Source organism: Frigidibacter sp. MR17.24 (genome assembly GCF_037095655.1).
GTDB lineage: Bacteria > Pseudomonadota > Alphaproteobacteria > Rhodobacterales > Rhodobacteraceae > Frigidibacter.
The window spans coordinates 605,557-716,902 of the sequence record NZ_JBAWKE010000001.1; the positions used below are offsets into that span (position 1 = coordinate 605,557).

Here is a 111,346-nt window from a genome sequence, read left to right on the forward strand (position 1 = left end):
GGTGCGGGGGCAGAGCCCCCGCTTGCACCAGCTTCCAAAACGCGAAGGGCCCGGGGGATCGCCCCCGGGCCCTTCGTCATCCATCCGCGATGCCGCCCGCGCGTCAGGCCCGCGCGTCGGGCCGCGATGCCGCCCCTGGCGCGGAGCGGTGCTCAGAGCAGCGCCTTGGCCTTCTCGACGACCGCCTCGGCGGTGATGCCGAACTCGGCATAGAGACGCTCGGCCGGGGCCGAGGCGCCGAAGTCGGTCATGCCGACGAAGCCCGCCTTGGCGGCGCGGCCGCGCTCGCCATAGAGCCAGCGGTCCCAGGGCTGCTGCACCGCGGCCTCGATCGCGATCCGGGCCGGGCCTGCCGGCAGCACCTTCTTGCGATAGGCCTCGTCCTGCGCCGCGAACAGCTCCATGCAGGGGACCGAGACGACGCGGGTGCCGATGCCGGCCGCTTCCAGCGCCTCGCGCGCCTTGATCGCGATCTCGACCTCCGAGCCGGTGGCCATCAGGATCACCTGGCGCTTGGCCTCGGCCTCGCGCAGCACGTAGGCGCCCTTGGCCGACAGGTTGGTCGCGGTGTGCTTCTCGCGCAGCGTCGGCAGGTTCTGGCGCGACAGCGCCAGGATCGAGGGCGTCTCGGTCGTGGTCAGCGCCAGTTCCCAGGCCTCGGCGGTCTCGATCACGTCGGCGGGGCGGAAGGTCCAGGTGTTGGGCGTGGCGCGGCAGATCGCCAGGTGCTCGACCGGCTGGTGGGTCGGGCCGTCCTCGCCCAGCCCGATCGAATCGTGGGTCATCACGTAGACCACCGGGTTGCCCATCAGCGACGACAGCCGCATCGCGCCGCGGGCGTAGTCGGTGAAGCAGAAGAACGTGCCGCCATAGGGCCGCACACCGCCGTGCAGCCACAGCCCGTTCATCGCCGCGGCCATGCCGTGTTCGCGGATGCCGTAATGGACGTAGCGGCCCTTGCGGTTGTCGGGGTTGAAGATCCCGAGATCGGCGGTCTTCGTCAGGTTCGAGCCGGTGAGGTCGGCCGAGCCGCCGATGGTCTCGGGCACCGCCGGGTTGATCGCGGCCAGCACCATCTCGCTGGCCTTGCGGGTCGCGACCTTGGGCTTGGCCTCGGACTGCGCCTTCTTGAAGGCGCGGATCGCGGCGCCAAGCTTCTTGGCGGGCTCGCCGGCGAAGGTGCGGGCGAACTCGGCCTGCTTGGCGGGCGACAGCGCGGCCAGGCGCTCTTCCCAGGCGGCGCGCTCGGCGGCGCCGCGCGACCCGATCGCGCGCCAGGCCTCCAGCACCGGGGCCGGGATCTCGAAGGCGCCGTGCGCCCAGCCGTAGACTTCCTTGGTCAGCGCGATCTCGGCATCGCCGAGCGCCGAGCCGTGGACCGAATAGCTGTCGGCCTTGTTGGGCGAGCCGAAGCCGATGATGGTCTTGCAGTCGACGAAGACCGGCCGGTCCGAGGTCTTGGCCTCGGTCAGGGCGCGGTCGATGTCGGCCGGGTCATGGCCGTCGCAGGACAGCACCTTCCAGCCCGAGGCCGCAAAGCGCGCCTTCTGGTCGGTGATGCAGGCCATGGTGACGCGGCCGTCGATGGTGATGTTGTTGTTGTCCCACAGCACCACCAGGTTCGACAGCTTCTGCATGCCGGCCAGGCCGATCGCCTCCTGGCTGATGCCCTCCATCAGGCAGCCGTCGCCGCAGATCACCCAGGTCTTGTGGTCGACGACCTTCTTGCCATAGCGGGCGCGCAGCGATTCCTCGGCGATCGCCATGCCGACGGCGGTGGCGATGCCCTGGCCGAGCGGGCCGGTGGTGGTCTCGACGGCGTCGAGCAGGAAGTTCTCGGGGTGGCCGGCGGTCAGCGCGCCCCACTGGCGGAACTGCTTGATCTGATCAAGCGTCACCTGCGCGTCGCCGCACAGGTACAGCAGCGCGTAGATCAGCATCGAGCCGTGGCCCGCCGACAGCACGAAGCGGTCGCGGTCGGCCCATTTCGGCGCCGAGGCGTCGAACTTCAGGTGCTTCTCGAACAGCACGGTCGCCACGTCGGCCATGCCCATGGGCATGCCGGGGTGGCCGGAATTCGCGGCCTGCACCGCGTCCATCGCCAGTGCGCGGATCGCCGCCGCCTTCTGCCAGTGGTCGGGATGGGCGGTGCGCAGCGCGGCAATGTCCGGGAAAGCGGTGTCCATGGGGGCATCCTTCGCTCATGTTAGCGGTCGCGACCGTCAATACCACCGCCCCAGCAGGGATCAAGGCCACGTCCCCGACCTGCCGCGGGGTTTTCGCGGCGATTTGCGCATCCGGCGGCGGAATGGTTGAGTGTTCGCAAAGAGCCGAACGCTCCGAGACGATTCGAACGCCCCTGCGGGCGGGCGGGTCCGGCGGGCGCTTGGGACCACCGGACCAGGCAGGAGGGCGGATGAGCGACATCACCGAATATGAACGCCGCATCAGCGCGGCGCTGGCACGGATCGAATACGGGATCGAGATCGGCCGCGGCCCGGGCAGGGCTGCGGGCAGGGCTGCGGACAGGGCTGCGGACAGGGCCTCGGACGGGGCGCCGGCCGCGGTGACCGAGGCGCTGGCGATGCAGATCGCGGCGCTGGAAGAGGCGCTGGACCAGGAACGCGCCGCGGTCGCCCGGCTGGCGGGCGAACTTGCCGATCGCGACGCCGCGGCGCCGGCGCCGGTGCTGTCGGTCGTGCCCGGCCCCGGCGCGGGATCGGGCCCGGACGCGGCGGCCGAGCGCGAGCGCATCGCCACGCTCGAGGCCGAGCTGCGGGCCGAGCGCGACAGCAACGCCCAGCTGGTCGAGCGGGTGCGCGGGATCAAGGACAAGCAGGAACAGACCGTCGGCGCGCTCGAGAAGCGGGTGGCGAAGCTGTCCGAGAGCCTCGAGGCCGGGTCGACCGATGCCGCGAAGCTGCGCCGGGTCAACGGCCAGCTGCGCGAAACCAACGTGGCGCTGCGCGAGGCGCTGGCGCGGGGCCTTGGCGATGCCGGGCTGATCAACCGCGCGATGGAGGCCGAACTTGAGGCCCTGCGCGCCGCGCGCGCCTCGGAAGCGGCCGAGATCGACGAGATCCTGGCCGAGCTGGGACCGATGCTGAAGGAGGCCGCCAATGCCTGAGATCCGGATCTCGATCGGCAACCGCGACTTCGACGTGGCCTGCCAGCAGGGCGAGGAGCATTTCCTGCGCGCCGCCGCCGCGATGCTGGATGCCGAGGCGCAGCCGCTGCTGGCGCAGCTGGGGCGCATCCCCGAGACGCGGATGCTGCTGATGGCGGGGCTGCTGCTGGCCGACCGCACCGCCGCGCTCGAGGATCAGCTGCGCGAGGCCGAGGGCCGTGCCCGCGAGGCCGGCGCCGAGGTCGCGCGGCTGAAGGCCGACCCGGTCACGCGCGAGGTTCCGGTGATCCCGGCCGCGGTGACCGAGACCCTGGCCGAGATCGCCGCCCGGACCGAGGCGCTGGCCGCCCGGATCGAGGACGGCGTGGCGGGCTGATGACGGGGGCGCCCGCGGTCCTGCGCGGCGGGTGCCTCTGCGGCGCCGCCGGGTTCGAGGTCGCGGACGACTTCGGCTATGCGCTGAACTGCCACTGCTCGCAGTGCCGCCGCGCCACCGGCGCGGCCTGCAAGCCCTTCGCCGGGATCGCCCGCGCCGCGCTGCGCCCGGTGCAGGGCGAGGGCGTCCTGCGGGTGAACGGCGCGCCGGACGGGGCGCATGACGTCTTCTGCGGCGCCTGCGGATCGCTGCTGTGGTCGGTGGTGCGCGAGGGCGCCTTCGTGCACGTGCCGCTCGGGGTGCTGATCGACCCGCCGTCGATCCGGCCGCAGGCGCATATCTTCACCGGCTCGAAGGCCCCGTGGCACGAGATCACCGACGCACTGCCGCAGTTCGAGGGCTTTCCCGACTAGCCCGGCACCGGCGCGCCCCCTGCGGAACAGACACCGGACCAGACAGCGAAACGGCGGACCCCCGAGGGGGCCCGCCGTCCGGGTCTGGTCAGGTTCCGTGCCCGCTCAGCCGGCGTTGGCTTCGCGGATCTTCTCGGCCGCGGCCTTGTCGAAGGGGATCGCGTTGGTCTCGAACAGGGTGTCCAGCTCGCCCGACAGCACCATCTCGGTGATGATGTCGCAGCCGCCCACGAACTCGCCCTTGACGTACAGCTGCGGGATCGTCGGCCAGTCGGAATAGTCCTTGATGCCCTGGCGGATCGCGGCGTCGGCCAGCACGTTGACGTCCTGGTACTCGATCCCCATGAAGTTCAGCACGCCCGCGACCCGGCTCGAGAAGCCGCATTGCGGCATCATCTTGGTGCCCTTCATGAACAGCACGACGTCATTGGCGGTGACGGTGGCGCGGATCTGCTCTTCGGCGGTGGTGGTGGTCATGTGAAGTCCTCTTGCCCGGGGAAGGCCGGGTGCCGGCGGGGCAGCGCCCGCATGTGCTGGGGCGCCGGCGGGATCGGGCCGCGAGGGCCGCGCCCGCCGGGCCGCATTCGTCAGGCCGGAGCCTTGGTGGTGAGCGCGAGCGCGTGCAGCTCGCCGTTGGGCCCGTCCATCTTGCCCTTGAGCGAGGCATAGACCGCGCGCTGCTGCTGCACGCGGTTCATGCCCTTGAAGCTTTCGTCGATGACCTCGGCCGCCCAGTGGTTTCCGTCGCCGGCGAGATCCGTGATCGTGATCTTCGCCTGCGGGAAGGTCGCGCGGATCAGGTTTTCGATGTCCTGGGCTTCCATAGCCATGTCGGAGGGGTCCTTTAAGCCTTGCCCCCAAAATGTAGAATGACACAGGGGCTTTCGCAAGCGCACCCGCGCGGCCCCGCGCCGATCCCTGCCGCGATCGCCCGGCCATGCCCCTGACGAAGCGTCGAAAAAGCTTGCGAAATTTTCGGCGCCCGGTTTCCTGGGCGCATGGTGAAACTGGTTCTTCTGCACAAGGCCGCGTCGATCTACGACGACGTGCCGGAACGGGTCTACGATTTTCCGCGCAGCTACCTGAAGGCCGCGACCGAGGGGATCGGCGACTGGGCCGTCTATTACGAGCCGGTGAAGGCCGGGCCGCGCGGCTATTTCGCCGTGGCCAGGATCGGGCGCATCGTGCCCAAGCCGGGGGTCGAGGGGCGCTTCCTTGCCGAGATGGCGCCGGGCAGCTTCCTGCGCTTCGACCGGCCGGTGCCGCGGCTTCTGGACGGCCGGCCGCTGGAACGGGCGCTGGCCGACGCGACGGGCGCGCTGGCGCGCGGCGGGGCGGTGCAGCTGGCGGTGCGGCGCCTGCCCGAGGCCGAATTCGCCCGCATCGTCGACCTCGGCCTGCCCGACACGCTCGAGGCCGACGAGGCGCGGCGCTACAGCCCGCCCGGCCTCCCGCTGCCGCCGGGGCTGGCCGAGCCGGTCGTCCCTTTCGCCCGCCCGGTGATCGAGCGGCTGACCAGCCGGCCGTTCCGCGACGTGGCCTTCCGGCGGCTGGTGCGCGAGGCCTATGGCCACCGCTGCGCGATGTCGGGGCTGGCGCTGCGGAACGGCGGGGGGCGGCCCGAGGTGCAGGCCGCCCATATCCGGCCCGTGGCCGATCAGGGCAGCGATGCGGTCAACAACGGCCTTGCCCTGTCGGGCACGCTGCACTGGATGTTCGACCGCGGCCTGATCTCGGTCGCGCCGGACAATGCCACCATCCTCGTGTCGCGCAACAAGGTGCCCGAGGACGTGGTGCGCCGGCTGATCCGGCCCGAGGGGCGGCTGCTGCCGCCGGTGTCGCCGCACGACGCGCCGCATCCCGACAACCTGCGCTGGCACCGCGAGAACGTCTTCGGCCAGTGGGTGCCGGACGGGCCGACGCCCTGGGGCTGAGTCGGGGGGCTGAGGGGGCCGTCTCCGGCCCCCGGCAGGATCAGCCGACGGCGGCCTCGAAGGCGCCGCGGTAGAGCGCCGAGAGGTCGGCCAGCGCCGCGGTCTCGGTGCCCAGCGTGACGGTCTCGCCGCCGAAGCTGCCCACGCGGGCCAGCGGCACGCCGGCGGCCTTGGCCGCGGCTTCCAGCGCCGCCACGCCCTCGGCGTCACAGGCCACGAGATAGCGCGCCTGGTCCTCGCCGAAGAGGGCGCCGATCGCGCCGTCGTTCAGCGTCACGCCCAGGCCCGCGCCCTCCGCCATCTCGAAGGCCGCCAGCGCGAGGCCGCCGTCCGACAGGTCGTTCGCGGCGCGCACCAGCTTGCGGTTGGCCAGCAGGAACTGCCCGTGCGCCAGCTCGGCCGCCAGATCCACCGCCGGCGCGTCGCCGGTCTCGATCCCGAAGGCCTCGTAGGCCAGCGCCGACTGGCCGAGATGGCCCGCGGTGGTGCCGATCACCAGCGCGACGTCGCCCGCGGCGGGCCGCCCGGGGATGTGGTCGTCAAGCGAGGCCAGAAGCCCCACCGCGCCGATCGTCGGCGTGGGCAGGATGCCGGTGCCGTCGGTTTCGTTGTAAAGCGAGACGTTGCCCGAAACGATCGGGAAGTCGAGCGCGCGGCAGGCCTCGCCGATGCCTTTGATGGCGCCGACGAACTGGCCCATGATCTCGGGCTTCTCGGGGTTGCCGAAGTTCAGGTTGTCGGTCGCGGCCAAGGGCTTGGCTCCCACGGCCACGAGGTTGCGCCAGGCTTCGGCCACCGCCTGCTTGCCGCCCTCGTAGGGGTTGGCCTTCACGTAGCGCGGCGTCACGTCCGAGGTGAAGGCCAGCGCCTTGCCCGAGCCGTGCACCCGCACGATGCCCGAGCCGAGGCCGGGGGTGCGCACGGTGTCGGCCATGACCTGGGTGTCGTACTGTTCCCAGACCCAGGCCTTGTGGGCGTGGTTCGGGCTGCCGATCAGCGCCTTCAGCGCATCGATCGCGCCGATCGCCGGCATTTCGGCCATGGCGGCGGCCGCCGGCGTCTCGATCCAGGGGCGGTCGTATTCCGGCGCCGAGGACGACAGCTTCGACAGCGGCAGGTCGGCCTTCACGTCATTGCCGTGCAGGATCAGGAAGCGGTCCTCGGCGATGGTCTCGCCGACCACGGCGAAGTCGAGATCCCATTTCTCGAAGATCGCGCGGGCCTCGGCCTCCTTCTCGGGCTTCAGCACCATGAGCATCCGCTCCTGGCTTTCCGACAGCATCATCTCGTAGGCGGTCATCGCCGCCTCGCGCTGCGGCACGGCGTCGAGCTGCAGCTTGATGCCAAGCCCGCCCTTGTCGCCCATCTCGACCGCGGAACAGGTCAGGCCCGCGGCGCCCATGTCCTGGATCGAGATGACCGAGTCGGTGGTCATCAGCTCCAGGCAGGCTTCCAGCAGGCGCTTTTCGGTGAAGGGGTCGCCGACCTGCACGGTCGGGCGCTTCTCCTCGATCGTGTCGTCGAACTCGGCCGAGGCCATGGTCGCGCCGCCGACGCCGTCACGGCCCGTCTTGGCACCAAGGTAGACCACCGGCATGCCGACGCCGCTCGCGGCCGAGTAGAAGATCTTGTCGCTGTCGGCGAGGCCGGCGGCGAAGGCGTTCACCAGGCAGTTGCCGTTGTAGGCGCGGTGGAAGCGGACCTCGCCGCCGACGTTCGGCACGCCGAAGGCGTTGCCGTAGCTGCCGATGCCTTCGACCACGCCCTTGACCAGGTGGCCGGTCTTCGGGTGCGAGGGCAGGCCGAAGGACAGCGAATCCATCGCCGCGATCGGGCGGGCGCCCATGGTGAAGACGTCGCGCAGGATGCCGCCGACGCCGGTCGCGGCGCCCTGGTGCGGTTCGATGTAGGACGGGTGGTTGTGGCTCTCCATCTTGAAGACCACGGCCTGGCCATCGCCGATGTCGACCACGCCCGCGTTCTCGCCGGGGCCGCAGATGACGACGTCACCCTTGGTGTGCAGCGTGCGCAGCCATTTCTTCGACGATTTGTACGAGCAGTGCTCGTTCCACATCGCCGAGAAGATGCCAAGCTCGGTGAAGGTCGGTTCGCGCCCGATGATCTCGAGGATCCGCTGGTATTCGTCGGGCTTCAGGCCATGAGCGGCGATGAGCGCTTCGTTGATCTGCGGTTCCTGCATGGTCTTGGGGTCCCCGTCCGGCTGGGTGGCGCTTGCGGCGCCTTCCTAAAGCCGGACGGGCCGCCGGGAAAGCGGGTTTTTCGCACCGCCGCCCGAGCCACCGCCCGAGCCGCCGCCCGAGCCGCCGCCCGAGCCGCCTGCCGATGGGGGCCTCAGCCCTGGTACTGCGCCATGTCGACGAACTGGCTGCGGGTCATGCCCACGACCAGCCGGCCGTCTTCGGGCTGGGCCTCGGCCGCCTCGACCGAGACCGTGTCGCCGGTGATCCCGAGGCTCAGCGCCAGCTCGACGATGACGGTGTGACGCCCGGCGATGTCGGGGATGACGCGCTGCACCTTGCCGAGTGCGACGCCATCGGTCGAGATCACCGGCATGCCGTCACGGATCCCCGCGACGCTGGCCGCCGGTGGCGGCGGCGCGGCCGCGATCACCGGTGTCTCGGCCCGCGCGGCGCCGGCGACGACCACCGCGGGCCCGCAGGCCAGTGACAGGGCCAAGGTCTGTGCCAAACCCCGTGCCAAGGCCGCTCCCCGCGCGGCCGTCCTTCTGCTGTCCATGATACCCTCCGTACGTAGACTGCATGGGGCCAAGTCCAGCATGGCGCGCCGCCTCGGGTCCAGCCCCGCGTCCGCGGCCGGCGGCCGCCCGCCGGGCGGCGCGGCGCCGCGCCATGGCCCGGCGGTGTCCCCGCGGGGGACCGGCCGCCTGTCCGCCGTGGCGCGGAAATATCCCGGGGTGATCGCGACTTGCCGCGAGGGGGCGGGGCCGCGCACGGGCACCCGACCGGGCGCCGCGCTGGCGCCAGGACAAAAAAAAGGCCGAGACAAAGCTCGGCCGAAGTCCAACAGGGAGGTTGAAGTCGCCACGAGTTTCCTCGTACCGGCGGCTTCGAAGCTGCATTTATGGGCAGCGTGTGAATCATTCAAGGTTAAACCCCGGTTGATTTGCACATGGCCGCCATGCGTTGCGCGAATGTCGCGCCGCAGCATCCCCGCCGCGCCCCTCGCTGCGCCAACGAAAACGGGCCGCGGCTTGCGCCTGCGGCCCGTGCGGTGACTGCTCGCGTCAGGGGCGAAGGGCCTCAGGCCACGTTCTCGTCCAACTGGCGCTTGCGATAGGCCATGATCTCTTCGGTGACGAAATCGCGGAAGGCGGCGATGCGCTTGGACTGCCGCAGCTCCTCGGGATAGGCGAGGAACACCGGCACCTCGGCCGAGGAGACGTCGGGCAGCACCTGCACCAGGTTCGGCACGTCGTCGGTCAAATAGTCGGGCAGCACGCCGATGCCGACATGGTTGATCACCGCCTGCATCACGCCGAAATAGTTGTTCACGTAGAGAAGCGACGGGATCTCGTGCGCAAGCAGCCGCTGGATCAGCGCCCCCCCGGCCGAGACCTGCGGCGCCGAGACGTTCTGGCAGATCAGCCGGTGGCCCGAGACATCCTCGATCCGCTCGGGCAGGCCGTGCGCCTCGACATAGCCCTCCGAGGCGTAAAGCCGCATCCGGATGTTCATCAGCCGCTTGCGGATCAGGTCGGCCTGGCTCGGCTCCTTCATCCGGATCGCGACGTCGGCCTCGCGCATCGGCAGGTCCAGCACCCGCTCCTCCAGCATCAGGTCGATCGTCAGGTCGGGGTATTTCTCGTAGAGCTTCGACAGCCGGGGCGCGAGCCACATCGTGCCGAAGCCGGTGGTCGAGGTGACCTTGAGCGTGCCGAAGACCTCTTCCTCGCTGTCGCGGATCCGGGCCGAGGCGGTGTCGAGCCGCTTGGCCATCGCCGAGGTCGCGTCGAACAGCAGCTCGCCCTGTTCGGTCAGGATCAGGCCGCGGGCGTGGCGGTGGAACAGGGTCGTGTTCAGGCTTTCTTCCAGCGCGCGGATCTGGCGCGACACGGCCGACTGGCTCAGATGCAGGCTGTCGCCCGCATGCGTCAGGCTGCCGGCATCGGCAACGGCGTGGAAGATCCTCAGCTTGTCCCAGTCCATGGTCTCGTCCTTCGTGCTGCCCCGCGGCGCGTCATCGCGCCGGCGACATGGCAGCCATGCATTCCCTACATAGGGTAACATCGCCTCTTAATGAAGGCATGTCGTGATTTGTGCGTTTTTATGCCGATGGCGGTACCGCGGCAACACGATGCTGCACCTGCACAGTCCCGCGACGGGCGCGCCGCAGCGCAGCGGCCACAGCCTGATGCGGCGTCACCCGATCGTCATCGAAACGCGGCATGTCGGGCGGCGGGGCCGGTTCGGCCCGCTGCGGGAGAGGCGGCATGACCGACACGCCGGGGCGCGAGATCCTGCGCCAGATCACCTATGCGCGCGCGGCCGCGACCGGGCCGGGGCGGGCGGTGATCCGCCTGGTCGAGAACGCGACGGGCCGCCGGGCGCTGCTGCGCCGGGCGCGCGGCGCCGCGCCCGAGGGAGATTGGGCGGGCGACACCGGCTGCGGCGGCTTCTGGCAGCAAATGCCCGCGCGCTTCGGCATCAGCCTCGACATCCGCAGCGGCATCCTTGACGCGATCCCGGCGAACGGGCCCCTGGTGCTGGTCGCCAACCACCCGTTCGGCATCCTCGACGGGCTGGTGATGGGCCATGTGCTGGCGCGGGCGCGGGGCGATTTCCGGATCCTGGCCAATTCCGTCTTCGGCGGGGTCGAGGCGCTGTCGCGCGCCGTGCTGCCGATCGATTTCGCCGAGACCCGCGCCGCGACCGAGATGAACCTTGCCACCCGCGCCACGGCGCTGCGCTATCTGGCGGGGGGCGGCGCGATCGGGATCTTCCCGGGCGGCACCGTCTCGACCGCGGCGCGGCCCTTCGGCGTGCCGCTCGACCCGGCCTGGCGCAGCTTCACCGCGAAGCTGGTCGCGCGCTCGGGCGCGACGGTGGTGCCGCTGTTCTACGAGGGGTGCAATTCGCGGCTGTTCCAGCTTGCCTCGCATCTCAGCTCGACGCTGCGCCTGGCGCTGCTGCTGCGCGAGTTCCGGGCGCGGACCGACACGGCGGTGCGGCTGCATGTCGGCGCGCCGCTCGCCGCGGCCGATCTTGCCGCCCTGGGCCGCGATCCGAACGCGATGATGGACACTCTGCGCCGCGCGACCTATCAGTTGAGCCCCGACCCGCTTCCGCCCGGGCCGGGCTTCGATTTCGGGCGGACGGTGGCGAGACGGGGGCGGGTGGCCTGACCCCCGGGCGGGAGGGTTCGCATGGCGGTTGGCGTCTTCGATTCGGGGCTTGGCGGGCTGACGGTGCTGGCCGCGCTGCAGGACCGGCTGCCGCAGGTGCCCTTCGTCTATCTCGGCGACAATGCCAACACGCCCTATGGCGTGCGCACCCCCGACGACATCTACACCCTGACCTGCGCCGGGGTCGAACGGCTGTGGGCGGCGGGCTGCGACCTGGTGATCCTGGCCTGCAACACCGCCTCGGCCGCCGCGCTCAAGCGCATGCAGGAAACCTGGATCCCGGCCGACAAGCGCGTGCTCGGGGTCTTCGTGCCGCTGATCGAGGCGCTGACCGAAAGGCAGTGGGGCGACAACTCGCCCCCGCGCGAAGTGGCGGTCAAGCACGTGGCGCTGTTCGCGACGCCGGCGACGGTGGCCAGCCGCGCCTTCCAGCGCGAACTGGCGTTCCGCGCGATCGGCGTCGATGTCGAGGCGCAGCCCTGCGGCGGCGTCGTCGACGCGATCGAGGCCGGCGACGAGATCCTGGCCGAGGCGCTGGTGAAATCCCATGTCGAGGCGCTGATGCGCCGGATGCCCGCGCCCGAGGCGGCGATCCTGGGCTGCACGCATTACCCGCTGCTCGAGGCGGTGTTCCAGAAGGCGCTTGGCCCCGAAGTCGCGGTGTTCTCGCAGCCGCGGCTGGTGGCGGCGGCGCTCGACGACTATCTCGCGCGCCGGCCGGAATTCCTGGGCGCGGGCCAGATGACGCAGTACCTGACCACCGGCGACCCCGAGAGCGTCTCGGCCCACGCGACGCAGTTCCTGCGACGGGGCGTGCGCTTCACGTCCGCCTGATCGCGGCGCCCCGCACCCAAGCACCGCTTGTCCTTCGCCTGTCGTTGCGGCAAGGACAGCGGCAAGACCATCGACCGAAGATATCCGCCATCGGGAGCCACCCATGACGCACAAGATCGCCATCCTCGGAGCCTCGGGCTATACCGGCGCCGAACTCGTCCGCATCATCGCCACCCATCCCGAGATGGAGATCGTGGCGCTGACCGGCGACCGAAAGGCGGGCATGGCGATGGCCGAGGTGTTCCCGTTCCTGCGCCACCTCGACCTGCCGGTGCTGCAAAAGATCGAGGACGTCGATTTCTCGAACGTCGACCTGTGCTTCTGCGCGCTTCCTCACGCGACGTCTCAGGCGGTGATCAGCGAATTGCCGCGCGATCTGAAGATCGTCGACCTGTCCGCCGACTTCCGTCTGCGCGACCCGGCCGCCTATGAGAAATGGTACGGCAAGCCGCATTCCGCGATCGAGATGCAGAAAGAGGCGGTCTATGGCCTCACCGAGTTCTATCGCGACGAGATCCGCGTCGCGCGGCTGGTCGCGGGCACCGGCTGCAATGCCGCGACCGGGCAATACGCGATCCGGCCGCTGATCGAGGCCGGGGTGATCGACCTCGACCAGATCGTGATCGACCTCAAGGCCGGGGTGTCGGGGGCCGGGCGCTCGCTGAAGGAGAACCTCCTGCATGCGGAGCTGTCGGGCGGCACCCATGCCTACAGCGCCGGCGGCACCCACCGCCACCTGGGCGAGTTCGACCAGGAGTTCAGCAAGGCCGCGGGCCGCGAGGTGCTGGTGCAGTTCACCCCGCACCTGAGCCCGATGAACCGCGGCATCCTCGCCACCGTCTATGTCCGCGGCGAGCCTGCGGCGGTGCACGGGGCGCTGGCCGCGCGCTATGCGGACGAACCCTTCCTGCAGGTGCTGCCGATGGGGCAGCTGCCCTCGACCCGGCACGTGGGCGGGTCGAACTTCGTCCATATCGGCGTGATCGGCGACCGGATCCCGGGCCGCACCGTGGTGGTGGCCGCGCTCGACAACCTGACCAAGGGCTCGTCGGGGCAGGCGATCCACAACGCCAACCTGATGCTGGGCCTGCCCGAGACCATGGGGCTGATGCTGGCGCCGGTCTTCCCGTGAGACCGGGGGCGACCGCCGGAGGGGCGAGATGCGCGGACTGAAGAAGAAGCGGCGGATCCAGATCATCGCGGTGGCGGCGGTGGCGCTGGTCGTCTCGACCGCGATGATCGGCTACGCGATGCGCGACGGCATCAACTATTTCCGCGCCCCGGCGCAGGTCGTCTCGGACCCGCCGCGCCCGGGCGAGGTGTTCCGCATCGGCGGGCTGGTCGAGGCCGGCACGCTGGTGCGCGGCCAGGGCGAGACCGTCAGCTTCAACGTCACCGACGGCGCCGCCTCGATCCCGGTCAGCTACACCGGGATCCTGCCCGACCTTTTCGGCGAGAACCAGGGCATGGTCGGCACCGGCGAGATGGAGAACGGCACCTTCGTCGCGCGCGAGATCCTTGCCAAGCACGACGAGACCTACATGCCGAAAGAGGTCATCGACGCGCTGAAGCAGCAGGGCGTCTACGAGGACCCGTCGAAACCCGCCGGCTGACCCGCCGCACGACTGGTGTGATCACATCGGGTTTCTCGGCGCGTCCAGAGCTGGCGCGCCCGGAAATTTTCTTGCGGATTCAGGTCAGATTCATCTCTTATCGATAAGAAATAGAGCGATAAAATCCCGTTCCTGATCCTGATGGTCAGGTGTTGCGCGCCGGGGGCGCACGCTCGGTTGCGGCCGCGTTAACCCCGTCGCGACAGTCTGGCGCCGTCATTGCCATGGGGGACGGGCCGATGAAGACAGCCGAGCAGCTGGCCGAGGAGATCGTCGCACGCGAGGGCGGCTTCGTCGACGATCGCGACGATCCGGGCGGGGCGACCAACCACGGGGTGACGATCGGGACCATGCGCCGGCTGGGGCTCGACCTCGACGGCAACGGACGGGTCGACACGGCCGATGTCCGCCGGCTGACGGCGGAGCAGGCGCGCGACATCTTCCTGCAAAGCTATTTCCGCGCCCCGAAGATCGACCAGCTGCCGCAGGTGCTGCAGGGCACGGTCTTCGACATGCAGGTGAATGCCGGCAGCAACGCGATCCGGATCCTGCAGGCGCTGCTGAACGGCATGGGCGCGGTGCTGCGCGTCGACGGGGCGCTGGGGCCGCAAAGCCTTGGCGCGGCCGAGCGGGCCTGCGCGCGCCAGCCCGGGCTGGTGGCCGACGCCTACGGCATCGCGCGGCGCAACTACTACTACGCCCTCGCCGATGCCCGCCCCGCCAGCCGCAAGTTCGCGCGGGCCCGCGACGGCGGCAAGGGCGGCTGGATCCTGCGGGCCGAGGAATTCATCTCGCCCCGGTTCCGGCTGACGGCGGCCGAACATGGCGCCCGCGTCGCGGGCTGGGTCTGACGGGGGGCATCGGGACATGCTGGGGGCACTTTTCGGGCGGCCGGGCGCCGCGCAGGCGGCGGGGCGCGCGGTGGCGGGCGTGGCCGAGGTCTTCGTCGAGAACCGCACCAAGGCGATGGAGCGGGCCGCGTCGCAGCGCGAGGCCGCGATGGCGCAGACCCGGGCCGAGTTCGAGGGGCCGGGGTCGGTGGCGGGGCCGTGGAACCGGTTCTGCAACGGGCTCAATCGTTTGCCGCGGCCGCTGCTGGCGCTGTCGACGATCGGGCTGTTTGCCTATGCCATGGCCGATCCCGCCGGCTTCACGCTGCGGATGACCGGCCTGTCGGCGGTGCCCGAACCGCTGTGGTGGCTGATGGGCGCGATCGTCAGCTTCTATTTCGGCGCGCGCGAGGCGCATTACTTCCGCGGCCGCGCCCCGGCGGGGGCGGTCCCGCTGGCGGTCGCGCCGGTGGTCGCGCCGGTTGCCGCAGGCGCCGGGGCCGCGCCGTCCGAGGGCGGCGGCGCGATGCCGGTCGCGGTGATCTCGTCCACGGCGACGCGGGTCGCGGCATCGGACAATGCGGCGCTGGCCGAATGGCTGGCGGGATGAGCGGGCGATGCGACGAAAGGACCAGTTAACGGCGACGTGAGCGGGGCCGCGGCCCATTGGCCCCGCGCCGGCATGGGTCTATGGTCGCGTCCCGAACCGGTTGGCTGTAGAGACCGGCCGAAACGACCCCACCCGAGTCCCGCGCGCCGCGAAGGCGCCCGGCGCCCGGGGGCCTGACGGAGACCCGCCGCGATGATCACCGAACTTGGGCATTTCTGCCTGATCCTCGCCTTCGGCGTCGCGATCCTGCAAGCGCTGGTGCCGCTGGTCGGCGCCGGGCGCGGCTGGCAGGGCTGGATGGCGGTCGGCCCGGCGGCGGCGCTGGTGCAGTTCGCGCTGATCGCGGTCAGCTTCGCGGCGCTGACCCATGCCTTCGTCACCTCGGACTTCTCGCTGCGGGTGGTCTACGAGAACAGCCACACCGCGAAGCCGATGCTTTACAAGGTCGCCGGCGTCTGGGGCAACCACGAGGGCTCGATGCTGCTGTGGGTGCTGATCCTCGCGCTGTTCGGCGCCGCGGCGGCGGTCTTCGGCGGCGAGCTGCCGCCAAGCCTGAAGGCGCGGGTGCTGTCGGTGCAGGCGATGATCGGGGTCGCGTTCCTGGCGTTCATCCTGTTCACCTCGAACCCGTTCGACCGGCTGGCGCTGCCGCCGTTCAACGGCAAGGACCTCAATCCGCTGCTGCAGGACCCCGGCCTCGCCTTCCATCCGCCGTTCCTCTATCTTGGCTATGTCGGGCTTTCGATGGCGTTCAGCTTCGCCGTCGCCGCGCTGATCGAGGGGCGGATCGACGCGGCCTGGGCGCGCTGGGTGCGGCCCTGGACGCTGGCGGCCTGGATCTTCCTGACCATCGGCATCGCGCTGGGGTCGTGGTGGGCCTATTACGAGCTGGGCTGGGGCGGGTTCTGGTTCTGGGACCCGGTCGAGAACGCAAGCTTCATGCCCTGGCTGCTGGCGGCGGCGCTGCTGCACAGCGCGATCGTGGTCGAGAAGCGCGAGGCGCTGAAAAGCTGGACCATCCTGCTGGCGATCATGGCCTTCGGCTTCTCGCTGGTGGGCACGTTCCTGGTGCGCTCGGGCGTGATCACATCGGTCCACGCCTTTGCCAACGACCCCGAGCGCGGTGTGTTCATCCTGCTGATCCTGGCGGTGTTCCTGGGCGGGGCGCTGACGCTGTATGCCGTGCGGGCCGGGCAGATGACGGCGCGGGGCATGTTCGGCATGGTCAGCCGCGAGACGGGGCTGGTGATCAACAACGTGCTGCTGGCGGTCGCGGCGCTGGTCGTCTTCGTCGGCACGCTCTGGCCGCTGGTGGCCGAGATGCTGTGGGGCCGGGTGCTGTCGGTGGGCGCGCCGTTCTTCGACGCGGCCTTCACGCCGTTCTTCGTGCTGCTGGCCGCGGTGCTGCCGGTGGGGGCGATCCTGCCGTGGAAGCGCGGCCAGCTGGGCCGGGTGGCGCGGGCGCTCGCGCCGGCGCTGACGCTGGCGCTTGCGGTGGCGGTGCTGGCCTGGGTGCTGGCCACCGGCCGGTCGGCCGTCGGGCCGGTGGGCGCGGGGCTGGGGGCCTGGCTCGTCTCGGGCGCGCTGGTCGACCTGTGGCTGCGCGCGGGGCGCGGCGGGATCGGCGCGCGGCTGGGGCGGATCGCGCGGCTGCCGCGGGCGGACTGGGGCCGGGTGGTGGCGCATGGCGGGCTGGGGGTGACGATCCTGGGGATCGCGCTGCTGACCGCCAACGCGACCGAGGACATCCGCGTGGTGCGCGAGGGCGAGAGCTTCGACCTTGGCAGCTATGTGATCACGCTTGACAGGGTCGAGCGGTTCGAGGGGCCGAACTATCACACGACGATGGCGACGATGACGGCGCGGCAGGGCGGCCGGGTGGTGGCGGTGCTGCACCCCGAGAAGCGGCTGTACCCGGTGGCGCGGATGCCCACGACCGAGGCCGCGATCGACAACGGCGTGTTCCGCGACCTGTACCTGGTGATCGGCGACCCGCAGGAGGGCGGCGGCTGGGCGGTGCGCAGCTATATCAAGCCCTTCGCGAACTGGATCTGGATGGGGGCGATCATCATGGCGATCGGCGGGGCGCTGTCGCTGTCGGACCGGCGCACCCGGGTCGCGGTCGCCGCGGCGCGGCGCACGGGCCAGCCGCTGCAGCCCCCCGTCCAGCCGGCGGAGTGACCGTGATGCGCAGGATCCTTGCAGCGGGCGGGCTGGCGATGTGTCTGGCGCTGGCGGTGCCGGTGGCGGCGGTGGCGGTGCAGCCCGACGAGGTGCTGGCCGACCCGGTGATGGAACATCGCGCGCGCGAGATCTCGGCCAAGCTGCGCTGCCCGGTCTGCCAGTCCGAGACGATCGACGAATCGAACGCGCAGGTGGCGCGCGACCTGCGGCTTCTCGTGCGCGAGCGGCTGGTGGCGGGCGACAGCGATGCCGAGGTCATCGACTACGTGGTCGAGCGCTATGGCGAATACGTGCTGTTCGAGCCGGTGGCCTCGGGCTCGAACCTGATCCTGTGGTACGCGGGGCCGGCGATGCTGATCGCGGGGCTGGGGATCGGTTTCGCCTTCGTCCGCTCGCGCCGCCGGCCCGAGGCGCCGGTCGAGGAACTGTCCGAGAGCGAGAAGACCCGGCTTGCCGAACTTCTGCGCGACTGATCGCCACCGCGTCCTGACCGCGGCGATGTGATCACGGGCGTGACCCGGTGTCCGGGCGGCATGGTGTGGCCGTGCCAACGCCAGGATTTGCCGATTTTCCAACCAATCTTCAACGACCTGCGCGGCGGGCAGCGGCTTCGCACGCGCCGTGTGATCACGGCCTGTCGGGCGCGGGCGCGCGGCCCTGCGCGCCTTCGGACTTGTCGTGTCGCGTGATCACGGGTCCCAAGGGGCGGCGCGGGCAGTGGCGAGACGACGAAGCGCTGTGGGCCCGGCGCGAAGGCTGCTAGGCTCGTGCCGGTTGGTGCGTGATCGGAGGCGGGCATGGTGCGGTCCGGGGACGAGGCGGGGCAGGCGGCGCAGGGCGGTGAGGCCCACGAGACCCAGGACACTGTCGGGGCTGCCGCGCCCGCAGCGGCGGCGGTGCCGGCGGTGGCGCGGCCGCTGCGGCGGGCGGTGGTGCTGGTGCCCGGGTTTCGCAAGCGGCCGCGGATGGAGGCGGCGGGCGCGCTGGCGGCGGCGCTGGCCTGCTATGCCGAGGGGATGCGCTGCCTTGATGATCCGGGCGGCGATCGGGGCGCGACCCCGGGCACGCCCCAGGGCATGGGCGACCGGCTGCTGCGCCGGCTGGTCGACCGCGAGACCGGGCGCGAGATCGAGCTGACGCTGTTCGAGGGCTATTGGTTCGACCTGGTGCCCGAGGCGCCGCAGACGCCCTGGCTGCGCGTCAGCCGCGGCGCCTCGCTGATCGGGTACTGGTTCCTGGGCGGGGTCGCGCGGGCCATGGTCGTCGACCGCCGGTGGCCGCCGGTGATCCTGCTGGGCTTCCTGTGGTCGGGGCTGCTGCTGCTGGTGTGGTACGGCGCGACGCTGGCGCTGTTTGCCAAGGCGGTGCTGGCGCAGGACCCGACGCTGAGCGAGGCGCAGCGCTGGCTTCTCGGCACGGGCTGGCCGGCGGCGGCGCTGCAGGCGGTGGCGCCCTGGCTCGATTCGGCGCTGGTCGGGGGGTGGCTGCTGTCCTCGGCGCTGTTCGCGAGGGCCGAGAAGACCGCGGCGCTGGCCGCCTTCGCCAAGGCCTATCTGCAGGACCAGGGCGCCGATCCGACCGGGCCGGGCCTGCGCGCCGAGATCCGGGCCCGGGTGACGCGGCTTCTGGACGAGGTCGCCGCCGATCCCGGCTTTGACGACATCCATGTCGTCGGGCATTCCTTCGGCGGGATGATCGCGCTGGACGCGGTGGCGGGCTATGGCCGGCACGCGGCGCGGATCGTGCTGCACAGCTGGGGCAGCGCGCTGGGGCTGTTCGCGCTGCAGGAGCCGATGGTGGTGGCCGAGATCGCCAAGCTGCACGGCGCGCGCACGCCCGTCGCGGGCTGGATCGAGGTCGCGTTCCGCAGCGACACCCTGGCCAGCGCCGCGCCGCTGCCGCGCGGCGCCGACGGCGGCCCGCAGCCGCGCCACTTCCCGCCGCTGCGCCAGCCGCCGGTGCCCAAGGGCGTCGGCTGGAGCGCGCTGCAGGTGCATGACGCCTATTTCCGCAGCGAGGAGGTGATCGGCCTGCTGGTCGCCCCGCTCAGCGCACCTGCACCGGCACCCTGAGCGTCGTCGGCGCGCCGGGGGGCGGCGCGGTCACGCGGCCGATGCGGCGGGCATGGGCGAGGATCTCCGCCTCGAGCCCGCCGGCGCCCCGCGCCTGCAGCACCGAGGCGCCGGTGACCCGGCCCGCGGCGTCGATCGTCAGCTGCAACAGCACCGTGCCGGGCGCGAAGCGGCGGCGCTGCATGTGCCGGGCAAGCTGGGTCTGCACGCGGCCGGTCCAGCGCTCGATCTCGGTCGCGGTGGCGCGGCCGGCGGCGGCGCGGGCGCCAGCCTGGGCCTGCTGCGCCTGCTGGCGGGGCCGCTCCTGCGCCTGGCGCGCGGGCTGGCGCTGCGGCTCGGGGCGCTCGGCCTGCCGGGGCGCGGGTTCGGGTTCGGGTTCGACCTTTGGCGCGGCGTCGGGGCGGGCCGGCGGGCGCGGCACCTCGGCCAGCGCCACCTCGGGCTCGGCGGCGGGGGGCGGCGGCGGCGGCTCGGGACGGTCCGGCAGGGCTTCGGCACGCGGGGCCGGCGGGGCCATCGCGGGGGGCGGCGCCGGCGTCGGCGGCGCCTCGGCCACCGGGGTCGGCAGGTCGGGCGCCGCCTCGGGGTCGGGCGCGGGGGGTGCGAGGTCGGGCGTGTCGGGCGCGGGCACGTCTGGCGCGGCCTCGGGCACCTCGGCCACGGCCTGCGCGGCCGGCAGCGGCGGCAGCTCGATCATCACCGCGCGCTCGGCCCCGTCGGTGCCGGCGGGGTCGTAGATCATCGCGATCGCGGTGCCGGCCGCGACGGTGCACAGCACCAGCGTGCCGGCCGCGGTCCAGCCCGCGACCTCGCGCCGGCGCCGCGCCCGCCCGAGGCTTGCCTGCCAGCCGATCATGGCTGCGCCCCGGGCAGCGTCTCGATCCCGACCAGCGCCACCTTCAGGTAACCCGCCCGCTGCAGCAGGTTCATCACCGCCATCAGGTCGCCATAGGCCACCGCCTGGTCGGCGCGCAGGAAGATCCGCGCGTCGCGGTCGCCGCCGGTCCGGGCCGCGAGCGCCGCCGCGAGCCCGTCGCGGGTCACGTCGCTGTCGTCGAGCAGCAGCGACAGGTCTTCGGTCACCGACAGGTAGACCGGCGCGTCGGGCCGCTCGCGCGCGGCGGCGGTCGAGGCGGGCAGGTCCACCGGCACGTCGACCGTGGCCAGCGGCGCCGCCACCATGAAGATGATCAGCAGCACCAGCATCACGTCGATGAAGGGGGTGACGTTGATCTCGTGGGTCTCGGCCAGCTCGTCACCGGCGCTGTCGCGGATGCCGCCGGCCATCTCAGGCGGCTTCCGTCAGGGTGTCGGGATGGCGCGCGAAGTCGAGATCGCGCGACAGCAGCCGCTCGACCGCGGCGCCGAGATCGGCGAGCCCCTGGCGATAGCCGGTGATCGCGCGGGCGAAGTGGTTGTAGACCACCACCGCCGGGATCGCGGCGACAAGGCCGATCGCGGTGGCCAAGAGCGCCTCGGCGATGCCCGGGGCGACGATGGCAAGGTTGGTGGTCTGCGATTCCGAGATGCCGATGAAGCTGTTCATGATGCCCCAGACCGTGCCGAACAGGCCGACGAAGGGCGCGATCGAGCCGATCGTGGCCAGAAGCCCGGTGCCGCGCATCAGCCGCCGGCCGGCCTGCGCCGCGGTGCGGTCGATCTCGGAGCGGACGCGTTCCTTCAGCCCGTCGGGGCCGGCCTTGGCCAGCGCCGGCACCGAGCGGCGGTATTCCAGATGCGCGGCGCGGGCCATGAAGGCGGCGGGATCGGCGCGGCCCTGCAGCGCCTCGGCCGCGCGGCCAAGCGTCGGCGCGCCGGCCAGCACCCGGCCGGTGCGCTTCAGCCGCCCGCGCGCCAGCGCCATCTCGACCAGCTTGTAGACCAGCACCGTCCAGGTCGCGAGCGAGGCCAGCGCCAGAAGGCCCATCACCCCCTTCACCACGATGTCGGCCGCCATGAACATGCCCCAGGGCGACAGGTCGTGCGGCAGCGCCTCGGCTGCGGCCCGCGCCAACGGCGCGGCGGGGGCGGCGGTCGCCGGATCCGCCAAGGCACCGTCCGCGGCGCCCGCCTGCGCCGCGGGGGCGCGGGTCACTTCCGGGGCGGCCTCCGGCGGGGCGATCGCGGGGGCGGCATCGGCGCCGGTCGTCGGCGCGGGGACGGCGGGCGCCTCGGTCGGGATCGCGGGGGCGGCGGCCTCCTGCGCGGCGGCCGGGAGGGCGAGCGTCAGCGACAGCAGGGCGGCGCGGATGCCGGCGGGGAGGTGGGGCATAATTCCGACTCTTTCGATTGGTCAATGCATCCTGACTTTTCCGCTCGGGAATTTCCAGACCGGGGCGGGATATTTTTGACCATATCTGTCGGATATGCGTCGGAGCGGTGCGAACGGCGGCCGGCAGGGCGAATGCGAAACGCCCCCGCAGGTCCTGCGGGGGCGTTTCGGATCGTGTCGATGGTCGCCGGGGCGGTCGGGTGGACCGCCTTCGCGCGCTCAGCGCGCGGCGACGTCGGTGTAGTCGCGGCGCGGCGCACCGACATAAAGCTGGCGCGGGCGGCCGATCTTCAGCTGCGGGTCCGAGATCATCTCTTTCCACTGCGCGATCCAGCCGACGGTGCGCGACATGGCGAAGATGGGCGTGAACATCGAGGTCGGGAAGCCCATCGCCTCGAGGATGATGCCCGAGTAGAAGTCCACGTTCGGATAGAGCTTGCGCTCGACGAAATAGGGATCTTCCAGCGCGATCTTTTCCAGTTCCTTGGCGACCTGCAGGATCGGGTTGTCCTGCACGCCCAGAAGCCCCAGCACCTCGTCCGCCGATTCCTTCATGACCTTCGCCCGCGGGTCGAAGTTCTTGTAGACGCGGTGACCGAAGCCCATCAGGCGGAACGGGTCGTTCTTGTCCTTGGCCCGGGCGATCATTTCCGGGATCCGGTCGACGGTGCCGATCTCGTTCAGCATCTCGAGGCAGGCCTGGTTGGCGCCGCCGTGGGCGGGACCCCAGAGGCAGGCGATGCCGGCCGCGATGCAGGCGAAGGGGTTCGCGCCCGAGGAGCCCGCCAGACGCACGGTCGAGGTCGAGGCGTTCTGCTCGTGATCGGCATGCAGCGTGAAGATCCGGTCCATCGCCTTGGCCAGCGCCGGCTCGACCTTGTAGGCCTCGGCCGGGACCGAGAAGCACATGTGCAGGAAGTTCTCGGCGTAGCTCAGGTCGTTGCGCGGGTACACGAAGGGCTGGCCGATCGAGTACTTGTAGGCCATCGCGGCGATGGTCGGCAGCTTGGCGATCAGGCGGAACGAGGCGACCTCGCGCTGCCAGGGATCGTTGATGTCGGTCGAGTCGTGGTAGAAGGCCGACATCGCGCCGACGACGCCGACCATGGTCGCCATCGGGTGCGCGTCGCGGCGGAAGCCGCGGAAGAAGTTGTGCATCTGCTCGTGCACCATCGTGTGACGGGTCACGGTGGTGGTGAACTTCGACAGCTGCTCGGCCGTCGGCAGCTCCCCGTACAGAAGCAGGTAGCAGACCTCGAGGTAGTTCGACTTCTCGGCCAGCTGGTCGATCGGATAGCCGCGGTACAGCAGCTCGCCCTTGTCACCGTCGATGAAGGTGATCGTCGACTCGCAGGAGGCCGTCGAGGTGAAGCCCGGATCGTAGGTGAACACATCCGCCTGGCCGTAAAGCTTGCGGATGTCCAGCACGTCCGGGCCCGCGGTCGGGGACATCACCGGCAGGTCGAATTCCTTGCCGTCGAGCACGACCTTGGCGCTTCGTTTGGAGTCTGCCATTACCTAACCCTTTCCTCGTACCCGCGGGGGCCCGGACAGGGGCCGCCCTTGGGTCAGTTCAAGGCCTCGTCGCGGGCCTCAGCGCGTCGCGTCGGTCAGGCGGGCGATGACCTCGTCCCGACCGAGGACCAGCATCATGTCGAAGACGCTGGGCGATACCGTTTTTCCGGCGAGGGCGGCCCGGAGCGGCGCGGCAAGCTTGCCGAGACCCAGACCGTGTTCCTCCCCGACCGAGGCCACTCTGGCCTCCAATTCCTCACGCGTCCAGCTAACAGTTTGCAGCTGCGGCGTCAATTCCGACAGTATACCGCGGGATACATCGTCCAGCGCCTTCGCCGCCTTCTCGTCCGGGACGATGGGGCGCTCGACCGTCGCGAAGGCTGCCTTTTCAAGGAGATCGGGGAAGGTCTTCGCCCGTTCCTTGAGCACCGGCATCGCTGCCTGCACCCGCGCACGCGCGGTGTTCGTCAGCGCGGGTTTCGCGGCTGCGGCGAGATAGGCCTCGATTTCCGCAAGCAGCGCGTCGTCGTCGGTCATCGCGATGTGCTGGCCCGAGACATGCTCGAGCTTCTTGAAGTCCAGCCGCGCCGGCGCCCGGCCGATGCCCTCGAGCTCGAACCAGTCCTTCGCCTGCGCATCGGTGAAGACCTCGTCGTCGCCATGGCTCCAGCCCAGCCGCGCCAGGTAGTTGCGCATCCCCGAGGCCGGGTAGCCCATGCCCTGGTATTCCTCGAGCCCGACCGCGCCGTGGCGCTTGGACAGCTTCTTGCCGTCGGGGCCGTGGATCAGCGGGATGTGGGCGAAGACCGGCACGTCCCAGCCCATGCCGCGGAACACCTGGATCTGGCGGGCGGCATTGGTCAGGTGGTCGTCGCCGCGGATCACGTGGGTCACGCCCATGTCGTGGTCGTCGACCACCACCGCGTGCATGTAGGTCGGCGTGCCGTCCGAGCGCAGCAGGATCATGTCGTCGAGCGTCTCGTTCTTGAACGTCACGTCACCCTGCACCCGGTCCTCGACCACCGTCACCCCTTCGCGCGGGGCCTTCAGGCGGATGACGTAGGGCGCGTCGGGATAAGTCGAGGGGTCGGCATCGCGCCAGGGCGACAGGAACAGGGTCGAGCGGTTCTCGGCCCGCGCGGCCTCGCGGAAGGCCTCGATCTCTCCTTGCGTCGAGAAGCACTTGTAGGCCGCGCCGTTCGCCAGCATCTCGCGCGCGACCTCGGCGTGGCGGTCCGAGCGGCTGAACTGGCGCACCGGCTCGCCGTCCCAGTCGAGGCCGAGCCAGGTCAGGCCCTGCAGGATCGCGGCCTCGGCCTCGGGGGTCGAGCGTTCGCGGTCGGTATCCTCGATGCGCAGCAGGAAGGTGCCGCCGTGGCCGCGGGCATAAAGCCAGTTGAACAGCGCGGTGCGCGCGCCGCCGATGTGCAGGTAGCCGGTCGGCGAGGGCGCGAAGCGGGTGACGATCCTGCGCGCGGTCCCGGGGGTGGCGGTGGTGGCGGCGGGGTCCTGGGTGGGGGTCGGGGCGGTCATCTGGCGGCGGATCTCCGTGGGGCGGGCGGGCGCGCGGCTGCCGGCGCAGCCATGCTTAACCCGGCGGTAACCATTGCCCCGCCTGATGAGGCAGGGCTTCGCCGTTCTCTTAGGCACCTGCGGCGGCACGGGCAAGCCGGGGGCGCATGCCGGCAGTGGCCGCGGGCGGGCACGGCGGCGCAACCGGGGCCGCGGCAGGGCCCGGGACTTGGTCTGGGACTTGGTCTGGGGCTTGGTCTGGGGGGGTGCGACCGCGCGGCGGCACCGGCCGGGGCGATGCCGACAGGATCCGTGCGGGCAGGATCCGTGCGGCGGGCGCGGATGTCGGGGACAGGGGCGGCATGGGGATCGTGAAGGCGAGGGCGGGCGAGGCGGGGGCGATGGCGCGGCTGCGGCGCGGGCTGGCGCAGGCGGCCGGCGCGGGCGCGGCGCCGGGGCCGCGGGTGCAGCTGGCCGAGGGGCTGGGCCGGATGCTGCCGCTGGCGCCGGTCGGCTTCGGCCTCGGGATCGCGGCCTGGTTCGCCTGGCCCGGCGACCCGGGCGTGCTGGCCTCGGCCGCGGTCGGTGCGGCGCTGGCCGGGGCGGTGGCGCTGCGCGCGCGCCTGCCCGAGGATCTGCGCCCGCTCGCCCTCGCGCTCGCGCTGGTCGCCGCGGGCTTCCTTGCCGGGGCCGCGCGCACCGCGGCGGTGGCGGCGCCGGTGCTCGGGTTTCGCTATTACGGGCCGGTCGAGGGCCGGGTGGTCGACATCGACCGCAGCTGGTCGGACCGGCTGCGCGTCACGCTCGACCAGGTGCGGCTGCAGGACCTGCGCCCCGACCGCACGCCGGGCCGGGTGCGGATCGCGCTGCATGCCGAGGCCGGGGACTTCCTGCCCGTGCCCGGGATGCGGCTGCGGCTGCTGGGCCACCTGTCGCCGCCCGAGGGGCCGGTGGCGCCGGGCGGCTTCGATTTCCGCAGGCTTGCGTGGTTCGACGGGCTGGGCGCGGTCGGCTATACCCGCCGCCCGGTCGAGGTGCTGGGGCGCGACGGCGGCGGGGCGCTGGCCGCGCATGGCGCGCGGATGGCGATCAGCCGGGCGATGCAGGCGGCGGTGCCGGGGCAGGCCGGCGCCTTCGCCGCGGCGCTGATGACCGGCGACCGGTCGGGGATCGACGGGGCGACGAACGCGGCGATGCGGGGGTCGAACCTGTCGCACATGATCTCGATCTCGGGGCTGCACATGGGGCTGCTGGCCGGCTTCGTCTTCACCGCGGTCCGGCGCGGGCTGGTGCTGGTGCCGGGGGCGGCGCTGCGGCTGCCGGCCAAGAAGATCGCGGCGGCGGTCGCGCTGGTGGCGGCCTCGGTCTACCTCTGGCTCGCGGGGGCCGAGGATGCGACCGCGCGGGCCTGGATCATGACCGCGGTGATGCTGGTGGCGGTGATGATCGACCGGCGCGCGGTGACGCTGCGCTCGGTCGCGGTGGCGGCGATGATCCTGCTTGCGGCGCGGCCCGAGAGCCTGGCCGAACCCGGCTTCCAGATGAGCTTCGCCGCGACCTGCGCGCTGATCCTGAGCTGGCGGCCCTGGCAGGCGGTGGCGCCGCACCTGCCCGCGCCGCTGCGCCCGGTGCTGGCGCTGGCGGTGTCGTCGCTGGTGGCGGGCGGGGCGACGGCGCCGATCGCGGCGGCGCATTTCAACCGCATGGCCGAATACGGGCTGCTGGCCAACATGCTGACCGTGCCGGTGATGGGGGCGCTGGTGATGCCGGCGGGGGTGATCGCGGGGCTGCTGGCGCCGCTGGGGCTTGCGGCGCCCGCGCTCTGGGCGATGGGGATCGGCTGCCGCTGGATCCTGTGGGTCGCGGGCTGGGTCTCGGGGCTCGAGGGGGCGGTGCGGATGGTGCCGGGGCCGCCGCCGGCGGTGCTGCCGCTGCTGGCGGTGGGGGCGGTCGCCGCGCTGGCCGCGCGCGGGGCCTGGCGCGGCCCGGGCGTCGTCGCGATGGCGCTGGCGGCGGGGCTGTGGCTGACGGCCGGGCGGCCGGCGCTGCTGGTGTCGCCCGATGGCGGGCTTCTGGGCGTGCTCGGGCCCGAGGGGCGGGCGCTGTCGCGGCCGAAGGGGTCGGGCTTCGCGGCCGATGCCTGGCTCGAGGATGACGGCGACGGCGCCGACCAGGCCACGGCGGCGGCGCGGCCCGGGCCCGGCGGCGGCCCGGCCTTCACCGGCCCCGACGGCTGGCGCGAGACGCGGCTGGCCGGGGTGCGGGTGATCGGGCTGACCGGCAAGCGGGGGGCGGCGCAGCTTGACGCGGCCTGCGTCGCGGGGGCGGTGGTGATCCTCGACAGCGCCCGGCCCGAGGGCTGGCCCGCCGAGGGCAGCCCGGCCTGCGACCTGTGGGACATGCGCCGCCTGCGCTGGTCGGGCGCGCTGGCGCTGGCACCGGGCCCGGACGGGCTGCGCATCACCTCGAGCCGCGATGTCACCGGCTGGCGCGACTGGACGCGCTAGCGCCGCCACGCCCACCCCGGCCGGTGCCCCGCCGCAAGCGGCGCGCGCCCGCGCCGTCGCGACTACGCGGCCGCCGGACCCAGACGCGCCCTCGCACAGGACCCATCCGCACCGGGGTGTTCCGACAGTTTTTAGGCTGTTCTTTCCGCACTGGGCCTGCCGCGCCGGGCCCGCCAGATTGTGCCCGCCGCGCCGGGCGTCGTGCGCATGGCAAGCCGCACCGGGCCGGGTCGTCCCGGGCCGGCGTGCGGGGAGCGCCCGGGCGGCCTGCGGCAGGGGGACGGCAGGCTGCGGGGCGGCGGCGCGGGCGGTTCAGATCGACAGGCGCTGCGGGGCGGCCGGGTGGCTGCCGTGCGAGCCGCGCTCGCGGTAGGGGGTGGTGGCGTAATGCGCGCGGTAGCATTTCGAGAAATGCGACGGGCTCGCGAAGCCGCAGGCCAGCGCGACGTTGATCACGCTCATGTCCGTCTGCATCAGCAGGTTGCGCGCCTTCGACAGCCGCAGGTCCATGTAGTACCGCTTCGGGCTGCGGTTGAGATAGCGGCGGAACAGCCGCTCGAGCTGGCGCGTCGACATGCCCACGTCCTCGGCGAGGTCGGCCGGCGAGATCGGCTCCTCGATGTTCTGCTCCATCATCTGGATGACCTGGCTCAGCTTCGGGTGGCGCACGCCGATCCGGGTCGGGATCGACAGCCGCTGCGTGTCCTGGTCGGTGCGGATCGAGGAATAGATCAGCTGGTCGGCGACGGTGTTGGCCAGCTCTTCGCCGTGGTCCTCGGCGATCAGCTTCAGCATCAGGTCGATCGAGGCGGTGCCGCCCGCGGTCGACAGCCGGTTGCCGTCGACGACGAAGACCGATTTCGTCAGCCGCACCTCCTCGAATTCCTCGAGGAAGCTGTCCTGGTTCTCCCAGTGGATGGTCGCGCGCTTGCCGTCCAGCAGCCCCGCCTTCGCCACCGCCCAGGACCCGGTGCACAGCCCCCCGATCGCCGCCCCGCGCCGCGCCTCGCGCCGCAGCCAGTTCAGGATCGGCCGCGAGGTCGCCTCGGCCACGTCGATGCCGCCGCACACCAGCACCGTGTCGTCGCGCTCGATCTCGTCGAGCCCCATGTCGAGCCGGAACGACGCCCCGTTCGAACAGGTGGCCGAGCTGCCGCCTTCGCCCGCCAGCTTCCAGACGTAGATCTCGCGCCCCGCCACGCGGTTGGCGATGCGCAGCGGCTCGATCGCGCCGGCGAAGCTGAGCATGGTGAAGCGGTCCAGCAGCAGGAATACGAAGCGGCGCGGGTCGGGATCGCCCGCGCGCTTGCCCTTGCCCGCCTCCTTGGCAACGGCGCGCGCCCCGGACGCGGGCCGGCCTTCGGCGACGCGGGGGGCTTGCATGCGGGGGAGCGGCGATTCCATGCGTCCGGTGGCCATTTTGCGACCCAGATATGTCGTTTCGGAAGGCACAGAAGCAGGGAATCTTTGCCGCCGCAAGGGCCTCGTGACGCGGTGCATTGACAACCGTCGGTCGCGGCCTAGCGGCGGTCGTTTCCAGCCTGCGCCAGGCGCCGAAACCGGCAGGATCGCGCCGCGCTGCGGCGGGGATTGCCGGGAATGATGGCTAGGCAGGGCGGACGCGGCCCGCTATAAGCCCGCCGTCGTCCGCGCGGGGCCCCGACGGGGCCGTACAGGCGCGGCGGCGCCTGAGCTTTGGAGGGACCCCGAATGACCAAGGGCTGGACGAAATCGGACTGGCGCGCGAAACCGCGGATCCAGATGCCGGACTATCCGGATGCCGCGGCGGTGGCGACCGTCGAGGCGCAGCTGTCGAAATATCCGCCGCTGGTCTTCGCCGGCGAGGCGCGCAAGCTGAAGGCCGCGCTTGGCGCCGCCGCCGAGGGCCGGGCCTTCCTGCTGCAGGGGGGCGATTGCGCCGAGAGCTTCCAGGAGTTCAGCGCCGACAACATCCGCGACACCTTCAAGGTGATGCTGCAGATGGCGATCGTGCTGACCTGGGGCGCCAAGGTGCCGGTGGTCAAGGTCGGGCGCATGGCCGGCCAGTTCGCCAAGCCGCGCAGCGCCCCGACCGAGGTGATCGGCGGCGTCGAGCTGCCGAGCTATCGCGGCGACATCATCAACGGCTTCGAGCCGACGCCCGCGGCGCGGATCCCGGACCCGGCGCGGATGCTGCAGGCCTATACCCAGGCCGCGGCCTCGCTGAACCTGCTGCGCGCCTTCTCGACCGGCGGCTATGCCGACATCCACCGGGTGCAGACCTGGATGGCGGGCTTCATCGAGGAGCCGGCGGCGGCGAACTATCGCAACATCTCGCAGCGGATCGAGGATGCGCTCGATTTCATGACCGCGGCCGGCGTCACCGGCGAGACCGCGCATGAACTGGCCTCGGTCGACTTCTACACCAGCCACGAGGCGCTGCTGCTGGAATACGAAGAGGCGCTGGCGCGGATCGACTCGACCACCGGCCTGCCGGTCGCGGGCTCGGGCCACATGATCTGGATCGGCGACCGCACCCGCCAGCCCGACGGCGCCCATGTCGAGTTCTGCCGCGGCGTGCAGAACCCGATCGGCCTGAAATGCGGCCCCTCGACCACGGCCGAGGATCTCAAGGTGCTGATGGCCAAGCTGAACCCGGAGAACGAGGCCGGCCGGCTGACCCTGATCGCGCGCTTCGGCGCGGGCAAGGTCGGCGACCACCTGCCGCGGCTGATCCGCACCGTCGAGGCCGAGGGCGCCAAGGTCCTGTGGTCCTGCGACCCGATGCACGGCAACACGATCAAGGCGGCCTCGGGCTTCAAGACCCGGCCCTTCGACAGCGTGCTGCGCGAGGTGCGCGAGTTCTTCGCGGTCCACAAGGCGGAAGGCACCATCCCGGGCGGCGTGCATTTCGAGATGACCGGCCAGGACGTGACCGAATGCACCGGCGGCGTGCGCGCGGTGACGGACGAGGACCTGTCCTCGCGCTATCACACCGCCTGCGACCCGCGCCTGAACGCCAGCCAGGCGCTCGAGCTGGCCTTCCTCGTCTCCGAGGAGCTGAACGACCGCCGCCGCCTCGCGCGCGCCGCCGGCTTCTGAGGCCCGCCCGATCCCGCTCCGCAAGGGCCCGCCACGCGCGGGCCCTTCGCTTTTGCCGCTTTCCGCACCGGCCCCGCCGGGCTAGAGGGACCCATGAGCCAGACTTCCTCCGCTTCGCTGCCGGGTTTCGATCCCGCCACCCGTCCCGTCGTGCGCCTGCGCCCCAAGGCCGAGGCCCGGGCGATCCGCCACGGCTTCCCCTGGGTCTATGCCGACGAGCTGGTCACCGACCGGCGCACGCAGGCGCTGACCCCCGGCACCCTCGCGGTGCTCGAGGATGCCGAGCGCCGGCCGCTCGGCACCGTCACCGTCAATCCGCGCTCGAAGATCATCGCGCGGATGCTCGACCGCGATCCGGGCGCGGTGATCGACCGCGCCTGGCTCGCCGCCCGGCTGCGCCACGCGCTCGGGCTGCGCGAGCGTCTCTATGACGCGCCGTTCTACCGGCTGGTCCATGCCGAGGCCGACGGCCTGCCGGGCGTCATCGTCGACCGCTTCGGCGCGGCGGCGGTGATCCAGCCGAACGCCGCCTGGTCCGAGGCGCTGATCGACGATCTGGCCGCGGCGCTGGCCGAGGTCACCGGGGTCGAGACCGTCGTCAAGAACGGCTCGGGCCGGGCGCGGGGCCTCGAGGGGCTGGCGGAAGAGACGGTGATCCTGTCGGGCGCGCTCGACGGGCCGGTGCCGGTGTCGATGAACGGGGCGACCTACATGGCCGACCTGGTGGGCGGGCAGAAGACCGGCCTGTTCTTCGACCAGCGCCCGAACCACGCCTTCGCGGCCTCGCTCGCGCGGGGGGCGCGCGTGCTCGACGTCTTCAGCCATGTCGGCGGCTTCGCGCTGGCCTGCCTTGCGGGGGGCGCGGTCTCGGCGCTGTCGGTCGACGCCTCGGCCACGGCGCTGGCGCTGGCAGAGCAGGGCGCCGCCGCGGGCGGCATGGCCGAGCGCTTCGCCACCCGCGCGGGCGATGCCTTCGACACGCTCGACGCGCTGAAGGCCGAGGGCGCGGGCTATGACCTCGTGATCTGCGACCCGCCCGCCTTCGCCCCGGCCAAGCCTGCGCTCGAGGCGGGGCTGCGCGCCTACGAGCGGGTGGCGCTGAAGGCCGCGGCGCTGGTCGCGCCGGGGGGCTACCTGGTGCTGTGCTCGTGTTCGCACGCGGCCGATCTCGCCAGCTTCCGCAACGCCTCGGCCCGCGGCATCGGCCGCGCCGGGCGCCGGGGGCAGCTGATCCACACCGGTTTTGCCGGCCCCGACCACCCGATGCTGCCGCAGCTTGCCGAAAGCGGCTATCTCAAGGCCGTGGCGTTCCGGCTCGACTGATGGCGGTGCTGCTCGACGCCTGCGTCCTCTATCCGACGGTCCTGCGCGAGATCCTGGTCGGCCTCGCGCGCGAGGGGCTGTTCGCGCCGCTCTGGTCCGAGCGGATCCTCGAGGAATGGGCGCGGGCGGCGCGGCGGTTCTCGCCCGCCGACGAGCTGATCGCGCGGGGCGAGATCGCGACCCTGCGCGCGGCCTTCCCCGCGGCCTCGGTCCCGGTGCCCGAGGCCGCGGCCGAGGCGCTGGACCTGCCCGATCCGAACGACCGCCACGTGCTGGCGGCGGCGATCGCGGGGCGGGCCACGGCGATCGTGACCTTCAACCTGCGCGATTTCCCGGGCTGGGCGCTGGGGCCGCACGCGATCCGGGCCGAGCATCCCGATCCGTTCCTGCTGGGGCTGCTGGCGCGCGACCCGGCGCGGGTCGAGCGCGTGGTCGAGGGCGTGCGCGCCACCGCCGAGCGGCTCTCGGGCGAGCGGCAGGAGATCCGGGCACTGATGAAGCGCGCGAAATGCCCCCGGCTCGGCAAGGCGCTCGCCCGCGGGTGACGCAGCGTGACGTTTGCAGAATTAACCAACTAGTAACTACGGCTGTGATCGGATCTGTCTTCCTTCGGGGAGTGAAGATCCATGCCGTCAAGCTTTGAACAAGCCGTCAGTGCCTTGCCGGCACCTGCCGCCGCGGTGTTTCGCGAGCTGGACATGCATCCGGATTTCGACTGCGCCGCACTTCGGATGCAGATGACGGTGCGCCGCCGCGGTGAAAAGGTCGGTGGCCTGAACCGCAGGACGGGCGAATGGTATCTCTCCAAAGTCTACGTCGCGAACCATGATGCGGCGAAGCTCGCGGAGCGGCACGGCTTCGCGCTGCTACTGAAGCGGCCCGATCATTTTTACTGGGGTCGCAGCGGGCCAGACGCGTCGGATGCCTTTCTGAGTGCGGTCCGTGACATCGCCCGGTGTCGTCCATAAGAGCTGGCTGATCGACATCGCGAGTGGCGCGGCGTCCGCCCACATGTCGCGCGCCGCCCGGGCCCGCAGGCTGACGCGGGCATGGCCGGTGCGCGACCTTCCGCCCCGGCGGCCAAGGCTTGCGGCCCGGCGGGCGCGGCCCTAGGTTGCGCCGCAATTCCGCAAGGGCCAAGGAGAGGCGCGATGGCGCAATCACCGCGCAAGCTGTTCGAAGAGGTGGGCACCGGCACCAGGGCGCCGACCCCGCAGGGCGGCATGATCGAGACCCGCTCGGGCGGCGGCGCCCGCGGCTGGATCCGGGCCTGGCTGGCGGTGCTGTTCGTCATGGTCATGGTGATGATCGCCGTCGGCGGCGCCACCCGGCTCACCGATTCCGGCCTGTCGATCACCGAGTGGAAGCCGGTCACCGGCGCGCTGCCGCCGACCTCGCAGGACGACTGGCAGCGCGCGTTCGACCTGTACCAGCAAAGCCCGCAGTACCGGCTGATGAACAGCGAGATGACGCTGCAGGGGTTCAAGAGCATCTACTGGTGGGAATGGGGCCACCGCCAGCTTGGCCGCGCGATCGGGCTGGTCTGGGCGCTTGGCTTCTTCGGCTTCCTCGCCGCGCGCAAGATCCCGGCGGGCTGGACGGGCCGGCTGTTCGCGCTGGGGGTGCTGGGCGGCCTGCAGGGCGCGATCGGCTGGTGGATGGTGGCCTCGGGGCTGACCGGCGACATGACCTCGGTCGCAAGCTACCGCCTGGCCACGCATCTCGGCCTTGCCTTCGCGATCCTCGGCTCGATCGCGTGGTTCTTCCTCTCGCTCGGCCGCCCCGAGGCGGCGCTGCTCCAGGCCCGCCGCCAGCGCGAGGCGAAGCTTTACGGCATGGCCACGGGGCTTTTGCACCTCGCGTTCCTGCAGGTGCTGCTGGGCGCGCTGGTCGCGGGCATCGACGCCGGCCGCGCCTTCCCGACCTGGCCCTCGATGAACGGCGAATTCTTCCCCTCGGACGCCTTCTACCTGCCGCAGGCCGACGGCTCCAACGCGCCCGCCTGGCGCGCCTTCTTCGAAAGCGCCGGGCTCACGCAGTTCATCCACCGCATGGTGGCCTACCTGCTCGTGGTCTTCGGCCTCGTGGTCTGGAACCGCGGCCGCCGCTCGCCCCATGCCCAGACCCGCGGCGCCTTCCACGCGATGGCGGTGATGCTGGCGGTGCAGGTGGCGCTCGGGATCATGACCGCGGTCCATGCCGCGCCGCTCGGCCTCGGGCTTGCGCACCAGGTCGGGGCCGTGATCCTGTTCACCCTGATCCTGCGCGCGCGCCATGCCGCGCAATATCCCCATGTCCAGTCGCTCAGAGGTGCCCGGTGACCGCCTTCGCAGATCTCAAGACCTTCCTGCGCGACACCGAGGCGCTGTCGCAGATTGCCGGCCGTCTCGGCTGGGACCAGGAGACGATGATGCCCCGGGGGGCTGCGCTGCAGCGCGGCGACGAGATGGCGGCGATCGAGGCGGTGATCCATGCCCGCCGCACCGACCCGCGCCTTGGCGACTGGCTCGCCGCGGCCGAGGCCCCCGATGCCGAGGGCGCGCGCCTGCTGGAGCTGACGCGCCGCAGCTACGCGCGGGCCTGCTGCATCCCCGACCGGCTGGCGGCCGAGCTGGCGCGGCTGACCTCGCTGTCGCACGGGATCTGGGCCGAGGCGCGGGCCGCGGGCGACGTGCAGCACTTCCTGCCGACGCTGCGCCTGGTGGTGATGCTGCGGCGCGAACAGGCGCAGGCCTGGGCCGAGGGCACCGCGGCGACCACCGCCTATGACGCCCTGCTCGAGGAATACGAACCCGAGACCACCGCCACCGACATCGCCGCGATCTTCGACCGGATGCGCCCGCGTCTGGTCGCCCTGCGCGAGCGCATCCTGGGCGCCGCCTACCAGCCCGCGCCGCTCTCGGGCACCTTCGGCGCCGAGGCGCAGCTGCGGCTGTCGCGCAAGGTGGCCGAGGCCTTCGGCTACGACTTCACCCGCGGCCGCATCGACCTTGCCGTGCACCCGTTCTCCTCGGGCTCGGGCGCGGACGTGCGCATCACCACCCGGGTGATGGAAAGCGATCCGTTCAACTGCCTCTACTCGACGATCCACGAGGTCGGCCACGCCACCTACGAACAGTCGGTCGACCCGGCCTATGCGCTCAGCCCGCTCGGCCAGGGCGTGTCGATGGGCGTGCACGAAAGCCAGAGCCGGATCTACGAGAACCAGCTGGGCCGCTCGGCCGCCTTCACCGGCTGGATCTTCGGGCAGATGCGCGCCGAGTTCGGCGATCTCGCGCTCGAGACGCCCGAGGCGTTCCACGCCGCGGTCAACCGCGTGGGCCCGGGCTTCATCCGCACCGAGGCCGACGAGATCCACTACAACCTGCACGTGATGATGCGCTTCGACCTCGAGCGGCAGCTGATCGGCGGCGATCTCGACGTGGCCGACCTCGAAGAGGCATGGAACGCGCGCTTCCTGGCCGATTTCGGCGTCGCGGTGCCGCGCCCGCAGGACGGCATGCTGCAGGACGTGCACTGGTCGGCGGGCCTCTTCGGCTATTTCCCGACCTATGCTCTGGGCAATGTCTACGCGGGCTGCCTGATGCAGGCGATCCGGCGCGACATCCCCGATCTCGACCGAAGCCTCGCCCAGGGCGATCCCTCGCCCGCCACCGCCTGGCTGGCCGAGCGGGTCCAGCGCCACGGCGCGCTGCACGCGCCGCGCGCGGTGATCACCGCCGCCTGCGGCACGGCACCGACCGAGGCGCCGCTCCTCGACTATCTCGAGGCGAAATTCGCCGCGATCTACCGCCTCTGACCGAAGACGCCCGGCGCCCGTGACGGCCCCGGGCGCCGCCGCAGCAGGGCCCCCCGCGGCCGCCCGACCCGCGACCCGGGCCGGCACGTGCGACAGCACGGTCGCGGCCCAGCCCCCCGAGGCTTTCGACTTTGTCCAAATATCCCGGGGGGCCGCGCGTCAGCGCGGCGGGGGCAGCGCCCCCTCCCGGCCGGCCGCGGGGCTCAGAACCCCGGCAGCAGCGATCCCAGCCCGCGTTCCCCGAAGGTCGCCTGCTGTTCGCGCCCGAAGCGGAACTTGGCGCCGAGCCCGACGAAGGTGTCGCCGTCGTCATAGCCGTCGACATCGCCGTTCAGCTTGCCAAGCTCGGTGTAGAAGCTCACCCCCGGCAGCGAATAGCTGGCCGTCAGCGCCAGCCGCGTCGCCTCGGTGCCGTGCTCGAGGTTCATGTAGTCGACCTTGCCGCCGATCGCGACGCTCTCGCTCAGCGGGTAGTCGGCCTGGGCGCCGAGGATGTTGCCGTTCACGTCGCCCGCGAAGGCGCGCGAGACATAGCCCTGCAGCTTGACCCCGCTGTAAAGCGTCGTCGCCGCCTCGAGGCCCAGCTGCTCGCTGTCGTAATCCTGCAGCCCCTCGGCCTGGTAGAAGGCGCCGACCGCGGTGTCGGGCATGGTCATGACATAGCCGTGCAGGCCCGCGGCGGTGCTGGTGTCGTCAAGGAAGTCGAGCTGGCGCGCGGCGAGATCGCCCTGCAGGCCGAACATCGGCCCCAGCTGGAAGTCGAACTGGCCCGAGGCGCCGTATTTCGACAGGTCGTCGTCATCGGTGAAGGTCGAATACGACAGGTCGACCGTGCCACCCTTGAACTCGGCATGGGCCGCGGGCGCGAGAAGCGCCGCGAACATGGCCGATCCGGTGGCGAGGGCCGCGAGGCGCGCGCGTGTCATGGGACTGCTCCTGCTTCGTTTCGTCAGGGTTAGCGGCCGGGTCTCTGTCGCCCGTGCCTTGATCGCAGCATGCCCGAAAACCGGCGCCGGCGACAGTCGAACCCGTCGGGATCGGCCGGCCTCCGCCTTTCGTGACCTGTGCGTGAGGGAAAGCCGCCGGGGCCGCCCCGGGTTCCGGCGATCCGGGCGCGGGGCCGCAAAAAACCGCACCCGAAAACCCGCACCGGAAAACCGCAATGAAAAACCCGCACCGGCCGGGCCGGTGCGGGTCCTGTCGTCGATCCGGGCGCGGCGGATCAGTCCTCGCCGGCGCCGCCCTCGGGGCCGGGTGCCTCGGGCGCCCCGGGCGTCTCGGGCGGGGTCGCGGCGGCATCGGTGCCGCCCTCGGCCTCTTCCTCGGCCTGCTCGCCGATATGGGCGACCGACACGACCTCTTCGCCGGTGGCGGTGTCGAAGACCTTGACCCCGCCGGCCGAGCGCGACCGGAACGAGATCCCCTCGACCGGCACGCGGATCGACTGGCCGGTCGAGGTCGCGAGCATCACCTGGTCACCCATCTCGACCGGGAACGAGGCGACGAGCGCGCCGCCGCGCATGGTCTTCTCGAAGGCGGTGACGCCCTGGCCGCCGCGGCCGCGGACCGGGAAGTCGTGGCTGGACGAGATCTTGCCAAGCCCGCGCGCGGTGATGGTCAGGATGATGTCCTCGGCCGCCGACATCTCGGCATAGCGCTCGACCGACAGGGCGCCGGCCTCGACGCCCTCGTCCTCGTCATCCGCGGCCTCGTCCTCGGTCACGCCGGCCATCAGGCGGCGCTGCTTGAGATAGGCCACGCGCTCCTCGCTCGTGGCCTCGAAGTGGCGGATGACCGACATCGACACCACGCGGTCGCCCTCGGCCACCAGCCGGATGCCGCGCACCCCGGTCGAATCGCGGCCCTTGAAGATCCGCACCTCGGGGACGGGGAAGCGGATCGCGCGGCCCGCGGCGGTGACCAGCATCACGTCGTCGTTCTCGTCGCAGATGCGCACGTTCACCAGGCTCACGCCCTCGTCCAGGCGCATGGCGATCTTGCCGTTGCGCTTGACGTTGGCGAAGTCCGACAGCGCGTTGCGGCGCACGTCGCCGACCGAGGTGGCGAAGAAGACCTGCAGGTTGTCCCACTCGGCCTCGGGCTCGTCGATCTTCAGCAGCGCCGCGACCGAGATGCCGGGCACGATCGGCAGCAGGTTGACCAGCGCCTTGCCGCGCGTGGTGCGCGCGCCCAGCGGCAGCCGCCAGCACTTCAGGCTGTAGACCATGCCGTCGGTGGTGAAGAACAGCAGCTGGGTGTGCGTGTTGGCGACGAACAGCGTGGTGACCACGTCGTCGTCCTTCATCGACATCGACGCCAGCCCCTTGCCGCCGCGCCGCTGCGAGCGGAACTCGCTGAGCGGCGTGCGCTTGATGTAGCCGCCCGAGGTGATGGTCACGACCATGTCCTCGCGCTCGATCAGGTCCTCGTCGTCGAGATCGCCGGCCCAGTCGATGATCTCGGTCCGGCGCGGCACGGCGAACTGCTCGCGCACGGCGCGCAGCTCGTCCGAGATGATCGCCATGATCCGCTCGCGCGAGCCCAGGATGTCGAGATAGTCGCGGATCTTCGCGGCCAGCTCCTGCAGCTCGTCGGTGACCTCCTTCACGCCCATCGCGGTCAGGCGCTGCAGCCGCAGCTCGAGGATGGCGCGGGCCTGGGTCTCGGACAGGTTGTAGGTCCCGTCCTCGTTCATCTTGTGGGTCGGATCGTCGATCAGCTGGATGTATTCGGCGATGTCATGCGCCGGCCAGCGCCGGGTCATCAGTTTCTCGCGCGCCTCCGCCGGGTCGGCCGAGGCGCGGATCGTCGCGACCACCTCGTCGACGTTCGACACCGCGACCGCCAGGCCGCACAGCACGTGGCTGCGCTCGCGTGCCTTGCGCAGCTCGAAAGCCGTGCGCCGGGCAACGACTTCTTCGCGGAAGGTGACGAAATGGGTGAGGAAGTCGCGCAGGGTCAGCTGCTCGGGCCGGCCGCCGTTCAGCGCCAGCATGTTGCACCCGAACGAGGTCTGCAGCGGGGTGAAGCGCCACAGCTGGTTCAGCACCACGTCGGGCGTCGCGTCGCGCTTCAGCTCGATCACCACGCGCACGCCGAAGCGGGTGGATTCGTCCTGGACGTGGGCGATGCCCTCGATCTTCTTGTCGCGCACCAGCTCGGCGATCTTCTCGATCATCGTGGCCTTGTTGACCTGGTACGGGATCTCGTCGACGACGATGGCGTAGCGGTCCTTGCGGACCTCCTCGACCCGGGTCTTGGCGCGCACGATGACCGAGCCGCGGCCCTCGAGATAGGCCTTGCGGGCGCCGCCGCGGCCCATGATCTGGCCGCCGGTGGGGAAGTCGGGCGCGGGCACGATCTCCATCAGCGCCTCGGTCGACATGTCGGGATTGTCGATCAGCGCGAGGGTTGCGTCGACGACCTCACCCAGATTGTGAGGCGGGATGTTCGTCGCCATGCCGACCGCGATGCCGCCGGCGCCGTTGACCAGCATGTTGGGATAGCGGGCGGGAAGGACGGTCGGTTCCTTGTCCTTGCCGTCGTAGTTGTCCTGGAAGTCGACGGTGTCCTTCTCGATGTCGTCGAGAAGCGCCTGCGCGGCCTTGGCCATGCGGACCTCGGTGTAGCGCATGGCCGCCGCGTTGTCGCCGTCCATCGAGCCGAAGTTGCCCTGGCCGTCCAGCAGCGGCAGCGACATCGAGAAGTCCTGCGCCATCCGCACCAGCGCGTCGTAGATCGCGGCGTCGCCGTGGGGGTGGTATTTCCCCATCACGTCGCCGACCGGCCGGGCCGACTTGCGGTAGGACTTGTCGAAGGTGTTGCCGGTCTCGTGCATCGCGAACAGGATCCGGCGGTGCACCGGCTTCAGCCCGTCGCGCAGGTCCGGAATCGCGCGGCTGACGATCACCGACATCGCATAGTCGAGATACGCGGTCCGCATCTCTCCCGAGATCGAGACCTGCGGCCCGTCATGCGCCATGCGGAACGGCTTTTCGTCCATGTTGTCTGGGGTTTCCGGATCGTCGTTCACGTTGCCTGTCCGCCTTGCCGGTCGTGTCAATATTTAGTCGTGCGGGACTATAGACCATCCCATCCATAGGGTGCAATGGCGCGGCGGCACCGCGGTCGGCAGCCAGCGACCGAGAGTGCCAACACACTGTTTTTGTTGAAAAGAAACAGAATCGTGACACCATCGGGGGCAGGGTGGTGCAAAGGAGTCGCGATGGACAGCCACGGGACGGGCCGCAGGAGGCCGGGCGGAGGGCCGGAAGGAGGGCCGGAACGGGGCCCGGAAGCGGGGCCGGAGGGGCGGGCGCGGGCCGGCGCCGACCGCCCGGGCGAGGTGCAGCTGATGCTGCAGGGCTACGGGCTGACGGTGGCGGAATTCTACTACCGGATGCCGGACTACCCCTCGGTGCTCAACAGCTTCATCTGGCAGGACTACGACCTTGCGCCCGACCATCCGCGGCTGTTCGGCTTCATCGAGTTCTGGCAGCGCGAGATCGAAGGGCCGCTGCACTCGGTGCGCTTCTCGCATCGCAAGCTGATCGGGCCAGGCGAATGGCGCAATGTCGTGGGCGAGTTCCGCCTGAACTGAGCGCGCGCACGCGCGCCCCACCGGGCAGGCGCCGGGCGGGCCGGGCGTCAGGCACATGGGCGGGGTTGGCGCTGCCCAAGGGCGCGGCATCCGGCGCCACGGGCGAGGCCGGGCCATAGATTTCGCTTGATCGCGCGGGCGCTCCGTCGGACGCTTCACCTTGTGTGTAACGAGTGTTCGCGGGGAACGTCATGGCCGAAGGCCTGTCGGCAGATCTTGTCGTGTGGATATTGCTGGCGCTGCACCTGGCGCTGATCGGCGCGGCGCTGTGGCTCAGCTCGCGCCGGTTGTGGTGGCGCAACAGCCTGGCGGCGCTGCGCCACGGCCCGGTGCCCGCCGTGGTGACGAGCGTCGCGCCCGACGGCAGCGCGATGGTGGCGATCCGGCCCGCGCGCTCGTCCCGGCGCGGTGCGGCGCTGGTGGTGGCGGGCGGCGCCACGCTGGTCGCGGCCTTCCTGACATCGACGGTGCTGGCCTTCTTCCTCGCGCTCTGGCCGATGGCGGTGGGGATCTTCAGCCTGGCCGCCGGCGGGCGCTATCGCCGCCCGTCGCGGATCTCGCTGTCGCTCGACGGGCTCGAGACGGCGGAACTGCGGCTGCCGCTCGACCGGATCCTGGGCTTCGGCAGCGCGCGCAGCGGTGGGCTGGGGGTGACGGTGACCGACGGCACGCCGGTGCTGGCCGACCTGCCGCTGCCGGGCGGGGCCGGCGTCGCGCGGCTGCCGGCACTGCGCTCGACCTTCCTCGAGCGGTCCTACCTGGTGACGGTGCTGCCGGTGGGCGGCAAGCGGCAGGTGATCGCCGGCGGGCTGACGGCCGAGGCGGCGACGCGGGTGAAGGCGGATCTGAACCAGGCGCTCAGCCGGCTGCGGCACTGAGGCGCGGCGGCAGGCGCGAGGGCAGATGCCGCGTCAGGTCGGGTGTCAGGACCGGTGTCAGGACCGGCGGAAGGCCACCAGCCACAGCGCCGCGAGCCCCAGCGACAACAGCGCGTTCCAGCTGGCCATCGACAGCCCGAGCAGCTGCCACTGCACCACGTCGCACTGCACCAGCGGCGCCGCGTTGATCTGCGCCATCAGGTCGTCGACCGACAGCCCGCCGATCCCGGTCGAGGTGCACGAGGTCGGCCCCTGCCACCAGCCCTGCTCGACCCCGGTGTGGTAAAGCCCCAGCCCCGCGGTCGTCAGCGCCGCAAGCCCGCCCAGCGCCATGATCCAGCGCGACGGCACCACCAGCAGCACGAGGCCCAGCGCCGCGGCGACGAAATGCGGATAGCGCTGCAGCCAGCACAGGTGGCAGGGCGGATAGCCCGCGGCCTGAAAGCCGAAGGCGCCGGCGACCATCAGCGCCGAGCCGAGCGCGGCGAGCAGCGCGGGCGCGCGGGCAGGGGTGCGGGAGGGGGAAGCGGTCATGGTCGTCACTTTCATCGTCGTCGTCGCAGGCCGGCGGGCAGGCCGCCGGGTCCGGCGCTCACATCAGCCGGATCGCGGCGAAGCCCGCCACCAGCGCCAGGCAGAAGGCGGTGAACACCAGCCCCAGCCGGCGCTCGATGAAGTCGCGCATCGGCGGGCCCCACTTCCACAACAGCCCCGCCACGATGAAGAAGCGCAGCGCGCGCGCGAAGATCGACACCAGGATGAACAGCGGCAGGCTGAGCCCGGTCGCGCCCGAGAAGATCGTGATCACCTTGTAGGGGAACGGCGTCACCCCCGCGATCAGCACCGCCCAGAAGCCAAGTTCGTTGAACTGCGCGGCCAGCGTCTCGAAATCGCCGCCCTTGCCGTAGAATTCCAGCACCGGCCGGCCGACGGCATCCATCAGCCCCCAGCCGATCAGGTAGCCGAACAGCCCCCCCACCACCGAGGCGACGGTGGCGATGGCGGCGATGACGAAGGCGCGGTCGCGCCGGGCGATGACCATCGGGATCAGCAGCAGGTCGGGCGGCAGCGGGAAGAACGAGCTTTCGGCGAAGGCCACCCCCGCCAGCGCCTTGTTGGCATGCCGGGTCCCGGCCAGGCGCAGCGTCCAGTCGTAAAGGCGTCTGATCATCGTTGTCCCCGGCAGAGCGTCGGCGCGACAATGCCGTGCCGGTCGGTCCGCGGCAAGGGCGGGCGGGGCGCAATCGCGCCGCGCGCGCGGGAACCGCTGGCCCGCCGGGCGGTTTCAGGCTCAACTGTCCGTGAGCGGTGCGGATGGGTGCGACCTCGGGTCGAGGGGGGAATGCGATGAGATGGCAGGGCCGGCGCGGCAGCGCGCATATCGAGGATCGCCGCGGCAGCGGCCCGCGGCTGGGGCGCGGCGGCGGCGGCCTCGGGCGGGGCGGGGTGCAGGTCGGCGGCTTCGGGCTGATCGCGATCGTGCTGATCGGCTGGTTCCTCGGCGTCGACGTGACGCCGATGCTCGAGGGGGCGGGCGCGCCCGCGGGCCAGTCCGCCGCCCCGCGCGAGCTGAGCCAGGCCGAACGCGACGCGGGCGAGTTCGTCTCGGTCACCCTCGCCGACACCGAGGAGGTCTGGCAGGAGATCTTCCGCGCCAACGGCCTCGACTACACGCCGGTGACGCTGGTGCTGTTCAGTCAGGTCACGCCGTCGTCCTGCGGCAATGCCTCGGGCGCCACGGGGCCGTTCTACTGCCCGGTCGACGGCAAGGTCTATCTCGACACCGCCTTCTTCGCGACGATGCAGAGCGAGCTTGGCGCGCGCGGCGACTTCGCCTTTGCCTATGTCGTCGCGCACGAGGTCGCGCACCATGTGCAGGACGAACTGGGGATCCTGTCGCAGACGATGGAGGCGCGCCGCCGCGTCGGCACCGAGGAGGGCAACCGCATCTCGGTGATGACCGAGCTTCAGGCCGACTGCCTCTCGGGCGTCTGGGCCAAGGCGGCCGAGGACCGGTTCGGCGCGCTCGATCCCGGCGACATTCAGGAGGCGCTGGATGCCGCGGCGCGGATCGGCGACGACACGCTGATGCGCAACGCCGGCCGGGTGCCGATGCCCGAGAGCTTTACCCACGGCACCTCCGAGCAGCGCCAGCGCTGGTTCGCCGAGGGCTATGACAGCGGCGACATGAACGCCTGCGACACGTTCCGCGCGACCGATCTCTGACGGCGCGCCGATCCGCCCCCGGGGCGGCCAGAGATGCGAAAGGGGCGCGACCGCCGGGTCGCGCCCCTTTTCATGGGCGACTGGTACGGGCGGGGGGACTCGAACCCCCAAGGCCAAGGCCGCAGCATTTTGAGTGCCGTGTGTCTACCATTCCACCACGCCCGCAGCGCGACCGGCGGCGGGCAATGCGCCGCAACCGGTCCTTGCGACGTACGGCATGGGCGGGGCTCTTGGCAAGATGCCGCAGCGCGGGCCGGGCGGGGGCGCCGCATACCTCGCGTCAGGGTTGAAATTTGTCTTGCGCTGGCCGGAGTCGGGCGAATTCGAATCGCCGCGCCGCCGCGATGCGCCGGATTGGTGAACAATATTCGCGATATGGCGAATTTGTTGCCGCAGCGATCGTTGGAGTGCCTGCCATAGTGGCGCCACATTTCCTCGCGCCCGCAGCGGCCGGTCCGGCCCGGTTTTGATCGCGCAGCGAAGACAATGCCTGCGCCGGCCGCGGCGGGTTGGCTAACAAAACCTCAATTTTTTGGGAGTTTGCAGCCCCTCCGCCGCCGCGGCGCAAAGGGCTTTGCCGGTGTTAGAGAAACGTTATCCACGATTGCGGTCGGCGGAACACAATTAATACGAGTAGTTGGCCGCCAGCCTGACCGAAAATGCCTATCGTTAACGGCTGTTATACCTTGTTCGGCGCTGCAGCGTATGTATTCATCACCTCGTCCCGCAAGGGAAACGACCGTGGGGGCGGTCGGTAACTGGTAGGCGCTCTAGGCGCGGGTTTGTGACGAGAAATGGGCATCGGGCCGCTGCGGCCGGTGCGGGCCGCTTCCGGACGGGGGCAGGCCACCTTCCTCCCACGAGATCCGCACAGCCCACCAGTCCACCGGCAGGTCGGTCCGGCGCCCAGCGCGCCAAGGACCCCGCTCTGGTCCCCTCCAGAGCATGTAACGAGACCTGCCGGACAATTGCCGGCCCGAGACAGGATATGGTGCGACAATGACCTGGACGACCACCACGACCAGCAAGGACTGCAACGACGGCCAGACCACGGACAACCGTGACGGCATCGTCGAGGGCACCGCCGGCAATGACCTGATCAACTACTATTACACCGGTGATCCGGACGGCGATAAGATCGACCACGAGGACGCGATCCTCTCGGGCCAGGCCAAGAACGACGACATCGTCTATGCCGGCCGCGGCAACGACACCGTCGCGTCGGGCGAAGGCAACGACAAGGTCTATGCCGGCTCCGGCAACGACGTCGTCTACGGCGGCAACGGCAACGACACGATCTATGGCGACAGCGACCCGTCGGAAGCCGCGGGCCGTGAATCGTTCAACTGGTCGCAGGTGTCGGACAGCTGCATCTCCTACAAGGGCGATACCGTCGACAACTACGAGGACATGTCGGGCCGCACGATCGTCCAGGACACCGGCGACAACAAGGTCACGGTCGAGATCCCGGACAGCTGCCGCTACTTCTGGACCTCGAAGGGCGTCGACTCGAGCTTCACCACCAACGGCAACAACGTCGACGGCCTGAACGGCGGCACCGAGACGGTCAGCAGCCACTCGGGCCTGCAGTCCTATGCCGAGAAGGGTGAAAGCGCGACCTACAAGTTCGGCTTCGAGACCCCGGCCGAGCACGTCCAGTTCAACATCTCGGACATCGACGCCAACAAGGGCCAGGTCACGATCCGCGCCTATGACGCGTCCGGCAAACTGATCACCGTGTCGCTCACCGGCGGCTCGAACCTCGCGCTGACCGACACCGACAGCCTCGCCGGCGTCGACACCGCGACCTCGAAATACACCTGCGCCGTCTCGCCGACCGCCGCCTCGAACACGCTGCATGTCGAGATCGCCGGCCCGGTCGCCCGGATCGAGGTGATCCACACCAACGTCGGCTATGGCGACAGCGCCGTCGTGATCTCGGACATGTTCTTCGACACCGCCGCGCCGGTGCCGGGCGACGACTACCTCGACGGCGGTGACGGCGACGACGTCATCTACGGCGAGGCCGGCAACGACACGCTGCTGGGCGGCAAGGGCAACGACACGCTCGACGGCGGCAGCGGCAACAACCTGCTCAAGGGCGGCGAGGGCAACGACAAGATCGTGGCCGGCGACGGCGCCAACACCGTCTCGGGCGGCGCGGGCGACGACAAGGTCGTGGTCGGCAACGGCGCGAACTCGATCGACGGCGGCACGGGCAACGACACGATCCTGGCCGGCAACGGCAACAACACCATCACCGGCGGCGACGGCAGCGACCGCATCATCACCGGCGACGGCAACAACAAGATCGTCTCGGGTGACACCGGCCGCCCCGACCAGGGCTACGAGCCCTATTTCTCGGGCGACACCGATCCGAACAACGATCGCGACTACGTCCAGACCGGCGCCGGCAACGACACGATCTTCACCGGCGACGACGACGACACGATCTATGCCGGCGACGGCAACAACTATGTCGACGCGGGCTTCGATGACGACCTCGTCGTCACCGGCAAGGGCAACGACACGATCATCGGCGGCGAAGGCAACGACACGATCTGGTCGGGCGCCGGCGACGACCTGATCTATGGCGGCATGGGCCCGGACACCGACCTGGTGAACATCCCCGATGCCGACGGCGACAAGCTGACCAACAACGCCCGCGACGAGATCCACGCCGGCGCAGGCAACGACACCGTCTTCGGCCAGGACGACAACGACCTGATCTACGGCGGCGACGGCCACGACTATCTCGACGGCGGCGTCGATGACGACACGCTCTATGGCGATGCCGGCAACGACACGCTCAAGGGCGGCCAGGGCAACGACTCGCTGATCGGCGGCGCCGGGGCCGACAAGATGTACGGCGGCGACGACAAGGATATCTTCGTCATCGGCAAGGGCGAAGGCGCGGGCGACTTCGTCGACGGCGGCGCCGGCGGCATCGACTTCGACACGCTCGACCTGACCAACTCGGCGCCCGAGGGCGGCTCGTTCGTCGTGCACAAGACCAGCGTCGACTCGAACGGCAACGGCTGGAACGGCTATGTCGACTTCTTCGACAAGGACGGCAACGCCGCGGGCAAGCTGGACTTCGAGGAAATCGAGAAGATCGTGCCCTGCTTCACCCCCGGCACCGCGATCGCGACGCCCAAGGGCGAGCGCCTGGTCGAGGAACTGCAGGTTGGCGACAAGGTCATCACCCGCGACAACGGCATCCGCGAGATCGCCTGGCTGGGCAAGAAGACCCTGGACTACGGCCAGCTGTCGGGCGCCGCGCACCTGCGCCCGGTGCTGATCCGCGCCGGCTCGCTCGGCAACGGCCTGCCCGAGCGCGACATGCTGGTCTCGCCGAACCACCGCATGCTGGTCGCCAACGACCGCACCGCGCTGTATTTCGACGAGCACGAGGTGCTGGTCTCGGCCAAGCACCTGGTCAACGGCAGCGGCGTGTCGCGGGTCGAGGCGCTCGGCGTGACCTACATCCACTTCATGTTCGACCAGCACGAGGTGGTTCTGGCCAACGGCGCCTGGACCGAAAGCTTCCAGCCCGGCGACCATTCGCTGGCCGGCATCGGCAACGCCCAGCGCAGCGAGATCTTCGAGCTGTTCCCCGAACTGCAGACCGCCCAGGGCATCAAGTCCTACACCGCGGCCCGCAAGACGCTGAAGCGCCACGAAGCCGCGCTGCTGACCTTCTGATCCGGGTCCGGGCCGCGCGCGGACCCGGGCAGATCCGACAAGGGGGGGGCGGTGCGCCGGCCCGCACCCCGCGACATCCCCCGGGCAGCGGGGGATCTGTGCAGCCGGGCCTTCGGGCCCGCGATCCGGGGCGCCCCCAGGCGACCCCGGATTTTTCGTCCTTGCTGCGCCACCGGTCCCCGCCAGTCCCCACCGGGCCCGGCGCCTGTCGCCGCCGCGCCACGGGGCAGGACGTTTAACGATTTAATAAGTATGATTCCATTTGCGACAGGGGAATTGCGCGCGTATTGTCGCCACCGGGGGTTGTGAGGGGACGCCCGGGTTCGGACGGTCCGGCCCGTGTCGGCATGGAGGCACGCGATGGCGCGATACGACAGCCCGCGGGACTGGACGGGCCAGGACCCCGGCACCCCCGCTCCCGGCACTCCCGCGTCCGACGGCCGGCCCCTCGCGGGGCTGTCGATGCTCGACCCCGTGCCGCAGCGCGGGCGCCGGATCCTCTCGGGGGTCGAGGCGCATCCGGCGGCCCGCCTGCTCAACGCCCTCGCCGGCGGTTACGGCGCCGGTCACGGCGCCGACGACGGCGCGGACCATCCGGCCCACCCGTCCGGCGGGCCCGAGGCGCTGCTGCAGCTTGGCGACGGCGGCGACGCGGGCCTCGCGCTTGCCGAACAGGCCGAGGGACCGCGCGGCGCCACCGTCTCGCTCGCCGATCTCGCTCGGGTTCTGCCCTGTTTCACCGCCGATTGCCCGCTGCTGACCGACCGCGGCTGGCGCGCGGCCGGGACGCTGCGGCCCGGCGACCGGCTGCAGACCCGCGACGCCGGGATGCAGCCGATCCTCTGGGCGGGGCGGCGCGAGTTCGGCTGGCAGGCGACCGCCCTGCTGCCCGAACTGCGCCCCGTCCACATCGCGGCCGGCGCGCTCGGCCCGGCGCTGCCGGGCGTCGACGGCTGGTCGGGCCGGATGGCGGTCTCGGGCAACCACCTCGTGCTGACCGGCGGCCCGGGGGGCGAGTCGCTCACCCCCGCGCGCAGCCTGACCGACCATCCCGGCGTCGCCCGGGCCGAGGCCGGGCGGCTGGCCTATGTGCACCTGTTGCTGGACGGTCACCACCTTGTCGCGGCGGGGGGGCACTGGTCGGAAAGCCTCGGGCCGGACCCGCTGGGATATGCCTGCCTCGGCTCGGGTCCCGATGGCGCCGCCCCGGCCGCCACCGCCACCGCCCTCTGCCGTCCCCTCGCCGGCGCCTGACCCCGCCCGCGGCCAAAGGCGGACCGCGCCGGCCGGCCGTCATCCGGGGCAAGCCTGCGCGACCCGCAGGAACCGGTCCGGAAGGGCAGTCGCGGTCACGGGCCGGGCCGGATGCATTGGCCCGCCTGCGCCCTGCGGCAACGGCTCATGGGTCCGGGCGAAGCCCGTCAGGCGGGCGAGGTGCCGGGCCACCCGACGCGCAGCCCCCGTGCACGGCGACCGGATGATCACCCCCCGGTGGCGGCGCGCCAGCGGGCCCAGTCCTCGGGCGTGTCGAGATCGGTGACCGCGCGCTCGCCCGCCAGCGCCACCAGCTCCGCCGCCTCGCCCGCGAGCACCTCGCGCGCGCCGCGGTCGCCGCGCAGCCGTTCCAGCGCCGGCAGCAGCCGCGCCGGGAACAGCACCGGGTGGCCGGCCCGCCCCGTGGCCGTCGCCGCCCGGATCACCCGCCCGGGCGCCGCCGCCGCCGCCGCCAGCAGCGCGGCGATGTCGCCGGCCTCGATCTCGGGCATGTCGCCCAGCACCACCAGCAGCCCGTCCTCGCCCGCCGCCCGCGCCGCCCGCGCCCCCGCGCGCAGCGAGGCCGCCATGCCCTCGTCGGCGTCCGCCACCGGCAACGTCACCACGCCCAGCCCGGCCAGCGCCGCCGCCCGCCGGTCGTGGCGCAGCGCGCCCGCCGGCGGCAGCGTCACCCGCACCACCGCGCCCGAGGCCCGCGCCGCCGCGGCCAGCCGCGCCAGCAACGGCACCCCCGCCACCGGTTCAAGGATCTTGTCGCCGCCGCGCATCCGCGACGCGGCCCCCGCGGCGCAGATCAGCACCGAGGCCGCCCCCGTCACGCTCGGCGCCGTCACGCCCGGCGCCGTCACGCTCAGCGCCCCTTCCAGATCCAGCCGCCGCCCAGGATCCGCGGGCTCTCGGGATCGTAGAACACGCAGGCCTGCCCGGGGCTGACGCCTTCCTCGGGGTCCAGCAGCTCGACCTCGGCCTCGGTGGCCGAGACCGGGCGGATCACCGCGGGCCGCGGCGGCCGGGTCGAGCGGATGCGCACGTTGACCTGCCACTCGTCCCGCGCGGTCAGGGCCTCATCGCCCAGCCAGTTGATCTCGCGGATCGGCACGGTGCGGGTGGCGAGCGCCGATTTCGGCCCGACGATCACCTGCCGGCTCTCGGGGTCGAGCCGGACGACATAGAGCGGCTCGGCCACCCCGCCGATCCCGAGGCCCCGGCGCTGGCCGATCGTGTAGTGGATCACGCCCCGGTGCCCGCCCAGCACCCGGCCGTCGAGATGCACGATCTCGCCCGGCTGGCCGGCGCCGGGGCGCAGCTTCTCGATCACCGCGGCATAGTTGCCGTCGGGCACGAAGCAGATGTCCTGGCTGTCGGGCTTGTCGGCGACCGGCAGCCCGTATTTCGCCGCCAGCGCCCGGGTCTCGGCCTTGCTGGCCAGATGCCCCAGCGGGAAGCGCAGGTAGTCGAGCTGTTCGGGCGTGGTCGAGAACAGGAAATAGCTCTGGTCGCGGTTGGCATCGGCCGCGCAGTGCAGCTCGGGCCCGCCGGCGCCGACGACGCGCTGGATGTAATGGCCCGTCGCCATGCAGTCGGCGTCCAGCTCCCTGGCCGTGGCCAGCAGGTCCTTGAACTTCACCCGCTCGTTGCAGCGGATGCACGGCACCGGCGTGGCGCCGCCCAGATAGGCATCGGCGAATTCCTCGATCACCGCCTCGCGGAAGGTGTTCTCGTAATCCAGCACGTAATGCGGAAAGCCCATCGTCTCGGCCACCCGGCGCGCGTCGTGGATGTCGCGGCCCGCGCAGCAGGCGCCCTTCTTGGCCAGCGCCGCGCCATGGTCGTAAAGCTGCAGCGTGACGCCGACGACGTCATAGCCCTCGTCCTTCAGCATCGCCGCCACGACCGAGCTGTCGACGCCGCCCGACATCGCCACGACGACTCGGGTCTGGGCGGGGGGCTTGGCAAAACCGAGCGAATTCAGGGGATGGGCGTCGAGCATGGGCTGGCCTCGTTCGTTGCCGGGGGTCAAGGCCCCGGAGCGAAGGGATGGGATCGGGGCGGAATATAGGAAAAAGCCCCGCAGTCACAACCCCGACCCTTCACCGCACTTTAAGGGCTTTTGGCCAAGCCTCGGGACCGGGTGACTTGGGGGTGCGAAGGGGGAACCGATGTATCTCAAGAAGGTGGATGGTCCCAGGGCCGTGACATTGGATGACGGAACGATCCTGACGCGGGCGGACCTGCCGCCGCCCGAGACGCGGCGATGGGTGGCCAGCCGCAAGTACTGCGTCGTGCGCGCGGTCGAGGCCGGCCTTCTGACCGAGACGGAAGCGCTCGAGCGTTACGCGCTCACGACCGAGGAATTCGGCGAATGGCGCGCCGCGGTGGCCGGCCACGGGATGACCGCGCTGAAGGTGACAAGCCTGCAGAAATTTAGACAACCCCGGATTGATCCGTGTTAGCGTGCATCGGGTAACGGGCGTTTAACCATTTGGCCCGAGCATCGGTGTGACAGCGGTTAACCAGGGGGACGGTTCGATGCGAATTCTTTTGGTGGAAGACGATCCCACCACGTCACGCAGCATCGAGCTGATGCTGACGCACGCCAATCTCAACGTGTATTGCACGGATCTCGGCGAAGAGGGGATCGATCTCGCCAAGCTCTACGATTACGACCTGATCCTTCTGGATCTCAACCTGCCCGACATGTCGGGTCTCGAGGTGCTGCGCCAGCTGCGTCTCGCCCGGATCTCGACCCCGATCCTGATTCTGACCGGGGCCGACGACACCGACGCCAAGCTCAAGGGCTTCGGCTTCGGCGCCGACGACTACATGACCAAGCCCTTCCACCGGGAAGAGCTGATCGCCCGGATCCACGCGATCATCCGCCGGTCCAAGGGCCATGCCCAGTCGGTGATCCGCACCGGCCGGATCTCGGTCAACCTCGATGCCAAGACCGTCGAGGTCGATGGCAAGGGCGTGCACCTGACCGGCAAGGAATACCAGATGCTGGAGCTTCTGAGCCTGCGAAAGGGCACCACGCTGACCAAGGAGATGTTCCTCAACCATCTCTACGGCGGCATGGACGAGCCCGAGCTGAAGATCATCGACGTCTTCATCTGCAAGCTGCGCAAGAAGCTGGCCGAGGCCACCGGGGGCGAGACCTATATCGAGACGGTCTGGGGCCGCGGCTACGTGCTGCGCGACCCGATGCCGGGCGAGCAGGACCAGCGCGTCGCGATGCGCGCCTGAGCGCGGGGCCAGCCTCGGCTCGGCGTTCGGCTTGGGACTTGGCTCGGGGTTTGGCTCGGGGGCACGTTCGGGCTTCGGCTCAGGGGCCGGGCCCGTGGCCCGGTCTGCCGGCCAGACCGGGTGCCAGACTGCCGGCGAAGGGGCGGGCAGGGCGCGGCCCTGCCACGGCCCGGCGGCGCGCCTGTCGCGCCGCGTGGAATCTGCGCGGGGCGTCGGGGTGGCTGGAAATCCGCCCCCCGCTTGCCTAAGACTGCACCCGGGCCGGCATGCTAGCCGGTGACGGGTGCGGAGGGGCCGATGGCCGCGGAAACTGACGCCACAGCGGCGATCGAAACCCTCGACGCGGCTGCGGCCGCCGCGGAGTGGCAGCGCGTCGCCGCCAAGGTCTCGCGCGCCAACACCGCCTATCACGCCGAGGATGCGCCCGAGATCTCGGATGCCGAGTACGACGCGCTCAAGAGCCGGCTGGTCGCGCTCGAGGCGGCCTTCCCCGAGCTTGCGCGCGCCGACAGCCCGACCGCGCAGGTCGGCGCCGCGCCGTCCGAGACCTTCGCCAAGGTCACCCACGCCCGCCGGATGATGAGCCTCGGGAACGCGTTCGAGGATGACGAGATCGCCGAATTCGCCGCCCGGATCCGGCGCTTCCTGACCCTTGCGCCCGAGGCGCCGCTGGCCTTCACCGCCGAGCCGAAGATCGACGGGCTGTCGCTGTCGCTGCGCTACGAGGACGGGGTGCTGGTGCAGGCGGCGACCCGGGGCGACGGCACCACCGGCGAGAACGTGACCGCCAATGCCCGCACCATCGCCGACATTCCGGACCGCATCGATGCGCCGGGCGTGGTCGAGGTCCGCGGCGAGGTCTACATGGGCCATGGCGATTTCGCCGCGCTGAATGCCCGGCAGGCCGCGGCCGGGGCGAAGACCTTCGCCAATCCGCGCAATGCCGCCGCCGGCTCGCTGCGCCAGCTCGACGCCGCGATCACCGCCGCCCGGCCGCTGCGCTTCTTCGCCTATGCCTGGGGCGAGCTGGACCAGCCGCTGGCCCCGACCCAGTCGGGCGCCATCGCCCGTCTCGCCGCGCTGGGCTTCGCCACCAACCCGCTGACCCGGCTGTGCACGACCACCGCCGAGATGCTGGCGCAGTACCACGCGATCGAGACCGACCGCGCCGCGCTCGGCTATGACATCGACGGCGTCGTCTACAAGGTCGACGACCTCGCCCTGCAAGAGCGGCTGGGCTTTCGCGCGACCACGCCGCGCTGGGCGCTGGCGCACAAGTTCCCGGCCGAGCTTGCCTGGACCCGGCTCGAGGCGATCGACATCCAGGTCGGGCGCACCGGCGCGCTTTCGCCGGTGGCGCGGCTGGTGCCGGTCACCGTCGGCGGCGTCGTCGTCTCGAACGCCACGCTGCACAACGAGGATTACATCGCCGGTCGCGATTCCCGCGGCGCCGAGATCCGCGGCGGCAAGGACATCCGCCCCGGCGACCGCGTGCAGGTCTACCGCGCCGGCGACGTGATCCCGAAGATCGCCGATGTCGACCTGCCCGCGCGCCCCGCCGGCACCGCGCCCTTCGTCTTCCCCGAGACCTGCCCGGTCTGCGGCTCGCCCGCGATCCGCGAGCCCGGCGATTCCGTGCGCCGCTGCTCGGGCGGGCTGATCTGCCCGGCGCAGGCGGTCGAGAAGCTGAAGCATTTCGTCTCGCGCGCGGCCTTCGACATCGAGGGGCTGGGCGCCCGGCAGGTCGAGCGCTTCTACCGCCTCGGCTGGCTGCGCCGCCCCTCCGACATCTTCACCCTGGCCGAGCGTGACGCCGCCGGCGCCAAGGCGCTGCCCGGAACCGACGAGGTCCTCGCCGTCTTCGACGCCGCCGATGCCGACCCGGCAGGGTCGCCCACCGCGCCGCCTGCCGGCGAGGCTGGCGGATCCGGGGCCGCCGGATCGGACGCCGAGCACGAGGAGGCCGAGGCGCTGACCGCCCCCTCGGGTCCCGGCGCGGCCCGCGCGGCACTCGCCGAGGCGCTCGGCCTGTCGCTGCCCATCGAGGCGGCGCAGGCGCGCGCCCAGTTCCAAGACCTGTCGTCCACCCCGCTCGCCGAGATCCCCGGCTGGGGCGCGCGCAGCGCCGCGAACCTCTTTGCCGCCATCGCCGAGCGGCGCCGGATCGGGCTTGGCCGGCTGATCTTCGCGCTCGGCATCCGCCATGTCGGCGAGGTCGCGGCAAGCGATCTCGCCCGTCACTACGGCGCCTGGCCGCGGCTGACCGACAGCCTCGACCTCGCGCGCCCCGCTGCCCTGGCCTGGCGCGCCGGCGAGGCCGCCGAGCAGCAGGAACGCCAGCGTGCCGCGGCCGAGGGTCGCCGCCCGCGGCTGGCCGAGGCGCGCGCCGCCGCGCGCGGCGAGATCCCCGCCGCGGCCGAACAGGCCTGGGCCGATCTCACCGGCACCGAGGGTATCGGCCCGGTCCTGGCGCTGGCGCTGTCCGACGGCTTCGCCAACCCGGCCGAGCGCGCGGAATTCGACCGCCTCGCCGCGCTGCTCGACATCGAGGCGCCGGCCGCGCCGGTCACTGCCGACAGCGCGATCGCCGGCAAGACGCTGGTCTTCACCGGCACGCTCGAACGGATGAGCCGGTCCGAGGCCAAGGCCCGGGCCGAGGCGCTTGGCGCCAAGGTCGCGGGCTCGGTCTCGGCGAAGACCGACATCCTCGTCGCCGGGCCCGGCGCCGGCTCCAAGGCCACGAAGGCGGCGGCCCTCGGGATCGAGGTGATCGACGAGGATGCCTGGCTGGCGCTGATCGGGGGCGCGGGGTGACGGGCGCGGGGCCCGGGGATCTGCCGCACAGGCCGCCCGAGACTGCGGCGCCGGACACGGCCCCCTCCGGGACGCCGACCGGCGAGCGGCCGGCGGGCGCGCGCGGCACCGGGCGCCCGCCGGTGCTGTTCCCGCTGTTCGCGGCGATCGAGGATTTGGCAGGCGTCGGCCCGAAGACCGCCAAGCTGTTGGCCGCGCTGGACATCACGCGCCCTCGCGACCTGTTGCTGACGCTGCCGCTGCAGCTTGTCGATCGCCGGCTGCGCCCGACCGTCCAGGGCCTCGTGCCGCCCGCCGCGGCGACGGTCGAGGTCACCGTCGGCCGTCACCTGCCATCGATGCGGCGCGGCGGGCCGACCCGGGTCGAGGTTCAGGACGCCGAATGCGCTTTCACGCTGGTGTTCTTCCGCGCCAAGGGCGACTGGCTGAAGCAGCAGCTGCCGCCGGGCGAACGCCGGATCGTCTCGGGCAAGATCGACCTGTTCGACGGCCGGATCCAGATCACCCATCCCGACCTGATCCTGCCGCCGGAAGCCGCGATCGACCTGCCCGACTGGGAGCCGGTCTATCCGCTCACCGCCGGGCTCGCGCAGCGCCAGATGGGGCGGGCCGCGCAGGCGGCGCTGGAGCGTGTGCCCGAGCTTGCCGAGTGGATCGATCCCGCGCTCGTCACCCGCGAGGGCTGGCCGCGCTGGCACGAGGCGCTCGCCGCCGCGCATCACCCCCGGGGGCAGGAGGCGCTTTCGCCCGCTGCGCCGGCCCGCGCGCGCCTGGCCTATGACGAGCTTTTCGCCCACCAGCTGACCCTGGCCCTGGCGCGGGCCCGCGCGCGCCGCCAGCCGGGCCGCCCCAGCCGGGCGACCGACCGGCTCTCGCGCCAGGTGCTGGCCGCCTTGCCCTATGCGCCCACCGGCGCCCAAAGCCGCGCCATGTCCGAGATCGCCGCCGACATGGCCTCGGACCGGCGGATGAACCGGCTGCTGCAGGGCGATGTCGGCGCCGGCAAGACGCTGGTGGCCTTCCTCGCGCTCTGCATCGCGGTCGAGGCCGGCGGGCAGGGCGTGCTGATGGCCCCGACCGAGATCCTCGCCCGCCAGCATCTCGAGGCACTGGCCCCGCTCGCCGAAAGCGCGGGTCTGCGGGTCGAGATCCTGACCGGCCGCGACAAGGGCGCCGCCCGCGCCGCCAAGCTCGAAGCCCTCGCATCGGGCGCGATCGCGATCCTGATCGGCACCCATGCCGTGTTCCAGGCCGACGTGGTGTTTCGCGACCTGCGCCTGGCGGTCATCGACGAACAGCACCGCTTCGGCGTCACCCAGCGGATGGAGCTGGGCGCCAAGGGGGCGGGCGTCGACGTGCTGGTGATGACCGCCACCCCGATCCCGCGCAGCCTCGCGCTGGCGCAGTACGGCGACATGGAGGTCAGCCTGCTTGACGAGAAGCCGCCGGGACGGCTGCCGGTGCAGACCCGGGTGCTGCCCGACGACCGCATCGGCGAGGTCGTCGCCCATCTCGGCCGGGCCATCGCCGAGGGCCGGCAGGCCTATTGGGTCTGCCCGCTGGTCGAGGAGAGCGAGACCTCGGACCTCGCCGCCGCGAGCGAGCGCTTCCGCGACCTGCGCGCGACCTTCGGCGAGGGCGTGGTGGCGCTGGTCCATGGCCAGATGCCCCCGGCCGAGAAGGACGCCGCGATGGCCGATTTCGTCGCCGGCCGCGCCCGGGTGCTGGTGGCGACGACGGTGATCGAGGTCGGCGTCAACGTGCCTGCCGCCTCGATCATGGTGATCGAGCGGGCCGAGACCTTCGGCCTCGCGCAGCTGCACCAGCTGCGCGGCCGGGTCGGGCGCGGCAGCGCCGCCTCGACCTGCCTGCTTCTCTACCAGGCGCCGCTGTCGCAGACCGCCGGGCGCCGCCTGCAATTGCTGCGCGAGACCGAAGACGGCTTCCGGATCGCCGAGGAAGACCTGGCGATGCGGGGGGCCGGTGACGTGATCGGCACCGCGCAATCGGGCGTGCCGCGGTTCCGCATCGCCGACCTCGAACGGCAGGCCGGGCTGATGGAGACGGCGCGCAGCGATGCCCGCCTGCTGCTGACGCAGGACCCCGACCTGACCGGCGCGCGGGGCCGGGCGGCGCGGGTGCTGCTGTGGCTGATGGAACAGGACCGCGCGCTGCGGCTGATGACCGTCGGCTGACCGCGGCAGGCGCGCGCACAGGATCACGACAAGACACAGCAGCCAAAGGGTCATCGGATACCTCCCGTGACCAGTAATCCCGTTTTGTTCTTAAAAAGTTCTTTACTTGATCCGCGGAAGATGAGAACAAAGTGGAAACACAAGCCCGGAGGCCACGATGTTCGACGATATGATCGCCCTGATCCGCCGCAGCGAACCGACCTTTCTGCGCGATTTGGTCGGCGGGGCAGCCCTGATGGGCAGCCTGTTGATCTTCCTGCAACTTCCGTCGCTTGGCTGGATCTGATTTCTCTTTCGGCCCGGGCCCGTCCCGCCTCGGCCGATTGCCTCGCGCCGCTTCCGCCGGGGGCGCGGTGGTCCCCAACCCGCCGCAGCCAGCCTGTCCCAGCCGGGTCCGCACCCCGGCCAACCCGGAGACCGGAACACGCGCCACCTGCCGCCGCCGTCCAAGGACGCGCGGCGGCCCTTTCTTCCAGCGTCCCATGCCGTCACCGCCGGGCCTTGGCCGCCGGTGATCGCGATGGTTCAGCTGCCGGTGCCGGCGGCGGGCACCGCGGTCTCTGCGGCGGCGATCGCGTCCGCCGCCGCCTCGAGCGCCAGCAGGATCGAGGCATGGCGGTTGCGGTAGTCGCGCGCCGGCAGCAGCGCTTCATAGCCGTCGAACGGGGCGGCCGGCACCGGGCCGCCGGCCTTCAGCATCGCCGCCAGGGCATCGCGCGCGGCCTCGATCTCGGCCCGGTCGCGGCCCGGGATCGCCGCGCCCGCGATCGCGGCCGAGGCCTGGCCCAGCGCGCAGGCCTTCACATCCTGCGCGAATTCGGCGACGCGGCCGTCCCGAAGCACCACCTCCGCCGTCACGGTCGAGCCGCAGAGCGGCGAGCGCCGGCGTGCGCGTCCCTGCGCCGCGTCGAGCTGGCCAAGGTGGGGGATATCGGCCGCGAGCGCGAGGATCCGTTCCGAATAGAGCTTCATCAGGTCTTCGCTCATTGTCGTCTCCGTGCGGTCCGAGTGCTGTCGCCGATCGCGTCGTGAACCGGGGCGCGTTGGCGGCGCGTGGCTGGCGCGTTGGTGCCGGGCGGGGCTGGTCCCCGCCGCGTGCCGGATATACATAGGGGCCGCGAAATCCCATGCAAAGGTGCCTGATGAGCCGCACTCCCGACAGCCCGACCGGGGCCGGTTCCTTCGCCGGCCTCGATCTCGACAGCCTGCGGTTCGACGACCGCGGCCTCATCCCGGCGATCGCGCAGGACCACGCCGGCGGCGAGGTGCTGATGATGGCCTGGATGTCGCGCGCATCCATTGAGAGAACGCTTCAGGAAGGTATCGTAGTCTATTGGTCCAGATCGAGAAATTCGTTCTGGCGCAAGGGCGACACCTCGGGCCATGTCCAGCGGCTGGTGGAACTTCGGGTCGATTGCGATCGCGATTGCCTGTTGCTGCTGGTCGATCAGACTGGCCCCGCCTGTCACACCCATCGGCGCAGCTGCTTCTACACGGCGCTCCGCGATGGAAGTGAGGTCGAAATTCTCGATGTAATGAAGACTTAAAGGCCGATCTTCGCCTTTATGTCGCGCGGCGTGAGGCCCTCGGCCCGGTACAGCGACAGCGCCCGGGCATCGTCCCGCTTCGCCAGGCGCCGTCCGGCGGGATCGCGGATCAGCGGGTGGTGGAAATAGGCCGGGGTCGGCACTCCCAGCAACTGTTGCAGCAGGACGTGGATCCGCGTCGCTTCGAACAGGTCCTCGCCGCGGGTCACCTCGGAAATCTGCTGGAAGGCGTCGTCGACCGTGACGGCAAGGTGATAGGCAGGGCCGATCACGCGCCGAGATAAAACCACATCTCCAACGTCGCTTATCATATGGTCCTTATCCAGAATGTGAAGACCGGCATGGGTCGGCCCGGCTTCCTGGAACCGCGGCATCCGCGCGCCGACCCGATCAATCGCCGCCCGCATGTCGAGACGGATCGCGTCCGAGGGCCCGGCCTCGGCCATCCGGCGGTGGCGGCAGGTGCCGGGATAGACCGGGCCGTCGGGGCCGATGGCCGGCGCGCCTTCCTGCGGGGCGGACAGCGCGGCGCGGATGTCGGCGCGGCTGCAGCTGCAGGGATAGCAGAGACCCATCGCGACGAGCCGCCCAAGCGCGTCCTGATAGGCGTCGCGGCGTTCGGACTGGCGCAGCACCGGCCGCTGCCAGTCAAGGCCCAGCCAACCGAGGTCGTCGTAGATCGCGCCTTCCCACTGCGGCTTCGACCGTTCGGCGTCCAGGTCCTCGATCCGCAGCAGGAACTGCCCCGGATCGGCGCGACCGGCCGCGACCAGCGCGGCATAGGCATGGCCCAGATGCAGCGGGCCGGTCGGCGAGGGCGCGAAGCGGGTCCGCTTCAGCATTGCCCCGCAAGCCATTGCTGGAACAGTTCCTTCGCGCGGTCGGTATAGGCGCGGTAGCGGTCCTTGCGGCCGCGGCGCCCGCCCTTGGCCTCGACGGGCGGGAACAGGCCGAAATTGACGTTCATCGGCTGGAAGGTCTTCGCCTCGGCGCCGCCGGTGATGTGGGTGACCAGCGCGCCCATCGCCGTCTCGGGCGGCGGCGGCGGCAGGTCGCGGCCAAGGATCTCCATCGCCGCCATCCGGCCGGCGAGCAGCCCCATCGCGGCGCTCTCGACATAGCCCTCGACGCCGGTGACCTGGCCCGCGAAGCGCAAGGTTGGCCGCGTGCGCAGCCGCAGCCGGTCGTCGAGCAGCGTCGGCGAATTGAGGAAGGTGTTGCGGTGGATGCCACCCAGCCGGGCAAAGCGCGCCTCGCGCAGGCCCGGGATCATCCGCAGCACCTCGGTCTGGGCACCGTACTTCATCTTCGTCTGGAACCCGACGATATTATACAGTGTACCCAATGCGTTATCACGGCGAAGCTGAACCACCGCATAAGGCTTCACGCCCGGGTCATGCGCGTTGGTCAGCCCGATCGGCTTCATCGGCCCAAAGCGCAGCGTCTCGCGTCCGCGCTCGGCCATCACCTCGATCGGCAGGCAGCCGTCGAAATAGCCCGCGGTCTCGCCCTCGTGGAACTCGGTCTTCTCGGCCGCCAGCAACGCGTCGATGAAGGCCTCGTACTCGGCCTTGGTCATCGGGCAGTTCATGTAGGCGGTGCGCTCTTCCTCGGTCTCGCCCTTGTCATAGCGCGACTGCATCCAGGCCACCGACATGTCGACGCTCTCGGCGTAGACGATCGGGGCGATGGCGTCGAAGAACGCAAGGCTGTCGGCGCCGGTCTCGGCGCGGATCGCGGCGGCGAGCGCGCCCGAGGTCAGCGGGCCGGTGGCGATGATCCAGTGCCCGTCGCGGGGCAGATCGGCGATCTCGCCATCCTCGATCGAAATCAGAGGATGTTCGCGCAAGGCATTGGTCACGCTTTCTGAAAATGGATCGCGATCTACGGCCAGGGCACCGCCTGCCGGCAGGCGGTGGCGCGCGGCCATCTCCATGATCAGCCCGCCCGCGGCGCGCATTTCCCAGTGCAGCAGGCCGACCGCGTTCTGCTCGTGGTCGTCCGAGCGGAACGAGTTCGAACAGACCATCTCGGCCAGGTTGCCGGTGCGATGCGCGAAGGTGCCGACCTTCGGCCGCATCTCGTGGATCACGACCGGCACGCCCATCCGCGCCGCCTGCCAGGCGGCCTCGGACCCGGCCATGCCGCCGCCGATGATGTGTAGCTTTTCCATCCCCGCCAGATACCCTCGCGCCCCCGGAAACGGAAGCGCGCTCTTGCGCCTCGACTTTGCGGAAATATCCCGGGGGAGTCCCGGCACGGGACGGGGGCAGCGCCCCCTTCAGCGCGGCCAGTCGGGCGCGCGCTTTTCCAGGAAGGCGCAGATCCCCTCGTCGGTATCACGCCACAGCATGTTCTCGACCATCGCCGCCCCGGCATGGTCATAGGCCGCCGCAAGCCCCATCTGCGCCTGGTCGTAGAACAGCCGCTTGCCGATCCTGACCGCGCCCGACAGCTTGTCCGCCACCTGCCGCGCCAGGGCCAGCGTCTCGGCCTCCAGCCGCCCGGGGGCGACGGCGCGGTTGATCAGCCCCAGCCCCGCCGCGCGGTCCGCATCGATGAAGCTGCCGGTGGTCAGCATCTCGAAGGCGGCCTTGCGCGGCACCACCCGGGTCAGCGCCACCATCGGGGTCGAGCAGAACAGCCCGATGTTGACGCCGTTGACGCCAAAGCGCGCATCCCCGGCCGCCAGCGCCATGTCGCAGCTTGCCACCAGCTGGCAGCCGGCGGCGGTGGCGATGCCGTGCACCTCGGCGATGACCGGCTGCGGCAGCGCGGGGATCGCCTGCATCACCGCCGCGCAGCGCGCGAAGAGGTCGGCAAAGGCCGCGCGGCCGCCGTCGGGTGCTGCGCGCGCCGCCTGCATCTCGCGCAGGTCGTGGCCGGCGCAGAACGCCCGCCCGGCGCCGCGCAGGATCACGACCCGGGTCTCGGGCGCCCCCGCCAGCCGCCCGAATTCGGCCGCGAGCGCCGCCAGCATCGCGTCCGACAGCGCGTTCAGCGATCCCGGCGCGTTCAGCGTCAGCCGGGCGATCCCGCCGGGCAGGTCCTCGCGCAGCAGGATCGGGGTGGATTCCGTGGCGTCCATGGCATCTCCTCCGGTTGACCCGGCCCCGGGTCCGCCGGGAAGCTTAGGCGCCACGGAGCGGGAGGTCAGCATGGCGGCAGAGCGGGCAGGGCAGATGGACGCGACGTCGCTGGGCGTCTTCCTGGCCGAGACATTCCCCCAGGTGGCGGGCGATTTCGCGATCGAGTCCGTCACCGCCGAGGGGCTGGTCTTGCGGCTGCGCGTGCGCGAGGCGCATCTGCGCCCCGGCGGCACCGTCTCGGGCCCGTCGATCTTCGCGCTGGCCGACGTGGGCATCTACCTTGCCATCCTTGCGCGGATCGGCCCGGTGGCGCTGGCCGTGACCACCGGCGCCAGCATCGACTTCCTGCGCAAGCCCGCCGCCGATGCCGACCTGCTGGCCGAGGTGCGGATCCTCAAGCTGGGCCGCAGCCTTGCCGTGGGCGACGTGCTGGTGCGCTCGGACGGGGCCGAGGCGGTGGTGGCGCGGGCCTCGATGACCTATTCGATCCCCCCGAAAGCGGCCGGATGAGTGGGGTATCAAGATACCTATTTTGCAAGTTGTTGATTTGGCTTCATTAATCCGGCTGCATGGCCCTTGACCGGCGCTGCGGCTTGCGGGATAAGCCCGCATCCGAATTCGGGGCCCCCGGGACCAGCGTCCCTTGCCCCTGGACAAGACCTGAAGCCAAAGGGCCGACCGATGAAAACCTTTACCGCTACCCCGGCGGACATCGACAAGAAATGGATCCTGATCGACGCCGAGGGCGTCGTTCTGGGCCGTCTCGCCTCGATCGTCGCCATGCGTCTTCGTGGCAAGCACAAGGCCACCTTCACGCCGCACATGGACATGGGCGACAACGTCATCATCATCAACGCCGACAAGGTGCAGATGACCGGCAACAAGCGTGCCGACAAGACCTATTACTGGCACACCGGCCACCCGGGCGGGATCAAGAGCCGCACCGCGCGCCAGATCCTGGAAGGCGCTCACCCCGAGCGCGTCGTGATCAAGGCCGTCGAGCGCATGATCTCGCGCAACCGCCTGGGCCGCGCCCAGATGTCGAACCTGCGCGTCTATGCCGGCGCCGCGCATCCGCACGAGGCCCAGCAGCCCGTCGTGCTGGATGTCAAAACGCTCAATCCGAAGAACACGCGGAGCGCCTGAACATGGCCGATGAAGTCAAAACCCTCGACGACCTGAAGTCGGTCGTGTCGGGCACCGTCGCCGCCGAGGCCGCCCCCGCCCGCGAGCCGCAGCGCGACGCGCTGGGCCGCGCCTATGCCACCGGCAAGCGCAAGGACGCGGTCGCCCGCGTCTGGATCAAGCCCGGCTCGGGCAAGGTCACCGTGAACGGCCGCGAGCTGAACGTCTACTTCGCCCGCCCGGTGCTGCAGATGATCCTGCGCCAGCCGTTCCAGCTGACCAACACCGAAGGCCAGTTCGACATCTACGCGACCGTCGCCGGCGGCGGCCTCTCGGGCCAGGCCGGTGCGGTGAAGCACGGCGTGTCGAAGGCGCTGCAGCTTTACGATCCCTCGCTGCGCTCGGTCCTGAAAGCCGCCGGCTTCCTGACCCGTGACAGCCGCGTCGTGGAACGGAAGAAATACGGCAAGGCCAAGGCCCGCCGCAGCTTCCAGTTCTCGAAGCGCTGATCCGTCGGATCACAGGTCTGGAAAGGGGCGTGGAGCGATCCGCGCCCCTTTTCGCATGCCCCGTTCCCTAAGGTCGTTCCCCGGGGATCGCTCCTGCGGTGTCGGCCCGACTGTCCGCGCCCGGGATGTCACAGGCTGTGTCGCGCGGGCCGCGCCGCGGTGGGCTCACGCTCTGGTGAACGGGCCGCGATTGACCGGATCGCGACAGACCTGCATCACTGTCGCCACAAGCGCCGGACAACGGCGCGCGGCTGGCACCCGGAAACCGGGGCCTTTCGAGCAGGTGCAGATGATGATGGCGACGTTTCACAGCTCCTCCGGGGGCTTCGATTTCCTTGGGCTGCGCCCGGCGCGCGGCAGCGGGACCGAGACCGGCGGGCTCGAGATCGTCTATGACGACGGCGTGCGGCGGCGCATGGTCTGGCGGGTGCAGGGCAAGACGCCCGCGCGCGGCCTCGACGAGGCGCTGAAAAGCGCGGTCAACCAAAAGCGCGTGCTGCCGGCACTTTATGCCGAGCTGAAGCGGCGCGGGGTGATGATCGAGGTCGTCGCGGGCTGATCGCCGGAAGCGGTCCCCGGAATTGATCCCCGGAGTTGATCCTCGGAGCGTATGCCCGGGGGCGGTCCCTTTGGCTGGCGCCGGGGGCGCTGCCCCCGGACCCCCGGGATATTTGGACAAAGTCGAGGGGATCATTCGGCCGCGATGCGGATCACCGGCTGCATCGTCGCGAGCTGCGCATCGGTCAGGTGGCACTTGACGCGGTGGCCCGAGGCCAGCGCGCGCAAAGCCGGAAGCTCGGTCTCGCAGCGGTTGCCGGGGACCTGCGCCTTCCAGCGGCAGCGGGTCTGGAACGGGCAGCCGGGCGGCGGATTGACCGCCGAGGGAATGTCGCCCTCGAGCACGATGCGCGTCTTCTCGATCTTCGGATCGGCGATCGGCACCGCCGACAGCAGCGCCTCGGTATAGGGGTGGTAGGGCGGCTGGAACACCTGGTCGGTGGTGCCGATCTCGACCACGTGGCCGAGGTACATCACCATCACCCGGTCCGAGAGATAGCGCACCACCGAGAGGTCGTGGCTGATGAACAGCAGCGTCGTGCGGTTTTCGCGCTGGATCTCCATCAGCAGGTCGGTGACCGCGGCCTGGACCGAGACGTCGAGCGCCGAGACCGGTTCGTCCGCGACCACGACGCGGGCATTGCCGGCGAAGGCGCGGGCGATGCCCACCCGCTGCTTCTGCCCGCCCGAAAGCTGGCGCGGCTTGCGGTCGGCGAAGGCGCGCGGCAGCTTCACCAGGTCGAGGAGCCGCAGCATCCGGTCGCGGCGGTCGGCATCGGAGCTGCCGACGTTGAAGATCTCGAGCGCGCGGATGATCTGGGCGCCGACGGTCATCGACGGGTTGAGCGTGTCGAACGGGTTCTGGAACACCATCTGCAGCTTGGACACCAGCCCGGGGCCGCGGGTCTCGACCGGAGCGGACTGGATCTGCGCGTTGTCGAGCAGGACGGTGCCGTCGCTCGCGGTTTCCAGCCCCATCAGCACCTTGGCCAGGGTGGACTTGCCGCAGCCCGACTCGCCGACGATGGCGAGGGTCTCGCCCTCGCGCGCCGAGAAGTCGATCTGCTCGTTGGCCTTGACGACGCGGGCGGCGCCGCCGCCGAAGCCGCCACCGCGGCTTTCGTAATACTTGCGCAGGTTCTCGGCCCGGATCACCACCTCGCCGGGCGGCGGCGCGGGCGGGGTTTCCCTGGCGGGCGGCGGCGCCGACCAGTCGATCTCGGCGAAGCGCAGGCAGCGGGTGCCGTGGCGGTCGTGGCCCGGGACCTCGGCCATCGGGATCTCGGCCGCGTCGCAGCGGCCCTGTTCGAAATACTGGCAGCGCGGGCCGAAGTTGCAGCCCGGCGGGCGTTCGTGCGGCAGCGGGAAGTTGCCCGGGATCGCGATCAGCGGCCGCGTGGTCTTGTCGGCGCCGGGCAGCGGGATCGAGCGGAACAGCGCCTGGGTGTAGGGATGGCGCATGCCGGCGAAGACGCGCCGGACGTTGCCGGTTTCCACCGCCTCGCCGGAATACATCACGCAGAGCCGGTTGCAGGTCTCCATCACCAGCCCGAGGTTGTGGCTGATGAACAGCATCGACGTGCCCTGCGTCTCGGCCAGTTCGCGCACCAGCTCGACGATGCCCGCCTCGACGGTGACGTCGAGCGCGGTGGTGGGTTCGTCGAGGATCAGCAGCGCCGGGCGCGACATCAGCGCCATGGCGATGACGATGCGCTGCTGCTGACCGCCCGAGAGCTGGTGGGGATAGCTGTCGAGGATGCGGTCGGGATCGGGCAGCTTCACCGCTTCGACCATCTCGCGGGCGCGGGCCAGTGCATCCTTCACGTTAAGACCGCCGTGAAGCACAGGAACTTCAGCAAGTTGCGCGCCGATCTTCATGGCTGGGTTCAGCGATGCCATCGGCTCCTGATAGATCATCGCGATTTCGGATCCGCGCAGGTCGCGCAGCTCGCGGTCCGACATCTCGGTGATGTCGCGGCCCTTGAAGCGGATGCGGCCGCCGACGATGCGGCCGTTCTTGCCGAGGTCGCGCATCACCGCCAGCGCCACCGTGGACTTGCCGCAGCCCGACTCGCCCACGAGGCCCATAGCCTCGCCCGGCATCACCGTGCAGGAGAAGTCCATCACCGCCGGGATCTCGCGCGTGCGGGTGAAGAAGCTGATCGAGAGGTTCTCGATCTCGAGGATCGGGGTGACGGGCTCGGTCATGTCAGTCCCTCAGGCTTTCTTCGCGAAGGCCGTCCGCGAGCAGGTTGAGCGCCAGCACCAGGCTCATCAGCGCGATGGCGGGCACCAGCGCCGGGTGCGGGGCGATGGTCAGAAGCCGCCGCCCGGCATTGATCGTCGATCCCCAGTCCGGGCTTTCGGGCGCGACGCCGAGGCCGAAGAAGCCCAGCGTTCCCAGAAGGATGGTGGTGTAGCCGATGCGCAGGCAGAAATCGACGATCAGGGGCCCGCGGGCATTGGGCAGGATCTCCCACAGCATGATGTACCAGGGGCCTTCGCCGCGGGTCTGGGCGGCGGCGACGTAATCGCGGGTGGCGAGGTCCATGGCGAGGCCGCGGGTGATGCGGAACACGGTGGGCGCGTTCACGAACACGACCGAGACGAAGACGTTCAGAAGGTTCGGGTCCATCGACCACACGCCCAGCGGATCGGCATTCAGCGCCAGCCCCGACCAGGCCCAGAGCCCCACCACCAGCGTCACGCCAAGGTAGGCCGCCCGCTTGCCGCGATGCATGAAGAAGCGCGAATTCCACAGCAGGATGAAGAAGATGACCGGGAACAGGAACAGCACGCCCGCAAGCCAGGTCAACAGGCCCGTGGTGCGCATCTCGGGCGTGACCAGCAGGTAGAACAGCAAGATCACCGGGAAGGCCAGCACCAGGTTGGCGATGAACGACAGCCCCGCGTCCAGCCGGCCACCGCGATAGCCCGCCGGCAGGCCCAGGGTGATGCCGACCATGAAGGCGAAGGCGGTGGCGGCCGGGGCGATGATCAGCACCCGCCGCGCGCCCGCGACCATGCGCGAGAACACGTCGCGCCCGAGGTTGTCGCCGCCGAGCAGGTAGTGGCCGATGCCGGTGGGGATCGCCGTGCCGGGCGCCTTGTTCTTCATCTGCGCGATCTGGCTCAGCGGATCGAACAGCACGATGCGGTCGGCAAACAGCGCCGTGAACACCCAAAACAGCAGCATCACCAGGCCCACCAGCCCGATCGGGCTGTCGAACAGCCGGCCGTAGAGCCCGAGTCGGCGGCGGAACCAGAACGACAGCACCAGCGTCACGGCAAGCGCGATCCAGACCGGCAGGAAGCGCCCGGCAAGGGCGGCGAGGATCTGGATCCAGGTCAGGTCTTCCATCGGCGTCCTTTCACGACACGCGGATGCGAGGGTTGAGAAGGACGTAGCCGATGTCCGAGATCGCCTGGGTCACCAGCACGACGAAGACCGCGACCACCGAGGAGCCGAGCAGCAGCTCGATGTCGTTGTTCGACGCGGCCTGCACCAGCGACCAGCCGAAGCCCTTGTAGTTGAACAGCGTCTCGACGATCACCACGCCGTTCAGCAGCCAGGGGAACTGCAGCATGATCACCGTGAACGGCGCGATCAGCGCGTTTCTGAGCGCATGGCGCAGGACGATGCGCGGGAAGCTCGCGCCCTTGAGGCGCGCGGTGCGGATGTACTGCTGGGTCATCACCTCGGCCATCGAGGCCCGCGTCATCCGCGCGATGTAGCCGATGCCGTAAAGCGCGATGGTGACCACGGGCAGGGTGAAATTCTCGAAGGTGATGCCGTCCATGGCGCTGGCGGCCGAGCCGTTGAACCAGCGCAGGCCGACGAGCGAGGAGGAGAACACCACGATGAGCACCACGCCCGAGACGTATTCCGGCGTCGCGGTCGAGGCGATCGAGACCGTCGAGAGCGTGCGGTCGAGCCGCGAGCCCTCGCGCATGCCCGCCAGCACGCCGATGACCAGCGCCGCCGGCACCATCAGCGCCATGACCCAGAACATCAGCACGCCGGTGGCGCCGAGGCGGGTCGCGATGATCTCGGACACCGGCTGCTTGAACACCGTCGACATGCCCCATTCGCCCTGCAGGATGCCGCAGAACCGCGGCGCCTGCGCGGGATCGCCGCCGCGCGCCACGCAGCGGCCGGTGACAGTGCCGTCCTCGGCGGTGCGGGTCCAGCCCGGCATCACGCCCAGCCATTCGCCGTAGCGCACGAGCAGCGGCCCGCCATAGCCGTTGCGGTCGAGCCAGCTGTCGACCTCGGCGTCGCTCATCCGGGCCGATGCCTCGGATTTCGCGAGCTTCTCGAGATTCGGGGGCAGGTTGGTCAGCCAGAAGACCACGAAGGTCAGCGCCAGCGCCGTCAAGAGGATGACGCCGATCCGGCGCAGGAGGAAGGCAAGCATCGGCTGTCCCTTTGCGGCTGTCGGTCGCTGGCCGGGAGAGCGGCGCAGGCGTCCGGGGGCGCGGTCCGCGGGGGCATGCGGGCGCGGCGGGGATGGCGCAGGAAGGCGGGGCGCCCGGCGGGCGCCCCGGATCGCTCAGGGCCGGGTCAGGCCTCGATCCACCACTGGGTGTGCAGGTGCACGAAGGTCGGGTGCATCTCGGCGCCGTGGACCTTCTCGCTCATGTGGCGGTAGAGCGAGCGCCAGTACGGCTGGATCAGCACGCCCTCCTCCTGCATGATCTCCTCGAGCCGCTTCATGACCTCGCGCCGGGCGTCGGCATCGGCGATGGCCATCGCCTTTTCCAGCTCGGCATCGAATTCCGCGTTCGAGAAGGCGCTTTCGTTCCAGGCCACGCCCGACTTGTAGGCCGATTGCAGCACCTGCACGCCGAGCGGGCGCATGTTCCACTCGGTGGCCGAGAACGGGTACTTGGTCCAGTCGTTCCAGAAGGTCGAGCCGGGCAGGATCGTGCGCTTGATGTTGATGCCCGCGTCGCGGATCTGCGCGGCGACGGCGTCGCAGGTCGCGGCCTGCCAGGCGTCGTCGATCGAGATCAGCTCGAACTCGGTGTCGCCGTGGCCGGCCTCGTCCAGCATCGCCTTGGCGGCGGCGGGATCGACGGTCAGGGGCGGCAGCTCGGCGTATTCGGGATGGATCGGGCAGACGTGGTGGTTCTCGGCCGGACGGCCGAGGCCGGCATAGCCCAGTTCCAGCACGACCGAGTTGTCGACCGCCATCTGCAGGGCCTTGCGGACCTCCTTGACGTCGTAGGGCGGGTTGGCCTGGTTGAAGCGCACCGCGATCGTCGCCGCCGTCACCGCCTCGGACTTGGTCCAGCCGAGCCCGTCGAACAGTTCGACGAAGTCCGAGACCGTCTGGTAGGTCATGTCGATCTCTTCGGACTCGGCCGCCGCGATCAGGGCCGAGGGATCGGTGCCGTAGTCGATGTACTGGATCTCGTCCAGGAAGGGGCCGCCGTAGACATCGGTGCCCCACCAGGCGTGCTCGGCGTTCAGCGTCAGCGTCTGGCCGACGCCGACCTCGTTGCGGGTCGGCAGGTAGGCGCCGGTGCCGATCGGGTTCACCGAGGGGTCGCCGCCGTCATAGGACTGGTGGACGCATTGCGACGGGTAGTCGGCGAAGTTCGCGATCACGGCGATGTCGGGGGCGGACAGGGTCAGCTTGACCGTGCTGTCGTCGACGACGGTGATCGCGCCCTCCTTGGCCATCTTGGTCTCGGGGTCGGCCATCGCGCTGAAGCGCCCGGCGAGCGAGTTGCCCTCGACCGTGCCGTCGACGAAGCGGGCGATGTTGAAGGCGACGTCCTCGGCGGTGAAGGGGTCGCCGTTCGACCAGGTCACGCCCTGGCGCACCTTCAGCATGTATTCGGTCGCGTCGTCGTTGACCTCCCAGCTTTCCAGCAGCATCGGCCGGAAGGTGCCGTCGGGCATGTAGTCGACGAGGTTCTCGAGCCAGCCGCGCGAGAAGTTCGCCAGCTGCGACCAGTCGTAGGTGCGCGGGTCCTTGAGCGCCTTGGTCTCCATGTCCATGCGCAGCGTGCCGCCGGCGGTGGGGGTCGCCTGGGCGCGCGCGGGCGCGGCCAGGCCGATCAGCCCGTAGGCGGCGGTGGCGGTCAGCCCCAGCGCGGTCGAGCGGGTCAGGAACTCGCGCCGGCTGAGCGTGCCGTCGCGGTGTTCCTGCGCGTAAAGCGCCGCTGCCGGGTGCAGCTGGCCGCTCCGGCGGAAGTGATGGGTCATCGTCGTCTCCCTGTGGGTGGTCTGTCGGTTTTGTGCCTCGTCACCGGTGTCGGCCCTGGGGCCGCGGCCACCCGCGCGATTGCCGCCTCACACACACATAGCAGACCGTTTATGACACGACGTCAACGCCCGGGATCGCCACATCATCGACCGAAAACGACATGGATGGCCAGTGCTTGACCGGCGATGACCCGCGATGACCCCGGGTGCCCTTGCGGCAGGCGCGACAGCCGCCCGCGGGGCACACCCCTCAGTTGCCGCGGCGGAAGGCCGAGGGCGTCGTCCCGGTCATGTTCTGGAACGCCCGGGTGAAATAGGCGGCCGAGGCGAAGCCCAGTTCCGACGAGACCTGGTTCACCGGCAGCCGGGTTTCGGTCAGCAGGCGCCGCGCCTCGTGCATCTTGCGGTCGGCGAGCAGCGCGTGGGCCGTGCGCCCGCAGGTGCGGTTGCACACCCGGGTCAGGTGCGTCGGCGTCACCCCCAGCGCGGCGGCGTAATCGGCCACGCCGCGGTCCGAGCGGAAGTCCTTCTCGAGCATGGTGGCGAAGCGGTTGGCGAGGCGGCGCGCGGCATCGGGCCGGGTCTCGGCGCGCGGGTCGATCGGCTGTTCGGCGATCTGGCGTTCCAGCCAGACCGACAGCAGCCCGAGGTGATTGAGCGCGGCGCGGTCGTGGCCGGCGCGGCGGCTGTCCATCTCGCGCCCGATCGCGTCGAGGATCCCCGACAGCTCGCCCTGCGGGACCGCGTCGCGGATCCGCAGGTGCTGGGGCGATTTCGGCAGCTCGATCGCCGGCTCGCGGCCGAAATAGACGGCGGTGCCGTGCACCTGGTGGCCAAGCTCGAACCCGTGCATGACGCCGGCGGGGATGAACACGGCATTATGCGCACCATAGCCGCGGGTGACGCCCGCCACGGTGATCCGGCCCTGGCCGCGGGTGAACCAGTACAGCACCGGCTCGGAATAGCTGCGCATCGCCTCGACCCGCCAGCGCCCGCCCTGCGCCAGCCGCGGGATCGCGATCATCCGCAGGTCAAGCTTCGGGGCGGCCTTCGGGGCCTGGAAGGTGGACAGGGCCGGGCCGGAAAACAGCTTCACGCAGAAGTCCCCGCAATCGTTTCGCTTTTGCCGCCAGGACCGGTCGCGCCGGCCTGGTTCGCGGCCGAATCTAGGCCAGCGGCCCGGAAACACCAAGGGTTAACGCAATGCTAAAGCCGTGGCGGCGCGGCCGGCCGCGGCGATAGTGGCCGATCCGTCACGGACCGGCGGCGGCGGGGCGGTCGCCGGGCCCGGGCGCGGCGGCGAGCGCCTGCGCGTCGAGCGGGTGCCAGTCGCGCATCCGGGCGCGGAACCAGCTGCGCTGGCGTTTCGCATATTGCCGCGTCGCGGCCTGGCCCAGCGCGACCGCGGTCGCAAGGTCGGTCTCGCCGCGCAGGTGCGCGATCAGCTCGGGCGCGCCGATCGCCTTGGCCCAGGGCGCGACCGGGTCCCAGCCGGGCAGGGCGGCGCGGGCCTCGTCAAGCGCGCCCGCCCCGACCATCTGCGCAAAGCGCCGGTCGATGCGGTGCGCGAGCCAGTCGCGGTCGGCCACCACCTGCAGCCGGGTGCAGGCCGCGGGCGGCAGCAGCGCGGGCCCGGTGTCGGCCTGCCAGTCGGCCAGCCCGCGCCCGGTGGCGCGCAGCACCTCCCAGGCGCGCGAGACGCGCATCGGGTTGCGGGTGTCGAGGCGCGCGCGCGTCGGCGCATCCAGCATGTGCAGCATCGTCGACAGCCCGGTCCCGAGCGCCAGCAGCGCCGTCGCCTCGGCCCGGATCGCGGCCGGGACCGGCGGGATCCGGGCCAGCCCCTCGGTCAGCGCCGACAGGTAGAGCCCGGTGCCGCCGACGAGGATCGGTCGCGGCCCGCCGGCGCGGAAGGCGTCGAGAATCGGGGCGACCAGCCGCAGCCAGTGCCCGACCGAGGCCTCGTCCCCCGGGGCGAGGCAGCCATAGAGCAGGTGCGGCGCGCGCGCCTCGTCGGCGGGGTCGGGCCGGGCCGAGATCACCCGCCAGCACGACCACAGCTGCAGCGCGTCGGCATTGACGATCACGCCGCCCTGCGCCTGCGCGAGCGCGAGCGCCAGCGCCGACTTGCCGCTGGCCGTCGGGCCCGCGATCAGCACCGGGCTGCGGGGGGAAACGGTGGCGATCAGGTCCTGCAGGGGCACGGGCGGGCTTTCACGGCTGGGGCTGGCGCGGGCTTAGCCGGCGGGTCGCGGCTGGGCAAGTCGCCGCCGGTCCGAGAAGGCGGGGCGGGGGCAGGGCGGGCGGTCGGCGGTTGAACCTTCGGGGGAATTCTTGCATGGTCGCGCCGATCACGACAACGGCAACGAGGGCCTGATGATGATGGACGGGGACGCGCAGACCGCTCTGCCGGCAGTGAAATACAAGCGCGTTCTGTTGAAGATCTCGGGCGAGGCGCTGATGGGCACGCAGGGCTTCGGCCTGCATCCGCCGACCGTCGCGCGCATCGCGCAGGAGGTGAAGACCGTCCACGACCTCGGCGTCGAGATCTGCATGGTGATCGGCGGCGGCAATATCTTCCGCGGGCTTCAGGGCTCGGCCCAGGGGATGGAGCGCACGACGGCCGACTACATGGGGATGCTGGCCACGGTGATGAACGCGCTGGCGATGCAGGCCGCGCTCGAGCAGCTGGACATCCACACCCGGGTGATCAGCGCGATTCCGATGGACCAGGTCTGCGAGCCCTACATCCGCCGCCGCGCCGTGCGCCACCTGGAGAAGAAGCGCGTCTGCATCTTCGCCGCCGGCACCGGCAACCCCTATTTCACCACCGACACCGCGGCGACGCTGCGCGCCAACGAGATGGCCTGCCAGGCGATCTTCAAGGGCACCAAGGTCGACGGGGTCTACGACAAGGACCCCAAGAAGTTCGAGGACGCCAAGCGCTACGACACCGTCAGCTACGACGAGGCGCTGGCCAAGCGGCTGGGGGTCATGGACGCCTCGGCCATCGCGCTGGCGCGCGACAACGCGCTGCCGATCATCGTCTTCTCGCTGGACGAGCCCGGCGGCTTCCGCGGCATCCTCGCGGGGCAGGGCACCTATACCATCGTGAAGTGACGGCCCGTGACGTGCCGGCGGTGAAAGGCCACCCCGGCGCGCAGCCTGGCCGTCAGGGACTGGCGGGGACTGGCCACGGCGCGGGGCGCGCGACTATCCTTCGCCCGCCACCTCGGCTATAGCTTCTCGCGATCGCGCCGCCCCCGTGGCGGCGCAGCAAACGACACCAAGACGAAAGATCCGCCATGGCTGACGAAATCGAGATCGACCTGGATGACCTTGAGCGCCGGATGGAAGGCGCGATGGCCGCGCTGCGCACCGAATTCGCCTCGCTCCGCACCGGCCGCGCCTCGGCCGGGATGGTCGAGCCGATCATGGTCGAGGCCTATGGCCAGATGACGCCGGTGAACCAGCTGGGCACCGTCAACGTGCCCGAGCCGCGGATGGTCACGCTCAACATCTGGGACAAGGCGATGGTGGGCAAGGTCGAGAAGGCGATCCGCGAGAGCGGCCTCGGGATCAATCCCCAGACCAACGGCACCATCATCATGCTGCCGATCCCCGAGCTGAACGAGGAGCGCCGCCGCGAGCTGACCCGCGTCGCCGCGCAATATGCCGAACATGCCCGCGTCGCGATCCGCAACGTGCGCCGCGACGGCATGGACCAGATCAAGAAGGCCAAGGGCGACGGCATGTCCGAGGACGACCAGAAGCTGTGGTCGGACGAAGTCCAAAACCTGACGGACAAGATGATTGTTTCCGTGGACAAGGCGCTGGAAGGCAAGCAGGCCGAGATCATGCAGGTCTGAGGACCTTAATCGCCCCGGAGGGGGTTCCGCACTTGCGCGGGCAACCTCTCCGGGTCAGGATCAACCACAAGTGACAGGCAAGCGAGGTTCGGCACCGATGGCCGCAAACGACGCGACCACCAAGACGGCCCAGGGGGCCACGGACCTGCACGTCGCCTTCATCATGGACGGGAACGGCCGCTGGGCGACAAGCCGCGGCTGGCCGCGGCTGGTGGGCCACCGCAAGGGCGCCGAGCGGGTGCGCGAACTGGTGCGCGCCTGCCCCGAGCTGGGCATCGGCCACATCACCGTCTACGCCTTCTCGACCGAGAACTGGAAGCGTTCGACCGAAGAGGTCATCGGCCTGATGTCGATCTTCGCGCGCTACATCCGGCGCGAGGCGGACGAGCTGTCCTCGGCCGGGGTGCGGCTGCGCTTCATCGGCGACCGCTCGCGGCTGGACCCCAAGCTGCAGCAGCTGATGTGCGCGATCGAGCGGCGCACGGCGGGCAACCGCCTGCTGCAGTTCAACGTCGCGATCAACTACGGCGGCCGGGACGAGCTGGCGCGCGCGGCGCGGCAGCTGGCGGCGGATGTCCAGGCCGGGCTGCTCACGCTCGAGGACTGCGACCAGGCCGCGCTCGAGGCGCGGCTCGACACCGCGGGCTCGCCCGATCCCGACCTGGTGATCCGCACCTCCGGCGAGACGCGGACCTCGAACTTCCTGCCTTGGCAAGCGGCGTATTCGGAGTATGAATTCACCCCGACGCTCTGGCCCGATTTCACGCCCGAGCACCTGGCCGAGATCCTGACCCGCTTCGGCCTGCGCGAACGGCGTTTCGGGGCGGTGCTGACCGGCTGAGGCCGGACGCAGAAGCTGGGAGGGGTGCCGGTGCCGCCGCGCGCGGCCGGGCACGGACCTCCGGAAGGTAGAACATGGGCGATACTTCAAAGGCGACAGGACGCTGGGCCGATCTCGGGCCCCGGCTGGCCTCCGGCCTCGCGATGGCGGGGGGCGGGATCTTCCTGATCTGGCTGGGCGGCTGGTGGTTCGCGGGGCTCGCGATCATCGCCGGCGGGCTGATGGTGTGGGAACTGGCGCAGATGCTCAAGCGCGAGGGCGGCAACGGCAGCCGCGCGCTGGGGCTGCTGGCGGCGCTGGGGCTGCTGGTCGCGGTCGGCGCGCGCGAGACCTGGCCCGCGCTGGGCGGCGGGGTCGGGAACTTCGGCTGGGGCTGGGGCGGGGTGCTGATCGCGCTGCCCGCGATCATCGCGCTGGTGCTGCCGCTGCGCGACAAGGCCATCTTCGTCGTCTACTCGGTGCTGATCCTGCAGGCGGCCTACGGGCTTGTGACCTTCCGCGCCGACCATGGCGGGCTGTGGCTGATCTGGCTGGTGCTGGTGGTCGTGGCCTCCGACATCGGCGGCTATTTCGGCGGCCGGCTGATCGGCGGGCCGAAGTTCTGGCCCCGCGTCAGCCCGAAGAAGACCTGGGCCGGCGTCGTCACCGGCTGGATCGCGGCGGCGCTGGTGGGGCTGGCCTTCAACGGCTTCACCACCGCCGGGGCCGACCTGCCCTGGATCTCGGCCGCGATCGCCTTCGCCAGCCAGCTTGGCGACATCGCCGAAAGCGCGATCAAGCGCCGCGCCGGGGTCAAGGACAGCTCGAACCTGATCCCGGGCCACGGCGGGCTTCTCGACCGCTTCGACGGCCTTCTGGGCGCGGCGATCGTCATGCTGGTCGTGGCCATGATCGTCGTTGTCCCCGAGGTAAGGACCTGAGGCCAGGATGGTATGATGCGCTCTGACGTCCTCGCCTTCGACACCTCCGCGCCCGCCGCCCGCCCGGGCCCGGCGCCACGCCGGATCTCGATCTTCGGCGCGACCGGCTCGATCGGCGAAAGCACGGTCGATCTGGTGCTGCGCGCGGGCGGCCCGGCCGCCTATCACACCGTCGCCGTCACCGGCGCGCGCAACATCGCCCGGCTGGCCGAGATCGCGATCGCGCTGCGGGCCGAGGTCGCGGTGACCGCAGACCCGGCCGGGCTGGCGGCGCTGCGCGCGGCGCTGGCGGGCACCGGGATCGAGGCCGCCGCCGGCGAGGCCGCGCTGGTCGAGGCCGCCTGCCGCCCCGCCGACTGGATCATGTCGGGCATCGTCGGCTTCGCCGGGCTCGCGCCCGGGCTCGCGGCGCTGGCGCAGGGCACGACGCTGGCGCTGGCCAACAAGGAAAGCCTCGTCACCGCGGGCCCGCTGCTGCTTGAGACCGCGGCGCGCCACGGCGCGCGGATCCTGCCCGTCGACAGCGAGCATTCGGCGGTGTTCCAGGCGCTGGTGGGCGAGGAGATGACCGCGGTCGAGCGGGTGATCATCACCGCCTCGGGCGGCGCCTTCCGCGACTGGCCGCTCGACCGGCTGGCGGGGGCGAGCGTGGCCGAGGCGTCGAGCCATCCGAACTGGGACATGGGCCAGCGCATCACCATCGACTCGGCCTCGATGTTCAACAAGGCGCTCGAGGTGATCGAGACGCGCGAGTATTTCGGCTTCGAGCCCGCGCAGATCGAGGTGCTGGTGCATCCCGAAAGCATGGTGCACGCGCTGGTGGGGTTCCGCGACGGGGCGCTGATGGCGCATCTGGGCGCGCCCGACATGCGCCACGCGATCGGCTATGCGCTGAACTGGCCCGACCGCGCCGACCTGCCGGTCGCTCGGCTGGATCTGGCGGCGATCGGGCGGCTGAGCTTCGCCGCGCCCGATCCGGCGCGCTACCCGGCGCTGGCGCTGGCGCGCGAGGTGATGGCGATCCGCGGCGCCGCGGGCGCGGTGTTCAACGCCGCCAAGGAGGCGGCGCTCGACGGCTTCATCGAGGGGCGGGTGCGCTTCACCGGCATGGCCACGGTGGTCGAGCGCGTGCTCGCGCGAATGTCAGCCGGTTCCGGCCTTGGAAATGTCGCCTTCTCGCTCGATAACCTCAGCGAGGCCGATCGCGAGGCCCGGGCGCTGGCGCGCGAGGAGATCGCGGCGCGTGCGGATGTGTAACTTGGTCGCGGGGAGCGGGGCGTGGAAGTGATTGCAAGTCTGGCGCCGCAGTTCGGATCGCTGATCTGGACGCTGGTCGCCTTCGTCGTCGCCCTGTCGATCATCGTCGCGATCCACGAATACGGCCATTACATCGTCGGGCGCTGGTCCGGGATCCGGGCCGAGGTCTTCTCGATCGGCTTCGGGCCGGTGATCTGGGCGCGCACCGACCGGCGCGGTACCCGCTGGCAGATCGCGGCGCTGCCCTTCGGCGGCTACGTCAAGTTCCTGGGCGACGCGAATGCCGCCTCGGCCGGGGCCGACGGCGCGGCGATGGCGCGGCTGGACGCGGACGAGCGGCGCCACACGATGCACGGCGCGCCGCTTTGGGCGCGGGCGGCGACGGTCGCGGCGGGGCCGGTGTTCAACTTCATCCTGTCGGCGGTGCTGTTCGCCGCGGTGATGCTGGTGGCCGGCCGCGCCACCGACGCGCCCGAGATCGGCACGCTCAGCGCGCTGCCGGGCGAGACGGTGACGCTGCGCCCCGGCGACCGCATCCTGTCGGTCGAAGGCATCGACACCCCCGATTACGCGGCGCTGAACCTTGCGGCCGAGGCGCTGAAGGACCGCGCGACGCTCACCTACCGGGTCGAGCGCGACGGCACCGAGACCGAGGCGCAGGGCCCGCAGATCCTGCCGCCGCGGGTGGCGCAGGTGGTGCCCGACAGCGCCGCCGCCGCCGCGGGCCTGCGCGCGGGCGACGTGGTCACCGCGATCGACGGCCAGCCCATCGCCAGCTTCGCGCAGATGCAGGACATCGTCGAGGGATCCGAGGGCCGGGCGCTGGTGCTGGGGCTGTGGCGCGACGGCCAGCCGGTCGAGGCGACGCTGTCGCCGCGGCGCACCGACCTGCCGCTGCGCGACGGCGGGTTCGAGACCAGCTACAAGATGGGCATCGCGGGCGAGCTGTTCTTCACCCCGGTGACCGAGGCGGTGGGCCCGTTCGAAGCGGTGCGCGCCGGCACGGCCGAGGTCGCCTTCGTCGTGCGCTCGTCGCTCTCGGCGCTGACGCACATGGTCTCGGGCGCGATCTCGACCTGCAACCTGCGCGGGCCGATCGGCATCGCCGAAACCTCGGGGCAGGCGGCCTCGGCGGGGCTGTCGAACTTCGTGTGGTTCCTCGCGGTGCTGTCGACGGCGGTGGGGATGATGAACCTGTTCCCGATCCCGGTGCTGGACGGCGGCCACCTGGTGTTCCACGCCTGGGAGGCGATCCGCGGCAAGCCGCCGTCGGAGCGGGCGATGGGCGTGCTGATGACCTGCGGCTTCGCGATCGTGCTGGCGCTGATGGCCTTCGGGCTGACCAACGACCTGCGCTGCTAGGCACGGGTTTCGCGCGTCGGTCGCATCACCGCCCGGCGCGCGCCGCAATGGCGCCACAAACCCCACCTAAACCTTGACGCGAATTCGGGCCGCATGCCGCGGCCGGACCGGACAGGGAACGGGTGCCATGGTGACCTTGCGCGACAGCGCCGAAAAGCTGCGGCTCGTCATCGACCTGCACTGGGAACGCCTCGCGATGCCTCTGGCGATCCTGACCGGGTTGCTGGGCGGCACCGCCATCGGCCTGCGCCTGATCCAGATCGCGCCCGAGCTGCTGCAACCCTGATCCCCCCGACGCCGGTCCCCCGACCCTGACCGATCCGTCGCTCGCCGACCGGGCCGCGCGCGCCGCGACGCCCGGCGGAGGTGTGCCCGGCGGATCCGTCACAACCCCCGGACCGTCTTCGAAAATCCCTCGCGCAGGCCGGCCGCGGCGGTGCCGTGGATTTGCGCAGGTTTTCGCGCATCGTGACTCTGAGGGCACAATACCTAGCGCAACCTGCGGGCCGGCTTTGACATGCCGGAACAATCAAGTTACTCAAATCCCAACGACAACCCGAGCAGGTGGGAGAGGGACTTATGGCGAAAGTGCATCGCGCTGGCCGCAGCGTGGGGACCCGAAGCCATGCGTTGCGGTCCTTGTTGACCGGGACGGCGATTTTCCTTTCCACGACAATCGTTTCCACGACGATCTACGCTCCGGCCTATGCGCAGGAATACAGCTTCTCGTCGATCCGGGTCGAGGGGAACACCCGCATCGATGCCGGCACCGTCGCCAGCCAGTCCGGAATCGCGGCCGGCCAGCCGGTCTCGGCCGGGCAGCTGAACGAGGCGACCCGCCGCATGGTCGAGTCGGGCCTCTACGAGACGGTCGAGCTTGCGCCGCAGGGCGGCACGCTGGTGATCCGCGTCGCCGAGGCCCCGGTGATCAACACCGTCGCCTTCGAGGGCAACGCCCGGATCAAGGACGAGCAGATGACCTCGCTCGTGCGGTCGAAATCCTCGGGCCCCTATGTCGCCGCCCGCGCCGAATCCGACGCCGCGACCATCGCTCAGGCCTATGCCGAATCCGGCCGCCCGAACGCCCGCGTCACCCCGAAGGTGATCCGCCGCGATGGCAACCGCGTCGACCTGGTGTTCGAGATCTCGGAAGGCCGCATCACCGAGGTCGAGCGCATCGCCTTCACCGGCAACCGCGCCTATTCCGACCGCCGCCTGCGCGAGGTCCTGTCGACCAAGCAGGCGGGCCTGCTGCGCACCTTCGTTCAGCGCGACACCTATTCCGAGGAACGCCAGGGCCTCGACCGCCAGCTGCTGACCGACTTCTACCGCTCGCGCGGCTACATCGACTTCCAGCTGCTGGGGATCGCGAACGAATTCGCCCCCGACCGCGGCGCCTTCTTCCTGACCTACAACGTCCGCGAAGGCCTGAAGTACACCTATGGCCATGTCGGCGTGACCTCCGAGATCCCGGGCGTCGATGCCGCGATGTTCCAGAAGGGCATCCGCATCTCGGAAGGCGGGACCTATTCGCCCAACGGCATCGACAACTCGATCGCCCGCATGGAGGCCATGGCCACCCGCAACGGCATGGACTTCATCCGGATCGAGCCGCAGATCGTGCGCAACCCCCGGACCCAGACGCTGGACGTGACCTTCAAGGTCACCCGCGGCCCGCGCATCTTCGTCGAGCGCATCGACATCGAGGGCAACGCCACCACGCTTGACCGCGTGATCCGGCGCCAGTTCCGCACCGTCGAGGGCGACCCCTTCAACCCGACCGAGATCCGCCAGGCGGCCGAGCGCATCCGCGCGCTCGGGTTCTTCTCCAGCAGCTCGGTCGACACCCGGCAGGGCTCGGCCGCCGACCAGGTGCTGGTCGACGTGAACGTGACCGAACAGCCCACCGGCTCGCTCTCGTTCGGCTTCAGCTACGGCGTCGATGCCGGCGCCGGCGTCGCGCTGTCGCTGTCGGAACGCAACTTCCTCGGCCGCGGCCAGTATCTGGGCGTGTCGATCAACACGACGAATTCCAGCGGCACCTCGCGCATCAGCTTCCGCGAGCCGGCCTTCCTGGGGCGCGACCTGTCGGCGGGCTTCGACGCCTACTACCGCACCTACGACAACGACAATGCCGACTACTCGATGGACCTCATCGGGATCGAGCCGACCTTCGGCTTCCCGCTGAACGAGACCATGCGCGCCGAGGTCGGCCTGCTGGCCAAGCAGAACGAGCTTTACAGCGTCGACGAGGACAGCTCGGCCATCCTGCACGACGAGGAAGGCAAGACCAACGGCTTCGGCGTCAAGTACTCGATCGACTACGACAGCCGCCGCTCGGGCCTGGCCAACGACCGCGGGCTGAAACTGTCCTTCGGGCAGGAGTTCTACGGCCTTGGCGGCGACGTGAAGGCGATCAAGACCTCGGCCTCGGCCGTGGCCGACCGCGAGGTGTTCAACGGCGACTGGACGCTGCGCGCCGGGCTCGAGGGCGGGGCGTTCAACACCTTCGGCGGCTATGACAGCCGGGTCACCGACCGGTTCTGGGGCAGCCAGATGCGCGGCTTCGAAAGCCGTGGCATCGGCCCGCGCGACATGGAGGTCGACAACGAGGACCCGCTGGGCGGCAACTACTATGCCGTGGCGAAGTTCGATGCCGAATTCCCGCTGGGCCTGCCCGAGGAATACGGCATCAAGGGCGGCCTGTTCCTCGACATCGGCTCGGTCTGGGGGCTTGACCAGAACGACGGCGGCCTGACCTCGGGCGATGGCACCGGGCTTGTCGACGACAGCGCCAAGATCCGCGCCGCGGCCGGCTTCTCGGTCTTCATGGACACGCCGATCGGGCCGCTGCGCCTGAACTTCTCGAAGGCGCTGGCCAAGGAAGACTATGACAAGGAACAGAACTTCGACCTCACGGTCTCGACCCAGTTCTGATCCGGCCATGGCCTTGCGCGCCAGGTTCCACCGGGGCGGGGGGATCGCCACCGCCCTGGTCGCCAGCGCCTTGGTCGCTGCCGCGGCCCTCTGGCCGCTGCGGCCACCCGGCGCCGCGGCGCAGTCGGTCGACTTCGGCTCGGGCGCCTTCTCGCTCGGGGCCGCGGTCGACGGGCCGGCACCGGCAGCCCCCGCGCCGCTTCTGATCCTCGACGAGGAACGCCTGTTCACCCAGTCCCGCTGGGGCCGGCGCGTGCAGGCGGAATTCGACGCCGACGCCGCCGACCTGCAGGCCGAGAACCGGCGGCTGGAAAGCGATCTCGCCACCGAGGAGCGCAGCCTGGCCGACCGCCGCCCGACGATGCCCGCCGACAGCTTCCGCGCCGCCGCCGACAGCTTCGACGAGCGCGTGGTGGGCATCCGCCAGGCGCAGGAGGCCAAGGCCCGCGCCCTGACCAGCCGCCGCGACGCCGAGCGGCGGGCCTTCTTCTCGGCCGCGGTGCCGGCGCTGCGCGACCTGCTGCGCCAGCGCGGCGCGGCGGCGATCGTCGATGCGCGGGTGGTGCTGCTGTCGCTGAACTCGCTCGACGTGACCGATGCCGCGGTGCAGGCGGTCGACGCCCGGCTGGGCGACGGCCCGCCGCGCAGCGCCAACCCCGACGAGGGGGATCAGCCCGCCGGCCAGTCCACCGAGCAGCCCGCCGGCCAGTCCGCAGAGCAGCCCGCCGATCAGTCGACCGGGCAGCCCACCGGCCAGTCCACGGAGCAGCCGCCGGAAGCACCGGCCGCGCCGCCGCCATCCGGCGCGGCGCCGCCGCCCTGACGGGGCGGCGCGGCGGCCACGGCATGGCGCGCGGCTTGCCCTTCCCGACCCGAATTGTTAGCAAGACCCGACCGTAACGACCCCGCCCACCGTGGCACCGCGGGCACCAGAAAGGACCTGTCATGACCGAGACCGACGCTCAGACCCTCGAGACGGGCGCGGCCGCGGCGGCGAAGCCGGTCGACAGGCCCACCGAGGCGGACATCCACCTGATCCAGCGGATCATCCCGCACCGCTACCCTTTCCTGCTGATCGACAAGGTGCGCGACATCGTTCCCATGGTCTCGGCCACGGGCGTGAAGAACGTCACCTTCAACGAACCGCATTTCCAGGGCCACTTCCCGGCCGCCCCGATCATGCCCGGCGTCACCATCGTCGAGGCGATGGCGCAGACCGCGGCGGTGATGGTCGGCGTGTCGATGGATCTCGCCGACAAGAACATGCTGGTGTATTTCATGGGCATCGACGCCTGCAAGTTCCGCCGCAAGGTGGTGCCGGGCGACGTGCTGGAACTGCATGTCGTGGCCAAGCGCGGCGGCGGCAAGATCTGGAAGTTCGAGGGCCGCGCCACCGTCGATGGCCAGCTGGCCTGCCAGGCCGAGTTCACCGCGATGATGGACCTCGCGTCCGCACAGGGAGCCTGACACCGCGATGGCGATCGATCCCACCGCAAGGATCCACCCCTCGGCCGTGGTCGAAGACGGCGCCGTGATCGGCCCGGGCTGCGAGGTCGGCGCGCTGGCGCTGATCGGCGCCCGGGTGACGCTGGGCCGGGACGTGGTGATCCGCAACCACGCCGTGGTCACCGGCACCACCGAGATCGGCGAGGGCACCGTGGTCTTCCCGTTCGCCGTGCTGGGCGAGGTGCCGCAGGACCTGAAGTTCAAGGGCGAGGAAAGCCGGCTGGTGATCGGGGCGCGCAACCGCATCCGCGAACACGTGACGATGAACACCGGCACCGAGGGCGGCGGCATGGTCACCCGCGTCGGCGACGACGGGCTGTTCATGGCCGGAAGCCACGTGGCGCACGACTGCCAGGTCGGCGACCGGGTGATCCTGGTCAACAACTCGGCGCTCGCCGGGCATTGCGTGATCGAGGACGACGTGATCGTCGGCGGGCTGTCGGGGGTGCACCAGTGGGTGCGCATCGGGCGCGGCGCGATCATCGGCGCGGTGTCGATGGTCACCGCGGACGTGCTGCCCTATGGCCTCGTGCAGGGGCCGCGCGGGCATCTCGACGGGCTGAACCTCGTGGGGCTCAAGCGCCGCGGCACCGATCGGGCGCAGATCGTCGCCCTGCGCGAGCTGTACCAGCGCCTGTCCGAGGGCAATTTCCGCGAAAGCGCCCGCGCCGCGGCCGAGACGGCCGAGCCGGGCACCCTCGCGGCCGAAGTGCTTGCGTTCATTCTCGGTCCGTCCGACCGCAGTTTCCTCACGCCGCAGTAAGGCCCGGAAGATCCATGTCCGAAACCGCCATCATCTCGGGCACCGGTGCCCTGCCGTCGCTTCTTGCCCGCACGCTGAACGCCCGCGGCGAACCCTATGTGGTCTGCCAGCTGGAAGGCTTCCCGACCGAGATCGAGGGCGGCGCCCAGATCGAGTTCCGGGTCGAGCGGCTGGTGCCGTTCCTCAATGAACTCACGCGCCGCGGCGTCGGCCGGGTGGTGTTCGGCGGCGCCGCGCGGCGCCCGCAGCTGGACCTGCGCAGCTTCGACCCCGAAACCGCGCAGCTGGTGCCGCGGCTGATGGGCGCGATGCAGGACGGCGACGACGCCACCCTGCGCGAGGTGATCGCGATCTTCGAGGAATGGGACCTGAAGGTGGTCGGCGCCCATGACGTCGCCCCCGATCTCGTGCCCGGGGCCGGCCTGCTGACCGGCGCGCCCTCGGACGGCGACCGGCGCGACGCCGCGCGCGCGGCGGGCATCGTCGAGGCGCTCGGCTCGGTCGATGTCGGGCAGTCGGCGGTGGTGGCGCAGGGCCTGTGCCTCGCGATCGAGGCGCTGCCCGGGACCGACGCGATGCTCGACTTCGTCGGCGCGACGCAGGCGCTGGTGACGCGCCCCGATCCGGCCGGCGCGAAGGGCATCCTCTACAAGGCGCCGAAACCGGGGCAGGAGCGCCGCGTCGACCTGCCCGCGATCGGCCCGATCACCGTGCGCAAGGCGGCCGAGGCCGGCCTTGGCGGCGTGGTCTGGGAGGCCGGCGGCGTGCTGTGCATCGACCGCGAGGGCATGATCGCCGAGGCGGAGAAGGCGGGCCTGTTCCTGTGGTCGCGCCAGCCGTGACCGCGCCCGCGCCCGGGGCGACCGGCCCGCGGATCTACCTCATCGCGGGCGAGGCCTCGGGCGACCGGCTCGGTGCCGCGCTGATCGCCGGGCTGCGCACGCTCGCCCCCGGGGTCGAGGTGCATGGCATCGGCGGCCCGCTGATGGAGGCCGAGGGGCTGGTGAGCCTGTTCCCGATGGAGGAACTCTCGGTCATGGGCATCTGGGAGGTGCTGCCGAAGTACCGCCAGCTGAAGGCCCGCATCGCCGAGGCCGCCGCCGATTGCCTGGCCCGCGCGCCCGACGCGCTGATCACCATCGACAGCCCCGATTTCGGCCTGCGCGTCCAGCGCCTCGTGCGGGCGGCCCAGGCGGGCGGGACGGGGGGCCAGACGGGCCGGATCCGGCAGATCCACTATGTCGCGCCCTCGGTCTGGGCCTGGCGCCCGGGACGGGCGATGAAGATGGCGACCGCGGTCGACCATGTCCTCGCGCTGTTGCCGTTCGAGCCGCCCTACATGGAAGCCGCGGGCATGACCTGCGATTTCGTCGGCCACCCGGTGGTCTGCGAGCCGCGCGCCGACGCGGCCGAGGTCGCGGCCTTCCGCGCCGCCCATGACATCGCCCCCGACGCGCCGCTGGTGCTGGCGCTGCCGGGCTCGCGCAAGGGCGAGGTGTCGCGGCTGGCGGCGCGGTTCGACGAAAGCCTGATGCGGCTGCGCGACCGGGTGCCCGAGATGCGGGTGGTGCTCCCGACGGTGCGCGGCGTCTCGGTCATGGTGCGCGAGATGTCGGCGCGCTGGCCGGTGGCGCCGATCATCGTCGAGACGCCCGAGGACAAGCGCGCGGCCTTCGCCGCCGCCGATCTCGCGCTCGCGGCCTCGGGGACGGTCAGCCTGGAACTGGCGGCGAACCGGGTGCCGATGGTCATCGCCTATGACATGGCGCCGCTCAGCCGGGTGCTGATCGGGATGCTGCTGAAGATCGACACGGTGACGCTGGTCAACCTCGTCTCCGACACCCGCGCGGTGCCCGAATTCCTGGGCCGCGCCTGCCGCCCCGAGGCGATCGCCCCGGCGCTGGCGGCGCTCGTCGATCCCGGCCCCGCACGCGCGGCGCAGGAAGAGGCGATGGCGCTGACCATGCAGCGGCTGGGCGAGGGCGGCGAGCCGCCGGGCCTGCGCGCCGCCCGCTCGGTGCTCTCGCGGCTCTAGCCGGCCACAGCCGGAACCGGTCAGGGAAACCGATCAGGGCGCCTCCGGCAGCCCGGCCTGCAGCCGCTTCGGCAGACCGGCGCGGATCAGCCGCCAGCTGACGCGGACCCGGTGCGCCAGCTCGTCCTCGGCGGCCCCGAGCGGCACCGCGACCCAGGAGCGGTGCAGATAGGGCGCGCGCGCGGCCAGCCCGGCCTCGATCAGCATCGCCGCGGTCTCGGGGCTGTCGGTCTTGACGCTGACATGGGTGCCGCGCGCGCCGACCAGCGCGAAGATCTTGCCGCCCAGCTTCCAGGCGTCGTGGCCGCCGTCCCAGGGATGCTCCAGCACGGCCCCGGGCATCGCGGCGCAGATCGCGCCGATCCGGGCCCGCAGCGGGTCCGGGGACGGGCCCGACGTCGGGCCGGATGCTTGGTCCGACGTTGGGCCGGGCAGGGCGGCGGGATCGGTCATGGCGCCAGCCTGCCACGGCGGGCGATCCGCCGCGAGCGGTGATTTCGCTTGCCCGGGCGGCGCGGCGCGGCTATGGGGCGTGGCATGGAACAGGCGCGGATCACCCTGATCATCTGCATTACCCGCTGACGACGTCAGGCGGGCCGTTCCCTCGTTCTTCGCAAGGACAACCGGGTGACCCGCCGATGGCAGGGCAACCCGCGCGCGATTTGGAGAACGGCCGCATGGACCGCAGCATCGAGATCAGGCTTCACGATTCCAAGAGCCGCCAGCTGCGGCCGTTCACCCCGGTGCAGCCGGGGCAGGTGAAGATCTACGTCTGCGGCCCCACCGTCTACGACCGCGCGCACCTGGGCAACGCGCGCCCGGTGGTGGTGTTCGACACGCTGTTCCGGCTGATGCGGGCCGTCTACGGCGCCGACAGCGTGCGCTACGTGCGCAACTTCACCGATGTCGACGACAAGATCAACGCGACCGCGCTCGCCCGGCGCGAGGCCGGCGCGCCCGGCACCCTGGAAGAGCTGATCCGCCAGCGCACCGAAGAGACGATCGGCTGGTACCACGCCGACATGGACGCGCTGGGCGCGCTGCGCCCCTCGGCCGAGCCGCGGGCGACCGACTGGATCGGCGAGATGGTGACGATGATCACCGAGCTGATCGCGCGCGGCCATGCTTATGCGGCCGAGGGCCACGTGCTGTTCGACGTGCGCTCGTTCCCGGCCTATGGCGCGCTCTCGGGCCGCTCGGTCGACGACATGATCGCGGGCGCCCGGGTCGAGGTCGCGCCGTTCAAGCGCGACCCGATGGATTTCGTGCTGTGGAAGCCCTCGGACGACGGGCTGCCGGGCTGGGACAGCCCCTGGGGCCGCGGGCGCCCGGGCTGGCACATCGAATGCTCGGCGATGGCGCGCGGCCTGCTGGGGGCGTCCTTCGACATCCACGGCGGCGGCATCGACCTGCAGTTCCCGCACCACGAGAACGAGATCGCGCAAAGCTGCTGCGCCCACCCCGGCGAGGGCTTCGCCACGACCTGGATGCATAACGAGATGCTGATGGTCGAGGGGCGGAAGATGTCGAAATCGCTTGGAAATTTCTTCACCGTGCGCGACCTGCTGGACAAGGGCGTCCCGGGCGAGGTGATCCGGATGGTGTTCCTTGGCACGCATTATTCGAAGCCGATGGACTGGACGGCCGAGAAGGCATCCCAGGCCGGGGCCGCGCTGCGCAAGTGGCGGGCGCTCACCGCGGGCATCGAGCCCGCGGCGAGCGCGGCGCCCTCGGTCCTCGCCGCGCTGGGCGACGACCTCAACACGGCGGGCGCCATTGCCGAGCTGCACGCGCTTGCCGCGGCGGGGGAGCTTGCGGCGCTGGTGGCCTCGGCCCGGCTGATGGGGTTGCTGCTGCCCGGGATGGGCGACTGGGCGGCGGCGCCCGAGGTCGACCTGTCGGATCTGGCGGCGCGGCTTGCGGATCTGCGCGCGGCGGCGATGGCGTCGAAGGACTTCGCGCCGGTCGATGCGCTGAAGGCGGCGCTGGTCGCGGCAGGGGTCGAGGTGCGGATGTCGAAAGCCGGGGTCGAGCTGCTGCCGGGCCCGGATTTCAAGGCTGAGAAGGTGGATGAACTTCGCTGATTGTCTGAGCTATATCAGATGTATTCAGGCAGAAGTTCAGATGGGAGATGAGGAATGAAACAGCGCGTCTATCTCTATGACACGACGCTTCGCGACGGCCAGCAAACTCAGGGGGTCCAGTTCTCGACCGCCGAGAAGATCCGCATCGCCGAAGCCCTGGACGCGCTGGGCATCGACCATATCGAGGGCGGCTGGCCCGGCGCCAACCCCACCGACAGCGAGTTCTTCGCGCAGCGCCCGCGCACCCGCGCCACCTTCACCGCCTTCGGCATGACCAAGCGCTCGGGCCGGTCGGCCCAGAATGACGAGGTGCTGGCGGCGGTGATGAATGCGCGCACGCCGGCGGTCTGCCTGGTCGGCAAGTCGCATGCCGGCCAGGTCCACCACGCGCTGGGGATTTCCCCGGCGGAAAACATTGAAAACATTGCCGCTTCCATCGCGCATGTCACCGCATCGGGCCGCGAGGCGCTGTTCGATGCCGAGCATCTCTTCGACGGCTGGCTGGCCGACCGCGACCACGCGCTGGCCTGCCTGCGCGCCGCGCTCGACGCGGGCGCGCGCTGGATCGTGCTGTGCGACACCAATGGCGGCACGCTGCCGGCCGAGATCGGCCGCATCACCGCCGAGATCATCGCCGCCGGCATCCCGGGCGAGCGGCTGGGCATCCATTGCCACGACGACTGCGGCACCGCCGTCGCCGGGTCGCTCGCCGCGATCGAGGCCGGGGCGCGGCAGGTGCAGGGCACGCTGAACGGCTTGGGAGAGCGCTGCGGCAATGCCAACCTGACGACGCTGATCCCTAACCTTCTGCTGAAGGAGCCGTTCGCAAGCCATTACGAAATCGGCGTTTCCGTCGATGCGCTTCCGGGTCTCACCCGGCTGTCGCGACAGCTTGACGACATCCTGAACCGGGTGCCGCTGCGCAGCGCGCCCTATGTCGGCGCCTCGGCGTTCGCGCACAAGGCCGGGCTGCATGTCAGCGCGATCCTGAAGGATCCGGGCCATTACGAACATGTCGATCCCGCCACCGTCGGCAACGAGCGGGTGATCCCGATGTCGAACCAGGCCGGGCAGTCGAACCTGCGCGCGCGGTTGTCGGCGATGGGCCTTGCGGTCGAACCCGGCGACGCGCGGCTGGGCGGCATCCTCGAAGAGATCAAGCGGCGCGAGGATCAGGGCTATGCCTATGACGGCGCCCAGGCCTCGTTCGAACTGGTGGCGCGGCGGGCGCTGGGGCTGATGCCGTCGTTCTTCGAGATCGAGCGCTTCCGCGTCACCGTCGAGCGGCGCCGGACGGCGACCCTGTCCGAGGCGGTGGTGGTGCTGCGCATCGGCGCGCAGACCATGCTGTCGGTGTCGGAATCGCTGGATGCCGAGGGCAACGATCGCGGTCCCGTCAACGCGCTGTGGAATGCGCTGGCCAAGGATCTTGGGCCTTATCAGGATGTTGTCGAAGACATGAAGCTTGTCGACTTCAAGGTGCGCATCACCCAGGGCGGCACCGAGGCAGTGACCCGGGTGATCATCGACAGCGAGGATTCGGCCGGCCACCGCTGGTCGACGGTCGGCGTTTCGGCCAATATCGTCGACGCCTCGTTCGAGGCGCTGCTGGACGCGGTGAACTGGAAGCTGGTGCGCGACGCCGCGGTCGCCGGCGCGGGCCGCGCGGCATGAGCGATGTCGAGGCCTGCCGCCGGCTGGTGACCGAGGGCGACCCCGCCCGCGCCCATGCCACCCATGCCGCGCCCGCGGCGGCACAGGCGGTGCTCTGGCCGCTCTATGCCTTCAACCTCGAGATCGCGCGCGCGCCCTTCGTCTCGGCCGAGCCGATGGTGGCCGAGATGCGGCTGCAATGGTGGATCGACACCGTCGAGCGCGCCGCGGCCGGCGCGGTGCCGCCGCATCACGAAGTCGCGGGGCCGCTGGCGGCGATGATCGCCGCGCGGGGGCTGGACGTCGCGCCGCTGGTCGCGGCGGCCGAGGCGCGCAAGCGCGATGCCTGGAACGAACCTTTCAACGATTCCGAGGCCTTGCTTTCGCATATCGATGCGACGTCGGGCGGGGTGATGGCGGCGGCGGTGGCCGCACTTGGCGGCGATCCGGCGCAGGGGGCCGCGGTCGGGCGCGCGCTGGGCGCGGCGAACTGGCTGACGGCGCTGGCCGAGCTGACGGCGCGGGGCAGGGAGGTGCTGCCGGCTCACCCCGAGGCCGCGGCAGACCTCGCCCGGGCGGGCCTTGCGGCGCTGGACAGGGCGCGGGCGATGCCGCGGCTGCCGGGCGCGGCGCAGCCGGCGCTCTGGCCGGCCGCGGGGGCCGGCGCGGTGTTGCGCCAGGCGCTGCGCGAGCCGGCCCGGATCACGGCCGGCTCGCTGGGGCTGTCGGAATTCTCGCGTCGCTGGAAGGCGTTGCGCGCGGTGCTGACCGGGCGGGTTTAGCCCCGGTCAGCCCAGCGCAGGCGCGATCGGCCGCAGGTCATAGCCCGCGGAGGCGCCGGCGGCGAGGATCTCGGGCGCCGGGCGCAGCCCCGCCTGCGACAGGCCCCACAGGAAGGTCGAGCGCGTGCCGGACCGGCAATAGGCCAGCACCGGCGCCTCGGCCCCGTCGAGCAGGTCGCGCATCTCGGCCACGAGATCCTGCGAGAAGCCGCCCGGGAACACCGGCAGGTAGTGGAAGCTCATTCCCGCGGCCTCGGCGGCGGCGCGCATTTCCTCGGCGCTCGGCTGGCCGGGTTCCTCGCCGTCGGGGCGGTTGCAGATCAGCGTGCGGTAGCCCTGCGCCGCCGCGTCGGGGATCTCGTCGATCGTGATCTGCGGGGCGGCGGCGAAGCCGTCGATCACGGGGCGGATGTCCATCGGGGTCTCTCCCTCTTGCCGGGCCCTCGTGCCGGGCCCTCTGCCAGGCGCTCTGGCCTGACCGCGATCTAGGCCCGAAGCCCGGGCCGGTTCAACGGCTTTCGTCGCCAGCTGCCAGCGCGGCGATCAGGGCCGGCAGGTCGCCGAAGCGCGAAAACTCGGCTCGGATCTTCAGGCTTTGCTTTTCACGCCGCAGATATCCCTCTGTGAAGAATAGGAAATCCACACCAGCTGCAGCGGCGCAATCGGCGTCGACCTCGCTGTCGCCGACATAGGCCATGCGCCCGGTGCTGCCCAGCGCGTCCAGCGCGGCGTGCAGCGGCGCGGGATCGGGCTTGCGCACCGGCAGGCTGTCGCCGCCGATCACGCAGTCGAACAGGCTGTCGAGGCCCAGATGGCGCAGCGTCGCCAGCGTCGGGCCGTTCGGCTTGTTGGTGCAGAGGCCGAGCGCGTGGCCCGCGGCGCGCAGCTGCGAAAGCACATCCATCACGTCAGGATAGACCGTCAGGCCGTTGAAATCGCTTGCGTAAAGATCTTCGAACCTTGCGCGCATCGCTTCGATCCGCGCGGGCGTCGGATCGAGAGCGGTGACTTCGCAAACCTGTCCAAGAAGCGCCGGCAAGCCGTTGCCAACGAACGATTTAACCTGTTCCATCGGCAGCGGCCCGACACCGTTCTCGGCAAGGACGGCATTGGTGATCGCGTGGATCTGCGGCACCGAGTCGATCAGCGTGCCGTCAAGGTCGAAGACGATCCGCATCAGCCCGCCGCCGCGACCAGCGCCGCGATGTTGTCGCCATAGACCTGCGGCTTGTCGACCGAGCCGCCCGAGAAGACCGCGTTGCCCGCGACGAAGACATCGGCGCCGGCGGCGCGGATCTCGGCGATCGTGTCGCGGGCGACGCCGCCGTCGATCTGGATGTGGATCTCGCGCGCGCCGATCATCTGGCGCAGCGCCGCGATCTTTTCCAGCTGCGAGCGGATGAACTTCTGCCCGCCGAAGCCCGGGTTCACGCCCATGACGTTGATCAGGTCGACCTGGTCGAGCAGATAGGCCACCGGTTCGATCGCCGTGCCGGGATTGAGGCAGAGGCCGGCCTTGCAGCCAAGGCCGCGGATCGCCTGCAGCGTGCGGTGGATGTGCGGGCCGGCCTCGTAATGGGCCGAGATCACGTCGGCGCCGGCCTCGGCATAGGCGGGCAGATAGGCGTCGACCGGCGCGATCATCAGGTGGACGTCCATCACGCCCTTGATGTGCGGGCGCAGCGCCTTGACCGTCGCGGGCCCGAAGGTGAGGTTCGGCACGAAATGGCCGTCCATCACGTCGACATGCACCCAGGGCGCGCCTTGCGCCTCGACGGCGCGGCACTCGGCGCCGAAGTTCGCGAAATCGGCCGAGAGGATCGAAGGCGCGATCTTCACGCCGCGGTCGAAGGTCGTGTAGGACATCCGGGGGCTCCGGTTGAGGAAACGGCAGGGTCAGCGCCGATTAACCCGCATGGGGCATCTGGTCCAGTAGCTGGCAGGCTGCGCGCGGCGCATCAATGGAATATTTACATAACGTCGATTATGGGAGTGTCGCATCATTCCGCATCCACCCTGTCAGATGCGCGATTTATGGAATGAAAAACAGGCGCTTGCGCGAAGAGATCGCCCCATTTCCTCACGGATCGGCCAGAAGCGGTTCATAGCGCGCATCGGTGAGCGTCTTCAGGAAGGCCACGATCGCGTCGATGCGCTTGTCGTCGAGCGCCGGGCCCTGTTCCAGTTCCTCGAGCGCCAGCGTCCCCGGGATCTCGGGCGCGCCCCAGGGCTGCCCGGTCTCGGGGTTGGTCTGCGCGGCCTCGGCGCGCGAGTTGTAGCGGTTGTAGAACACCACCACCGTGCGCAGGTCCGCGAAGACGCCGTTGTGCATGTAGGGCCCGGTGACGGCGACGTTGCGCAAGGACGGGATCTTGAACCGGCCCGCCGCCGCCGCGGCCTCGTCGCCCGTCAGCAGCGGATTCTGCCCCAGCCCGAGGTCGATGGCGGTCAGCCCGTTCACCGCGCGGACCGCCGGGTTCGGCGGCACGCCGATATTGCGGTAGCGATAGGTGGTGAAGGTCTCGTCCGGCGCCATCGGGTCGTCGCGCAGCTGGTGGCAGGTGCGGCAGTTGGTGAACTGGTTCGAGAAGAACAGCACCCGCCCCAGCTCTTCCTGCCGGGTCAGCTCGGCCTCGCCGCGCAGCCAGCGGTCATAGCGGGAATCGAAGCTCGAGAATGCGGGCGTCTTCTCATAGGCCTCGATCGCGAGGCCGAGCGCGAGGTAGGCGCGTTCGGCATCGTCGAAGACATCGGCCCCGTAAAGCGCCCGGAACGCCGCGTCATAGGCCGGGTTCGCCGCGATCCGGGCGATGACGGCGGCATGGTCGGGATGGCCCATCTCGACCGGGTTCACCGGCGGGCCGCCGGCCTGCTCGGCCAGGCTGGGGGCGCGGCCATCCCAGAACTGGCCGCCGATCCAGCCCTCGGCATCGCGGCCGAAGACCGGCGTCAGCGCGGCATAGGCCACCGAGGGCGCGTTGCGGTCGCCGATCGAGGTGCCGTCATCGCCCAGCGAGACCGGCCGGCCGACCACCGTCTCGCGCGGGTCGGTGAAGGCGGTCGCGGGATCGTGGCAGGTGGCGCAGGACTGGCTGCGGTTGAGCGAGAGGCCGGTGTCGAAGAACAGCGCCTCGCCGAGCGCCGCGGGCGTGGACAAGGCCGGATCCGCGCCGCGGGCGGTGCCTGAGAGGGCCAGCGCGAGCGCCGCGGAGGCGAGAAGGAGCCCCCCGCGGATGCCCTTGGCGGGCCGCGCGTTCCGCACCCTGTTCTGGTCCCTGCCCGGCATCCCTGCCCCTTGATCTGGTCCCGCAGCTACTGACCGAAACGGTCGGATTTTTCAAGCGCCACACCGGTCGGCGCCGATCGCCGGTGGCGGCCTACTGGTCGGGCAGGATCACGGTGAAGCGGCTGCCCTCGCCGCGGGTGCTTTCGATCTTCAGCCGGCCGCGGTGGCGGTTGAGGATGTGCTTGACGATCGCGAGGCCGAGCCCGGTGCCGCCCTTCTCGCGCGAGCGGTGGGCGTCGACGCGGTAGAAGCGCTCGGTCAGGCGCGGCAGGTGGATCTCGTCGATGCCCTCGCCGCGGTCGATGACGGCGAAGCAGACGGCGGGCCCGCGCAGGCCCGGGTCGCGGGCGTCGCGGGTGATCTCGATCGTCACGGTCTTGCCGGCGCCGCCGTATTTCACCGCGTTCTCGACGAGGTTCGAGAAGACCTGCGCCATCTGGTCGGCATCGGCGGGCAAGGCCACCGGCCCCTCGCCGCCGAGGATCTCGATCTCGACGCTGGCGGCCTCGGCCACCGGGCGCAGGGCCGCGACGGCGCCGCGCAGGACCGCGACGATGTCGATGCGCTCGCCCGGGCGCATCCGCTCCTCCTGCTCGACGCGCGACAGCGACAGCAGGTCGCGCACGAGGCGGTTCATCCGCTGCGCCTCGCGCGCCATGATCCCGAGAAAGCGGTCGCGGGCGGCGGCGTCGTTGCGCGCGGGGCCGGTCAGCGTCTCGATGAAGCCCAGCAGCGCGGTGAGCGGCGTGCGCAGTTCGTGGCTGACATTGGCCACGAAGTCGCGGCGCATCTCCTCGATCTTCTCCAGATCGGTGGTGTCGGTGAAGGCGATCAGCGCCGCCGGCCGGCCGAGCCCGCCGATCGGCGAGACCCGCAGCCGATAGGTCAGGTCGTGCAGCGCCCCGGTGCGCAGGATCCGCGTCTCGACGGCGGTGCCCGCGGAAAAGACGGTGTCGAGCGCGTCGAGCAGGCCGGGGTTGCGGATCACGGTGACCAGCGGGCGGCCGGTCTCGATCGCGCCGAACAGCGCCTGCGCGGGGGTGTTGGCCGCGATCAGGCGCTGGTCGGCCCCCACGAGCAGCAGCGGCAGCGGCACGCCTGCAAGCAGGCTGTCGACGGGGTCAGGCATCGGTCGGTCGGTGTCCTCTGGGCGGTTCCGGCGGGCGGTTCTGGCGGGTCGGCCGCCGTCTAAACGACGCAGCGGCACGGTATTCATTCAAAGTTAATGCATCACATCCCTTGACGGGAGCGTGAACAGCACGATTGTCATAGGATATATGCAGCTTCCATGGGGAGGGTCTGCGCGGGTGGGGAAACGCGCGGGCTCTGGGATCTGCATGTGTACATGAGTGCTGCCTGATCTCGGGAGGTTCTGGGCAACGATGCAGGTATTGAAGTCGGCATGGGCCGACATCGCGCTGCGGGGCACCGCCCCGCAGAGCCCTTTGCTGGTGGGCCTTGCGCCCGCCCTCGCGCAGGCGATCGAGGCCGATCTCGGCCGCGCCTGCTGCGCCATCGGCTTCCGGTCGCTGAGCCGGGAGATGCTGGCGGCGCTGCAGCCGCGACTGGTGATCGCCGAACTGGTCGGGCGCGACCACGACGGGATCGAGATCGCGGACCGCCTGCACGCGCTGGGCTTTGTCGGCCAGCTGCGGCTGATCGCGCCGTCGGTGCCGCGCCCCTGCCTGATCCGGCGCGAGATCGCCGCGGCGACCGAGGGCAGGATCGACGTCGACATCCTGCCCCTGCCCCGCGCGGCCGGCCCCGCGGCCCGGCTGAACTGAGGGCCGCACCGAGCGCGGCGCCGGGCGGGACAGACCGCCCGGTACCGCCGCTTCGGGCCCCGGTCCGCCGGGTGCGGTCCGATGGTCAGGGCCGGGATCAGTGTCGGGATCAGAGCGGCGCAAGGCCGGCGCGGAAGCGCCGGGCATTGGCCTGATAGCGCGTGGCAAGGTGGCGCATCTTCGCCTGACGCTCGGCGTCAAGCTCGCGGATCACGCGGCCCGGGCTGCCGACGACCATCGAGCCCGGCGGGATCACCGCGTTCTCCTTGACCAGCGCGCCCGCCCCGATCAGCGAGCCCGCGCCGATCCTGGCGCCGTTCAGGATCAGCGCCCCCATGCCGATCAGGCAGCCGTCGCCGATCTCGCAGCCGTGCAGCATCGCCTTGTGCCCGACCGTCACGTCGCGGCCCACGATCAGCGGAAAGCCGGGGTCGGTGTGGCAGACCACGTTCTCCTGCAGGTTCGACCCGGGGCCAAGGCGGATTTCCTCGTTGTCGCCGCGCAGCGTGCAGTGGAACCAGACCGAGGCCTCGGCCTCGATCACCACCTTGCCGATCAGCGCGGCCTCGGCCGCCACCCAGGCCGTCGGGTCGATCGCGGGCACGTGGCCCTCGAGTGCATAGATCATCGCGTCTCCTCCTCGGTCATCAGCCCGCGCACGAAGCCGCCCAGCCAGGGCTGGCGGTCGCGCCGGTCGCGCTCGGCCTCGAGGATCCCGATCAGCTGGCGTTCCGCCCGGTCGAGATCGGTGTTGACCAGCACGTAATCGTATTCCGCCCAGTGGCTGATCTCGTCGCGCGACTTGGCCATCCGCGCCGCGATCACCTCGTCGCTGTCCTGGGCCCGCCCGCGCAGCCGCCGCTCCAGCTCGGCCAGCGAGGGCGGCAGGATGAAGACCGAGACCACGTCGCGCCCCAGCGCCGACGAGCGGATCTGCTGCCCGCCCTGCCAGTCGACGTCGAACAGCGTGTCGCGCCCCTCGGCCATCGCCGATTCGACCGGCCCGCGCGGCGAGCCGTAGAGATTGCCGAAAACCTCGGCATGCTCGAGCATCTGGCCGTTTGCAACCATGGCGTGAAACTCCTCGCGCGAGCGGAAGAAATATTCCCGCCCCTCGACCTCGCCCGCGCGCGGCGCCCGGGTCGTCGCCGAGACCGAGAACCGCAGCGAGGGGTCCCAGGCCATCAGCCGGCGCGACAGCGTCGACTTGCCCGCCCCCGAGGGCGAGGACAGGATCAGCAGCAGCCCCTTGCGCCGCCCATCCGGCGCCGGGGCGGCGGAACCCGCGCCCGCGGACGCGTCGGTCAGGGCTGCGGATGGCGGGGCGGCGGGCGGCGGTTCGGGGCTCATCGGGTCTCTGCCTGTCGGGTTCGGTGGGGGACGGTCCGCTGCGGCGGTCTGGCCCCTGCTTCGGGGCAGGACGGGCCGAGGTCAAGCCCGTTGCGCATCTGCCGCCGAAGCGGGCAACACGCGATGGTTGCACAAGCAACGCGCGGCCCGCGCCCGCCCCCCGATAGATCGGGCAGCAGCATTTACCAGATGTACAGAATTCACATGCGAGCGCCCCATTTCCGACTATATTAATCTCCAGTTAACGCTTCAGCGCGGAGAGTTAACGGAAGTTGAATCGCTCGCGGAACATGCGCTAGGTGCAGCAGCCGGTCCGACACGGGGGCCGAGCCGCGCGTGCCTTGTTCTGTCAGGCAGGCGCTGCGACGGCGGTCCGTCGCGTGGTGTGTGATAGGTAATGGCGTCCGCGTCCCGTCGTGGGACGGGGCCCGGGGTTCGGAAAAAGATGACGAAATTGGGCATGATCGAGAACGTACGCAACTACTGGCGGGATCTCTGCGGCGATCGGGCTGTGCCGGCCCGCTCGGAGATCGACCCGCGCGCGCTTCAGGGCGCGCTGGACAATGCGTTCATCCTGGAACGGATCGCGCCGTCCGTGGCGCGATTCCGCGTTGCCGGCGCGCATCTGACCGAGCTGATCGGCATGGAGGTCCGCGGCATGCCGCTGACGGCGATGTTCGCCCCCCGTGCCCGCCAGCAGGTGACCATGCGTCTCGAGGAGGCGTTCAGCCGCCCCGCGATGCTCGATTTCACGCTGAGCGCCGAGACCGGCTTCGGCAAGCCCGAGATCAAGGGCCAGATGATGATCCTGCCGCTGTCGAGCGACCTTGGCGACGTCAGCCGCGCGCTGGGGGTGCTGACCTCGGAAGGCACGATCGGGCGCACCCCGCGCCGGTTCGAGGTCACGAGCGAACGGCTGACCCAGTGCCGCGCGGACGGCCAGATGCGCCCCGGGCCCTATACCGAGGTGCCGGGCTTCGCCGAGCAGCGCTTCGACTTCCTCGCCGCCCTCGGCAGCCGCCGCCGCACGACCGAGGCCGAGCCGGCGGCCGAGCCCGAGGCGCCCGCGATCCCCGACACGCCCGAGGAACGCCGCGCCATGTTCCGCGTCATCGGCGACTGACCGCGCGACAGGCTCCGCGAAGGACAGGTTTCCGAAAGGTCAGGTGTCCAGAAAGGACAGTGCGCCCACCCTGCCCGCCCGCCGCTGCCCCGCGGCGGGCGGTCTCGTTCCGGCGCCTCGTGCGCACCCCGGCCGCGGGCGACCTTTGCATGGCCTGTCGGCCCCCGTCCCGACCCGGTCGCCCCCCGCCTCCGGCCCGGGCGCCGGCTCTTGTCTCGGGCTCATGTTACCGCTAACTATCGGCTGACCACTGCCTTGGCGGCCCCCGCCGGAGCGGACCGGGCCCCGGCCCGGCCCTTGCCCCGGCCCCGGTGCCGCCCCATTCTAGCCTGGTGGCCCGCACGGGCCCCACACGCGCGCCCTGGGACCGGATCGCCGGTTCCTGCCAGAGCATGACCCCAGCCGGGTCAGGAGGACCGAGATGCCGCTCGACGCCACCATCGCCGCCGTCACCGACCGTATCCGCGAGCGTTCGAGGGGCCCCCGCGGCCTGTATCTCGACCGGCTCGCCCGCGCGGCCGAGGCCGGCCCCACCCGCGGCCACCTCGCCTGCGGCAACCAGGCCCATGCCTATGCGGCGATGGGCGTCGACAAGGCGGCGCTGGCCGAGGGCCGGGTGCCGAACCTCGGGATCGTCACCGCCTACAACGACATGCTCTCGGCGCACCAGCCGTTCGAGCGCTTCCCCGAGCTGATCCGCGCGGCGGCGCGCCGGGTCGGTGCCACGGCGCAGGTCGCGGGCGGGGTGCCGGCGATGTGCGACGGGGTCACGCAGGGCCAGACCGGGATGGAGCTGTCGCTGTTCTCGCGCGACGTGATCGCGCTGGCGGCCGGGGTGTCGCTGTCGCACAACACCTTCGACGCGGCGATCTTCCTGGGCGTGTGCGACAAGATCGTGCCCGGCCTCGTGATCGCGGCGGCAAGCTTCGGCCACCTGCCGGCGGTGTTCCTGCCCGCCGGCCCGATGACCAGCGGATTGCCGAACGACGAGAAGGCGAAGGTGCGCCAGAAGTTCGCCACCGGCGAGGTCGGCCGCGACGAGCTGATGAAATCCGAGATGGCCTCGTACCACGGGCCCGGCACCTGTACCTTCTACGGCACCGCCAACACCAACCAGATGCTGATGGAGTTCATGGGCCTGCACCTGCCGGGCGCAAGCTTCGTGAACCCCAACACGCCGCTGCGCGACGCGCTGACCGTCGCGGGGGTGGAGCGCGCGGCCGCGATCACGGCGCTTGGCAACGACTACCGCCCCGCCGGCCGGGTGCTGGACGAGAAGGCCTTCGTCAACGGGCTGGTCGGGCTGATGGCCACGGGCGGGTCCACGAACCTCGTGCTGCACCTGCCGGCGATGGCGCGGGCGGCGGGGGTGATCCTCGACCTCGAGGATTTCGCCCAGATCTCGGAGGCGGTGCCGCTGATGGCCAAGGTCTATCCGAACGGCCTTGCCGACGTGAACCACTTCCACGCCGCGGGCGGGCTGCAGTACATGATGGGCGAGCTGCTCGAGGCGGGCCTGCTGCATGACGACGTCGTCACCGTGGCGGGCGACGGCCTCGCGCGCTACCTCGAGGAGCCGAAGCTGATCGACGGCGCGCTGACCTGGACCGAGGGCCCGCGCGAGACGCTCAACGACAAGATCCTGCGCCGCGCGTCCGAGCCGTTCCAGCGCACGGGCGGGCTGAAGCAGCTGGCCGGCTCGCTGGGCCGGGGCGTGATGAAGGTCTCGGCCGTGGCGCCCGAGCGCCACGTGATCGAGGCGCCCGCCCGGGTGTTCGAGGACCAGGAGGCGGTCAAGGCCGCGTTCAAGCGCGGCGAGTTCACCGAAGACACGGTGGTCGTGGTCCGCTTCCAGGGCCCGCAGGCCAACGGCATGCCCGAGCTGCACTCGCTGACGCCCACCCTCGCCGTGCTGCAGGACCGCGGCCTGAAGGTGGCGCTGGTCACCGACGGGCGGATGTCGGGCGCCTCGGGCAAGGTGCCGGCGGCGATCCACGTCTCGCCCGAGGCCGCGGCCGGCGGCCCGCTCGCGCGGCTGCGCGACGGCGACCTCGTGCGCGTCGACGCCGTCGCGGGCACGCTCGACGTGCTTGCCGAGGGCTTCGCCGACCGCGCGCCCGTCACAGCCGACCTCTCGGCCAATGCCACCGGCCTCGGCCGCGAGATGTTCGAGGCCTTCCGGCGCACCGTCGGCCCCGCCACCGAAGGCGCGGCGGTGGTGATCTGAGCAAGAACTTTCCGCCTCCGGCGGGGATATTTTAACAAAGTCGAAACCAAGATCGCGCGAGCTTCGGGACACGGTACAGGCGGGGACGCCGATGACCGTCAAAGTCGACGAAGGCGCCCCGTCACCCCGGAAGGGCTTGGCGGGGCGCCGGGCGCGCGCGGGCTGCTTTCGACTTTGCCCAAATATCCCCGCCGGAGGCTCCGACCCTGCCGGCCCGCGCGGCCGGCCCGTGATTGAGGAGCCGATATGACCCCTGCCGAGATGAGCGCCGCGGCGCGCGAGATTTGCGGGCTCGCCCCCGTCGTTCCCGTTCTGGTCGTCGACGAGGTCGCCCATGCCGCGCCGCTGGCGCGGGCGCTGGTGGCGGGCGGGCTGCCCGCGCTGGAGGTGACGCTGCGCACGCCGGCGGCGCTCGACGTCATCCGCGCCATGGCCGATGTCGAGGGCGGGCACGTCGGCGCCGGCACGTTGCTAACGCCGGCGGACGTGAAGGCGGCCAAGGCCGCGGGCGCGACCTTCGGGGTCTCGCCCGGTCTGACCGAGACCGTCGTGAAAGCCTGCGAGGACGAGGGGCTGGCGCTGCTGCCGGGCTGCGTCACCGCGAGCGAGGTGATGCGCGCGCTCGAGATGGGTTTCACCATGCTGAAGTTCTTCCCGGCCGAGACCTCGGGCGGCGCCCCGGCGATCAAGGCGATCGGCGCGCCGATCCCGCAGGTCAGCTTCTGCCCCACCGGCGGCGTCAGCATGAAGAACGTGATGGACTACCTGGGCCTGGGGAACGTGGTCTGCTGCGGCGGCAGCTGGGTCGCGCCGAAGGAGGCGATGCTGGCCGGCGACTGGGCGCGGATCGAGGCGCTGGCCGCCGAGGCCGCCGCCTTGCGGGGCTGATCCGCGCGGCCGGGCTGGACAGGCGGCCGGGCGGGACCAGCGGGGCCCGGCTTGCGGGCCGCAGTGTGAAAAAAACGGGGGCGCGCCGGAGATGCCGGCGCGCCCCTGTCGCGTCATCGGGCAGGCATCCTCAGCCCCTGAGGTAGTCCACCAGCATCAGCGTCGAGCCGTCCTTGCCGGCGCCGTCCTCCTCGCCCGCGAGGACGGGCGCGAGCTTGTTGGCCAGTTCCTTGCCAAGCTCGACCCCCCACTGGTCGAAGCTGTTGATGCCCAGGATCACCCCTTCGACGAAGACCCGGTGTTCGTAGAGCGCCACGATCTGGCCCAGCACGAAGGGCGTCAGCCGGGGGTAGACCAGCGTCGTCGAGGGGCGGTTGCCGGGGAAGACGCGGTGGCGGGCCTGGCGGTCGAGCTCGGCCCCCGTCAGGCCCTTGGCCTGCATGATCGCGGTCGCCTCGGCCAGCGACCGGCCGCGCAGCAGCGCCTCGGACTGGGCGAGGCAGTTCGCGACCAAGAGCCGGTGCTGGTGCGCGAGATCGGGCTCGTGGCCCTCGCGCGCGACCATGAATTCGCAGGGGATCACCCGGGTGCCCTGGTGGATCAGCTGGTAGAAGGCGTGCTGGCCGTTGGTGCCGGGCTCGCCCCAGACCACGGGGCCGGTGTCATGGCCGACGCTGCTGCCGTCCATCGCCACCGACTTGCCGTTCGATTCCATCTCGAGCTGCTGGAGATAGGCGGGCAGCCGCAGCAGCCGCTGCTCGTAGGGCAGCACGGCGCGGGTGCGATACCCGCAGACCTGGTTGTGCCAGATCCCCACCAGCGCCAGCAGCACCGGCAGGTTCTGCGCGAAGGGCGTCTCGCGGAAATGGCGGTCCATCGCGGCGGCGCCGGCGAGGAAGCTGTCGAACCGTTCGGGTCCGACGGCGATCATCACCGGCAGCCCGATCGGGCCCCACATCGAATAGCGCCCGCCGACCCAGTCCTCGAAGCCGAAGACGCGGTCGGCGTCGATGCCGAAGGCCGCGGTGCGGCCCATCGAGGTCGAGACGGCGGCGAACTGCGCGGCCGGATTCGCCACGCGGGCCGACATCCAGGCCTTCGCGGTTTCCGCGTTGGTCATCGTCTCGATCGTGGTGAAGGTCTTCGAGGCGACGATCACCAGCGTGGTCTCGGGGTCGAGCGGGGCCAGCACGTCGTGGACATGGGCGCCGTCGACATTCGAGACGTAGTGCAGCCGCGGCCCGTCGCAGTAGGGCGCGAGCGCGATCGTGGCCATCACCGGCCCGAGGTCAGAGCCGCCGATGCCGATGTTGACGACATCGGTGATCCGCCCGCCCTGCCCTTGGAAGCGGCCGTCGCGCACGTCGCGGGCGAAGGCCGACATCGCCTCGTGCACCTCGCGCACGCCGGGCATCACGTCGCGGCCGTCGACCATGACCGAGCCCTCGAGCGTGCGCAGCGCCGTGTGCAGCACCGCGCGGTCCTCGGTCTCGTTGATCTTGGCGCCGGTGAACATCGCCTCGCGCTTGGCGGCGACGCCGCGGGTCTCGGCCAGCGCCAGCAGCTGGCCGAAGCTGGTGCCGTCGATGTTGGTCTTGGAATAGTCGAACAGCAGGTCACCCCCGTCCGAGGGCATCCGGGCCGAGAAGGTCCGGGCGCGCCCGGAATCGTCGAACAGCGACAGGATCGGCCGGTCGGCGATCCCGGCGTGGTGGCGGGTGAGTTCGTCCCAGAAGGTCATGATCTCTCCGGTTTGCGGATCTTGGGCCAGAGCATAGGCGCCGGGCCGGGGGATGCCAGTGGCGATCGCCGGGCCGGGCCAAGGGGCTTGGCGGAGGGGCTTGGCCAAGGGGGCCCGGGCGGCAGGTCACGGGCGGCAGGTTCGGGGGGGCGGGGTCAGGCGGCCCAGTGCACGGTGGCGTTCGACAGCACGGCGCGGATCGGCGCCTCTTCGGGCGGCAGGCCCTGCGCCCGTTCAAGCGCCGCGCGCTTCTCGTCGCCGGTGATCAGCACGTGGATCTGCAGCGCGCCCGCGAGATAGGGCGCCGAGATCGTCACCCGCGGCTCGCCCGCCGCCTCGGCGCGCATCGGCACCAGAAGCGGCGCGTCGGGCGCCAGCGCCTCGGCCAGCCGGTCGGCGCCGGGGAACAGCGACGCGGTGTGCATGTCGCCCCCCATCCCCAGCAGCAGCACCGAGATCGGCAGGTGCGGCTGCAGCGCCTCGGTCAGGGCGGGCAGGCCCTCTTCGGGCGTCGCGTGGTCCGACCACAGCGGCAGGAAGGTCGCCGCCGCGGCGCGATCGGTGATCAGCCGCTGGCGCACCAGCCGCCCGTTCGACCGCTCGGAGCTTTCGGGCACCCAGCGCTCGTCGTTGAGAAAGACCGTCACCCTGTCCCAGTCCAGCCGCGCGGCCGACAGCAGGTCGAAGACCGGCCCCGGCGTGGTGCCGCCCGGCACGCAGAGCGAGGCGCCGCCGTCCGAGCCGCGCACCGCCTCGCCCAAGGCCGAGGCCAGCCGGTCGGCCAGCCCCATCCACAGCGCGTCGCGGTCGGGGTATTCCTCGAACTTCATTCCCGGATCTCCCGCCAGCGCCGGCCGTCGCGATGCATCAGCATCAGCGCGTCGTCGGGGCCCGACGAGCCGGGATCATAGCCCTGCGGCCGGTCGCCCGCCGTCTCCCAGGCGCCGATGATCGGGTCGACCCAGGCCCAGGCGGCCTCGACCTCGTCGCCGCGCATGAACAGCGTCTGGTTGCCGCGGATCACGTCCATGATCAGCCGCTCGTAGGCGTCGGGGATGTCGGTGCCCTCTTCGCCCAGCGCGTCGGCGAAGGACATGTCGAGCGGCACCTGCACCAGGCGCATGCCGCCCGGCCCCGGCTCCTTGATCATCACGTTGAGGTCCATGCCCTCGTTCGGCTGCAGCCGGATCACCAGCACGTTCTCGCGCCAGCCCTTCACGTCGTCGAAGATCGAGTGCGGCGGCTCCTTGAAGTGGATCGCGATCTCGGAGGTGCGGGCGCGCAGCTTCTTGCCGGTGCGCAGGTAGAAGGGCGTGCCCTTCCAGCGCCAGTTCGAGATGCCGACCTTCATCGCGATGTAGCTTTCGGTGCGCGAGGCCGGGTTCTCGGCGTCCTGGGCATAGGACTGCTGTCCGCCGCCGGCCGCGTACTGGCCGCGCACGATGTCCTCGGGCCCGACGGGGTCGAGCGCGCGGATCACCTTCAGCTTCTCGTCGCGCATCGCGTCGCTGTCGAAGTGATAGGGCGGCTCCATCGCGATCAGGCACAGAAGCTGCATCAGGTGGTTCTGGATCATGTCCCGCATCGCGCCGGACTTGTCGTAATAGCTGCCGCGCCCGCCGACGCCCACGGTCTCGGCCACCGTGATCTGCACGTGGTCGACGTACTGCGCCTTCCACAGCGGCTCGAACAGGATGTTGGCGAAGCGCACCGCCATCAGGTTCTGCACCGTCTCCTTGCCCAGGTAATGGTCGATCCGGTAGATCTGGCTTTCCGCGAAATGCTCGGCCAGCACCCGGTTCAGCGCCTGCGCCGAGGCGAGGTCGCGGCCGAAGGGCTTTTCGACCACGATCCGGCTTTCGGGGGTGGTGATGCCATGCAGGTGCAGCCGCTCGGCCAGGTCGCCGAACAGCGCCGGCGCCACCGACAGGTAGAAGGCGCGCACCGTGCCCTCGCGCATCTTGGTCGCCAGCTCCTGCCAGCCGTCCTCGCCGCGCGCGTCGATCGAGACGTAGTCGAGCCGGTCGAGGAACTTCTCGATCGTCGCCGGGTCGCGCTTGCGCGGGCCCACGAATTCCTCGATGGCGGCGCGGGCCAGGTCGCGGAAGCCCGCCGCGTCCAGGTCCGACCGGGCCGCGCCGATGATCCGCGCCGTCTCGGGCATCTGCCCGGCGAAGAAGCGCCGGTACAACCCCGGCAGGATCTTGCGCTTGGCAAGGTCGCCGGTGCCGCCGAAGATCACCAGGTCGAAGGGTTCCACTGGAATAACGCGGCTGACCATGACCGTTCCAAGCTCCGTTCTGATGCCGTCCACCCGAGATCCTTTCCGACGCCATGCGCCGCTTCCGTTGGGCTTCCCCGGCCGCGGACGGCCCAAGTTAGCGCTAACGAGGACTGTCTAGATCCTGTTCCCGGGCGAGTCTAGCACCGCCCCCGGCAATGTCACCCGGCCACGGCCCGCAGCGCGCGGGCGCGGGCCGGCGGGATCGCGCGGATCTCGAGCCCGGTGAAGACGTGCAGCGTGCCGAGGTCGCGGTCGACGACGGCATGGTCGCTGACCCAGCCGCCCATCATCAGGTAGGTGCGCAGCAGCGGCGGCATCGTGCCAAGCGCGGCGCGCGGGTCGGCGGGCCGGGCGCGCAGGCGGCGGGCGAAGCGGAAGACGTCGGGCGCCTTGACCCGCGGCAGCCAGCGCCGGGGCGCGAGGTGGCGCGCGCCCAGCATCGCGAAGGCGTCGAGATAGGCGCCGGCATCGGTGCCGCGGAAGGACGAACAGCCAAACAGCATCTCGACCCCGGTATCGTCGACGAAGCGGGTCAGCGCGCCCCAGGCCAGCCGCAGCACGTCGGGGTCGTGGCAGTCGGGCGCGAGGCAGAAGCGCCCGATCTCGACCATCGGCCCCTCGAAGGACTCGAGCGCGCGCAGGTCGTAGTGCTGGGCGGAATAGCTGCGCCCGATCTCGGCCCCCTGCGCCAGCGGCAGCAGCCGGAAGCAGCACACGAGCGCGCCGGTGCGCATGTCCTCGACCAGCACATGGCGGCAGATCGCGTCGAAGGCATCGGCGTCGCGGCCGGCGGGGGCGGTGGCCGCAAGGTCGCCCGCGGCGGCTGCCGCAAGGCCGCCAGTGCCGGCTGCCGCAAGCTCGCCCGCGGCGGATGCCGCAAGCTCGCCCGTGGCGGGGGCCGCGGGCAGGCCGGCGGCGCCGTCCGGGCCGCGGAACGCCCGCCAGCGCAGCGCCTGCGCGCGGTCGAGATCCGCGTCCGTGGCCGCGAGCCGCGCGAGGTAGCGCCCCTTGGAAAGCGACAGCATGGCGCGGTGGGCTCCTTCGCGGGGGACGGGATCGGCGGCGGGTTCGGCGATACGGCGATGGCCGGGCGGGGTCGAAGCGGGGCCGGTCATCGCCTATATACCGCAAGGAAATCACCGAAACACGACGGAGAATGCGCCATGGCCGTTAAAGATGATCCGACCGCCGCGGGATCCGGGCAAGCCCCCCGGGTCGAGAAGACCGATGCGGAGTGGCGCGCGCAGCTTGGGGATGACCTGACCTTCATGGTCACCCGCCGCGCGGCGACCGAGCGGCCCTACAGCCACCCCGGATTCGCCCCCGGCGCCGGCACCTTCCGCTGCGTGTGCTGCGGCGCCGCGCTGTTCACCAAGCAGACGAAATACGAATCGCACTGCGGCTGGCCCGCCTTCACCGCTCCGGTCGAGCAGGCGGCGGTGACCGAGCACATCGATCTGAGCCACGGCATGCGCCGGGTCGAGGTGACCTGTGCCCATTGCGACGCGCATCTGGGCCATGTCTTCCCCGACGGCCCGCCCGAGGCGGGGGGGCTGCGCTACTGCATCAACGGCGTGGCGCTGGACTTCGCCCCCGACGCGGTCACCGCCACCGAGTGAGGCGGGCCCCGGGCCCCGGGCCCCGCTCGGGCCTTCGGGCCAGGACCGAACACGCGAACGGCGGCCCCCTGCGCGGGGACCGCCGTTTTCGAAAGAACCGGTCTGCCGGGCCCGCGGCCTGCGTCACAGGGGCGTCACGGCAGCATCACTGAAGCGTCACTGCGGCGGCTGGTCGCCGTTGATGACCTGGCTCGCGTCCAGCACGCCGAGGTTGCCCAGCAGCTGGCCGAAGAAGCTCGGGCCGCGGATGTTGCTGTCGGTCACGCGGCGCTCGAGCGGCACGACCTTGCCATGTTCCAGCCCGTAGCGCTCGACGTTCGAGACCTTGCCGCCCTGGTCGAAGCTGATCGCCACGACCTCGCGCGAGATCTCCTGCGGCTCGCGCCAGCCGTATTCGCGCCACTGGCTGCCGACATAGTACCAGCCGCCCGATTCGAGCACGCCCGAGGACGCGGGCTTGCCGATGAAGTCGCCGACGGTCTCGCGGGTGTCGCGGCCGACCTCGATCATCGAGAGCTGTTCCTGCGAGGGAACGTAGCCGTGGTTTCGGTAGACCGGCGCGCAGCCGGACAGAACGGCGGTCGCGGCCAGCGCCAGCATGGCGATACGGGCCCCCGCGTTTCCTGCCTTGTCGGTCATCCGCACCCGTCCCTCGCCTTGTTCAGGTCGTCGTCTTCTTTCGCGGGCCGCCGAGGCCGCCCTTCTGCCGCCGGTTCCGGCCCGCGCCCGGCCCCCGCGGGCGCGCCGGCACCGTGGCGGGCACGGGCGGGCGCGGCCCCGGGGCCGGCAGGCACGGACAGGGGCCTTGCGTGGCCCCGTTCCGACACCTAAGGGCTTACAACAATCATGGGCCGGCCTTCAAGCGGTCCCTATATACGGGGTCTGACGACCGGCGGCTTCCGGCAGGCCGGCCGCCCAAGGCCGCCACCAAAGACCGCCACTTAAAACCGCCGCCCGCAACACCCGACCCGCCACCTGACCCGCCTGACGAGAAAGGCCCCCGGATGACCGATGCCCGCACGCCCTGGTCGCACCCGCTGCGCCCCGCCGACCTGCACGCCCGCAAGCCCAGCCGCTTCAGCCTGACCCCCGCGCCCGAGGTGCTGGCCGCCCTGGCCGAGGACCTGGGCCTTCTGGGCCTGCGCAAGCTGCGCTTCGAGGGCGAGATCCGGCCCCGGGGCCGCCAGGACTGGCAGCTCGAGGCCATGCTCGGCGCCACGGTGGTGCAGGCCTGCATCGTCACCACCGATCCCGTCACCACCCGCCTCGACGAGCCGGTCGCGCGCCTCTGGATGGCCGAGATGCCCGATCCCGGCGCGGGCGAGGTCGAGATGCCCGAGGACGACTCGATCGAGCCACTGCCCGCCGTGATCGACCTCGGCGCGGTGATGCACGAGGCGCTGCTGCTGGCGCTGCCGCTCTATCCGCGGGCCGATGGCGCCGAGCTGGGCGCGGCCGAGGGCACGCCCCCCGGCGCCGAGCCGATCGCCGAGGAGACGCGCAACCCCTTCGCGGGCCTGGGCGACATGATCCGCAAGCGCGACGGCGGCGATCCGTCGCAATGACCGCCCTGCCCTGCAAGGCGTCCTGCACCACACCTTGCAAAACCCCGCCTGCGCGGGGTTTTTCCGGCCATCCCGGGGGTTTCCGGACCGGCCCGGAAAACCGGCAGAAAGGGCTTGCGCCGCAGGGAAATCCGAGTATGTTCCCGGCCTCATTCACGTCACGGGCCGGCGGTCCGCGGCTTTGTCCGCTCGCCGTCTGAATACCGTGGAACCTCCGTGACTTGCATGGTACGGAGGCAACCGAAACACCGGGGGTTCGCCCCTGCCAACACACCCGGGGGCATGTCCCCCTCGAACACGAGGTCGAGACAATGGCTGTCCCGCAGAACCGAGTTACGCGCTCCCGCCGCAACATGCGCCGCGCCCACGATGCCCTGGTCGCCGCGAACCCGAACGAATGCTCGTCCTGCGGCGAGCTGAAGCGCCCGCACCACGTCTGCCCGTCCTGCGGCCACTACGACAACAAGGAAGTCGTGGCCCAGGCGCAGGAAGTCGATCTCGACGAAGACGCGGCGTAAGGCCCGTGGGCCCGCGTCAGGCGGACCATAGGGGCTGAGGCACCATGCAGGACCTGAACGCGGAAACTGCACCGGGACCCGGCCCCAAGCCGGCCCCGGGACGCATCGTCATCTCGGTCGACGCCATGGGCGGCGACCGCGGTGCCGAGGCAGTGGCCGAGGGCATCCGCCTCTCGGCCGTGGCCAACCCCGAGATCGGCTTCATCGTCCACGGCCCCGAGCCGGAACTGAGCCGCCTTCTCGACCGCCCCGAACTGACGGGCCGGGTCGAGATCCGCCACGCCGAGGGCGTGGTCAAGATGACCGACAAACCCAGCCAGGTGATGCGCTCCGGCGCCGGCACCTCGATGTGGTCGGCCATCGAATCCGTGAAACAGGGCGAGGCCGTCGCGGCGGTCAGCTGCGGCAACACCGGCGCGCTGATGGCGCTGTCGATGATCCGGCTGCGCAAGCTGCCGGGCGTGAACCGCCCCGCCATCGCCTGCCTCTGGCCCTCGCGCAATCCCTCGGGCTTCAACGTCATGCTCGACGTCGGCGCCGACATCCGCGCCGATGCCGAGGACCTGCTGCAATACGCGCTGATGGGCGCCAGCTACGCCCGCAACGGCCTGGGCCTGCAGCGTCCGCGCGTGGGCCTGCTGAACGTCGGCACCGAGGAACACAAGGGCCGCGCGGAACTCAAGCAGGCGCAGGACATGATCCAGGCCGCGACCGAGATCGGCGGCTTCGACTACACGGGCTTCGTCGAGGGCGGCGACCTTCCGGGCGCGCGCTGCGACGTGATCGTCACCGACGGCTTCACCGGCAACATCGCGCTGAAGACCGGCGAGGGCACCGCCAAGCTGGTGTCGGACTTCCTGAAAGAGGCGTTCGGCGCCACCTTCCTGTCGAAGATCGCGGCGCTGCTGGCGCTCGCCTCGCTCAAGCGGCTGCAGCGGCGCATCGACCCGCGCCGCGTCAACGGCGGCGTCTTTCTGGGCCTGAACGGCACCATCGTGAAATCCCATGGCTCGGCCGATGCGCTGGGCGTCTCGGCGGCGATCAAGCTGGCGTTCCAGCTGGCCAAGTCCGGCTTCCAGCAGCGCCTGGCCCAGCGGCTTGCCCAGGTGTCGCAGAACCAGGCCGAAGCCCTGGCCGCGACGGCGCCGGCGACCGCTCCCGCCACCTCTCCCGGGGCTGCCGCAGGCGCCCCCCAGGGCCAGCCGCCGCGCCCGGCTGCCGGAAACGAACGGAACCTGTGATGAGCATGACACGCGCGGTGATCCGCGGCACCGGCCACTATCTTCCCGAGCGCGTGGTCCCCAATGCCGAATTCGAGGCGAAGGTCGAGACCTCGGACGAATGGATCCGCAGCCGCACCGGGATCGAGCAGCGCCATTTCGCCGCCCCCGGCCAGACCACCTCGGACCTCGCGATCCGCGCCGCGCAGGCCGCGCTCGACGATGCCGGGATGACCGCGGCCGAGATCGAGGCGATCATCGTCGCCACCTCGACCCCCGATTTCACCTTCCCCTCGGTCGCGACCATGGTGCAGGCCGGCCTCGGCTCGACCGCCGGCTTCGCCTTCGACGTGCAGGCGGTCTGCGCGGGCTTCGTCTTCGCGCTGGCGCAGGCCAATGCGCTGATCGTCTCGGGCCAGGCCGCGCGCGTGCTGGTGATCGGGGCCGAGACCTTCAGCCGGATCATGGACTGGAACGACCGCACCACCTGCGTGCTGTTCGGCGACGGCGCCGGCGCCGTCGTGCTCGAGGCGCAGCCCGGCGCGGGCACGCCCGCCGACCGCGGCATCCTCGCGGCCGACCTCAACAGCGACGGGCGCCACCGCGAGCTGCTGTATGTCGATGGCGGAGTCTCCTCGACCGGGACCGCGGGCGTGCTGAAGATGCAGGGCAACGCGGTGTTCAAGCACGCGGTGCAGAAGCTGGCCGAAACCGCGCACCGCGCGCTGGACAAGGCCGGGCTGACCCCCGCCGATGTCGACTGGATCGTGCCGCACCAGGCCAACCTGCGCATCATCACCGCCACCGCCGACCGCATGGGCGTGCCGATGGAGCGCGTGGTCGTCACCGTGCAGACCCATGGCAACACCTCGGCCGCCTCGATCCCGCTGGCGCTGTCGGTCGGCCGCCAGCGCGGCCAGATCAAGGCGGGCGACCTCGTCGTGACCGAGGCGATCGGCGGCGGCCTTGCCTGGGGCTCGGTGGTCCTGCGCTGGTAGCGCTCTCATCACGGAACAGGTGAGCCGTCCAAGTCGTTGATCGGCGGTGGTGTTTCAACCGTCGATATTGACAGCGAAAAACTCTGCCCACATCTTTCCGTGACCCGCAGGAGGAGCATCATGGGCGACAAGACCTTGACACGCATGGACCTGAGCGAGGCCGTTTTCCGCGAGGTCGGCCTTTCGCGCAACGAATCCGCCCAGCTCGTGGAGTCGGTGCTGCAGCACATGTCCGACGCGCTCGTGCGGGGGGAGCAGGTGAAGATCTCGTCCTTCGGCACCTTCTCGGTCCGCGACAAGGCGGCCCGGGTCGGCCGCAACCCGAAGACCGGCGACGAGGTGCCGATCTCGCCGCGCCGGGTGCTGACCTTCCGGCCCTCGCACCTGATGAAGGACCGCGTGGCCGAGGGCAACCGCAAGTGACCGCGTCCCGGCCCCGCCGCGGGCCGGGGGCCGGCACCACGGCAGCGGCCCCGCCCCGGCAAGGGTCGGCCGCGACAGTCCGTAGCCCGATCGGGCGCCGCCCGATCATCCGAAACCTGGCCGGGCGCGTTCCGGCCGGAGGTCTGGGGGACAGATCGACATGACGGCCGAGAGCTCTGCACCCGGTCCGACCGCGCGGCCACGGCGCCGCCCTGGCGCGCGTCGCGTCGACAGCCGGGCCGAAACCTCTGATCCGGCAGGGAAATCCGATACCGCCTTCCGCACGATCAGCGAGGTCGCGACCCTGCTCGACCTCGAACCGCACGTGCTGCGGTTCTGGGAGACGAAATTCTCGCAGGTCCGGCCGCTGAAGCGCGCCGGCGGCCGGCGCTATTACCGGCCGGCCGACGTGGCGCTGCTGTCGGGGATTCGCAAGCTGCTGCGCGACGACGGCATGGCGATCCGCGGCGTGCAGAAGCTGCTGCGCGAACAGGGCGTGCGGGCGATCACCGCCGCCGCCACGCATGAGCGCGACGCCGTCTTCGACGCGGCCGATGCCGCACCCGCGGCCGGCGGCGACGGCGACGACCACGCCGACTGGGACGCCGCGGTGGACAGGCCCGATCCGGCCGAGCCCGACCTGCTGTCGCTGATGCTGGCGCCGAAGGCCTCTCCGGCACGGCCCGCCGCCACCGCCGGCCTGCCCGATGCCGGGCAGCCGCCCGCCCCGGCCCCGACCCCGGCCCCCGCCCCGACCCCCACCGACTCGGCCACCGAGATTCCGTCCGAGACCCCGACCGCGATTCGCCCCGAGGCCGGCCCGCGCGGCGGCTTTCCGGCGCCCGAGCTGCCGGGAATCGACGAGGACCCCGCCGTGTCCCGCCCGGTCTCGGCCCGGCTCCGCCGCCAGGGCCTGTCGCCCGGGGCCGACCGCGTGGCGCTGGC

The 111,346-nt window shown here is 71.1% G+C and carries 103 protein-coding genes and 1 tRNA gene (1 of these 104 cut by a window edge); 62 read left to right on the plus strand and 42 right to left on the minus strand.

The features are described from left to right. Positions 1 to 152: 152 nt before the first annotated feature. Entirely contained in the window at positions 153 to 2,186 is a 2,034-nt protein-coding gene (gene tkt / locus V8J39_RS02840; protein WP_336459351.1) for a transketolase, read from the minus strand. Positions 2,187 to 2,416: 230 nt separating this feature from the next. Here tkt and V8J39_RS02845 point away from each other — a divergent pair, with 230 nt between their 5' ends. The 3 genes from V8J39_RS02845 to V8J39_RS02855 are packed head-to-tail and all read left to right on the plus strand — an operon-like array spanning position 2,417 to position 3,916. Next, positions 2,417 to 3,127 carry a hypothetical protein gene (locus V8J39_RS02845; protein ID WP_336459352.1) on the plus strand — a complete coding sequence of 237 codons (711 nt, stop codon included), beginning with the start codon at positions 2,417 to 2,419 and terminating at the stop codon, positions 3,125 to 3,127. Next, a complete protein-coding gene (zapA, locus tag V8J39_RS02850) occupies positions 3,120 to 3,503 on the plus strand; it encodes a cell division protein ZapA (RefSeq protein WP_336459353.1) in 384 nt (127 codons plus the stop codon). Before V8J39_RS02845 ends, zapA begins: the two co-directional genes overlap by 8 nt. Continuing rightward, positions 3,503 to 3,916 carry a GFA family protein gene (locus tag V8J39_RS02855; protein ID WP_336459354.1) on the plus strand — a complete coding sequence of 138 codons (414 nt, stop codon included), beginning with the start codon at positions 3,503 to 3,505 and terminating at the stop codon, positions 3,914 to 3,916. Before zapA ends, V8J39_RS02855 begins: the two co-directional genes overlap by 1 nt. A gap of 105 nt (positions 3,917 to 4,021) precedes the next feature. On the opposite strand, the gene grxD is transcribed toward V8J39_RS02855, so the two are convergent. Beyond that, positions 4,022 to 4,393: a Grx4 family monothiol glutaredoxin gene (gene grxD, locus V8J39_RS02860; RefSeq protein ID WP_336459355.1), complete on the minus strand. Its 372-nt coding sequence runs from the start codon at positions 4,391 to 4,393 to the stop codon at positions 4,022 to 4,024. Positions 4,394 to 4,503: 110 nt separating this feature from the next. Next, positions 4,504 to 4,746 carry a BolA/IbaG family iron-sulfur metabolism protein gene (locus V8J39_RS02865; protein WP_336459356.1) on the minus strand — a complete coding sequence of 81 codons (243 nt, stop codon included), beginning with the start codon at positions 4,744 to 4,746 and terminating at the stop codon, positions 4,504 to 4,506. A 168-nt stretch (positions 4,747 to 4,914) separates the two neighbouring features. Here V8J39_RS02865 and V8J39_RS02870 point away from each other — a divergent pair, with 168 nt between their 5' ends. Beyond that, entirely contained in the window at positions 4,915 to 5,850 is a 936-nt protein-coding gene (locus V8J39_RS02870) for an HNH endonuclease (RefSeq protein ID WP_336459357.1), read from the plus strand. A 40-nt stretch (positions 5,851 to 5,890) separates the two neighbouring features. On the opposite strand, the gene purL is transcribed toward V8J39_RS02870, so the two are convergent. The 3 genes from purL to V8J39_RS02885 all read right to left on the minus strand — a co-directional run bounded on the left by purL (position 5,891) and on the right by V8J39_RS02885 (position 10,037). Beyond that, positions 5,891 to 8,050 carry a phosphoribosylformylglycinamidine synthase subunit PurL gene (purL, locus tag V8J39_RS02875; protein WP_336459358.1) on the minus strand — a complete coding sequence of 720 codons (2,160 nt, stop codon included), beginning with the start codon at positions 8,048 to 8,050 and terminating at the stop codon, positions 5,891 to 5,893. Positions 8,051 to 8,202: 152 nt separating this feature from the next. Then, the gene (locus V8J39_RS02880) at positions 8,203 to 8,547 is read right to left on the minus strand and encodes a PRC-barrel domain-containing protein (protein ID WP_336459359.1); all 345 of its coding nucleotides are present in this window, start codon (positions 8,545 to 8,547) and stop codon (positions 8,203 to 8,205) included. A gap of 584 nt (positions 8,548 to 9,131) precedes the next feature. Further along, positions 9,132 to 10,037, minus strand: coding sequence for a LysR family transcriptional regulator (locus V8J39_RS02885; RefSeq protein WP_336459360.1), 906 nt, complete (start codon positions 10,035 to 10,037; stop codon positions 9,132 to 9,134). A gap of 284 nt (positions 10,038 to 10,321) precedes the next feature. On the opposite strand from V8J39_RS02885, the gene V8J39_RS02890 reads away from it, so the two are divergent. The 9 genes from V8J39_RS02890 (at position 10,322) to V8J39_RS02930 (ending at position 19,376) form a co-directional block, all read left to right on the plus strand. After that, complete coding sequence (locus V8J39_RS02890) at positions 10,322 to 11,233, plus strand: lysophospholipid acyltransferase family protein (RefSeq protein ID WP_336459361.1); 912 nt, start codon at positions 10,322 to 10,324, stop codon at positions 11,231 to 11,233. 21 nt (positions 11,234 to 11,254) lie between these two features. Continuing rightward, the gene (locus V8J39_RS02895) at positions 11,255 to 12,067 is read left to right on the plus strand and encodes a glutamate racemase (protein WP_336459362.1); all 813 of its coding nucleotides are present in this window, start codon (positions 11,255 to 11,257) and stop codon (positions 12,065 to 12,067) included. A 103-nt stretch (positions 12,068 to 12,170) separates the two neighbouring features. After that, on the plus strand, positions 12,171 to 13,199 hold the full coding sequence (argC, locus tag V8J39_RS02900) for an N-acetyl-gamma-glutamyl-phosphate reductase (protein ID WP_336459363.1): 1,029 nt from the start codon (positions 12,171 to 12,173) through the stop codon (positions 13,197 to 13,199). Positions 13,200 to 13,227: 28 nt separating this feature from the next. Next, complete coding sequence (ccmE, locus tag V8J39_RS02905; protein ID WP_336459364.1) at positions 13,228 to 13,680, plus strand: cytochrome c maturation protein CcmE; 453 nt, start codon at positions 13,228 to 13,230, stop codon at positions 13,678 to 13,680. A gap of 239 nt (positions 13,681 to 13,919) precedes the next feature. Then, positions 13,920 to 14,531 carry a holin-associated N-acetylmuramidase gene (locus tag V8J39_RS02910; RefSeq protein WP_336459365.1) on the plus strand — a complete coding sequence of 204 codons (612 nt, stop codon included), beginning with the start codon at positions 13,920 to 13,922 and terminating at the stop codon, positions 14,529 to 14,531. Between the two features lie 16 nt (positions 14,532 to 14,547). Then, positions 14,548 to 15,120: a holin family protein gene (locus V8J39_RS02915; protein ID WP_336459366.1), complete on the plus strand. Its 573-nt coding sequence runs from the start codon at positions 14,548 to 14,550 to the stop codon at positions 15,118 to 15,120. Positions 15,121 to 15,312: 192 nt separating this feature from the next. Continuing rightward, positions 15,313 to 17,301 carry a heme lyase CcmF/NrfE family subunit gene (locus V8J39_RS02920; RefSeq protein WP_336459367.1) on the plus strand — a complete coding sequence of 663 codons (1,989 nt, stop codon included), beginning with the start codon at positions 15,313 to 15,315 and terminating at the stop codon, positions 17,299 to 17,301. A 5-nt stretch (positions 17,302 to 17,306) separates the two neighbouring features. Next, a complete protein-coding gene (locus V8J39_RS02925; protein ID WP_336459368.1) occupies positions 17,307 to 17,777 on the plus strand; it encodes a cytochrome c-type biogenesis protein in 471 nt (156 codons plus the stop codon). A gap of 324 nt (positions 17,778 to 18,101) precedes the next feature. Then, positions 18,102 to 19,376: a hypothetical protein gene (locus tag V8J39_RS02930; RefSeq protein ID WP_336459369.1), complete on the plus strand. Its 1,275-nt coding sequence runs from the start codon at positions 18,102 to 18,104 to the stop codon at positions 19,374 to 19,376. On the opposite strand, the gene V8J39_RS02935 is transcribed toward V8J39_RS02930, so the two are convergent. The 5 genes from V8J39_RS02935 to gltX form a co-directional block, all read right to left on the minus strand. Further along, positions 19,351 to 20,232: an energy transducer TonB family protein gene (locus V8J39_RS02935; RefSeq protein ID WP_336459370.1), complete on the minus strand. Its 882-nt coding sequence runs from the start codon at positions 20,230 to 20,232 to the stop codon at positions 19,351 to 19,353. The two genes, V8J39_RS02930 and V8J39_RS02935, sit on opposite strands and share 26 nt — an antisense overlap. Further along, positions 20,229 to 20,663: a TonB system transport protein ExbD gene (exbD, locus tag V8J39_RS02940; RefSeq protein WP_336459371.1), complete on the minus strand. Its 435-nt coding sequence runs from the start codon at positions 20,661 to 20,663 to the stop codon at positions 20,229 to 20,231. Before exbD ends, V8J39_RS02935 begins: the two co-directional genes overlap by 4 nt. Position 20,664: 1 nt before the next feature. Beyond that, entirely contained in the window at positions 20,665 to 21,648 is a 984-nt protein-coding gene (gene exbB, locus V8J39_RS02945; protein ID WP_336459372.1) for a tonB-system energizer ExbB, read from the minus strand. Between the two features lie 219 nt (positions 21,649 to 21,867). After that, a complete protein-coding gene (gene gltA / locus V8J39_RS02950; RefSeq protein ID WP_336459373.1) occupies positions 21,868 to 23,163 on the minus strand; it encodes a citrate synthase in 1,296 nt (431 codons plus the stop codon). 78 nt (positions 23,164 to 23,241) lie between these two features. Then, on the minus strand, positions 23,242 to 24,696 hold the full coding sequence (gene gltX, locus V8J39_RS02955; RefSeq protein WP_336459374.1) for a glutamate--tRNA ligase: 1,455 nt from the start codon (positions 24,694 to 24,696) through the stop codon (positions 23,242 to 23,244). A gap of 341 nt (positions 24,697 to 25,037) precedes the next feature. Between gltX and V8J39_RS02960 the strand changes: the two genes are divergently transcribed. Next, positions 25,038 to 27,182, plus strand: coding sequence for a ComEC/Rec2 family competence protein (locus V8J39_RS02960; RefSeq protein WP_336459375.1), 2,145 nt, complete (start codon positions 25,038 to 25,040; stop codon positions 27,180 to 27,182). Between the two features lie 312 nt (positions 27,183 to 27,494). Here the strand turns inward: V8J39_RS02960 and V8J39_RS02965 are convergent, their stop codons facing one another. After that, positions 27,495 to 28,430, minus strand: coding sequence for a GlxA family transcriptional regulator (locus tag V8J39_RS02965; protein WP_336460177.1), 936 nt, complete (start codon positions 28,428 to 28,430; stop codon positions 27,495 to 27,497). A gap of 462 nt (positions 28,431 to 28,892) precedes the next feature. On the opposite strand from V8J39_RS02965, the gene V8J39_RS02970 reads away from it, so the two are divergent. The 6 genes from V8J39_RS02970 (at position 28,893) to V8J39_RS02995 (ending at position 35,385) form a co-directional block, all read left to right on the plus strand. Further along, on the plus strand, positions 28,893 to 30,263 hold the full coding sequence (locus V8J39_RS02970) for a class II 3-deoxy-7-phosphoheptulonate synthase (RefSeq protein ID WP_336459376.1): 1,371 nt from the start codon (positions 28,893 to 28,895) through the stop codon (positions 30,261 to 30,263). Between the two features lie 93 nt (positions 30,264 to 30,356). Further along, positions 30,357 to 31,586: an RSP_2647 family RNA methyltransferase gene (locus V8J39_RS02975; protein WP_336459377.1), complete on the plus strand. Its 1,230-nt coding sequence runs from the start codon at positions 30,357 to 30,359 to the stop codon at positions 31,584 to 31,586. Next, a complete protein-coding gene (locus V8J39_RS02980; protein WP_336459378.1) occupies positions 31,586 to 32,131 on the plus strand; it encodes an RSP_2648 family PIN domain-containing protein in 546 nt (181 codons plus the stop codon). The genes V8J39_RS02975 and V8J39_RS02980 overlap by 1 nt, the downstream gene beginning before the upstream one ends. An 81-nt stretch (positions 32,132 to 32,212) precedes the next feature. Continuing rightward, positions 32,213 to 32,554 (plus strand): hypothetical protein, encoded by a 342-nt coding sequence (locus tag V8J39_RS02985; RefSeq protein ID WP_336459379.1) that lies wholly within the window; start codon positions 32,213 to 32,215, stop codon positions 32,552 to 32,554. 183 nt (positions 32,555 to 32,737) lie between these two features. Further along, entirely contained in the window at positions 32,738 to 33,907 is a 1,170-nt protein-coding gene (gene ctaA, locus V8J39_RS02990) for a heme A synthase (RefSeq protein WP_336459380.1), read from the plus strand. Next, positions 33,904 to 35,385, plus strand: coding sequence for a carboxypeptidase M32 (locus V8J39_RS02995; protein WP_336459381.1), 1,482 nt, complete (start codon positions 33,904 to 33,906; stop codon positions 35,383 to 35,385). Before ctaA ends, V8J39_RS02995 begins: the two co-directional genes overlap by 4 nt. A gap of 203 nt (positions 35,386 to 35,588) precedes the next feature. Here V8J39_RS02995 and V8J39_RS03000 read toward each other — a convergent pair whose 3' ends face one another. Then, positions 35,589 to 36,311, minus strand: a complete 723-nt coding sequence (locus V8J39_RS03000) for a hypothetical protein (RefSeq protein WP_336459382.1) — start codon at positions 36,309 to 36,311, stop codon at positions 35,589 to 35,591. Between the two features lie 296 nt (positions 36,312 to 36,607). After that, the gene (gyrA, locus tag V8J39_RS03005; RefSeq protein WP_336459383.1) at positions 36,608 to 39,418 is read right to left on the minus strand and encodes a DNA gyrase subunit A; all 2,811 of its coding nucleotides are present in this window, start codon (positions 39,416 to 39,418) and stop codon (positions 36,608 to 36,610) included. A gap of 321 nt (positions 39,419 to 39,739) precedes the next feature. On the opposite strand from gyrA, the gene V8J39_RS03010 reads away from it, so the two are divergent. Together V8J39_RS03010 and V8J39_RS03015 are read left to right on the plus strand one after the other, a co-directional pair. After that, positions 39,740 to 39,985 (plus strand): usg protein, encoded by a 246-nt coding sequence (locus tag V8J39_RS03010; protein WP_336459384.1) that lies wholly within the window; start codon positions 39,740 to 39,742, stop codon positions 39,983 to 39,985. Between the two features lie 191 nt (positions 39,986 to 40,176). Beyond that, positions 40,177 to 40,863, plus strand: coding sequence for a hypothetical protein (locus tag V8J39_RS03015; RefSeq protein WP_336459385.1), 687 nt, complete (start codon positions 40,177 to 40,179; stop codon positions 40,861 to 40,863). A gap of 57 nt (positions 40,864 to 40,920) precedes the next feature. Here the strand turns inward: V8J39_RS03015 and V8J39_RS03020 are convergent, their stop codons facing one another. Beyond that, on the minus strand, positions 40,921 to 41,397 hold the full coding sequence (locus V8J39_RS03020; RefSeq protein WP_336459386.1) for a disulfide bond formation protein B: 477 nt from the start codon (positions 41,395 to 41,397) through the stop codon (positions 40,921 to 40,923). 58 nt (positions 41,398 to 41,455) lie between these two features. After that, positions 41,456 to 42,034, minus strand: a complete 579-nt coding sequence (locus V8J39_RS03025) for a YqaA family protein (protein ID WP_336459387.1) — start codon at positions 42,032 to 42,034, stop codon at positions 41,456 to 41,458. 176 nt (positions 42,035 to 42,210) lie between these two features. Between V8J39_RS03025 and ypfJ the strand changes: the two genes are divergently transcribed. After that, positions 42,211 to 43,089 carry a KPN_02809 family neutral zinc metallopeptidase gene (gene ypfJ / locus V8J39_RS03030; protein ID WP_336459388.1) on the plus strand — a complete coding sequence of 293 codons (879 nt, stop codon included), beginning with the start codon at positions 42,211 to 42,213 and terminating at the stop codon, positions 43,087 to 43,089. Between the two features lie 81 nt (positions 43,090 to 43,170). Here the strand turns inward: ypfJ and V8J39_RS03035 are convergent. Beyond that, positions 43,171 to 43,254, minus strand: a tRNA-Leu gene (locus tag V8J39_RS03035). Positions 43,255 to 44,088: 834 nt separating this feature from the next. On the opposite strand from V8J39_RS03035, the gene V8J39_RS03040 reads away from it, so the two are divergent. Next, positions 44,089 to 46,794 carry a Hint domain-containing protein gene (locus tag V8J39_RS03040; RefSeq protein WP_336459389.1) on the plus strand — a complete coding sequence of 902 codons (2,706 nt, stop codon included), beginning with the start codon at positions 44,089 to 44,091 and terminating at the stop codon, positions 46,792 to 46,794. A 360-nt stretch (positions 46,795 to 47,154) separates the two neighbouring features. Next, positions 47,155 to 48,048, plus strand: coding sequence for a Hint domain-containing protein (locus V8J39_RS03045; protein ID WP_336459390.1), 894 nt, complete (start codon positions 47,155 to 47,157; stop codon positions 48,046 to 48,048). 227 nt (positions 48,049 to 48,275) lie between these two features. On the opposite strand, the gene V8J39_RS03050 is transcribed toward V8J39_RS03045, so the two are convergent. Both V8J39_RS03050 and mnmA read right to left on the minus strand, forming a co-directional pair. After that, a complete protein-coding gene (locus V8J39_RS03050; protein ID WP_442902561.1) occupies positions 48,276 to 48,887 on the minus strand; it encodes a nucleotidyltransferase family protein in 612 nt (203 codons plus the stop codon). A gap of 32 nt (positions 48,888 to 48,919) precedes the next feature. Beyond that, positions 48,920 to 50,059 (minus strand): tRNA 2-thiouridine(34) synthase MnmA, encoded by a 1,140-nt coding sequence (mnmA, locus tag V8J39_RS03055; RefSeq protein ID WP_336459392.1) that lies wholly within the window; start codon positions 50,057 to 50,059, stop codon positions 48,920 to 48,922. Between the two features lie 169 nt (positions 50,060 to 50,228). Here mnmA and sciP point away from each other — a divergent pair, with 169 nt between their 5' ends. From sciP to V8J39_RS03080, 5 genes are all read left to right on the plus strand, one after another. Next, positions 50,229 to 50,522 carry a CtrA inhibitor SciP gene (sciP, locus tag V8J39_RS03060; RefSeq protein ID WP_336459393.1) on the plus strand — a complete coding sequence of 98 codons (294 nt, stop codon included), beginning with the start codon at positions 50,229 to 50,231 and terminating at the stop codon, positions 50,520 to 50,522. 76 nt (positions 50,523 to 50,598) lie between these two features. Continuing rightward, on the plus strand, positions 50,599 to 51,312 hold the full coding sequence (gene ctrA / locus V8J39_RS03065; protein ID WP_336459394.1) for a response regulator transcription factor CtrA: 714 nt from the start codon (positions 50,599 to 50,601) through the stop codon (positions 51,310 to 51,312). A gap of 297 nt (positions 51,313 to 51,609) precedes the next feature. Next, the gene (gene ligA, locus V8J39_RS03070) at positions 51,610 to 54,126 is read left to right on the plus strand and encodes an NAD-dependent DNA ligase LigA (protein WP_336459395.1); all 2,517 of its coding nucleotides are present in this window, start codon (positions 51,610 to 51,612) and stop codon (positions 54,124 to 54,126) included. 122 nt (positions 54,127 to 54,248) lie between these two features. Beyond that, positions 54,249 to 56,321: an ATP-dependent DNA helicase RecG gene (recG, locus tag V8J39_RS03075; RefSeq protein WP_336459396.1), complete on the plus strand. Its 2,073-nt coding sequence runs from the start codon at positions 54,249 to 54,251 to the stop codon at positions 56,319 to 56,321. Between the two features lie 157 nt (positions 56,322 to 56,478). Then, the gene (locus V8J39_RS03080) at positions 56,479 to 56,607 is read left to right on the plus strand and encodes a hypothetical protein (protein ID WP_336459397.1); all 129 of its coding nucleotides are present in this window, start codon (positions 56,479 to 56,481) and stop codon (positions 56,605 to 56,607) included. A gap of 239 nt (positions 56,608 to 56,846) precedes the next feature. Here V8J39_RS03080 and V8J39_RS03085 read toward each other — a convergent pair whose 3' ends face one another. Further along, positions 56,847 to 57,308 (minus strand): iron-sulfur cluster assembly scaffold protein, encoded by a 462-nt coding sequence (locus V8J39_RS03085; protein ID WP_336459398.1) that lies wholly within the window; start codon positions 57,306 to 57,308, stop codon positions 56,847 to 56,849. Positions 57,309 to 57,463: 155 nt separating this feature from the next. Between V8J39_RS03085 and hisI the strand changes: the two genes are divergently transcribed. After that, the gene (hisI, locus tag V8J39_RS03090) at positions 57,464 to 57,868 is read left to right on the plus strand and encodes a phosphoribosyl-AMP cyclohydrolase (RefSeq protein WP_336459399.1); all 405 of its coding nucleotides are present in this window, start codon (positions 57,464 to 57,466) and stop codon (positions 57,866 to 57,868) included. On the opposite strand, the gene gluQRS is transcribed toward hisI, so the two are convergent. From gluQRS to V8J39_RS03105, 3 genes are all read right to left on the minus strand, one after another. Next, positions 57,865 to 58,710: a tRNA glutamyl-Q(34) synthetase GluQRS gene (gluQRS, locus tag V8J39_RS03095; protein WP_336459400.1), complete on the minus strand. Its 846-nt coding sequence runs from the start codon at positions 58,708 to 58,710 to the stop codon at positions 57,865 to 57,867. The genes hisI and gluQRS overlap by 4 nt on opposite strands. Further along, positions 58,704 to 60,041 carry a methylenetetrahydrofolate--tRNA-(uracil(54)-C(5))-methyltransferase (FADH(2)-oxidizing) TrmFO gene (gene trmFO / locus V8J39_RS03100; RefSeq protein ID WP_336459401.1) on the minus strand — a complete coding sequence of 446 codons (1,338 nt, stop codon included), beginning with the start codon at positions 60,039 to 60,041 and terminating at the stop codon, positions 58,704 to 58,706. The genes gluQRS and trmFO overlap by 7 nt, the downstream gene beginning before the upstream one ends. 108 nt (positions 60,042 to 60,149) lie before the next feature. Then, positions 60,150 to 60,956 (minus strand): enoyl-CoA hydratase, encoded by an 807-nt coding sequence (locus V8J39_RS03105; RefSeq protein WP_336459402.1) that lies wholly within the window; start codon positions 60,954 to 60,956, stop codon positions 60,150 to 60,152. A gap of 70 nt (positions 60,957 to 61,026) precedes the next feature. Here V8J39_RS03105 and V8J39_RS03110 point away from each other — a divergent pair, with 70 nt between their 5' ends. From V8J39_RS03110 to V8J39_RS03125, 4 genes are all read left to right on the plus strand, one after another. Next, positions 61,027 to 61,467, plus strand: coding sequence for a PaaI family thioesterase (locus tag V8J39_RS03110; RefSeq protein WP_336459403.1), 441 nt, complete (start codon positions 61,027 to 61,029; stop codon positions 61,465 to 61,467). Positions 61,468 to 61,638: 171 nt separating this feature from the next. Next, positions 61,639 to 62,103 carry a 50S ribosomal protein L13 gene (rplM, locus tag V8J39_RS03115; RefSeq protein WP_336459404.1) on the plus strand — a complete coding sequence of 155 codons (465 nt, stop codon included), beginning with the start codon at positions 61,639 to 61,641 and terminating at the stop codon, positions 62,101 to 62,103. Between the two features lie 2 nt (positions 62,104 to 62,105). Next, positions 62,106 to 62,591: a 30S ribosomal protein S9 gene (gene rpsI, locus V8J39_RS03120; RefSeq protein ID WP_336459405.1), complete on the plus strand. Its 486-nt coding sequence runs from the start codon at positions 62,106 to 62,108 to the stop codon at positions 62,589 to 62,591. Positions 62,592 to 62,883: 292 nt separating this feature from the next. Then, positions 62,884 to 63,150, plus strand: coding sequence for a hypothetical protein (locus tag V8J39_RS03125; RefSeq protein WP_336459406.1), 267 nt, complete (start codon positions 62,884 to 62,886; stop codon positions 63,148 to 63,150). A 131-nt stretch (positions 63,151 to 63,281) separates the two neighbouring features. Here the strand turns inward: V8J39_RS03125 and V8J39_RS03130 are convergent, their stop codons facing one another. The 6 genes from V8J39_RS03130 to miaA all read right to left on the minus strand — a co-directional run bounded on the left by V8J39_RS03130 (position 63,282) and on the right by miaA (position 71,570). Further along, complete coding sequence (locus V8J39_RS03130; RefSeq protein WP_336459407.1) at positions 63,282 to 65,357, minus strand: ABC transporter ATP-binding protein; 2,076 nt, start codon at positions 65,355 to 65,357, stop codon at positions 63,282 to 63,284. A gap of 1 nt (position 65,358) precedes the next feature. Beyond that, entirely contained in the window at positions 65,359 to 66,510 is a 1,152-nt protein-coding gene (locus tag V8J39_RS03135; protein ID WP_336459408.1) for an ABC transporter permease, read from the minus strand. A gap of 10 nt (positions 66,511 to 66,520) precedes the next feature. Continuing rightward, positions 66,521 to 67,567: an ABC transporter permease gene (locus V8J39_RS03140; protein ID WP_336459409.1), complete on the minus strand. Its 1,047-nt coding sequence runs from the start codon at positions 67,565 to 67,567 to the stop codon at positions 66,521 to 66,523. Between the two features lie 146 nt (positions 67,568 to 67,713). Further along, the gene (locus V8J39_RS03145; protein WP_336459410.1) at positions 67,714 to 69,366 is read right to left on the minus strand and encodes an ABC transporter substrate-binding protein; all 1,653 of its coding nucleotides are present in this window, start codon (positions 69,364 to 69,366) and stop codon (positions 67,714 to 67,716) included. 250 nt (positions 69,367 to 69,616) lie between these two features. Beyond that, complete coding sequence (locus V8J39_RS03150) at positions 69,617 to 70,462, minus strand: helix-turn-helix domain-containing protein (RefSeq protein ID WP_336459411.1); 846 nt, start codon at positions 70,460 to 70,462, stop codon at positions 69,617 to 69,619. 157 nt (positions 70,463 to 70,619) lie between these two features. Then, entirely contained in the window at positions 70,620 to 71,570 is a 951-nt protein-coding gene (gene miaA / locus V8J39_RS03155) for a tRNA (adenosine(37)-N6)-dimethylallyltransferase MiaA (RefSeq protein WP_336459412.1), read from the minus strand. Positions 71,571 to 71,748: 178 nt separating this feature from the next. Between miaA and pyrH the strand changes: the two genes are divergently transcribed. From pyrH to lpxB, 13 genes are all read left to right on the plus strand, one after another. Beyond that, a complete protein-coding gene (gene pyrH, locus V8J39_RS03160) occupies positions 71,749 to 72,486 on the plus strand; it encodes a UMP kinase (RefSeq protein ID WP_336460178.1) in 738 nt (245 codons plus the stop codon). A 185-nt stretch (positions 72,487 to 72,671) separates the two neighbouring features. Then, positions 72,672 to 73,235, plus strand: a complete 564-nt coding sequence (frr, locus tag V8J39_RS03165; protein WP_336459413.1) for a ribosome recycling factor — start codon at positions 72,672 to 72,674, stop codon at positions 73,233 to 73,235. A gap of 97 nt (positions 73,236 to 73,332) precedes the next feature. Then, the gene (uppS, locus tag V8J39_RS03170) at positions 73,333 to 74,076 is read left to right on the plus strand and encodes a polyprenyl diphosphate synthase (protein WP_336459414.1); all 744 of its coding nucleotides are present in this window, start codon (positions 73,333 to 73,335) and stop codon (positions 74,074 to 74,076) included. A gap of 74 nt (positions 74,077 to 74,150) precedes the next feature. After that, positions 74,151 to 74,996, plus strand: a complete 846-nt coding sequence (locus tag V8J39_RS03175) for a phosphatidate cytidylyltransferase (protein WP_336459415.1) — start codon at positions 74,151 to 74,153, stop codon at positions 74,994 to 74,996. Positions 74,997 to 75,011: 15 nt separating this feature from the next. Further along, complete coding sequence (gene dxr / locus V8J39_RS03180) at positions 75,012 to 76,253, plus strand: 1-deoxy-D-xylulose-5-phosphate reductoisomerase (RefSeq protein ID WP_336459416.1); 1,242 nt, start codon at positions 75,012 to 75,014, stop codon at positions 76,251 to 76,253. A gap of 21 nt (positions 76,254 to 76,274) precedes the next feature. Beyond that, positions 76,275 to 77,615: an RIP metalloprotease RseP gene (rseP, locus tag V8J39_RS03185; RefSeq protein ID WP_336459417.1), complete on the plus strand. Its 1,341-nt coding sequence runs from the start codon at positions 76,275 to 76,277 to the stop codon at positions 77,613 to 77,615. Between the two features lie 127 nt (positions 77,616 to 77,742). After that, positions 77,743 to 77,901 carry a hypothetical protein gene (locus V8J39_RS03190; RefSeq protein WP_336459418.1) on the plus strand — a complete coding sequence of 53 codons (159 nt, stop codon included), beginning with the start codon at positions 77,743 to 77,745 and terminating at the stop codon, positions 77,899 to 77,901. A 344-nt stretch (positions 77,902 to 78,245) separates the two neighbouring features. Continuing rightward, a complete protein-coding gene (gene bamA, locus V8J39_RS03195; protein ID WP_336459419.1) occupies positions 78,246 to 80,552 on the plus strand; it encodes an outer membrane protein assembly factor BamA in 2,307 nt (768 codons plus the stop codon). A 7-nt stretch (positions 80,553 to 80,559) separates the two neighbouring features. Next, on the plus strand, positions 80,560 to 81,375 hold the full coding sequence (locus V8J39_RS03200) for an OmpH family outer membrane protein (RefSeq protein ID WP_336459420.1): 816 nt from the start codon (positions 80,560 to 80,562) through the stop codon (positions 81,373 to 81,375). A gap of 122 nt (positions 81,376 to 81,497) precedes the next feature. Then, on the plus strand, positions 81,498 to 82,019 hold the full coding sequence (gene fabZ, locus V8J39_RS03205; RefSeq protein ID WP_336459421.1) for a 3-hydroxyacyl-ACP dehydratase FabZ: 522 nt from the start codon (positions 81,498 to 81,500) through the stop codon (positions 82,017 to 82,019). Between the two features lie 7 nt (positions 82,020 to 82,026). Continuing rightward, positions 82,027 to 82,821 (plus strand): acyl-ACP--UDP-N-acetylglucosamine O-acyltransferase, encoded by a 795-nt coding sequence (lpxA, locus tag V8J39_RS03210; protein WP_336459422.1) that lies wholly within the window; start codon positions 82,027 to 82,029, stop codon positions 82,819 to 82,821. 14 nt (positions 82,822 to 82,835) lie between these two features. Beyond that, the gene (locus tag V8J39_RS03215) at positions 82,836 to 83,663 is read left to right on the plus strand and encodes an LpxI family protein (RefSeq protein WP_336459423.1); all 828 of its coding nucleotides are present in this window, start codon (positions 82,836 to 82,838) and stop codon (positions 83,661 to 83,663) included. Next, entirely contained in the window at positions 83,660 to 84,856 is a 1,197-nt protein-coding gene (lpxB, locus tag V8J39_RS03220; RefSeq protein ID WP_336459424.1) for a lipid-A-disaccharide synthase, read from the plus strand. Before V8J39_RS03215 ends, lpxB begins: the two co-directional genes overlap by 4 nt. A gap of 33 nt (positions 84,857 to 84,889) precedes the next feature. On the opposite strand, the gene V8J39_RS03225 is transcribed toward lpxB, so the two are convergent. Then, positions 84,890 to 85,309, minus strand: coding sequence for an MmcQ/YjbR family DNA-binding protein (locus V8J39_RS03225; protein WP_442902543.1), 420 nt, complete (start codon positions 85,307 to 85,309; stop codon positions 84,890 to 84,892). Between the two features lie 224 nt (positions 85,310 to 85,533). Between V8J39_RS03225 and cysS the strand changes: the two genes are divergently transcribed. The 3 genes from cysS to V8J39_RS03240 are packed head-to-tail and all read left to right on the plus strand — an operon-like array spanning position 85,534 to position 89,375. Further along, entirely contained in the window at positions 85,534 to 86,940 is a 1,407-nt protein-coding gene (gene cysS, locus V8J39_RS03230) for a cysteine--tRNA ligase (RefSeq protein WP_336459425.1), read from the plus strand. Between the two features lie 54 nt (positions 86,941 to 86,994). Further along, positions 86,995 to 88,614 carry a citramalate synthase gene (cimA, locus tag V8J39_RS03235; RefSeq protein ID WP_336459426.1) on the plus strand — a complete coding sequence of 540 codons (1,620 nt, stop codon included), beginning with the start codon at positions 86,995 to 86,997 and terminating at the stop codon, positions 88,612 to 88,614. Then, the gene (locus tag V8J39_RS03240) at positions 88,611 to 89,375 is read left to right on the plus strand and encodes a squalene/phytoene synthase family protein (protein ID WP_336459427.1); all 765 of its coding nucleotides are present in this window, start codon (positions 88,611 to 88,613) and stop codon (positions 89,373 to 89,375) included. The genes cimA and V8J39_RS03240 overlap by 4 nt, the downstream gene beginning before the upstream one ends. Before the next feature lie 6 nt (positions 89,376 to 89,381). Here V8J39_RS03240 and V8J39_RS03245 read toward each other — a convergent pair whose 3' ends face one another. The 5 genes from V8J39_RS03245 to V8J39_RS03265 all read right to left on the minus strand — a co-directional run bounded on the left by V8J39_RS03245 (position 89,382) and on the right by V8J39_RS03265 (position 93,790). Continuing rightward, positions 89,382 to 89,792: a TIGR01244 family sulfur transferase gene (locus tag V8J39_RS03245; protein WP_336459428.1), complete on the minus strand. Its 411-nt coding sequence runs from the start codon at positions 89,790 to 89,792 to the stop codon at positions 89,382 to 89,384. Positions 89,793 to 89,883: 91 nt separating this feature from the next. Continuing rightward, the gene (gene gph / locus V8J39_RS03250) at positions 89,884 to 90,552 is read right to left on the minus strand and encodes a phosphoglycolate phosphatase (protein ID WP_336459429.1); all 669 of its coding nucleotides are present in this window, start codon (positions 90,550 to 90,552) and stop codon (positions 89,884 to 89,886) included. Beyond that, positions 90,552 to 91,241, minus strand: a complete 690-nt coding sequence (gene rpe / locus V8J39_RS03255; protein ID WP_336459430.1) for a ribulose-phosphate 3-epimerase — start codon at positions 91,239 to 91,241, stop codon at positions 90,552 to 90,554. The genes gph and rpe overlap by 1 nt, the downstream gene beginning before the upstream one ends. 214 nt (positions 91,242 to 91,455) lie before the next feature. Beyond that, positions 91,456 to 92,532, minus strand: coding sequence for a cytochrome-c peroxidase (locus V8J39_RS03260; protein WP_336459431.1), 1,077 nt, complete (start codon positions 92,530 to 92,532; stop codon positions 91,456 to 91,458). A gap of 220 nt (positions 92,533 to 92,752) precedes the next feature. After that, positions 92,753 to 93,790: an ATP-binding protein gene (locus V8J39_RS03265; protein ID WP_336459432.1), complete on the minus strand. Its 1,038-nt coding sequence runs from the start codon at positions 93,788 to 93,790 to the stop codon at positions 92,753 to 92,755. Positions 93,791 to 94,043: 253 nt separating this feature from the next. On the opposite strand from V8J39_RS03265, the gene V8J39_RS03270 reads away from it, so the two are divergent. Then, complete coding sequence (locus tag V8J39_RS03270; RefSeq protein ID WP_336459433.1) at positions 94,044 to 94,445, plus strand: hypothetical protein; 402 nt, start codon at positions 94,044 to 94,046, stop codon at positions 94,443 to 94,445. Positions 94,446 to 94,554: 109 nt separating this feature from the next. On the opposite strand, the gene V8J39_RS03275 is transcribed toward V8J39_RS03270, so the two are convergent. Together V8J39_RS03275 and gmk are read right to left on the minus strand one after the other, a co-directional pair. Continuing rightward, positions 94,555 to 95,073, minus strand: coding sequence for a gamma carbonic anhydrase family protein (locus tag V8J39_RS03275; protein ID WP_336459434.1), 519 nt, complete (start codon positions 95,071 to 95,073; stop codon positions 94,555 to 94,557). After that, positions 95,070 to 95,795 carry a guanylate kinase gene (gene gmk, locus V8J39_RS03280; protein ID WP_336459435.1) on the minus strand — a complete coding sequence of 242 codons (726 nt, stop codon included), beginning with the start codon at positions 95,793 to 95,795 and terminating at the stop codon, positions 95,070 to 95,072. Before gmk ends, V8J39_RS03275 begins: the two co-directional genes overlap by 4 nt. Before the next feature lie 460 nt (positions 95,796 to 96,255). Here gmk and V8J39_RS03285 point away from each other — a divergent pair, with 460 nt between their 5' ends. The 3 genes from V8J39_RS03285 (at position 96,256) to eda (ending at position 100,033) form a co-directional block, all read left to right on the plus strand. Further along, positions 96,256 to 96,918 carry a PAS domain-containing protein gene (locus V8J39_RS03285; protein ID WP_336459436.1) on the plus strand — a complete coding sequence of 221 codons (663 nt, stop codon included), beginning with the start codon at positions 96,256 to 96,258 and terminating at the stop codon, positions 96,916 to 96,918. Between the two features lie 421 nt (positions 96,919 to 97,339). Next, complete coding sequence (edd, locus tag V8J39_RS03290) at positions 97,340 to 99,145, plus strand: phosphogluconate dehydratase (protein WP_336459437.1); 1,806 nt, start codon at positions 97,340 to 97,342, stop codon at positions 99,143 to 99,145. A gap of 246 nt (positions 99,146 to 99,391) precedes the next feature. Beyond that, complete coding sequence (gene eda / locus V8J39_RS03295) at positions 99,392 to 100,033, plus strand: bifunctional 4-hydroxy-2-oxoglutarate aldolase/2-dehydro-3-deoxy-phosphogluconate aldolase (RefSeq protein ID WP_336459438.1); 642 nt, start codon at positions 99,392 to 99,394, stop codon at positions 100,031 to 100,033. Positions 100,034 to 100,163: 130 nt separating this feature from the next. Here the strand turns inward: eda and pgi are convergent, their stop codons facing one another. The 4 genes from pgi to V8J39_RS03315 all read right to left on the minus strand — a co-directional run bounded on the left by pgi (position 100,164) and on the right by V8J39_RS03315 (position 105,083). Then, positions 100,164 to 101,774, minus strand: a complete 1,611-nt coding sequence (gene pgi / locus V8J39_RS03300) for a glucose-6-phosphate isomerase (RefSeq protein ID WP_336459439.1) — start codon at positions 101,772 to 101,774, stop codon at positions 100,164 to 100,166. A gap of 155 nt (positions 101,775 to 101,929) precedes the next feature. After that, positions 101,930 to 102,604, minus strand: a complete 675-nt coding sequence (gene pgl / locus V8J39_RS03305; protein WP_336459440.1) for a 6-phosphogluconolactonase — start codon at positions 102,602 to 102,604, stop codon at positions 101,930 to 101,932. Next, a complete protein-coding gene (gene zwf, locus V8J39_RS03310; protein WP_336460180.1) occupies positions 102,601 to 104,055 on the minus strand; it encodes a glucose-6-phosphate dehydrogenase in 1,455 nt (484 codons plus the stop codon). Before zwf ends, pgl begins: the two co-directional genes overlap by 4 nt. Before the next feature lie 161 nt (positions 104,056 to 104,216). Further along, positions 104,217 to 105,083, minus strand: a complete 867-nt coding sequence (locus V8J39_RS03315) for a GNAT family N-acetyltransferase (protein WP_336459441.1) — start codon at positions 105,081 to 105,083, stop codon at positions 104,217 to 104,219. A gap of 138 nt (positions 105,084 to 105,221) precedes the next feature. Between V8J39_RS03315 and msrB the strand changes: the two genes are divergently transcribed. Next, on the plus strand, positions 105,222 to 105,677 hold the full coding sequence (gene msrB, locus V8J39_RS03320) for a peptide-methionine (R)-S-oxide reductase MsrB (RefSeq protein ID WP_336459442.1): 456 nt from the start codon (positions 105,222 to 105,224) through the stop codon (positions 105,675 to 105,677). A gap of 156 nt (positions 105,678 to 105,833) precedes the next feature. Here msrB and V8J39_RS03325 read toward each other — a convergent pair whose 3' ends face one another. Further along, a complete protein-coding gene (locus tag V8J39_RS03325) occupies positions 105,834 to 106,316 on the minus strand; it encodes an outer membrane protein assembly factor BamE (protein ID WP_336459443.1) in 483 nt (160 codons plus the stop codon). Positions 106,317 to 106,681: 365 nt separating this feature from the next. Between V8J39_RS03325 and V8J39_RS03330 the strand changes: the two genes are divergently transcribed. The 6 genes from V8J39_RS03330 to V8J39_RS03355 all read left to right on the plus strand — a co-directional run. Further along, positions 106,682 to 107,242, plus strand: coding sequence for a YceD family protein (locus V8J39_RS03330; protein ID WP_336459444.1), 561 nt, complete (start codon positions 106,682 to 106,684; stop codon positions 107,240 to 107,242). A gap of 311 nt (positions 107,243 to 107,553) precedes the next feature. Then, positions 107,554 to 107,760, plus strand: coding sequence for a 50S ribosomal protein L32 (gene rpmF / locus V8J39_RS03335; RefSeq protein ID WP_336459445.1), 207 nt, complete (start codon positions 107,554 to 107,556; stop codon positions 107,758 to 107,760). Positions 107,761 to 107,804: 44 nt separating this feature from the next. Then, positions 107,805 to 109,001 carry a phosphate acyltransferase PlsX gene (gene plsX / locus V8J39_RS03340; RefSeq protein WP_336459446.1) on the plus strand — a complete coding sequence of 399 codons (1,197 nt, stop codon included), beginning with the start codon at positions 107,805 to 107,807 and terminating at the stop codon, positions 108,999 to 109,001. Between the two features lie 5 nt (positions 109,002 to 109,006). Beyond that, positions 109,007 to 109,978: a beta-ketoacyl-ACP synthase III gene (locus V8J39_RS03345; protein WP_336460181.1), complete on the plus strand. Its 972-nt coding sequence runs from the start codon at positions 109,007 to 109,009 to the stop codon at positions 109,976 to 109,978. 120 nt (positions 109,979 to 110,098) lie between these two features. Continuing rightward, positions 110,099 to 110,401 (plus strand): integration host factor subunit alpha, encoded by a 303-nt coding sequence (gene ihfA, locus V8J39_RS03350; RefSeq protein WP_336459447.1) that lies wholly within the window; start codon positions 110,099 to 110,101, stop codon positions 110,399 to 110,401. Positions 110,402 to 110,561: 160 nt separating this feature from the next. Next, positions 110,562 to 111,346, plus strand: the 5' portion of a protein-coding gene (locus tag V8J39_RS03355; protein ID WP_336459448.1) for a MerR family transcriptional regulator. It continues 43 nt past the right edge of the window; 785 of the gene's 828 nt are visible here — the first part of the coding sequence; it begins with the start codon at positions 110,562 to 110,564; its stop codon lies off the right edge, out of view.

What these genes read in the sequence shown, in the direction of transcription:
- V8J39_RS02910 (WP_336459365.1), top strand. Translation starts at nt 13,920, where the DNA reads ATGAAGACAGCCGAGCAGCTGGCCGAGGAGATCGTCGCACGCGAGGGC.
- V8J39_RS02865 (WP_336459356.1), bottom strand. Translation starts at nt 4,746, where the DNA reads ATGGCTATGGAAGCCCAGGACATCGAAAACCTGATCCGCGCGACCTTC.
- V8J39_RS03130 (WP_336459407.1), bottom strand. Translation starts at nt 65,357, where the DNA reads ATGACCGAGCCCGTCACCCCGATCCTCGAGATCGAGAACCTCTCGATC.
- rpmF (WP_336459445.1), top strand. Translation starts at nt 107,554, where the DNA reads ATGGCTGTCCCGCAGAACCGAGTTACGCGCTCCCGCCGCAACATGCGC.
- V8J39_RS02925 (WP_336459368.1), top strand. Translation starts at nt 17,307, where the DNA reads ATGCGCAGGATCCTTGCAGCGGGCGGGCTGGCGATGTGTCTGGCGCTG.
- pgl (WP_336459440.1), bottom strand. Translation starts at nt 102,604, where the DNA reads ATGAAGTTCGAGGAATACCCCGACCGCGACGCGCTGTGGATGGGGCTG.
- mnmA (WP_336459392.1), bottom strand. Translation starts at nt 50,059, where the DNA reads ATGCTCGACGCCCATCCCCTGAATTCGCTCGGTTTTGCCAAGCCCCCC.
- edd (WP_336459437.1), top strand. Translation starts at nt 97,340, where the DNA reads ATGCCGCTCGACGCCACCATCGCCGCCGTCACCGACCGTATCCGCGAG.
- V8J39_RS02895 (WP_336459362.1), top strand. Translation starts at nt 11,255, where the DNA reads ATGGCGGTTGGCGTCTTCGATTCGGGGCTTGGCGGGCTGACGGTGCTG.
- exbB (WP_336459372.1), bottom strand. Translation starts at nt 21,648, where the DNA reads ATGCCCCACCTCCCCGCCGGCATCCGCGCCGCCCTGCTGTCGCTGACG.
- V8J39_RS02845 (WP_336459352.1), top strand. Translation starts at nt 2,417, where the DNA reads ATGAGCGACATCACCGAATATGAACGCCGCATCAGCGCGGCGCTGGCA.
- tkt (WP_336459351.1), bottom strand. Translation starts at nt 2,186, where the DNA reads ATGGACACCGCTTTCCCGGACATTGCCGCGCTGCGCACCGCCCATCCC.
- V8J39_RS03215 (WP_336459423.1), top strand. Translation starts at nt 82,836, where the DNA reads ATGTCCGAAACCGCCATCATCTCGGGCACCGGTGCCCTGCCGTCGCTT.
- lpxA (WP_336459422.1), top strand. Translation starts at nt 82,027, where the DNA reads ATGGCGATCGATCCCACCGCAAGGATCCACCCCTCGGCCGTGGTCGAA.
- V8J39_RS03345 (WP_336460181.1), top strand. Translation starts at nt 109,007, where the DNA reads ATGACACGCGCGGTGATCCGCGGCACCGGCCACTATCTTCCCGAGCGC.
- V8J39_RS02985 (WP_336459379.1), top strand. Translation starts at nt 32,213, where the DNA reads ATGCCGTCAAGCTTTGAACAAGCCGTCAGTGCCTTGCCGGCACCTGCC.
- V8J39_RS03010 (WP_336459384.1), top strand. Translation starts at nt 39,740, where the DNA reads ATGCTGCAGGGCTACGGGCTGACGGTGGCGGAATTCTACTACCGGATG.
- sciP (WP_336459393.1), top strand. Translation starts at nt 50,229, where the DNA reads ATGTATCTCAAGAAGGTGGATGGTCCCAGGGCCGTGACATTGGATGAC.
- ihfA (WP_336459447.1), top strand. Translation starts at nt 110,099, where the DNA reads ATGGGCGACAAGACCTTGACACGCATGGACCTGAGCGAGGCCGTTTTC.
- V8J39_RS03045 (WP_336459390.1), top strand. Translation starts at nt 47,155, where the DNA reads ATGGCGCGATACGACAGCCCGCGGGACTGGACGGGCCAGGACCCCGGC.
- V8J39_RS03040 (WP_336459389.1), top strand. Translation starts at nt 44,089, where the DNA reads ATGACCTGGACGACCACCACGACCAGCAAGGACTGCAACGACGGCCAG.
- fabZ (WP_336459421.1), top strand. Translation starts at nt 81,498, where the DNA reads ATGACCGAGACCGACGCTCAGACCCTCGAGACGGGCGCGGCCGCGGCG.
- V8J39_RS03225 (WP_442902543.1), bottom strand. Translation starts at nt 85,309, where the DNA reads ATGACCGATCCCGCCGCCCTGCCCGGCCCAACGTCGGACCAAGCATCC.
- rpsI (WP_336459405.1), top strand. Translation starts at nt 62,106, where the DNA reads ATGGCCGATGAAGTCAAAACCCTCGACGACCTGAAGTCGGTCGTGTCG.
- zapA (WP_336459353.1), top strand. Translation starts at nt 3,120, where the DNA reads ATGCCTGAGATCCGGATCTCGATCGGCAACCGCGACTTCGACGTGGCC.
- V8J39_RS02890 (WP_336459361.1), top strand. Translation starts at nt 10,322, where the DNA reads ATGACCGACACGCCGGGGCGCGAGATCCTGCGCCAGATCACCTATGCG.
- pyrH (WP_336460178.1), top strand. Translation starts at nt 71,749, where the DNA reads ATGGACGGGGACGCGCAGACCGCTCTGCCGGCAGTGAAATACAAGCGC.
- V8J39_RS03330 (WP_336459444.1), top strand. Translation starts at nt 106,682, where the DNA reads ATGACCGATGCCCGCACGCCCTGGTCGCACCCGCTGCGCCCCGCCGAC.
- gmk (WP_336459435.1), bottom strand. Translation starts at nt 95,795, where the DNA reads ATGAGCCCCGAACCGCCGCCCGCCGCCCCGCCATCCGCAGCCCTGACC.
- purL (WP_336459358.1), bottom strand. Translation starts at nt 8,050, where the DNA reads ATGCAGGAACCGCAGATCAACGAAGCGCTCATCGCCGCTCATGGCCTG.
- trmFO (WP_336459401.1), bottom strand. Translation starts at nt 60,041, where the DNA reads ATGGAAAAGCTACACATCATCGGCGGCGGCATGGCCGGGTCCGAGGCC.
- V8J39_RS03200 (WP_336459420.1), top strand. Translation starts at nt 80,560, where the DNA reads ATGGCCTTGCGCGCCAGGTTCCACCGGGGCGGGGGGATCGCCACCGCC.
- V8J39_RS03245 (WP_336459428.1), bottom strand. Translation starts at nt 89,792, where the DNA reads ATGGACATCCGCCCCGTGATCGACGGCTTCGCCGCCGCCCCGCAGATC.
- V8J39_RS02965 (WP_336460177.1), bottom strand. Translation starts at nt 28,430, where the DNA reads ATGCTCAGCTTCGCCGGCGCGATCGAGCCGCTGCGCATCGCCAACCGC.
- V8J39_RS03110 (WP_336459403.1), top strand. Translation starts at nt 61,027, where the DNA reads ATGGCGGCAGAGCGGGCAGGGCAGATGGACGCGACGTCGCTGGGCGTC.
- ligA (WP_336459395.1), top strand. Translation starts at nt 51,610, where the DNA reads ATGGCCGCGGAAACTGACGCCACAGCGGCGATCGAAACCCTCGACGCG.
- V8J39_RS02920 (WP_336459367.1), top strand. Translation starts at nt 15,313, where the DNA reads ATGATCACCGAACTTGGGCATTTCTGCCTGATCCTCGCCTTCGGCGTC.
- V8J39_RS02885 (WP_336459360.1), bottom strand. Translation starts at nt 10,037, where the DNA reads ATGGACTGGGACAAGCTGAGGATCTTCCACGCCGTTGCCGATGCCGGC.
- msrB (WP_336459442.1), top strand. Translation starts at nt 105,222, where the DNA reads ATGGCCGTTAAAGATGATCCGACCGCCGCGGGATCCGGGCAAGCCCCC.
- V8J39_RS03080 (WP_336459397.1), top strand. Translation starts at nt 56,479, where the DNA reads ATGTTCGACGATATGATCGCCCTGATCCGCCGCAGCGAACCGACCTTT.
- V8J39_RS03135 (WP_336459408.1), bottom strand. Translation starts at nt 66,510, where the DNA reads ATGGAAGACCTGACCTGGATCCAGATCCTCGCCGCCCTTGCCGGGCGC.
- V8J39_RS02975 (WP_336459377.1), top strand. Translation starts at nt 30,357, where the DNA reads ATGAGCCAGACTTCCTCCGCTTCGCTGCCGGGTTTCGATCCCGCCACC.
- rpe (WP_336459430.1), bottom strand. Translation starts at nt 91,241, where the DNA reads ATGTCCTACACGACCTTCGACCGCGGCGTGAAGATCGCGCCTTCGATC.
- ctaA (WP_336459380.1), top strand. Translation starts at nt 32,738, where the DNA reads ATGGCGCAATCACCGCGCAAGCTGTTCGAAGAGGTGGGCACCGGCACC.
- V8J39_RS03270 (WP_336459433.1), top strand. Translation starts at nt 94,044, where the DNA reads ATGCAGGTATTGAAGTCGGCATGGGCCGACATCGCGCTGCGGGGCACC.
- gltX (WP_336459374.1), bottom strand. Translation starts at nt 24,696, where the DNA reads ATGACCGCCCCGACCCCCACCCAGGACCCCGCCGCCACCACCGCCACC.
- plsX (WP_336459446.1), top strand. Translation starts at nt 107,805, where the DNA reads ATGCAGGACCTGAACGCGGAAACTGCACCGGGACCCGGCCCCAAGCCG.
- V8J39_RS03105 (WP_336459402.1), bottom strand. Translation starts at nt 60,956, where the DNA reads ATGGACGCCACGGAATCCACCCCGATCCTGCTGCGCGAGGACCTGCCC.
- V8J39_RS02935 (WP_336459370.1), bottom strand. Translation starts at nt 20,232, where the DNA reads ATGATCGGCTGGCAGGCAAGCCTCGGGCGGGCGCGGCGCCGGCGCGAG.
- frr (WP_336459413.1), top strand. Translation starts at nt 72,672, where the DNA reads ATGGCTGACGAAATCGAGATCGACCTGGATGACCTTGAGCGCCGGATG.
- V8J39_RS02855 (WP_336459354.1), top strand. Translation starts at nt 3,503, where the DNA reads ATGACGGGGGCGCCCGCGGTCCTGCGCGGCGGGTGCCTCTGCGGCGCC.
- argC (WP_336459363.1), top strand. Translation starts at nt 12,171, where the DNA reads ATGACGCACAAGATCGCCATCCTCGGAGCCTCGGGCTATACCGGCGCC.
- grxD (WP_336459355.1), bottom strand. Translation starts at nt 4,393, where the DNA reads ATGACCACCACCACCGCCGAAGAGCAGATCCGCGCCACCGTCACCGCC.
- gltA (WP_336459373.1), bottom strand. Translation starts at nt 23,163, where the DNA reads ATGGCAGACTCCAAACGAAGCGCCAAGGTCGTGCTCGACGGCAAGGAA.
- gph (WP_336459429.1), bottom strand. Translation starts at nt 90,552, where the DNA reads ATGCGGATCGTCTTCGACCTTGACGGCACGCTGATCGACTCGGTGCCG.
- V8J39_RS03145 (WP_336459410.1), bottom strand. Translation starts at nt 69,366, where the DNA reads ATGACCCATCACTTCCGCCGGAGCGGCCAGCTGCACCCGGCAGCGGCG.
- uppS (WP_336459414.1), top strand. Translation starts at nt 73,333, where the DNA reads ATGGCCGCAAACGACGCGACCACCAAGACGGCCCAGGGGGCCACGGAC.
- V8J39_RS03265 (WP_336459432.1), bottom strand. Translation starts at nt 93,790, where the DNA reads ATGCCTGACCCCGTCGACAGCCTGCTTGCAGGCGTGCCGCTGCCGCTG.
- V8J39_RS03000 (WP_336459382.1), bottom strand. Translation starts at nt 36,311, where the DNA reads ATGACACGCGCGCGCCTCGCGGCCCTCGCCACCGGATCGGCCATGTTC.
- cimA (WP_336459426.1), top strand. Translation starts at nt 86,995, where the DNA reads ATGAAACAGCGCGTCTATCTCTATGACACGACGCTTCGCGACGGCCAG.
- V8J39_RS02870 (WP_336459357.1), top strand. Translation starts at nt 4,915, where the DNA reads ATGGTGAAACTGGTTCTTCTGCACAAGGCCGCGTCGATCTACGACGAC.
- V8J39_RS03315 (WP_336459441.1), bottom strand. Translation starts at nt 105,083, where the DNA reads ATGCTGTCGCTTTCCAAGGGGCGCTACCTCGCGCGGCTCGCGGCCACG.
- ypfJ (WP_336459388.1), top strand. Translation starts at nt 42,211, where the DNA reads ATGAGATGGCAGGGCCGGCGCGGCAGCGCGCATATCGAGGATCGCCGC.
- exbD (WP_336459371.1), bottom strand. Translation starts at nt 20,663, where the DNA reads ATGGCCGGCGGCATCCGCGACAGCGCCGGTGACGAGCTGGCCGAGACC.
- V8J39_RS03240 (WP_336459427.1), top strand. Translation starts at nt 88,611, where the DNA reads ATGAGCGATGTCGAGGCCTGCCGCCGGCTGGTGACCGAGGGCGACCCC.
- V8J39_RS03175 (WP_336459415.1), top strand. Translation starts at nt 74,151, where the DNA reads ATGGGCGATACTTCAAAGGCGACAGGACGCTGGGCCGATCTCGGGCCC.
- rplM (WP_336459404.1), top strand. Translation starts at nt 61,639, where the DNA reads ATGAAAACCTTTACCGCTACCCCGGCGGACATCGACAAGAAATGGATC.
- ctrA (WP_336459394.1), top strand. Translation starts at nt 50,599, where the DNA reads ATGCGAATTCTTTTGGTGGAAGACGATCCCACCACGTCACGCAGCATC.
- V8J39_RS02960 (WP_336459375.1), top strand. Translation starts at nt 25,038, where the DNA reads ATGGGGATCGTGAAGGCGAGGGCGGGCGAGGCGGGGGCGATGGCGCGG.
- V8J39_RS03020 (WP_336459386.1), bottom strand. Translation starts at nt 41,397, where the DNA reads ATGACCGCTTCCCCCTCCCGCACCCCTGCCCGCGCGCCCGCGCTGCTC.
- V8J39_RS02980 (WP_336459378.1), top strand. Translation starts at nt 31,586, where the DNA reads ATGGCGGTGCTGCTCGACGCCTGCGTCCTCTATCCGACGGTCCTGCGC.
- V8J39_RS03125 (WP_336459406.1), top strand. Translation starts at nt 62,884, where the DNA reads ATGATGGCGACGTTTCACAGCTCCTCCGGGGGCTTCGATTTCCTTGGG.
- V8J39_RS03025 (WP_336459387.1), bottom strand. Translation starts at nt 42,034, where the DNA reads ATGATCAGACGCCTTTACGACTGGACGCTGCGCCTGGCCGGGACCCGG.
- ccmE (WP_336459364.1), top strand. Translation starts at nt 13,228, where the DNA reads ATGCGCGGACTGAAGAAGAAGCGGCGGATCCAGATCATCGCGGTGGCG.
- cysS (WP_336459425.1), top strand. Translation starts at nt 85,534, where the DNA reads ATGGACCGCAGCATCGAGATCAGGCTTCACGATTCCAAGAGCCGCCAG.
- V8J39_RS03190 (WP_336459418.1), top strand. Translation starts at nt 77,743, where the DNA reads ATGGTGACCTTGCGCGACAGCGCCGAAAAGCTGCGGCTCGTCATCGAC.
- pgi (WP_336459439.1), bottom strand. Translation starts at nt 101,774, where the DNA reads ATGACCTTCTGGGACGAACTCACCCGCCACCACGCCGGGATCGCCGAC.
- gluQRS (WP_336459400.1), bottom strand. Translation starts at nt 58,710, where the DNA reads ATGCTGAAGCGGACCCGCTTCGCGCCCTCGCCGACCGGCCCGCTGCAT.
- eda (WP_336459438.1), top strand. Translation starts at nt 99,392, where the DNA reads ATGACCCCTGCCGAGATGAGCGCCGCGGCGCGCGAGATTTGCGGGCTC.
- V8J39_RS03015 (WP_336459385.1), top strand. Translation starts at nt 40,177, where the DNA reads ATGGCCGAAGGCCTGTCGGCAGATCTTGTCGTGTGGATATTGCTGGCG.
- V8J39_RS03275 (WP_336459434.1), bottom strand. Translation starts at nt 95,073, where the DNA reads ATGATCTATGCACTCGAGGGCCACGTGCCCGCGATCGACCCGACGGCC.
- hisI (WP_336459399.1), top strand. Translation starts at nt 57,464, where the DNA reads ATGAGCCGCACTCCCGACAGCCCGACCGGGGCCGGTTCCTTCGCCGGC.
- V8J39_RS03325 (WP_336459443.1), bottom strand. Translation starts at nt 106,316, where the DNA reads ATGACCGACAAGGCAGGAAACGCGGGGGCCCGTATCGCCATGCTGGCG.
- dxr (WP_336459416.1), top strand. Translation starts at nt 75,012, where the DNA reads ATGCGCTCTGACGTCCTCGCCTTCGACACCTCCGCGCCCGCCGCCCGC.
- V8J39_RS02930 (WP_336459369.1), top strand. Translation starts at nt 18,102, where the DNA reads ATGGTGCGGTCCGGGGACGAGGCGGGGCAGGCGGCGCAGGGCGGTGAG.
- V8J39_RS03140 (WP_336459409.1), bottom strand. Translation starts at nt 67,567, where the DNA reads ATGCTTGCCTTCCTCCTGCGCCGGATCGGCGTCATCCTCTTGACGGCG.
- V8J39_RS03085 (WP_336459398.1), bottom strand. Translation starts at nt 57,308, where the DNA reads ATGAGCGAAGACCTGATGAAGCTCTATTCGGAACGGATCCTCGCGCTC.
- V8J39_RS02915 (WP_336459366.1), top strand. Translation starts at nt 14,548, where the DNA reads ATGCTGGGGGCACTTTTCGGGCGGCCGGGCGCCGCGCAGGCGGCGGGG.
- zwf (WP_336460180.1), bottom strand. Translation starts at nt 104,055, where the DNA reads ATGGTCAGCCGCGTTATTCCAGTGGAACCCTTCGACCTGGTGATCTTC.
- V8J39_RS03285 (WP_336459436.1), top strand. Translation starts at nt 96,256, where the DNA reads ATGATCGAGAACGTACGCAACTACTGGCGGGATCTCTGCGGCGATCGG.
- V8J39_RS02970 (WP_336459376.1), top strand. Translation starts at nt 28,893, where the DNA reads ATGACCAAGGGCTGGACGAAATCGGACTGGCGCGCGAAACCGCGGATC.